Below are 113,119 nucleotides of genomic sequence, written 5' to 3' on the forward strand. Positions count from 1 at the left end.
GACCTGCGGCTGCTGGGTCTGCTGGCCTACTTCACGCCGCTGCTGTCGACCCTGGTGCTGGTGGTGACCGGCTTCGCCGCGCCTACCCTGTGGCTTGCCGGGGCGGCGGTGCTGATCACCCTTGGGATGCTGATCGGCAGCGGCTGGATTGGGCGTAGAAGGTCGTCCCGGGCGTCGGACTGATACCCAGCCGGGCGACTGTATCCTTGGGACAATAGGGAGCCTCAGGCGCGTCTTTCAAACTGGCCTCGGCGTTCGACAATAACGTCGGTCTTCAAGGAGGACGCCAGTCATGAAAGAACACGATTTCGAACTACGTTTTCGACTGCCCCGAGGGGTGAACCCCGAGGATCTCGCCGAGCGGCTGTGTGACGACGGCTGCCGCGACGCCCTGGTCGGCAGGGCCCACGATGATGAAATCGCGCTGCAGTTCTGCCGCGCGGCGGCCTGCTCCGGCGAGGCCATGCGCAGTGCGCTGCAGGATGTGATCAGGGTGGAGCCCAAGGCGAGGTTGCTGGTCAGCCGCTAGGGTTTGCCTGAAGACGCCGATGACGCCGGCAGAGCGCTCGATACACGCAAGGCCCGGTGACGGGCCTTGCGCATTTTTATGCCAGTGAGGCCGTCGTCAATGACTCCTGACGCGATGGCGCGACAAGCGGGTAAAGCAGATCGGTGGGGTACTGGCCGTGCTCATGCGGTCGGTATCGGGCTGCGCCCGCCAGCCGCGATAGAGCGCCCAGCGCTTCAAGGCGTCCAGGTTGAGGTGCGGGTGGTGCTCGTCGCGGGGATCGTACTCGGGGGAAGGAAAGGCGTGGGCCAGGTGGTCGTAGCGGGCCAGGGCGCGTTCGCCGCCGTGGGCGGCCAGAGCCCGGTCCAGGGCGGACTGCCAGGCGCGGGTGTCATGCTGCTGGGGTCTTCCATTGGAAACAGCCATGCTGTTGCCCTCCTGAAATCACGTCAGAACATTGGTGGTGTCGCCATTCCCTGGTGGGGTTGTCGGTGGAGTGAAGGAAAGACGCCCGAGCCGTCAGGCCCGGGCGTCGTCTCGATCAATCCCAGCTCAGCGCGCCGCCGACCTGATACTCGGTGACGCGGGTCTCGAAGAAGTTCTTCTCCTTGCGCAGATCGATGATTTCGCTCATCCACGGGAAGGGGTTCTGGGCACCCGGGAACTGCTCCTTCAGGCCGATCTGGGCCAGGCGACGGTTGCAGATGAAGTGCAGGTACTCCTCCATGATCGCCGCGTTCATGCCCAGCACGCCGCGGGGCATGGTGTCGCGGGCGTAGCTGATCTCGAGCTCGGTGCCCTCGAGGATCATCTGGGTGACCTCGTCCTGGAACTCCGGGGTCCACAGGTTCGGGTTCTCGATCTTGATCTGGTTGATCATGTCGACACCGAAGTTCAGGTGCATCGACTCGTCGCGCAGGATGTACTGGAACTGCTCGGCCACGCCGGTCATCTTGTTGCGCCGGCCCATGGACAGGATCTGGCTGAAACCGCAGTAGAAGAAGATGCCTTCGGTGACACAGTAGAAGGCGATCAGGTTACGCAGCAGCTCCTGGTCGGTCTCGACGGTGCCGGTCTGGAAGTCAGGACGGGCCAGCGACTGGGTGTGCTTGAGGCTCCAGGCGGACTTGGCAGCGACCGACGGGACCTCGCGGTACATGTTGAAGACTTCGCCCTCATCCATGCCCAGCGACTCCACGCAGTACTGGTAGGCGTGGGTGTGGATCGCTTCCTCGAAGGCCTGGCGCAGCAGGTACTGGCGGCACTCCGGGTTGGTGATCAGGCGATACAGCGCCAGCACCAGGTTGTTGGCGACCAGCGAGTCGGCGGTGGAGAAGTAGCCCAGTGAACGTTCGACGATGCGGCGCTCGTCGGCGGTCAGGCCGTCGTTGCTCTTCCACAGCGCGATGTCCGCGTTCATGTTCACTTCCTGGGGCATCCAGTGGTTGGCACTGCCGTCCAGGTACTTCTGCCAGGCCCACTCGTACTTGAACGGCACCAGCTGGTTCAGGTCCGCACGGGCGTTGATCATCTTCTTGTCGTCGACCTCGATCCGGGCGGCGCCCATCTCGAGTTCCTCGAGGCCGGCGGCCACGTCGAGTTCTTCCAGCGACTTGCGTGCCCGGGCCATGCGGTCCTGGTCGGCAGCCTGGTAGTTGCCGGCGCTTTCGCGCACCTCATCCGTTGCCTCGGCAGCCGGGGCCGGGGTCGGCTCGGGGGCCTTCTTCGGCTCAGGTACTTCTGCGGTGGCGGTGTCGTCCTCGTGGAACTCGTCCCAGTTCAGCATTGTTGCGGTCTCCCGATCATCTGATCGGCCGACGCGCCTGGCGTCGGCGTGGGGTTGTCTGGTGGCCCCGGCGGTGCCGGGGCGAGGTGTGCGTGCCTGGCCCGCACGTCCGTCATGGCGTTGTCGCCGGTGTTACTGGCAGGCCTCACAGCCCAGCTCGTCGATTTCCCCGGCGGACGGCGGACGCTGGCCACCCTTGCCCTTGAGGAAGTCGTCGATGCCGCGGGGCTCCTCGGCTGCGGGTGCCGCCGCCGGTGCAGACGCCTGGGGTGCGGTACCGTTGGAGACGGCGTTGAGCTTGCCGCGGTCCACCGTGGACTTCTCCACCGAGGTGGCGCCGAGGGCGCGCAGGTAGTAGGTGGTCTTGAGGCCACGGAACCATGCCATGCGGTAGGTCACGTCGAGCTTCTTGCCGGACACGCCCTGAATGTAGAGGTTCAGCGACTGGGCCTGGTCGATCCACTTCTGGCGCCGTGCGGCGGCTTCGACCAGCCACTTGGGCTCGACCTCGAAGGCGGTGGCGTACTTGGCCTTGAGGTCGTCCGGGATGCGGTCGATGGGCTGGACGCTGCCGTCGTAGTACTTGAGGTCGTTGATCATGACCTCGTCCCACAGGCCGCGTTCCTTGAGGTCGTTGACCATCCAGGAGTTGACCACGGTGAACTCGCCGGACAGGTTCGATTTCACGAACAGGTTCTGATAGGTCGGCTCGATCGACTGGGTCACGCCGCAGATGTTCGAGATGGTCGCGGTGGGGGCGATGGCCATCACGTTGGAGTTGCGCATGCCCTGGCTGCGCACCTTGTCACGGATGCGATCCCAGTCCTGGGTCTGGCTGGTGTCGACCTCGATGTACTGCTCGCCACGCTCGGCCTTGAGCTTGTCGACGGAGTCGATCGGCAGCACGCCCTGGCTCCACAGCGAGCCCTCGAAGCTCTCGTAGCGTCCGCGCTCGGCGGCCAGGTCGCTGGAGGCCTCGATGGCGTGGTAGCTGATCAGCTCCATGGAGCGGTCGGCAAAGGCCACCGCCTCGCCGCTGGCGTAGGCGATGCCCTGGGCGTACAGCGCGTCCTGGAAGCCCATCAGGCCAAGGCCCACCGGGCGGTGCTTGAAGTTGGAGTTGCGCGCCTGGGGCACCGCGTAATAGTTGATGTCGATGACGTTGTCGAGCATCCGCACCGCGGTGCGCACGGTCTTCTTGAGCTTGTCGTTGTCGAGCTCGCCGTCGACCACGTGCTGCGCCAGGTTGATCGAGCCCAGGTTGCACACCGCGATCTCGTCGGGCGAGGTGTTGAGGGTGATCTCGGTGCACAGGTTGGAGCTGTGGACCACGCCGGCATGGCTCTGGGGGCTGCGAATGTTGCAGGCATCCTTGAAGGTGATCCAGGGATGGCCGGTCTCGAACAGCATCGACAGCATCTTGCGCCACAGGTCCTTGGCCTTGACCCGCTTGAACAGCTTGAGCTGACCGTTGCGGGTCATCTCCTCGTACTCGGCATAGCGCTTCTCGAAGGCCACGCCGTACAGGTCATGCAGGTCCGGGCAGGTGGACGGCGAGAACAGGGTCCACTCCTCGTCATTGAACACCCGCTTCATGAACAGGTCCGGCACCCAGTTGGCGGTGTTCATGTCATGGGTACGACGACGGTCATCGCCGGTGTTCTTGCGCAGCTCGAGGAATTCCTCGACATCCAGGTGCCAGGTCTCGAGGTAGGCGCAGACGGCACCCTTGCGCTTGCCGCCCTGGTTGACCGCGACGGCGGTGTCGTTGACCACCTTGAGGAAGGGGACCACACCCTGGGACTTGCCGTTGGTGCCCTTGATGTAGGAGCCCAGCGCACGCACCGGGGTCCAGTCGTTGCCGAGGCCGCCGGCCCACTTGGACAGCATGGCGTTGTCGCGGATCGCGCCGTAGATGCTCTCGAGGTCATCCGGCACGGTGGTCAGGTAGCAGCTGGAGAGCTGGCTGCGCACGGTGCCCGCGTTGAACAGGGTCGGGGTGGAGGCCATGTAGTCGAAGCTGGAGAGCAGCTCGTAGAACTCGATGGCCCGGGTCTCGCGGTCGTCCTCGTTCAGCGCAAGGCCCATGGCCACACGCATGAACATCACCTGGGGCAGCTCGTAGCGCACGTCATCGCGGTGGATGAAGTAGCGGTCGTACAGGGTCTGCAGGCCCAGGTAGGTGAACTGGTTGTCGCGGCTGTGGTCGAGCGCCTCGCCCAGACGTTCCAGGTCGAAGTTGGCAAGCTCGGGGTCGAGCTGCTCGAACTCGATGCCACGCTCGACGTAGCGCACGAAGGCCGGCTTGTAGAGCTCGGCCATGTCGCCGTAGGTGGCGTCCTCGGCCACGTCGAGGAATGACAGCGCCTCGCGGCGCAGGTTGTCCTGCAGCAGACGAGCGGTGACGTAGGTGTAGTTCGGGTCCTTCTCGACCAGGGTGCGGGCGGTCATCATCAGCGCCTGGGACACGCCGTCGATGGTCACACCGTCGTACAGGTTCTTCAGCGAGTCCTGGACGATCTTGTTGGGGTCGACGTTCTCGAGGCCTTCGCAGGCGTCGAACACCAGGGTCTCGATACGCCCCAGGTCCAGCGGACGACGGCTGCCGTCGGCGGCGGTGACGTTGAGGGTCGGGTGCGGCTTCTCGATGCCGCTTTCCTCGCGGGCGCGGGCGTGTTCCTCGCGGTACAGCACGTAGGCACGGGCGACCTTCTGCTCGCCGCTGCGCATCAGCGCCAGCTCGACCTGGTCCTGAATATCCTCGATGTGCACGGTGCCGCCGTCGGCCAGGCGACGGGCAAAGGTCTGCTCGATGGCCTCGGCGGATTCCTTGACGAAGTCACGGACCCGGCTAGAGGTGGCGGCATTGTCCCCCTCGACGGCGATGAATGCCTTGCTGATGGCCACGGCGATCTTGCCGGCGTCGAAGGGCACCACGTCCCCGGTGCGCTTGATCACGCGCAGCGTGTCGGGGGCGGTGACGGAGACGGACGGTCGGTCCGGGCTAGCGAGGGTATCCATGGCGCCGAGGCTCCCTATGAGGTAAAAAAAGTCGTGAAAACAGGCGTGACCAACTGCGAGAAAGAGGCAGTTGACAGGCTTCTGTGATATTGCTAGAGACACATGATGTGGTGTCTCTCTGGATATTCGGACACAAGATAGTGTGCTTCTTGCCCGTCATCAAGTGGATAAGTCTGTGGATGAGGTGTGGTCATCAAGGGGGCAACTGGGCACAACCGGCGTGGGCGCCGTGGTGGCGGCCTTGATGCGCATCAGGGCGAGGGCAGGCGACAGCGCAAAATTCGGGTATCCTTGTGTTATCGCGTGTGACATTGCTCAGCACCAGTCATTCGGCCAGGTTGGATAATGCCCGGCATTCGCCAAAAGGAATGAGACCCCCTATGGAAGAACGTTCAGAGCAACGAGAACAGGATCACGTACTTATCATCGAAGATGATGAGCGTCTCGCTGGTCTGACGCGGGACTACCTCGAAGCCAACGGCTTCCGAGTGAGCCTGGAGGATGACGGCGGTCGCGGCGTCGATCGTATTCTGTCGCTGCAGCCGGATCTGGTGATTCTGGATCTGATGCTGCCGGGCGAGGATGGCCTGTCGATCTGTCGTCGTGTTCGCAGCGACTACGGTGGTCCGATCCTGATGCTGACCGCGCGGACCGACGACATGGATCAGGTCCTGGGGCTCGAGATGGGCGCCGACGATTATGTGCCGAAGCCGGTGCAGCCGAGGGTACTGCTGGCACGCATGCGTGCCCTGCTGCGTCGTCTTGACGGAGCCGAGGTCAGCGGCGAAAGCCGCTTGACGTTCCAGGACCTGGAAATCGACAACGCCACCCGCGAGGCCTGGCTCAAGGGCGAGCGTATCGATCTGACCAGCGCCGAGTTCGACCTTTTGTGGCTGCTGGCCAGCCACGCCGGTCGGGTGCTGACCCGCGAAGAAATCTTTTCCCAGTTGCGTGGCATCCGCTACGACGGCCAGGACCGCTCCATCGACGTGCGGGTGTCGCGGATTCGGCCCAAGATAGGTGATGACCCCCATCATCCGCACCGCATCAAGACGGTCAGGAGCAAGGGCTATCTGTTCGTGAAGGACAGCTGAACCCATGCGTCGCGCCCTGGCCGACAGTACCTTCCTGCGGGTCTACGTCATGCTGGCGGCGACCCTGGTGCTGGCGCTCGGCGTGGCGATGGTGGGCATGACGCTGATCGACAAGGTGCGCATCGAGCACTATCGCGAACAGCTGGCCGAGGCGCCCATGCACCTGTTGGCGACGATGATCGACAGCATGCCGCGGGGCGAGCGGCGTGAGTGGATGGCCGAGAAGTCCGAGGCGCTGGACATGTCGATGTCGATCGTGCCCCTGTCGTCGCTGTCGCCGAGCTACTTCACCCGTCTTCGACTGCAGCGCGGCGGCGTGCTGGTAGGGCGTGACAGCCCCCATGAGTGGCGCTTCTGGCGGCTGATGCCCGCCGGTGGCGCGGTCCTGCAGGTGTCGCTGTCCGGCATGTCGGAGCGCCAGTTGCGGGGCCTGACCCAGCTCAGCGGGGAATGGCTCGCCAGCCTGCCGGCGGGGGCGCGCCAGGCGAGCATCGACAGCATGACCCGTGGCGATCTGCCGGTATCGATTAGCCAGTCCCCTCCGGATATCCTCGAGCCACGTCAGCGCAACCGCCTGGCCGGTGGCGAGGTGATGATGCAGCTACTGCCCGAGCACTGGTCGGTAGTGCTGTTCATGCAGGTGACGCCGCCTGGCGAAGCCCCCTTCTGGCTCACGGTAGGGCCGATGGCCAGCTACGAGGCGCTTCCGCCGGCGCTGTTGGCGTCGATGCTGGTGCTGCTGATGGGCGCACTGGCGATCGTCATCTACCTGATCGTGCGGGGTATCGAGGCGCGCATGGCGCGACTCGAGATGGCTGCCACCCGGCTTGCCAGCGGTCGCCTCGATACCCGGGTCAAGGTCGAGAGCGGCGACTTTCTCGGGCGTGTCGGCATGGCCTTCAACGGCATGGCCTCCCAGGTGCAGTCGTTGTTGCGGGCCCAGCAGGACATGATCCGGGCAGTGTCCCACGAACTCAGGACGCCGGTGGCGAGGATTCGCTTTGCGGTGCAGATGGTCGAGGACATGTCCGAGGACGCCCTGGTCAGGCGCCAGTTGCAGGGGGTCGACAGCGACATCGATGAACTCGACGATCTGATCGACGAAATCCTCACCTATGCGCGCCTCGACAGCGAGACAATCCACGGTGTCGAAGCTTCCCCCGAACCGGTGGAGCTGCGTGACATCTGCGAGCGGGTGATCGACTCCCTGATGCCGTTGCACGGCAATCTTGACGTGCGTCTGTCTGCGGGGCCGGAGATCGAGGTCCACGCCGATTCCCGCTATCTGCAGCGGGCCACCCAGAACCTGGTGGCCAACGCCTGCCGCCACGCCCGCACTCGGGTCAAGGTCAGTCTGCACGACGAACCCAACCAGGTGAGGGTCGACGTGGAGGACGATGGGGAAGGGGTCCCGCCGGAGGCACGCCAGGATATCTTCAAGCCCTTCGCCCGCCTGGACGACAGCCGAACCCGCCGCTCCGGCGGCTACGGGCTGGGGCTGTCCATCGTGCAGAAGGTGATGGCCTGGCACGGCGGCACCGTCAGCGTGGACGAGAGTCCCGGCCTGAAGGGCGCGCGCTTCTCGCTGATCATCCCCCGCCGGGTCTGAGAATCTGCCCGCGGGCCAACCTGAATGCCGGTGAACGGCCCCTGTTTCGGGCGGGCCTGATTCGTTCAGCGCCTCGACGATGCTTCCTGCTCAGGCCGGCTTGATCCCTTCCAGCACCGCAAAGGACGTCTCCCGCGCGGTGCGCAGAAAGTCGACCATCCAGGGGGCTTCCCGGGTGTCCTCGCGGATGGCGGCGAAGAGCGTGCTCCAGACACCATCCTCGCCCAGCGCGACGGCCTTGACGTAGTCCCGCTCCAGGTACTCGGTCAGTGCCCAGTTGGGCAGCGCGCAGACTCCGCGACCGCTGGCCACCAGTTGCATCATCATGATCGTCAGTTCGGCGGTGCGCACCTCCCTGGGGGTGACGCCGGCCGGGTCGAGGAACTGGGTGAACACATCCAGACGCGAACGTTCCACCGGGTAGGTGATCAGGGTCAGGTCGGCCAGATCCTGGGGCGAGACGTGGGAGCGCCCGGCCAGGGCATGCTGACGCGCCACGGCGAGCAGGCCTTCGTAGCGAAACAGCGGCTCGTAGTGAACGCCGGGCAGGGGTTGGGGGTCGGCGGTGATCACCAGATCGAGCTGCTCGCGGGCCAGCGCCGGCAGCGGATCGAAGTGGTGGCCGCCGGGGATGTCGATCTCGACCTCCGGCCAATGGTCGCGGAAGTGATCCACGGTGGGCATCAGCCACTGAAAGCAGCTATGACACTCGATCGCCATGTGCAGGCGGCCCTGCTCGTTGCCGGCCAGGCGCGCCAGGTCACGCTCGGCCATGCGCACCTGGGGCAGGATCTGTTCGGCCAGGTTCAAGAGGCGCAGCCCGGCCCGGGTGAACTCCACCGGCCGGGTCTTGCGCAGGAACAGTGGCCCGCCCAGACGCTCCTCCAGATCCTTGAGCTGGTGGGACAGCGCCGACTGGGTCAGGTGGACCCGTTCGGCGGCCTCCACCAGGGAGCCGGCGTCGCGCAGCGCTATCAGAGTGCGCAGATGACGGAGTTCGAGCATTATCGTGAGCTTCTTTCATAGTAAAGATTAAGAAGTTTAGTTTGATTCACCCTTCGGATGCCAGCGACACTTCGTCGTATCATTCATGATCAAGGTGAATCACCATGACTTTTTCTCATATTCTGGGGTATCCCCGCATCGGTGCCGACCGCGAGCTCAAGCGCGCCACCGAAGCCTACTGGAAGGGTGACGCCGATCGAGCCAGCCTGGAGGCCACCGGTCGCGAGTTGCGCAAGCGTCACTGGCAGGACCAGCGCGAGGCGGGACTGGACCTGGTGACGGTGGGCGACTTCGCCTTCTATGACCAGGTGCTCAACGTGTCGCTGCTGCTGGGTGCGGTGCCGGCGCGTTTTGCTGCCAAGGCCGAGCTCGAGCGTGGTGAAGTCGATCTGGACACCGCCTTTCGCATGGCCCGGGGCCGCGCGCCCAGCGGAGAACCCGCCGCCGCCTGCGAGATGACCAAGTACTTCGATACCAACTACCACTATCTGGTACCGGAACTGCACCAGGGTCAGGACTTCCGCCTGGCCAGCACGCGGCTGTTCGACGAGGTCGTCGAGGCGCAGCAGCAGGGGCTCGCGGTCAAGGTGGCACTGGTCGGGCCGCTGACCTGGCTGTGGCTCGGCAAGGAGCGGGGCGAGTCGTCCTTCGATCGTCTGGCGCTGCTCGATGGTGTGCTGGCGGTCTACGCCGAGGTGTTCGCCCGACTCGCCAAGCTGGGTGTGGAGTGGGTGCAGCTCGACGAGCCGGCCCTGGCCCAGGACCTGCCCGGCGACTGGAAGGTAGCCTTCGAACGTGCCTACCATCATCTGCAGGGGGCGGGGGTCAAGCTGCTGGTGGCCAACTACTTCGGCGGCCTCGGCGACAACCTGACCCTGGCGGTCAATCTGCCGGTGGCGGGGCTGCACCTGGACGCCGTGCGTGCCCCACAGGAGGTCGAGACGGTGGTCGACCGTCTGCTGCCTCACAAGGTGCTGTCGCTGGGCGTCATCGACGGACGCAACATCTGGCGTGCCGACCTGGCTGCCCTGCGCGATCAGTGGACCAACGCCGCCAGCCGTCTGGGCGAGCGTCTGTGGATCGCCCCCAGCTGCTCGCTGCTGCATGTGCCGGTGGACCTGGAGCGCGAGACCGAGCTCGACGCCGAGTTCAGAAGCTGGCTGGCCTTCGCTCGCCAGAAGCTCGACGAGACCGTGACCCTGGCAAGACTGCTCGCTGGCCGGGTGCGACCCGAAGACGAGGCGCTGCTGGCGGCTTGCGTGCAGGCGATTGCCTCGCGGCGTGAGTCGCCACGCATTCATCGTCCCGAGGTCGGTGCACGCCTGGCGGCGCTTGGCGAGGCCGACAGCCAGCGCCCGAGCCCCTATCTGCAGCGCGCCGAGCAGCAGCGTCGCGCCCTCGGACTGCCGCTGTTTCCGACCACCACCATCGGCTCCTTCCCCCAGACCGCCGAGATTCGCGCTGCCCGTCGTGACCACAAGGCAGGACGCCTGTCTGCTGACGACTACCACACCAGGATGCGCGAGGAGATCGCCCAGGCGGTGCGGCTGCAGGAAGAGCTGGGCCTGGACATGCTGGTCCACGGCGAGGCCGAGCGTAACGACATGGTCGAGTACTTCGGTGAGCAGCTCGACGGTTACGCCTTCACCCGCTTCGGCTGGGTCCAGAGCTATGGGTCACGCTGCGTCAAGCCACCGATCCTGTTCGGCGACGTGAGCCGTCCAGCACCGATGACGGTGGAGTGGAGCCGCTACGCCCAGTCGCTGACCGGGGCGCCGATGAAGGGCATGCTGACCGGCCCGGTGACCATGCTGCAGTGGGCCTTCGTGCGTGATGACCAGCCTCGCGCGACCACCTGCCGCCAGATCGCCCTGGCACTGCGTGACGAGGTGTGTGACCTGGAGGCGGCGGGCATTCGCGCCATCCAGATCGACGAGCCGGCGCTGCGGGAAGGGCTGCCGCTGCGCAAGGCCGAGTGGCAGGAGTATCTGGACTGGGCGGTGGAGGCGTTCCGCCTGTCGGCCAGCGGTGTAGCGGACGCGACCCAGATCCACACCCACATGTGCTATTCCGAGTTCAACGACATCATCGCTTCCATCGCCGAGCTGGACGCCGACGTCATCACCATCGAGACCTCGCGCTCCGACATGGAGTTGCTCGACGCCTTCCGTGACTTTGACTATCCCAACGAGATCGGACCGGGGGTCTACGACATCCATTCACCGAACCTGCCCGAGGTGGACTGGATGGTGGCGCTGATGGAAAAGGCCGCCGAGCGCATCTCGCTGGAGCGGCTGTGGGTCAACCCGGACTGCGGCCTCAAGACCCGTCAGTGGGATGAGGTGACGCCGGCGCTGGCCAATATGGTCCAGGCCGCCAAGGAGCTGCGTCGACGCCACGCCTGACGACCGCGCAGCACTAGAGGGCCCATGACGCCGGGAAGCGCGGTTGAAAGTTCGTCGATTGTGCGAGGGGGCGATCCCATGGTGGCAGAGCCGCGCCTTTTGACGATGTGGCTGGTAAGCTTCGCCAGTAGGCCCCGACAGGGACACGCCAGACGGCACCTGGCGGGGCCACGGAATCGTACTGATATCGTGATCGAAGGAGCCTGTCATGTGTCGTCCCGCTGTCGTCTCACCCCTCCTTGTCGTGATGCTGAGTGGACTGGTGGGGTGCGCCACTACCAGCGCTCCCGGTCCTGCCAGCGAGCAGACCGATCGCGCGGAGCGGCGCGGTTCCTTTACCGATGCGCCGGTGGAGCAGAAGGCGCCGCTGCTGCCCTCTGCCTACTTTGTCGGTGATGGCGCTACCTTCGTTGGCTGGCGCTGTTCGCCGAGTCAGGACATGGTCTCGGCGACCCAGGAGGATTCGCTCAGGTTGTGGACCACCCACGGTGCCGAGCAGTTGCCCCAGGCGGTGGTGGACCAGGGCGAGCGTTACCAGCGAGGGGAACTCAGCGCCCATATCATTGGTGAGCGGGCGGTGATCAAGAGCTCCCGCGGTCGGCTCGAGTGCGAGGCCCGTACCCGCCGCGACTCCCTGCGGCGCAGCGACAAGCCCGGGGTGATGTTCCTGGCCCGGGGCAACGAGCCAGGCTGGCACCTCGAACTGGCCAATGACGTGCCGCGCATCGACATGAGTCTGGACTACGGCGAGCGTGAAGTGAGCCTGCCCTATCGCGTCACCACCCTGGACAACGGTGCCGGTCGAGTGATCCTGGAAAGCGGCCGCGCCGATGCGCCCTTCGAGCTGCGCATCGAGGCCGGTGCCTGCTTCGATGATATGGCGGGCACGCCCTGGCCGGCCCAGGTCACCTTGAACGTCAACGGACGTCAGCTGCAGGGGTGTGGGCAGGGCATCGCGCCCTGACGGGGGGCGACGTGGACGCGCTTGGCAAGCCGACGAAAGCGTCCTTGGCTTGTGTAGCCAGCACACGCGAATAAAGCGCCGAGCGGCGCTTTATTCGTTTTTATCGAAAGATATTCCGAGATTTATTCGCTTTTCGACAATTTTATTGGCGGTAAACTGTGCGCAGACATCATCTTCCACAGGAGCTCGCCATGACCCGCGTACTGCTTGTCACCTCATCCATCCTCGCCGACCAGGGCCAGTCCACCCAGCTGGCACGCCACTTCGAGCGCCTGGCGCGCCAGCGTGACGATATCGAGATCACCCATCGCGACGTGGTCGCCGACGACCTGCCACACCTGGGCCTCGAGGAGCTGTCCAGCTGGCAGGTGGCGGACGCAGAGCGCAGCGAGGCACAGCGCGAGCTGGCGACGCGCTCCGATGAGCGTCTCGCCGAGCTCGAGGCACACGACGTGCTGGTGCTCGCCGTGCCGCTGTACAACCTGGGCATTCCCTCCCAGCTCAAGGCCTGGTTCGACCGTATCCTGCGCGCGGGCAAGAGCTTCCGCTACACCGAGAATGGCCCGGTGGGGCTGCTCGAGGGCAAGCGTGCCATCGTGCTGGGCGCTCGCGGCGGTCAGTACGCCGGTAGTGCTCTGGATACCCAGACACCGCACCTGCGCCATATGCTGGGCCTGATCGGCATCAATGAGGTCGAGACGGTGTTTGCCGAAGGGCTCAGCATGGGTGACGAACACAAGGAAGCGGCCCTCACCACTGCCCACGCCGAGATCGAGGCGCTGATCGCCAGGCTGTAAGCCGCGCCCGACGTCTGAAGACACTGATTCGCAAGCCGCCGTGGCCCTGGCCACGGCGGCTTGCGTATGGTGATCGTTGCTCAGGGAAGAGGCCGACACCCGGCCGGGTGTCAGCGAGCGTCGCAGTCGTCGCCTGCGCCCAGCTGCCAGCGGGAATCGACGAAGTCAGCGACACACAGCGCGGGCTGTGGTGACAGCATGCGCTCGAACAATTGCCCCATGGGGCGCTGGCTTGCGCTCATCGGTAGTTGCAGGGTCGGTTCCAGGGCGCGCCAGTTGCCATCCTGGCGCTGTGCCAGGGCGAAGCGAAACGGATGGAAGCCGGGAAAGCCCAGGCGCAGGTCGGTGGCCAGCAGACGTTCGGCGTCTCCCTTGCGCTCCACCTCGTAGCGCACAAAGGGGCCAGCGAACCAGGCCAGGCGGCGACCGCTGTCGAGCTCCAGGGCGGCAGCCTCGAGTTCGGTACCGCGTCGAAACAGTTCGACGACCGGGCGGGTATCTCCGTCGAGCAGGCCGATCAGCGTCTCGGCGTGGCGATCGCCGTCCACGGCGGTGACCCGCCACAGCAGGATCGAGAAGGGCGCCGGCTGGATCAGGCGCGGTGCCTCGGCCATGTCCACTCGGTCGAGCGCCTCGTCGGCCCTGGCATCGACCCAGCCGCGCGCGCCCAGCGCCAGCAGCAGGTACAGCGTCGAGATCACCAGGCCCCAGCTGGCGGCGCGTTGCAAGGTCGCTGGCCGATGGCCACGCCACAGTGCGATCACCAGAGCGACCAGCAAGGCCAGGGTGTAGGCCGGGTCGATGATGAACACCAGCGGGGTAGCGCTGGGCGCGGTGACCTCGAGTGGCCACCACAGCTGGGTGCCGTAGGTGGTCAGCGAGTCCAGCAGCGGATGGGTCACCAGGCACAGCCAGAAGAACAGCCACCAGCGCAACAAGCCAAGGTGCTGCAAGCCCAGGCCCTGTGCCGGGCTTAAGCTCAAGCCCAGTCCCTGTGCAGGGCGTCTGGCCCGACGCTCGGCCAGTCGCTCGGCCAGTCGCTGAGCTAGCCCGGCCAGCACCAGCGAGAGCCCCGTCAATACGAAGAGCGAATGACTGAAGCCACGGTGGTAGGTGACGTTGGCCACGGCGTCGCCGTAGTCGATCAGCACGTCCAGGTCCGGCAGGCTGCCGACCACCGCGCCGGCGAGCAATGACTTGCGGCCCAGGTGACGGCCCAGAACCGCGCCTCCCAGGGCCGCGCCGAGGGCGGCCTGGGTCAGCGAGTCCATGGTGGCGCCGCCGCCAGTATTCGGGCCTGCACCGGGCAGTCGTCGCGGTGGGCGCCGGCCAGGTAGCCCGCGCTCATCAGGAACTCCTTGACGATCTCCGGGCCGGTAAAGCGAAAGTGACGCTTGAACAGCTTCACCCAGTCCGCGTGCTCACGTGGGTGGTGGGCATCGAGCCAGGCCTGGAAGCCGCCGTGGGACTCCCGCATGGCCTGGATCACCCGGGCGTTGTGGATCACCGCCTCGATCTTCAGGCGGTGACGAATGATGTCGGCGTCGGCCAGCAGACGTGCCCGATCGTCGTCGTCGTAGGCGGCGACCCGATCGACGTCGAAGCCGTCGAAGGCGCGCTTGAAGCCCTCGCGCTTCTTCAGCACCGTAAGCCACGACAGACCGGCCTGATTGATCTCGAGTGCCAGGCGCTCGAACAGGTCGGACTCGCCTCGGATCGGGAACCCGTATTCGCTGTCATGGTAGGGCCCGTGCAGCGGATGCCCCGGGGCCAGGTCGCAGTACTCGCTCATGCGGCTTGCTCTTGTTGGTAAGGTGTCTCGATTCCCCTGGGACCGACCTGCGCTACGACAAAAGGGTACCGACTCGGCATACCCTTGATGGCGCGATTCTGCGATCCTGAGGCCTGTCCTTCTCTTTTTCCGTCAGGAGATCATACGCGATGACACGTCTTTCTCGCGCCCTGGGCGCCGTTCTCATGGGTGTCTTCAGCCCGCTTGCACTGGCCGCCGGCCTGGACATGCACAAGGATTCCCACTGCGGCTGCTGCAGCGCCTGGGCCGAGCATATGCGTGAGGCCGGCTTCGAGGTGCGTCTTCACGATAGCCCCGACATGGCGTCGGTCAAGCAGCGCCTGGGGGTTCCCCAGGCGTTGGCGTCCTGTCATACCGCTACCCTGACCAATGAAGACGGCAGGCGCTACCTGATCGAGGGCCATGTCCCCGCCGAGCAGGTGGCCTGGCTGCTGGAGGCGTCGCCGGATATCGATGGTCTGGCGGTGCCGGGCATGCCCCATGGCTCGCCCGGGATGGAGACCGGCCGCCTCGATGACTACGCGGTGCTCGGCTTTACAGCCGATGATGCGCGCGCCATGGTAGTGGCCCGTTACCCCTGAGTCCGCGCAGCAGACGCGGCCCCCTGAACCCCGAGGAGACCCGAATGCAATTTCTACACACCATGGTGCGTGTCAGCGACCTCGACGCCTCTCTGCATTTCTATTGCGACCTGCTGGGTCTCAAGGAGGTGCGTCGCAAGGACAACGACAAGGGACGCTTTACCCTGGTGTTCCTGGCGGCGCCAGAGGACGAGGAGCGCTCAAGCCAGCTCAACGCGCCGGAGCTCGAGCTGACCTGGAACTGGGACCCGGAGGAGTACCAGGGCGGACGCAACTTTGGCCACCTGGCCTATCGCGTCGATGACATCTACGCCCTGTGTCAGAAGCTCATGGACAACGGCGTGACCATCAACCGGCCCCCCCGCGACGGCCATATGGCCTTCGTCAGGAGCCCGGACGGCATTTCAGTGGAACTGCTGCAGAAGGGCGACGCCCTGGAACCCGCCGAGCCCTGGGCCTCGATGGAGAACACCGGCAGCTGGTAGCGAGCGAAGGGCCGCTGTCGATCGTGCCAGCGAGCGGCGCCGAAGGGGCAGCGAAGGGATGGGGGAGCTGACTCCCCCATCGACGCCTTGTCTTGCAGCTTGCCACGTGACCCGCCGCGCGGGCGTCGTTTGCTCAGGCGGGGATGGCGCTGTCTCTCAGCAGGTGTGACGACAGTGCCGGCCACTGGTCTTCCCAGTGCTCGGTGGGGCGGTGGCGGTAGTCGCTGCGCACGTACTGGGCGATGCGTCCCTCGATCTGGGCGGTCAGCAGGTTGGCGCCGGCGCTGGCCGGCATCGCCAGCCGGCGACCCTCGCGCAGCTCCGCCTCGCGTAGTACCTGCTTGAACTGGGTATCCAGCCGCTCGAACAGCTGGTGGATACGCTGCCTCAGTCGCGCCGTCTCGCCGGTCAGCACGTCGCCGCCCAACAGCCTCGACAGGCCCGGGTTCTTTTCGGTGAAGGCCAGCACCAGGGTCATGATCTGATGGCAGCGCGGCAGCGCCTCCTGCTGCTCGTCGAGGATGCGCGTGATGCGCTCGAACAGGGTCTCCTCGATAAAGCTGATCAGGCCCTCGTACATCCTGGCCTTGCTCGGGAAGTGGCGGTAGAGCGCTGCCTCCGAGACGCCGACCTGGCGCGCCAGGGCGGCGATGGTGATGCGCTTGCCGCTGTCTTCTTCCAGCATCAGGGCCAGCGCCTGCAGTATCTGGTCCCGCCGACTTGGGGTCTTTTCCTGCGTCATGATATCGAATTCTTTTGTCGTTGATGGCCCGCCGGGGCGCCGGCGGGCGAGTTCCCTTGCGTCCGGAGCTTGTGCCCGGTTCGCACTTCCTTGCGTCGTTATCGTGTCGTTATCGTGTCGCTTTCGTATCGCCCTGGTACGGGTACTTCAGTTGGGCGATTCGTTGGTGATCAGGGTGCCGACACCCGCGTTGGTAAAGATCTCCAGCAGGGTGGCGTGGGGCACCCGGCCATCGACGATATGGGCGCTGACGACCCCGTCCTTGACCGCGTCGAGGGCGCAGCGGATCTTCGGCAGCATACCACCGTGGATGGTGCCGTCGGCGATCAATTCGTCGACCTGAGCGGTGGAAAGTCCCGTCATCACCTCACCGTCGCGGTTCATCAACCCGGCCACGTTGGTCAGCAGCATCAGCTTCTCGGCGCCGAGCGCCTCGGCCACCTTGCCGGCCACCAGATCCGCATTGATATTGTAGCTGCGACCCTCGCCGTCGACCCCGATGGGGGCGATCACGGGAATGAAATCCCGGGCGGCGAGCATTTCGATCAGGTCGGTGGAGACGTGTTCCACTTCGCCCACATGGCCGATGTCGATGATCTCGGGCGCCGTCATTTCCGGGCTCTGGTGCTCGACCTTGAGCTGGCGCGCGCGGATCTGGGCGCCATCCTTGCCGGTCAGGCCGATGGCCTTGCCGCCGCACTGATTGATCTGGTTGACGATATCCTTGTTGACCAGTCCGCCGAGCACCATCTCGACCACGTCCATGGTCTCGGCGTCGGTGACACGCATGCCACCGACAAAGCGCGACTCGATGTTGAGCTTGGCCAGCAGATCACCGATCTGGGGGCCGCCGCCGTGGACCACCACCGGATTGATGCCGACTTCCTTCATCAGCACCATGTCCCGGGCGAAGGAGTCGATCAGGGCGTCCTCGGTCATGGCGTTGCCGCCATACTTGACCACCACGGTCTTGCCGGAAAATTTCTGGATATAGGGGAGGGCCTCGGAGAGGACCTCCACCACCAGGCGCGGATCGCGTGCCTGTTCGCTCATGGGCGTCATGTCTCCTGCACGTCAGTTGGGTAGGGTGAGCGAGGCGTCCACGTCGGCCAGCGCCTCGGCAAAGCGCGTGCGAATGCGCTCCAGCGCGGCGGCGTCGTTACCCTCGAAGCGCAGCACCAGCATCGGCGTGGTATTGGACGCGCGGCACAGACCCCAGCCATCCGGGTAGTCCACGCGGATGCCGTCCAGGGTGGTCTTGACGCCCTCGTCACCGAAGTCACCTTCCCGGGCCAGGCGCGCGACCAGGTCGAACTTGGTCTCGTCGGTGACCTCGATGTTGATCTCCGGGGTGCTCAGGTTCTGCGGATAGCGATCGAAGAAGGTGTCGGCGTCGCCGTCGAAGCGCGACAGGATCTCGAGCAGGCGGGCGGCACCATAAAGGCCGTCGTCGAAGCCGTACCAGCGTTCCTTGAAGAAGATGTGGCCGCTCATCTCGCCGGCCAGCAGGGCGCCGGTTTCCTTCATCCGTGCCTTGATCAGGGAGTGGCCGGTGCGCCACATCTCCGGCGTGCCGCCGGCCTTCTCGATCACCTCGATCAGCTTGCCGGTGCACTTGACGTCGAAGATCACCCGGGCGTCCGGATTGCGACCGAGCATGTCCTCGGCGAACGCCATCAGCAGGTGGTCGGGGTAGATCAGGCGCCCCTTGGGGGTGATCACGCCGAGGCGGTCGCCGTCACCGTCGAAGGCCAGACCGATGTCGGCGCTGTGCTCGGCCACCGCGTGGATCAGGTCCTTGAGGTTCTCCGGCTTGCCGGGGTCCGGGTGGTGGTTGGGGAAGTTGCCGTCGATGTCCTCGAACAGCGGCACGGTGTCGGCACCGAGCTGTTCGACCAGGCGCGGGCCCAGTTCACCGGCCACACCGTTGCCGCAGTCCACCACCGCCTTGATCGAGCCCGACAGCGAGACGTCTTCGAGGATGCGCTTCAGGTAGGCGTCACGCACATCGTGCTCGGACACCTGGCCCTGGCCTTCGCGCAGATCGCCGTTCTGAAGGCGAGTGTAGAGCGCGGTGATCGCCTCGCCAGAGAGCGTCTCGCCCCCCAGCACCATCTTCAGGCCGTTGTAGTCCGGCGGGTTGTGGCTGCCGGTCAGCATGACCCCGGAGCGGGTACCTTCCAGGGTGTGGGTGGCAAAGTACAGCACCGGCGTTGGCACCATGCCGATGTCGACCACGTCACAGCCGCTGGCGGTGAGGCCGCGGGTCAGGGCCTTGATCAGGCGCGGGCCAGAGAGTCGGCCATCGCGGGCCACCACTACACGGGATTCGCCGCGGGCCTGGGCTTTGCTGCCGATGGCCTGGCCGATCGCCTCGACCCCGGCTTCGGTCAGGGTCTCGTCGACGACGCCTCGAATATCGTAGGCACGAAAGATCGTGGAGGGGACTTGAGTCATATGAGGGTCCTGTCCTTTTGACGTGGCGCTTGAATGAACGGGTAGTCGAACCTGGGGCGTCAGTGGCGGCCGGAGCTGCCGAAACCGCCGCCGCCGCGAAGGCTCTCGGAAAAGTCCTCGACCACTTCCAGCTCGGCCTGGACCACCGGCACCAGCACGTACTGGGCCAGACGTTCGAAGGGCTCGAGGGTGAAGGCGGTGGTCGATCGGTTCCACACCGACACCATCAGTTCGCCCTGGTAGTCGGAGTCGATCAGGCCGACCAGGTTGCCGAGCACGATGCCGTGTTTGTGGCCAAGCCCCGAGCGGGGCAGGATCATGCCGGCCAGGCCCGGATCGGCGATATGGATCGAGAGCCCGGTGCGGACCAGTTCGCAATCCCCGGGGGCCAGCGTCAGCGGCGCGTCGAGCAGGGCGTGAAGGTCCATCCCGGCCGAGCCGTCGGTGGCGTAGCGGGGCATGCGCTCCTTGATCCGTTCATCGAGGATCTTGACGGCGAGGCGAGGGCGCGAGGCAGTGTCGTGCATGAAAGGTCCTTGGTCTTGGGCAGCCAGACAGGCTTCCTGATAAATAAGTGGTGTCGTGGCTCAGCGCGGGTTCGGCCGCACCGTCTGACGTCGCGCCTCGAGGCAGGCTCGGGCCTGGGCGATGATGGCCTGGGCCAGGCTGGCCTTGTCCTGGTCGGTCTCTTCGCGGCGGGCGAGAGACTCGCCGTCGCGCCACACCAGGGTTGCGGCATTGCGGTCCGAGCCGAAGCCGAGTCCCTCCCGGGAGACGTCGTTGGCGACGATCATGTCGAGCCCCTTGCGCGCGAGCTTGCCCTCGGCGTAGCGCACCACGTCGCGGGTCTCGGCGGCGAAGCCGACCATCAGCGGACGCGGATCGCGGGCAGCCAGGGTGGCGATTATGTCGGGGTTCTTGACCAGCTTCAGGGTAAGACCGTCGTCGTCATCGCGCTTCTTTATCTTGTGATCGGCCGGGGCCTCGGCGCGATAGTCCGCCACCGCCGCGCAGCCGATGAAGATGTCGCAGCCATCCATCAGCCCTTCGGCTGCGGCGAGGAGTTCTTCCGCGGTTTCTATGTCGTGGCGGGCAACGCCCGGGGGTGTCGGCAGACTGACGGGACCGGCGATCAGGGTGACACGGGCGCCACTGTCCCGGGCTGCTTCGGCCAGGGCGAAACCCATCTTGCCGGAGCTGTGATTGGACAGGTAGCGCACCGGATCCAGCGGCTCCCGGGTGGGGCCGGCGGTGATCACCACATGAAGGTCTGCGTCCGGGGGCACTGCTTCGCCTTCCTTTCCCACGACGCTTGCCGCTGTCCTGGGCGTGGAGGGAGAGCCGGCATCCAGCAGGGCGCCGAGAATGGCCTCCGGTTCCATCATGCGTCCCGGGCCGACGTCGCCACAGGCCTGGTCGCCCTGGTCGGGCCCCAGCAGGGCCCAGCCATCCTCGACCAGCCGGGCGGCGTTGCGCTGGGTCGCCGGATGGCGCCACATGGCCTGGTTCATCGCCGGGGCCAGCATCCGCCGGGCGTCGCTGGCCAGGCAAGCGGTGGTCAACAGATCGTCGGCCATGCCCTGGGCCAGGCGCGCCATCAGGTCGGCGGTGGCGGGGGCGATCAGAATCAGGTCGGCCCAGCGGGCGAGTTCGATATGACCCATGCCGAGCTCGGCGTCGGGGTCCAGCAGCGAGGTGCGTACCGCGCGTCCGGTCAGCGCCTGCAGCGTCAGCGGCGTGATGAAGGCCTGGGCTCCCTCTGTCATCACTACCTGCACCTCGCAACCCGCCTGCACCAGCAGTCGGGCCAGAGAGGCGCTCTTGTAGGCGGCAATACCGGCGCTGATGCCCAGCACAACTCGCTGCCCGGGGCGAAGGCGGCCGGGGCCTGAGCCGGTCAGGCCGCAACCGGAAGAGGAGGGAGCGTGCAACATGAAAAAAGTCCGCAGCCAGAGTCAGCCCTCTACCTTACCACCGGTACCGGATCATGCGTAGCCGCGCACCCTGGCTCCAGATCAGGCAGACCGCACTAGACTCAACGGGTATGTCGGCGCTCGCCGACAGGGCGTGAGGGGAGGATGTGACAAGAGTGTGTGAGAAGAGGGTGTGACGACAGGATGTGGCGGCTGCGTGTGAGAAGAGGGTGTGATGACAGAGCGTGTCGAGAGGATGTGACGACAGGGTGTGACGAGAGCAACGGAGCAGGAGACAGGGATGTCGATACGAGACTGGCCAGAGGGCGAACGCCCTCGCGAGAAGCTGCTGACGCTGGGGCCCACCGCGTTATCCGACGCTGAGCTGCTGGCGATTGTGCTGCGAGTCGGGGTGGCAGGACGCTCCGCGGTGGACCTGGCGCGGGACGTACTGGGTGCCTTCGGCGGACTGCGTGCCCTGCTCGAGGCGCATCAGCAGGAGGTCTGTGCCCAGCGTGGCCTGGGGCTTGCCACCTTCGTTCAGCTGCAGGCCGCCCAGGAGATGTCGCGCCGTCATCTGGCGAGCCATCTGGAGCGGGGCCAGGCGCTGAATTCTCCCGCGCGGGTCAGGACCTTTCTTTCCGCTCAGCTTCGTCATCTGGACCACGAGGCCTTCGCCGCACTGTTTCTCGACGCCCAGCATCGGGTGATCCGCTTCGAGGTGCTGTTTCGCGGCACCCTGGACAGCGCCTCGGTGTACCCACGTGAGGTGGCCAAACGTGCCCTGGCGCTGGGGGCGGGCGCCTTGATCCTGTGCCACAACCATCCCTCCGGGGTGGCCGAGCCCAGTGACGCCGACCGGCGTATCACCGATCGCCTGAAAGAGGCGCTGGGCCTGTTCGATATCCGTGTGCTGGATCATTTTGTGGTGGGAGACGCAGAAGTGGTGTCATTTGCCGAGCGAGGTTGGGTATAATGCGCCGCGCGCAAAAAGAGCTGGCCCAGGCGGGGCGAGGATCGTCTCGATCCTATCGCGTCCTGGCCGGGCGACTCTCTACCCGAACACGTCACGTCATCGCCGTCGACGCAGCGGAGCCGTTTCGAGCACCTCGACACGGGCCGTGAGCGAGCGACCTGGCGAACGTTGGTGTATCCCTTGCCCATGGAGGCAGGGTCTGGTATAAAGTGCACCCTTTGAATTCCCTTGGGTCAAAAGCACGGGGCTCATGACAGGGCTCGAGGTTGCTGAGGGCATGATGAATGCGGACTTTCGCCGGCACCGCGCGGCCAGTCTGCGACACATCCCTTCGGTTCTCGCCCTTCCCGGTTTGCCCGACAGGTTTTGAACAACTCGCCACGCGGTTGGAGGCTCTCATGTCCAAAGTATGTCAGGTTACCGGCAAGCGCCCGGTGACTGGTAACAACGTTTCACACTCCCAGCGCAAGACCCGTCGTCGTTTCTTGCCGAACCTTCACAGCCATCGCTTCTGGGTCGAGTCCGAAAAGCGTTTCGTGACCCTGCGTGTTTCCTCCAAGGGCATGCGCATCATCGACAAGAAGGGCATCGAAGAGGTGCTCAGCGATATCCGTAAGCGCGGCGACGCCATCTAAGGATGACGTCCTCGGGAGCCCACTGGTTCGCCTGAGCGAACGGCCTCCGCCGACTTGAATGACTGGCCTGGTGTGCACGACGCGTACCAGGCGGCAAACTGGGAGAAGTCTCATGCGTGACAAGATTCGTCTGGTGTCCAGCGCCGGTACCGGCCACTTCTACACCACCGACAAGAACAAGCGTAACACTCCGGACAAGATGGAAATGAAGAAGTTCGATCCGGTGGTTCGCAAGCACGTGATGTACAAGGAAGCCAAGATCAAGTAAGGCTTGATCTCGCTTCCACCGCAGGCGAGTTGTCGCCTGTCACCGAGAACCCGGCCCCGAGGTCGGGTTCTTGCGTATGTCCCTGTCAGCGGCCCCGGGCGATGGCGTGATGTCGCTCGCTGCTCGCCGCTCTAACCTCAGGCCCCAGGTGTGCCATGCCCGAGCTTCCCGAAGTCGAGACCACCCGGCGCGGCATCGCCCCCCATGTACAAGGGCGCGAGATCCGTGAGGTGCTGGTGCGCCAGTCGCGCCTGCGGGTGCCGGTGCCTGAGGATCTCGCCGATCGTCTGATCGGCGCCCGCCTCGGCGAGATTCGCCGTCGCGCCAAGTACCTGCTGCTGCCGGTGCTGTCGGGCGAGGGCGGTGAAAGCGTCGAGAACGGCGAGACGGTCGCCAGCACCGAGGGTACCTGTACGGCCGCGTCCCGGTCGGACGACGGCGGCGGAGTGCGCGAAAAGGGCACCCTGCTGTGGCACCTGGGCATGTCCGGTAGCCTGCGTATTGCCCGCCTCGGTGAGCTGCCCAGGAAGCACGACCATGTGGACCTGGTGCTCGAGGACGGCGTCATCCTGCGCTATCACGACCCGCGTCGTTTCGGCTTCGTCGACTGGCTCCGGGACGACGAGGCCCACGATACCCGCTTGTCGCGGCTAGGCCCCGAGCCGTTGTCGCAGGCCTTCGACGGCGCCCGGCTGTACGCCCTGTCGCGGGGGCGCCAGGCGGCGGTGAAGCCGTTCTTGATGGACAATGCCGTGGTCGTCGGGGTGGGTAACATCTACGCCAGCGAAGCGCTGTTTCTGGCCGGTATCGATCCGCGCCGCGCGGCCGGTCGTATCGGACGCGAGCGCTACGATCGCCTGGCCGCCGCCGCCAAGGAGGTGCTGGCCGCGGCCATCACCCAGGGCGGCACCACCCTGCGCGACTTCGTCAGCGGCACCGGCGAACCCGGCTACTTCGCCCAGCGTCTAAACGTCTATGGGCGTGCCGGCGCACCCTGCCGCCGTTGTGGCGGTGAGCTGAAGCACGTGACCCTGGGGCAGCGCGCCAGTGTGTTTTGCCCTCGTTGCCAACGTTAGTCCTGTCGATGCTTGAAGGGCTCGCCCAATTATTCATGTAGTTTCCGTAGAGAGAGTGATCACCGTGACTCGTCCGCTGCGCCTGAAAAAGAACGCCGATCGTCGCCTCAAGTCCGGCCACCTGTGGCTGTATTCCAACGAGATCGACATCGCCGAGACGCCGCTCAAGGGGCTCGAAGTCGGTGAGCAGGTCATCGTCGAGGCCGCCAATGGCAAGCCCATGGGTCTGGCCTACGTCAATCCCAACTCGCTGATCTGCGCCCGCATCGTCTCGCGTGACCCGAGCATGCGGCTGGATCGCTCGCTGCTGGTGCATCGCCTGAATCAGGCCCTGGCGCTGCGCCAGAGCCTGTTCGACAAGCCGTTCTATCGCCTGGTCCATGGCGAGGCCGATCTGCTGCCGGGGCTGGTCATCGACCGCTACGCCGAGGTGCTGGTGGTCCAGCTCAACACCGCCGGCATGGAAGCGGTGAAGGACGAGCTGCTCGACGCACTCGACAAGGTGCTGTCCCCTGCCTGTGTGGTGCTGCGCAACGACACCAGTGGTCGTCGTCAGGAAGGCCTCAGCGAGGTGGTAGAGGTGGTCAAGGGCGAGCTGCCGGAGCAGGTGCTGCTGGAAGAGAACGGCGTGCAGTTCGCCGCCCCCGTGCTCGACGGCCAGAAGACTGGCTGGTTCTACGACCACCGCATCAATCGCGCCTGGCTCAATCAGCGGGTGGCCGGCAAGCGGGTGCTGGACCTGTTCAGCTACGTCGGTGGCTGGGGCGTGCAGGCGGCGGCCCATGGCGCCAGCGAAGTGCTGTGCGTGGATGCCAGCGAGTCGGCGCTGGATCGCGTCGCCGAGAACGCCGCGCTCAACGGCCAGCACGAGCGGGTCGCTGTGGGTCACGGCGACGCCTTCGAGGCGCTGGCGGCGCTCAAGGCCGACGGCGAGAAGTTCGACGTGATCGTGCTCGATCCGCCGGCCTTCATCAAGAGGCGCAAGGATATCGCCAACGGCGAGCGTGCCTACGCCCGACTCAATCGCGACGCCATGCGCCTGCTGGGCCGCGACGGCCTGCTGCTGTCCGCCTCCTGCTCCATGCACCTGGCACAGGATCGCCTGGTCGACGTGGTGCGCGGTGCGGTACGTCACCAGGATCGTCAGGGACAGATCCTTTTCCAGGGCCACCAGGGACCGGATCACCCGGTGCACCCGGCGATTCCCGAAACCGCCTACCTCAAGGCGCTCGGTGTGCGCGTCTTTCGCGACTGAGCAAGGCGCGATTGAACAAGGCATGAGCTAGATAGGCGCGACGTGACTCGCCGTGGCTGAACAGGCTGGGCCGAACACGCTGGGCCGAAAAAGGCGCAGGGGCTTGCCTCGGGCGATGGAAGTGTCACATCGTGCCTGGGCAAGCCCGCGCCAAGGAAGACACCATGACCGAGGTTCCCTGGACCCTGATCTTTGCCCACGGCAACGCCCTGCTGGTGGGCCACGTGCGCAACCTGCTCGACGCCGCCGGGATCCCCTGCGAACTGCGCAACATGACCCTCGGCGGTGGCGCCGGGGAGCTGCCGCCGCTGGAGTGCGAGCCCCAGGTGTGGGTCGCCGAGCACAACCGTGAGCGAGCCGAAGCGCTGGTGAAACAGGCGCTCGAGGAGCCAGCGCCGGACAGCGCCTGGCGCTGCCGGGCCTGCGGCGAGGAGCTCGAAGGGGCCTTCGATACCTGCTGGAACTGCGGTGGCCGCAAGGAGGACGATCATGACCGCTGAACACGGTGCCTTCGACTGGGATCTGCCCCGGCCCTTCGTGATCGACATCCTGGTGGCGCCCGAGGCCATCGACCACTATGGCCACGTCAACAACGCCCAGTACCTGCGCTGGGTGGAACAGGCCAGCTGGGAGCACTCCGGCCAGCTGGGTCTGACCCTGGAACACTACCGGGCGCTGGATCGCGCCATGGCGGTGCACCGTCACGAACTCGACTATCTGGCACCGGGTTTCGAGGGCGAACGCCTGGCCATGGCCACCTGGATCGTCGCCTGCGACTCGCGCCTGACCCTGACCCGCCGCTTTCAACTCATACGCCCGCAGGATGGTGTCACCCTGCTGCGTGCGCGTACCCGCTACGCCTGCATCGCTCTCTCAAGCGGCCGTCCCCGCCGTCTTCCTCCCGAATTCGTCAGCGCCTACGGCGGCGCCCTGGTCGCGGAAAGCTGACGATAACGTCCTGACCACACCGACCTGAGCGTACACAGCTGGCCTCCACCCCTTCCGGCAATTTTCTGGCACCCTGGGTGTCGAGTTGGCGAATCTCAATACTGGCAGCTTTTTTGTCCTGACCCTGGGTGTGATAGGTCGCACTTTGTTCCTGAATGCGTCTAAAGACTCCCTGGGTTCATGGAAGAACTGCAGCACTTTGGACCACGAGGTAGAGGCGGGAGGGCCAGCCTGGTGGACGTGGATGGCGACGTGGTCAACGACCGCCTCAGCGAGGTGGCCCTGGGAGGCAGGATTTGCGGGTGTATTGTGCCACTTCAAAGAAATGTTATAACATAACATTTGTGCGAGTGTGATGGTCTCAGACGCCTTGTGCAATCGGCGTGGCGGGAGGAGCGGTGAGATGCCAACGATGGATGACGCAGCGCATCTTCTCGAGATGCCGGACGACGACTACATGAACGGTGAGCAACTGGCGTTCTTTCGACGCCGGTTGCTGCAGGAACGGGCGCTGGTCGAGGAGCGGTTGCAGGAGGTTCGCCTGCGCATGTCGGCCCGCGAAAGGTCGAGTGACGACCTGGATCAGGCAGCCCAGGAGGAAGAGCTTCAGCTGCAGCTTCGCCAGGCCGACAGGGAAACCCGCTTGCTGGGCAATATTGCCAGCGCCTTGAAGCGCGTCGAGACGGGTGAGTACGGCTACTGCGAGGAGACCGGCGTTCCCATCGGCCTGCCACGGCTGTTGCACCGGCCCACGGCGCGTCTGTGTCTCGAAGCCAAGCAGCGCCAGGAACAGAGAGAACATCACTTCGCCAGGACGCGGAAGTAGCGTCGCCGGTAAGCATCCACCGCTTGTGACCGTGATGGCCGCCCGCAAGGGCGATGCTGAGTCTGGACGAGTGCCTGCGCGGTGGGCTTGTCCACGGATGATCCAACCGGCTCAGCGAAGGCGTCGCCGTATGTCGCATCAAGATTCGCCCACGCCGACCACGCCGACCACGCCGGGTGATGATCACTATCTGATTTGCAGGAATCACAACCAAGGAAGCATGAATGATTCGCAAGAATCCCTACGGCGATTTGCCGGTTGTCCACCCCAGCGCCTTTGTCGATCCCACGGCCATTCTCTGTGGGCGGGTGATCGTCGAGGAGAACGTTTTCATCGGCCCCTACGCGGTCATTCGTGCCGATGAGGTCGATGCCGATGGCAAGATGGAGCCGATGATCATCGGCGCCCACTCCAATATCCAGGACGGCGTCGTCATCCACTCCAAGTCCGGCGCGGCGGTGATCATTGGTGCACGCACGTCGATTGCGCATCGCGCCATCGTGCACGGTCCCTGCGTGGTCGGAGAGAGCGCCTTTATCGGTTTCAACAGCGTGCTGTTCAACTGCACTATCGGCAAGGGCGCGGTGGTGCGCCATAACGCCGTGGTGGATGGTTGCGACCTTCCCGACGACTTCTATGTGCCGTCCACCGAGCGCATTGGCCCCGGGACCGATCTGGACACCCTGTCCCGAGTAACGGTCCAGGATTCAGCGTTTTCCGAAGACGTGGCGCGCACCAACAATAGCCTGGTGGAAGGCTATAGGCGGATCCAGAACTCTTTCTAGCCCGGCGCCCTGGTTCGAGGATAGGCGGATGGCCTCTGGGCGGCGAGACGGGAGGTTTGGCAACCGCAAGCGCTTGCGCGCCTGATGCAAGGCGAAGGAGGGGGGTAGCGCCCTTTATCGGCCACGGTTGTTCGCTGTCGCCAATCCGCTACGCGCTTTTTCGCGCCTTGTCAGCTTGTGTTCATGTGGGCTTAATGCCGCGCTCACCCGCCTGACAGGATGCAACGAGCGGCCCACGGTAGCCTCGGGATGTGCCTTCATCCCAGAGGATTACCGCCATGACCTGTGCCGCTGCCGTGACTCCCTTCGCCGTCCCCGCCACCGCCAAGTGGGCCTTTACCACCCGCCGCGCCAGGCGCGATGACGTCCGTTCCCTGGTCAGTCTCGACCATCCTTTGCGCGCCGGTGACCTGATCCTGTGTGAAGTCCTCCAGGTCGGGCAGCACAAGCGGGTCCAATTGGCCTGCGGCCGTCCCAGCGAGAGCTATCCCGGTGATCTGCTGGTGCTGTGTGTGGGAGATCGCTACGCACCGGATCAATTCATGGGCCGCGCTGAGGTGGATGTGCGTATGGATCTGCTGGCCGGTGGCGGCATCGCCGGCAAGGTCGAGGCGGCACATGCCAGGATGGCTCGCCCCACTCAGTTGCGACCGCTGGGTTTTCTCGCCGACCTTCATGGCGAGGTGATCAATATTGACCGCTATGCCATCGCCGATGCGCGTATCCCCGATGACATAGTGGTGCTTGGGGTGTTCGGCGCTTCGATGAATGCCGGCAAGACTACGGCGGCGGTGAGCCTGGCCCACGGCCTCCAACGTGCGGGCTTTGCGGTGGAGGGGGTCAAGGCCACCGGCACCGGCGCCTTTGGTGACTTCAACGCCTTCGCTGACGCCTCGGTGGCCGTCAGTGACTTTACCGATGCCGGCATGGCGTCGACCTTCCGCTGTCCGCTCGAGCGCATCGAACGTGGCTTCGAGGCGCTGGTCGGAGGTGCGGCGGCGCGCGGTGCCGAGGTGGTGGTGGTGGAAATCGCCGACGGGGTGTTCCAGGACGAGACCGCTGCCATCCTGGCGGATTCCACGATCATCGAGCGCCTGGACGGTATCCTGTTCGCGGCTCCGGATGCGCTGGGTGCGGTCGGGGGTGTGTCGGTGCTCAAACGTCATGGCCAAACGCCCTTTGCCCTGGCGGGGATGGTCAGTCTGTCGGCGCTCGGTAGCCGTGAAGCCAGCGGCGAGACCGGGCTGCCGGTGGTCAAGCGTGAGGCGCTGTGTGACCCCGAGGCGGTATCGAGGCTGGTGGCGCCAATCATCAGAAGGCGTCTCGGTCAGACCATGCTCAAGGACCTGACAGAGGATAACCGGCTTGCCACGGGTGTCGCCGCATGAGCGAGCTTCCCGAACTCTCGGGGCGTGGCAGAGGCCGCCATATCGCGCTGGTGGTGGGCTTGGGGATCATCCAGGCTGGGCTGATGATGGCCACGGCCTTCGCCACCCGCGATGTCTTCGTCGCACTGCGTTCGACGTCCGGCTCGGCCTCCACCCAACTGCCGCTGACCTCGCTGCTGATACTGGCGGTGGCGGCGCTGGTGATAGCTGCCTGTCAGGCACTGGCCAGGGTCCGGGGCGAGGCCATCGGCCAGAGCTACGCGGTGGAGCTTCGCAGCGTCGTCTTCCACGCCATCGCTGCCCTCGGTGCCGAGCCTGCCGGTCGTCGCCTCGGAGGGCTGTCGCTGCGCTTTGTCGGTGACCTGACGGCGGCCCGGGGTTGGGTCGGCATGGGCATCTCTCGGCTGGTGTCTGCGGCGGTGGTCTTTCCCATGGCGGCGCTGTGCCTGTGGCTGATCGATCCCGTCCTGGCGCTGGCCGGCATGCTACCCATCTTCGCCGCCGTGGCGCTGGCCGCCGGGCTGGGTCTGGCGCTGGGCCGCCTGCATCGGGATCTGCGAAGGCGGCGTGCCGGGGTGGCCATTGCCGCGATGGAGCGGATTCCCATCGCCCGCGAGCTGGCGTTGATGAATCGCCTGCCCCGTGAAATCGCCAGCCTGGAGCGCAAGGGACGTCGCAGTGCCGAGGACGCCGTGCGTCGCGTACGTCGGGTATCGCTGCTGCGTGCGCTGCCCAACGCTTCTCTGGGGCTTGGTGGAGCGGCGGTGCTGTGGGCTACGGCGCGCTTTGGTCTGGCGGCGGCGGACGCCGCCGCGGCACTGTCGGTGCTGGCGATCCTGGTGGTACCTGTGCGCGAATGTATCGGCGTATGGGATCGCTACAGCGCCTGGTGTGTCGCCCGCGACAAGTGTCGGGCACTGCTCGCGCGGACCGAGGCCTTGCCGCGAGTGCGTCGACGTGGACGGCCGGTGCCGCTGGATCTGGAGCACCTGCGGGTGGGTGGCTGCACCCTGCATCTGCGTATTCGCGCGGGCCAGCGGGTGTGTCTCGCCACCGATGATCCCGACTTGGCGTCGCGGGTGCTGGCGGTGCTGGCACGGCGGCGTGCACCCGAGGCGGGGCGACTGCGGTTTGACGGCTTGCCGACCGAGCCGGCCATCGCCTGTATCGGTGATCGCCCCGCCTTGCTCAGGGGCAGCCTGCGCCGCGCGCTGACCATGGGGGCCGCCGCGCGCCCCGACGATGACGACATCGGCCGGGTGGCGCGAGAGTGTGGTCTAGGCCCTGCGATCGCTCGCCTGGGAGGTCTGGATGGGCGGATCGAGGAAGCAGGGCACAACCTGACCCCAGGTGAGTCCCTGCGGGTGGCTCTGGTCCAGGCGCTGCTGTCGCGCCCTGATCTGGTGGTGGTCGACAGTTACCTGTGGCCGCTGCTCAAGGACGCCGTCGAGCTGTTCACGCTGCTTGACGCACGCTGCCAGGCGACCCTGGTGCACAATCTACCTGATTCGGTCACCGGCGGTGCCGGCTTGTTGCTGCGCCTGTCGGAGAACATGGATCATCCGAAAACGCCTTCCGTCTGCGGGAACAGTAAACTGGGGTCATGAAAATCATCAGTGTGGTAACCGCCTATACCCTGGTCTTGCTGACGATGGCCTGCACCGGAGCGGTGTTGGCCTACTGGAGCGTCGAGCGCAGTACCTGGTTGAGCGATCGCATGAACCTGGCGCATCACTCCTACGAAGCACACCTGAATCTGTCGACCCACAGCTATCGGCTGTTCAAGCAGTACGCAGATGCCTTGCTGATCGGTGATCAGGACGGCGGTGAGGGGGAGCGCAGGTTACAGGAGCTGGTGCGCCAGGATATCGGCGAGATCCGCGATATCATCGGCGCCGAGATCGAGCTGGTAGGGGACGAGGAAGTCGAGGAGCTGGAACTGCTGGCCAGGCTCGAGGACCAGCTGGACGAGGTGATCCGCGGCTACGCTGAGCTGCTCGACTCGGAGCGGGAGCTCGATCCGGTCAGCCGCTGGTTGAGTTTCTATGCGCTGCTCGATGAAGCCATTGATGAACGCTTTCGCAAGCTGATGGACGTGGCCCTGGAGGGCGAGATCGAGGAGGTGCGCGAAGCCCGCGAGGAATTGGCCCGGGGCGCCCGCCAGACGCGCTGGCTGGCGCTCGGGTTTGCGCTGCTGGCGGTGGTGCTGACGGTGGCGGTCATGGTGTTCTACCGTTGGCGGGTATCACGGCGCTTTCAGAGGCTGATGGCGGGCGTCGAGCGTATGCACGGGGGTGCCTTCGGTCATGCCATCAAGGTCTCCGGCGGTGACGAATTAGGCCGCATCAGCCGTCTGCTCAATCAGATGGGTGCAGACGTGCACTCCCAGCGGCGCGCGCTCGAGCGCCAGAACAGCGCGCTGGAGGAGGCGGTGGCGGATCGCACCGGAGAACTCGAAAGGTTGCTGGAGGAAGCGCGTCGGGCCGAACGGCATCGGCGTCGACTACTGGCCGATGTCAGCCACGAGCTGCGCACACCGTTGACCATCATCCAGGGCGAATGCGACGTGGTACTGCGCGCGCGCCAACCCGACGAGGACGACTACCGCGAGGCGTTGCGTCGTGCCCGTGAGGCGGCCGGCCATACTGCTGCTCTGATCGACGACCTGCTGACCATCGCACGCCAGGAGAGCGGCGAATTGCGCCTGCAACCGCAACCGACCGAACTGGTCGGGTTTCTCAAGGATGTCATCAGTCTGTCATCGGTGCTGGTGTCTCTTGAGACCGAGGTGACCGTTGCCCCCGTGGAGGTGGATCGCCTGCGTCTACGCCAGTCGGTGCTGGCGCTTCTTCAGAATGCCCGGGTCCACGGGGGCCCCCGGGTGGTGGTGCGCCTGTGGCGTCATGGTGGTGGCTGGCGAATCGCGGTGGAGGACGATGGCAGGGGGGTATCGGCGGTCGACAAGGCGGTGGTGTTCGAACGCTTTTATCGCAGTGCCAATGCCTCCACCAACTACACTGAGGGCAGTGGTCTGGGACTGCCCATTGTCCGTGCTATCGCCCGTGCCCACGGAGGGGAGGCCGGTCTGGAAGACCGGCCGGGAGGCGGGCTGATCGTCTACATCGATGTGCCAGGGATGGCCGAGGAGTCCACGACGACGTGAACGTGCTGGTAGTGGAAGACGAAGATAGGGTCGCGGACTTTCTGTGTCGCGGGCTCAAGGGCGAGGGGTGGACTGCCACCCGTGCCGGTGATGGTGAAACCGCCTTGTCGCTTTTGAAGGAGGGCGGTTTTGATGTGGTGCTGCTCGACATCATGCTGCCGGGGCTGTCCGGGCATGAGGTGTGCACGCGAGTCAGGGCACGGGGCGACGAGGTCCCGATTCTGATGCTGACGGCCCTGGATGCCACCGATGAGAAGATCGTGGGGCTTCGCAAGGGAGCCGACGATTATCTGAGCAAGCCCTTTTCTTTCGACGAGCTGATCGCGCGCATGGAGGCGTTGCATCGACGCGCCCGGGCACGGGCAGGCGCGACACCGGGCGCTCAGGCGGAGGATCCGGTGCAGTTCGATCGCGAGGCGCTGTGCCTGAAGGTCGACGGTGAGGTCGTCGAGTTGTCGACCAAGGAGCGCGATCTGCTGGCGCTATTGCTCGGCAATGCCGGGCGGGTGATGAGCCGTGAACGTATCCTCAACGCGGTCTGGGGGCTCAACGAGGACCCCATGACCAATACCGTCGATGTCTACGTGGGGCGGGTTCGGCGCAAGCTCGGCGACCACGCCTCGCGCATCACTACGGTCCGCGGCGCCGGATACCGCTACGACGCTCAAGACGTTTGAGGCTCTTTGCCATCGGGTGCCGCCGGGAGAGAATTTCACGCCCTGGTGTGTCTTGCTGTTTTTAGGGGCCTGGGAAGAAAGTTCAAAGGTCTTTGAGGGTGAAGTTTTCTGATCTTTCCGTTTTTTCGCCGGGGGTTTATTGGCAAAAAATTCCTGTGCTTCACTGTGGGTGACGATAAAAAATCTGTTGTACGAATCGATGGGAGAGTCGCCATGCAGATCGCCGTCCCCAAGGAAATCAAGAACCATGAGTACCGCGTCGCCCTGACCCCCAGTGGTGCGCGGGAGCTGACCGAGCGTGGCCACGCGGTGGTTGTGCAGGCCGGTGCGGGTGAGGGCGCCGGTTTTGCCGACGAGGCCTATCAAGCTGCCGGTGCCACCATCGAGGCCGACGTGGACGCGCTGTTCGATGGCGCCGAGTTGATCCTCAAGGTCAAGGAGCCCCAGCCCGAAGAGGTGGCCCGGCTGCGCCCCCAGCACACCCTGTTCACCTACCTGCATCTGGCCGCCGAAGAAACCCTGACCAAGGGGCTTCTGGACAGCGGCGCGACCTGCATCGCCTACGAGACCATCACCGCGCCTCAGGGCGGACTACCCCTGTTGGCGCCGATGAGCACCGTGGCCGGACGCATGGCCGTGCAGGCCGGTGCCCACAGTCTCGAAAAGGCCCAGGGCGGTGCGGGTGTATTGCTGCCCGGGGTGCCTGGGGTGCCGCCTGCCAAGGTTACCGTGATCGGCGGTGGCGTGGTCGGCGAGAACGCCGCCCGCATGGCGTTGGGGCTGGGCGCCGATGTCAGCGTGCTGGACAAGTCGATCCCGCGCCTCGAGACCCTGGATGATCGCTACCAGGGGCGCATGAAGACGGTGTTTTCCTGCGCCGACGCACTGGAAGAAGCGGTGCGCGAATCGGACCTGATCATCGGGGCGGTGCTGGTCCCGGGGGCGGCGGCGCCCAAGCTGATCAACCGCGCCATGCTGTCGGAAATGAAGCCGGGGGCGGTGCTGGTGGACGTGGCCATCGATCAGGGCGGTTGCTTCGAGACCTCCAGGCCCACCACCCATGCCGAGCCGACCTACGTGGTGGACGGCGTCGTGCACTATTGTGTCGCCAACATGCCGGGTGCGGTGGCGCGCACCTCGACCCAGGCCCTGACCAACGCCACCCAGCCGTTTGTGGTGGCGCTGGCCGACAAGGGCTGGCGTCGGGCGCTCGGTGAGGATCGTCACTTCGCCGCCGGTCTCAATGTCCATGACGGCCAGCTCACCTACGCAGCCGTAGGGGAGGCCTTCTCGCTGCCGGTGATCAGCGTGGAGAGTGTGCTCGGCTGATGTGATTGGCCAAGGGTCGGCCGGGGCGGCGCTGTCGCCCCGGTCGCCATCCACAGGCCTTGGCGTTACCATAGCGGGCATTTGCCGATACTAGAGTGCCGTCCATGTCCGCAACGACCACCGCTTCCGACAAGACCCGGGTGCTGACCGGTATCACCACCACCGGTACCCCCCATCTGGGCAACTACGTCGGGGCCATCAAGCCGGCGATCGAGGCCAGCCTCGATCCCAACGTGCAGTCCTACTACTTCCTCGCCGATCTGCACGCGCTGATCAAGTGTCAGGACCCGCAGCGGGTCCAGCAGTCGCGCCTCGAGATCGCCGCGACCTGGATGGCGCTGGGGCTGGACACCGACAACGCCATCTTCTATCGCCAGTCCGATATCCCCGAGATTCCCGAGCTGACCTGGATGCTGTCCTGCGTCTGTGCCAAGGGCCTGATGAACCGCGCCCACGCCTACAAGGCGGCGGTGGCGGAGAACGACGAAGCCGGCAACCAGGATCCGGACAAGGGTGTCACCATGGGTCTGTTCGGCTATCCGGTGCTGATGGCCGCCGACATCCTGATGTTCCAGGCCAACAAGGTGCCGGTGGGACGCGACCAGATCCAGCATATCGAGATGGCCCGAGACATGGCCGGGCGCTTCAATCATCTCTACAAGGGTGACTTCTTCACCCTGCCCGAGGCGGTGGTGGACGAGCGGGTCCAGGTATTGGGTGGCCTCGACGGTCGCAAGATGTCCAAGAGCTACAACAACACCATCCCGCTGTTCGTGCCGGAAAAGAAGCTGCTCAAGCTGGTGCGCAAGATCAAGACCAACTCGCTGGAGCCCGGCGAGCCCAAGGATCCCGACACCTGCACCCTGTTCCAGATCTATTCGGCCTTCGCCAGCGCCGAGGAAACCCAGGCCATGCGTGATGACTACGCCGCGGGCATCGGCTGGGGGGACGCCAAGAACCGGGTCTTCGAACACCTCAACGAACAGCTGCGCGCCCCGCGTGAGCGTTACCAGGCGCTGATGGAAGATCCGGGCCATATCGAGACGGTGCTGCTTCAAGGGGCCGAGCGTGCTCGTGCCGAGGCTGCTCCGCTGATGGATCGACTGCGTGTCGCCGCGGGGCTTGGTCGCTTCGTTTGAGCCGTTTCCTACGCGTCTCATCGTCGAGTCGCTCTTGTCTGAGCTAAAGTGCGCATGGGCCCTGCGTTGAGGGCCCGCTTTTGCGGGGCTTTCTCGACGGCGTGCTAGAGTGGGCACAAAGGAAGAATGGTATAACGCCTTGTCAGGCAGGCGCCGCCTGAGCCCGGTGCATCGCGCACGGGCGATGTCGTCAGTGTTTCCCCAAGGGTACCGAGAAGAGTGCCCGGACTCGCCAGAGTCCCTTGACCGAGTCACCAAACGAGACGAGAGATGAGCACAGAACCCAAGCGTCCCCTCTATATTCCCTACGCTGGACCCTCTCTGCTGGAGATGCCGCTGCTCAACAAGGGCAGCGCCTTCACCCAGAAGGAGCGCCTGCAGTTCAACCTGATCGGCCTCTTGCCGCAGAACGTCGAGACCATCGACGAACAGGTCGAGCGTGCCTACCACCAGTACCAGCAGTGCCAGAATGACCTGGACCGCCATATCTACCTGCGGGCGATCCAGGACGACAACGAGACGCTGTTCTTCCGCCTCGTCTCCGAGCATCTCGAGGAGATGCTGCCGATCATCTACACCCCCACGGTCGGCAAGGCCTGTGAGGAGTTCTCCAATATCTATCGCAACCACCGGGGGCTGTTCATCTCCTACCCCGACCGCGAGTACATGGACGACATCCTGCGCAGCGCCACCAAGGACAACGTCAAGGTGATCGTGGTCACCGACGGCGAGCGCATCCTCGGCCTCGGTGACCAGGGCATCGGCGGCATGGGCATCCCCATCGGCAAGCTGTCGCTGTACACCGCCTGTGGCGGCATCAGCCCGGCCAATACTCTGCCGATAATGCTCGACGTCGGTACCAACAACCAGCAGTTGCTGGACGACCCGCGCTACATGGGCTGGCGCCACCCGCGTATCAGCCAGGAAGAATACGACGAGTTCATCGATGCCTTCATGCAGGCGGTGAAGCGGCGCTGGCCCAAGGTACTGCTGCAGTTCGAGGACTTTGCCCAGGCCAACGCCATGCCGCTGCTGGAGCGCTATCGCGACGAGCTATGCTGCTTCAATGATGACGTCCAGGGCACCGCTGCGGTCTGCGTCGGCACCCTGATGGCGGCCTGCCAGGCCCGTGGCGAGGGCATGGCCCGTCAGCGGGTGGTGTTCGTCGGCGCCGGCTCCGCCGGCTGCGGCATCGCCGAGATGGTGGTGGTGGCGATGATGGCCGAAGGCCTGACCGAGTCCCAGGCCCGCGAGCGGGTCTACATGGTCGATCGCGAGGGCCTGGTGACGGACGACCAGACCTGGCTGCGTGACTTCCAGCGCCGCCTTGCCCACCCGGCCGGTATGGTCGAGGGCTGGGAAGGTCAGGACCTGCTCGAGGTGGTCAAGCAGGTTCAGCCGACGGTGCTGCTCGGCGTCTGTGGCCAGAAGGGTATCTTCACCGAGGCGGTGGTCAAGGCGATGCACGCCAACTGCAAGATGCCGCTGATCATGCCGCTGTCCAACCCCACTTCTCGGGCCGAAGCGATCCCCTCCGACGTGCTCGAGTGGACCAACGGCGACGCCCTGGTGGCCACCGGCAGTCCCTTCGCCCCGGTCGAGATCAATGGTCGTCGCATTCCCATCGCCCAGTGCAACAACGCCTACATCTTCCCGGGGATCGGCCTCGGGGTGGTGGCAAGCGGTGCACGCCGCGTCACCGATGCGATGCTGATGGCGGCCTCACGGGCTCTGGCCCGGGAGGCACCGATCGTCAAGGAGGGCGAGGGTGCCATGCTGCCGGCGCTGTCGCGCATCCGCGATATCTCCAAGTCGATCGCCTTCGACGTGGCGGCCCAGGCCCAGCACGAGGGCGTGGCGCTCAAGAGCGACGGTACCAAGCTGCGCCGCGACATCGAAAAGAGCTGCTGGATGCCCAACTATCGCGACTATCGTCGCCGCGCCTTCTAGGCATCTGCGCGCTCAAGCGATCACGGAACCCCGCCACAAGGCGGGGTTTTTATTTGCTGGCGTGAGGCGCAGTCGGGTAGCAACACAGGCGGGTAGCAATAGATGCGGTCGCTCAAGCGCTGCGCTGAAGGGTCTGTAGATGGAGTAGAAAACAAGATTCGCACAAAAAAAGACCTCGCCGGTGGGCGAGGTCTCGGTGTGACGGCCAGTGCGATGCGCCGGCCGTCTGTGTGGCGGGCCTGGGCCCGCCGGGTGATCAGGCGGCGCCGATCATCTTGCGCAGCACATAGTGCAGGATGCCGCCGTGGCGGTAGTACTCGAGCTCGTTGGCGGTGTCGATGCGACACAGGGCGTCGAGGGTCTTCTCACCCTTGTCGCCCTTGATGGTCACCTTGACCTTGCCGCCCGGCTCGAGGCTGTCGAGGCCCTCGATGGAGACCGTCTCGTCGCCGGTCATGCCGAGTGACTTGCGATCCTCTCCTTCGGGGAACTGCAGCGGTACCACGCCCATGCCGATCAGGTTGGAGCGGTGGATGCGCTCGTAGGACTCCGCCAGCACGGCGCGCACGCCGAGCAGCAGGGTGCCCTTGGCCGCCCAGTCGCGGGAGGAGCCGGTGCCGTACTCCTTGCCGGCCACCACCACCAGGGGGGTGCCTTCCTCCTGGTACTTCATGGCGGCGTCGTAGATCGCCATCTGTTCGCCGCTGGGCACGTGGCGAGTCTCGCCACCGACCACGCCATCGAGCATCTCGTTCTGGATGCGCACGTTGGCGAAGGTGCCGCGCATCATCACCTCGTGGTTGCCGCGCCGCGAGCCGTAGGAGTTGAAGTCCACCGGCTTGACGCCGTTCTCCTGCAGGTAGCGGCCCGCCGGGCTGTCGGGCTTGATCGCGCCGGCCGGCGAGATGTGGTCGGTGGTCACGCTGTCGCCGAGCATGGCCAGTACATGGGCGTCCTTGACGTCCTCGACCTTGGACGGCTCCTTGCCCATGCCCTCGAAGAAGGGCGGGTGCTGGATGTAGGTCGAGTTGTCGTCCCACTCGTAGACCTCGCTTTCCGGCACCTTGATGGCCTTCCACACCTCGTCGCCGTCGAACACCGCGGCGTATTCTTTGCGGAACATCTCGGTGTTGACCTTCTCCACCGCCTCGGCGACCTCGGCCTGGGTGGGCCAGATGTCCTTGAGGTAGACCGGCTCGCCGTCGCTACCTTCACCGATGGGGTCATTGTCCAGGTCGCAGCGCACATTGCCGGCCAGGGCGAAGGCCACCACCAGGGGCGGTGAGGCCAACCAGTTGGTCTTCACCAGCGGGTGCACCCGGCCTTCGAAGTTGCGGTTGCCGGACAGTACCGAGGCCACCGTCAGGTCGCCGGTCTTGACCGCATCCTCGATCGGCTCGGGCAGCGGGCCCGAGTTGCCGATGCAGGTGGTGCAGCCATAGCCCACCAGATTGAAGCCCAGGGCGTTGAGGTCGTCCTGCAGGCCGGCGGCGGCCAGGTATTCGGTGACCACCTTGGAGCCGGGAGCCAGCGAGGTCTTGACCCAGGGCTTGGTCGCCAGGCCCTTCTCCTTGGCCTTGCGGGCCAAGAGGCCTGCAGCCATCATCACGCTGGGGTTCGAGGTGTTGGTGCACGAGGTGATGGCAGCGATGACCACCGCGCCGGGGTCCAGGCTGAAGTCCTCGCCCTTGTAGTTGACGTCCTGGCTGTCGGCGTGACGATAGCTGCGCTCGACGCCGACCGCGGTCTGGCCGCCCTCGGAGCCCATCTTGTCGTCGCGGCTGTCCTTGGCCGACTTGCCCTCGTCCTCCATCAGTTTTTCGAAGGTGGTGGCGAGCTGGCTCAGGGCGACACGGTCCTGGGGCCGCTTGGGACCGGCGAGGCTGGCCTCGACGTCACCCATGTCGAGTCCCAGGGTGTCGCTGAAGATCGGCTCGTGGCCGGGTTCGCGCCACAGGCCCTGCTCCTTGGAGTAGGCCTCGACCAGGGCGATCTGGTCGTCGTCGCGGCCGGACAGCCGCATGTAGTTCAAGGTCTCGTCGTCCACCGGGAAGAAGCCGCAGGTGGCGCCGTACTCCGGGGCCATGTTGGCGATGGTGGCGCGGTCGGCCAGGGGCAGGTCCTTGAGGCCGTCGCCGTAGAACTCGACGAACTTCCCGACCACGCCTTTCTTGCGCAGCATCTCGGTGACGGTGAGTACCAGGTCGGTGGCGGTGATGCCTTCTCTGAGCTTGCCGGTCAGCTTGAAGCCGATGACCTCGGGGATCAGCATCGACACCGGCTGGCCGAGCATGGCGGCCTCGGCCTCGATACCGCCGACACCCCAGCCGAGTACGCCGAGGCCGTTGATCATGGTGGTGTGGGAGTCGGTGCCGACCAGGGTATCCGGGTAGGCCAGGGTCTTGCCGTCCTCTTCCCGGGTCCACACCGTCTTGCCCAGGTACTCCAGGTTGACCTGGTGGCAGATGCCGGTGCCCGGCGGCACCACGCGGAAGTTGTCGAAGGCCTGCTGGCCCCAGCGCAGGAACTCGTAGCGCTCGCGGTTGCGCTCCATCTCCAGCGCCACGTTGTCCTTGAAGGCGGACGGGTCGCCGTACTTGTCGACCATCACCGAGTGGTCGATGACCAGATCGACCGGCGACAGCGGGTTGATCTTCGACGGTTGCTCACCGAGTTTCTCCACCGCGGCACGCATCGAGGCCAAGTCGACCACCCCCGGCACGCCGGTGAAGTCCTGCATCAGCACGCGGGCGGGACGGTAGCCGATCTCGCGGTCCGAGCGGCCTTCCTTCTGCCAGTCCACCAGCGCCTGAAGGTCGTCTCTGGACACGCTCTCATCGTCGGCAAAGCGTAGCTGGTTTTCCAGCAGTACCTTGAGCGTCATCGGCAGACGCTGAATATCGCCAAGGTCCTCGGCAGCCTGGGCCAGGCTGTAGAAGTCGTACTGAGTCCCGCCTACATCTAGCGTGCGACGGGTATCCGGTAGGGAATCGCTACTCATGCTGTCCTCCTGAGGCATTGAATCGAACGGTCCAGGTTCGCTGGGATCGGCGCGGGGCCAATATCGATCCCTTGGTGGTACTAGTAGTGGTACTTGGTCATCATAGTTGTGTTCTTCAACCGTTGACGTGTAAACGGATGCCGGATCACGCCTTGAAAGGCTGTCGGGTCACCCCCATGGTGAAGGTTCACGTCGATCGCGACCAGAGGGGAGGTGCATCGTGCACGAACAGACGCTGCCGAGCTGGCCGCTTGATTGCCCCTACTGCGATGCCCATATCGAGCTGGTGGTGGACACCTCCCAGGGCAGCCACGAGACCTGGGAAGACTGCCCTCAGTGCTGTGCGCCGATCCACTACCGTATCGAGGTGGATGCGGTGACCGAGGATATCGTCTCGGTGGTCGCCGGCGACGATGACGAGGTCATGTGACAGGGCTCATGTGATGGAAGTGTCATGCGCCGCTGTGGGCCGCGTAACGATCTCATTCGAGCCTGGCGGATGTCGATGACGGCGTCATTGCGACGTCATCGCCGTCGGGTGACAATAGCCGGCGACTATCGGGTCGATGGCCCAGGTCGATTGGCCCGGTGTGGTTCGCTGGCCTAGGGTGACATCCGGTATTTGCCTCTGATTCTTGAACCCTCACGTTTCACTACTCCAAGGAGACTTTCATGAGCGTACTGGTAGGACGTCAAGCTCCCGATTTCGAAGCCGCCGCCGTCACCGGCAACGGCGAAATCGTCGAGAACTTCAAGCTGTCCGACAGCAACGGCAAGCTGCGCGTGCTGTTCTTCTGGCCGCTGGACTTCACCTTCGTGTGCCCGTCCGAGATCATCGCCCATGACAACCGTCTGGCGCAGTTCAAGGATCTGGGTGTCGAGGTGATCGGTGTCTCCATCGATTCCCAGTTCACCCACTACGCCTGGCGCAAGACCAGCCCGGACGCCGGTGGTATCGGTGAGGTCGGCTTCCCGATCGTGGCCGACGTCAAGCACGAGATTACCCAGGCGTACGGCATCGAGCATCCGGAAGCCGGTGTCGCCCTGCGCGCCTCCTTCCTGATCGACGAGGATGGCGTGGTGCAGCATCAGGTGGTCAACAACCTGCCGCTGGGCCGCAACGTCGATGAGATGGTGCGTATGGTCAAGGCCCTGCAGCACCACCAGAAGCACGGCGAAGTCTGCCCGGCTGGCTGGGACGAAGGCCAGGAAGGCATGAAGGATACCGCTGAAGGTGTCGCCAAGTACCTGGGTACTCACTCCAGCGAGCTGTAAGACGCTGCCAGCGCTCACCGCCAGGTGAGCCGACTCGGGACAGCCCGAGCAGTGTCACGACGGGGCGGCCTGGCCGCCCCGTTGCGTATATTCTCGGCATGCTGGTGTGCTGGCCAGTCGCGACAGACCGTTGCGCGGCAGACCGCACCCTGCCGACCCGAGTTCCGGGTGGATTGGCTCATGACGACGCTGCGTCGCCGTCATCATCGAATCCATTTTCCTTTAGCGTCGCGGCCCCCCAGGGGAGCCCCCGGCTTAGTCAAGTTAGTCTTGTGAGGTAGCCATGAGCGAAGTGCGCCACGAACGTCTGATCATCCTGGGCTCGGGGCCTGCCGGCTACAGTGCGGCGGTCTACGCTGCGCGGGCCAATCTCAAGCCGCTGTTGATCACCGGCATGCAGACAGGCGGTCAGTTGACCACCACCACCGACGTGGACAACTGGCCAGGCGACGACGCCGGTGTCCAGGGGCCGGAGCTGATGGAGCGCATGCGCCGTCACGCCGAGCGATTCGATACCGAGGTGCTGTTCGACCATATCCACGAGGTGGAACTGCGCGAACGTCCCTTCACCTTGAAGGGCGACAACGGCACCTACACCTGCGACGCCCTGATCATTGCTACCGGGGCCAGTGCGCGCTACCTGGGGCTGCCCTCGGAGCAGCAGTTCATGGGCCAGGGCGTGTCGGCCTGCGCCACCTGCGACGGCTTCTTCTATCGCAATCAGGAAGTGATCGTGGTGGGCGGCGGCAACACCGCCGTGGAAGAGGCGCTTTACCTGTCCAATATCGCCTCCAAGGTCACCCTGGTGCACCGCCGCGACAGCCTCAGGGCGGAGAAGATTCTGCAGGACAAGCTGTTCGAGAAGGCCGAGAACGGCAACGTCGAACTGATCTGGAACCACACTCTGGACGAGGTGCTGGGGGACAACACCGGGGTCACCGGTGCGCGGCTCAAGGCGGTCGAGGACGGTTCGACCCGCGAGATCACCGCACCCGGCGTGTTCATCGCCATCGGTCATAGCCCCAACACCGGCATCTTCGAGGGCCAGCTCGAGATGGCAGGCGGCTATATCAAGGTCAAGTCAGGCCTCGAGGGCAACGCCACCGCCACCAGCGTGCCCGGTGTGTTCGCCGCCGGCGACGTCATGGATCACGTCTATCGTCAGGCGATCACCTCAGCCGGCAGCGGCTGCATGGCGGCGCTGGACGTGGAGCGTTATCTGGACAGCCTCGACTGACGCTATCGTCAGGCGCGATATCTGGACAGCCTCGACTGAGGCTATCGTCAGGCTCACTACAACTGCACCGCTGGCAGCATCGATATCGATCTGATACAAAAAACACCGCCAGGCAAATGCCTGGCGGTGTTCTTGTTGATGGCATCCGCCGGGGGGGGGGGGCAGCGGCGGAGCAGTACTGTCCTGTCCGCCGGGCCGCGCCTCAATAGTGTGGCGGCAACTCGTCCTCGGGGCCGGGGGCATCGCCCAGTCCGCGGTCGTTGCTGGCCGCCAGTTCGCGTAGCCTTTCCTGCATCAGGCGATTGATGCGTTCCAGCTCCATCATTCGGCGCTCCTGGCCGGCGATGGTGGCGTCCAGGCTGTCCAGCCAGTGTTCCTGGTAGGCCAGACGGCTCTCCAGTTCTTCGACACGCTTTGCTAGATCGGCGGACGACTTGTCAATACCCGTGATAGACTCATGTTGCGGTGTGTCACTGTTCATCGTGTCAACTGCCTGCCTTGGGCTTTTTTCGAGAAGTCGTGGCGGAAGGATCTCGTCTGTGTATCGTGCATGGCCGCGGATCCCATGGTCATTCCACCTGTTTTCACCATAAGAAGAGAGTTTTTCACGTCCATGAAAAAAAGGGTATTCGTTCGTTGTTGTGTGATCAGTCTGCTGTTGGCCGCGCCTGCACCGCTGCTGATTGCTCTTGCCGTCAGCCTGGTGACCGGGCTGTCCGTCGAGGAGTTGCACGGCGCCATCGCCGAGGAGGCACTGCTGCATGGCTACCTTGCCGCTGCCGGAGCGGTCTTTGGCGTGTTGCTGGTAGCCACCCTGGCCCTCAATGCCCTGACGCCAAGGCTGGTCAACCTGGCCGAGGTCGAGGATGACGATCGCGAGATCGGCGAGGTCAAGTGGTTCAATGTCAACAAGGGCTACGGCTTCATCACCCGTGACGGGGGCGAGGACGTCTTTGTTCACTTCCGTGCCATCCGCGGCCGGGGCCATCGCACCCTGGCCGAAGGCCAGAGAGTACGCTACTACGTGATCGAGAACGAGCGCGGTCTGCAGGCCGACGACGTCACCGTCATCACCTGAGCGCGATGCTCTCGCCATTGCCACGACGCCCCGCCTAGTGCGGGGCGTCGTCGTTTGTGGCGCCGCGGGTCTGTCTCTGCGCCCGGCTCAGTATCCGTTTCTGTGCCCATCCCAGTGCCCGGCTCTGCGCCCGTTGCAGGACCCTTTTCAGGGCCCAGCTGGGAGCACCTCGTCAGTGTCCCGAGTCGGGCCAGTCGATGGCCGATTCGCTGCCGTCGGGTAACACCTGCAGGAAGCGGTCGGGGTCGTCGCCGGGCTGCCAGCCGCCCAGCGAGCAGCGCACCTCGCAGTCCAGCGCCAGGGCGGCCGCCCTGGCGAAGTCGGCGTCGGTGGGCCAGGGGGACTGGCCGCTGTCGAGCCACAGGCTGGCGAAGCCATCGGCGGCCTTGCCGACCAGCAACACGGGAATGTCGGCACCATCGAGGTGACCTTCGGTGCGCCACTTGAGCTTGCCGCAGGGGGTCAGCGGCGGGGCATTCAGGGTGGCGCCGAGCCACTCGCCGATGCGCTCGGCGCTGGCCACGCCAAGATAGATCTCGATATCCGGGTAGCGCTCGGTCATCACTTCAGCTCCTTGCGTCGGCGAACAGCCGCGTCAGGATGGCTTCGTAGACCCGGCTCAGGTCATCCAGGTCCGCGGCGCGCACGCGCTCGTCGACCTTGTGGATGGTGGCGTTGAGCGGGCCAAGTTCCACCACCTGGGCGCCTAGGGTGGCGATGAAGCGCCCGTCGGAAGTACCGCCGGAGGTGGACAGCACCGGGGTGGTGCCGGTGACGTCGCGGACGCCGGCCACGGCGGCGTCGACCAGCGCCCCTTCGCGGGTCAGGAAGGGCTGGCCGTTGAGCGTCCAGTCGATCTCGAAGTCCAGGTCGAAGCCACGCAGGATAGCCTCGGTGCGCTCGCGCAACTCGGCGTCGGTGGTCTCGGTGGAGAAACGGAAGTTGAAGGTGGCCTCGACCTCGCCCGGGATCACATTGGTGGCACCGGTGCCGGCGCGCAGGTTCGAGATCTGGAAGCTGGTGGCAGGAAAGCAGTCGTTGCCGGCATCCCAGTGTTCGTTGGCGAGGGCGTCCAGCGCCGGCGCGATCTGGTGAATCGGGTTACGCGCCAGGTGAGGATAGGCCACGTGGCCCTGGATGCCGCGGACCTTGAGTACGCCGCCCAGCGAGCCGCGCCGGCCGTTCTTGATCACGTCGCCCAGGCGCTCGGTGGAGGAAGGCTCGCCGACGATGCAGTAGTCGAGGCGTTCGTTGCGCTCGCGCAGGTGCTCGACCACCGCACGAGTGCCGTCCACCGCCGGGCCTTCCTCGTCGGCGGTGATCAGAAAGGCGATGCGTCCGGGGTGATCGGGGTGGGCGCTGACAAAGCGCTCCACCGCCGTGACCATGGCGGCCAGACTGCCTTTCATGTCGGCGGCGCCGCGACCGCGCAGCATGCCGTCGTCATCGATGATCGGGGCAAAGGGCGGGGTCTGCCACTGGTGCTCGGGTCCGGTGGGTACCACGTCGGTGTGGCCGGCGAAGGCCAGCACCGGGCCGTGGTGACCGTGCACCGCCCAGAAGTTTTCCACTTCGCCGAAGGGCAGCGACTCGATGTTGAAGCCCAGGCGCTCGAGGCGTTCGATCATCAGCGCCTGGCAGCCCATGTCGTCCGGAGTTACCGAAGGACGCCGCAACAGCTCGAGGGCAAGCTCCAGGGTGGGCGAGAGTGTCTCGGTGGTCGCGGGGGCGTCGGTCGGTGCAGGCAAGTCGGTAGTCGGCATAGCGGTCTCGAAGAAAGGCGGCGGCCAGGGCCGCCGCGCTCGGGATCAATTGTGGGCGTGCAGCGCTTCGTTGAGGGCGATGGCGCTCTTGTTGGTCAGGCACTCGATACGGCCGTTGGTCGAGTTGCGACGCAGCAGCAGATCGTCCTGGCCGGCCAGTTCGCGGGCCGCCAGGGTGCGTACTTCCTGGCCCTGGTCATCGAGCAGGGTGACCTTGGCGCCGGCGGTGATGTAGAGCCCGGCCTCGACGGTGCAGCGGTCGCCCAGCGGGATACCGATACCGGCGTTGGCGCCGATCAGGCAGCCTTCACCCACCGAGATGATGATGTTGCCGCCACCTGACAGGGTACCCATGGTGGAACAGCCACCGCCCAGGTCGGAGCCCTTGCCGACCACCACGCCGGCCGAGATACGGCCCTCGATCATGCCCGGGCCTTCGGTGCCGGCGTTGAAGTTGACGAAGCCCTCGTGCATCACCGTGGTGCCCTCGCCCAGGTAGGCGCCCAGACGCACCCGTGCGGTGTCGGCGATGCGCACGCCATTGGGCACCACGTAGTCGGTCATCTTGGGGAACTTGTCGACACAGTCCACCGACAGGGTGCGACCTTCCAGGCGGGCCTTGAGGCGGCGTGCCGGCAGCTCGATGATGTCGATGGCGCCTTCGCTGCTCCAGGCAATATTGCGCAGCAGACCGAACATGCCGGTGAGGTCGAGCTGGTGCGGCTTGACCAGGCGATGGGACAGCAGGTGCAGCTTGAGGTAGACCTCCGGGGCGCTCTGGGGCGGCAGGTCCTCACTGATGAAGGTCGCCACCAGCGGACGCTGGCTGGCGCTGAGGCTGGCGGCCAGTTCGGCCTGCTCCGGGTGGCCGGCGTCGCGCAGGGCGTCGGCCAGGGCCTGGCAGTGTTCCGGCAGGAAGCTGACGGCGGCGGTGCCCTGGGGCGCGTCGAGTACCCGGGCGGCGGCCTCTACCAGGCTGGCGTCGGGGGCGAGCAGCGGCGCCGGGTAGTAGACCTCGAGCCAGTCGCCCTGGGTGTTCTGGGTGCCGATGCCGAGTGCAAAGCTGTGCATGCCGTATGTCCTTTTCGTAGGTACTGGAATTCGCAAAGAGGGGCGAAAAATTAGAGGTCGTCGTAGTCGCCGTCGCGATAGCCGACCAGGATGTCGTCGCCGGTGTCGAGCAGCGGGCGCTTGATCAGGGTCGGGTTGGCGAGCATCAATTCGCGGGCCTTGTTGGCGTCGACGTCGTTCTTGTCGTCGTCAGGTAGCTGGCGCCAGGTGGTGCTGCGCTTGTTGAGCAGGGTCAGCACCGGCACCGACTCGAGGAAGTGCTCGAGCAGGGCCGCCGATACGCCATCGGCGCGCAGGTCATGGACCTGGTAGGGGTGGCCGCTGCCGTCCAGCGCCTTCTGGGCCTTGCGGCAGGTATCGCAGTTCTTGATCACGTAGAGCGTCAGCATGGGGCCCGTCCTCAATGTTCGTTGGTCGTGGCGTCGGTCGGGATCAGCCGCGTGCGAGCAGGTCGCGAATGCGCTCGGCCGCTTCCCGAGTGGGGGCCAGTTCGTCCACCAGTGCCAGTCTCAGCCGACCGGCGCCCGGGTTGGTGCCGTCGCTGCCGGTTCTGCCCATGTAGCTGCCCGGCAGGACGCTGACGTGGGCCTCGGCGTAGAGTCGCCTGGTGAAGGCGGCGTCGTCACCGTCGGGGACCGCTGGCCACAGATAAAAGCTAGCCTCGGGGGCGGGAAAGTCCATCACCGGTGCGAGGATCTCGGTGACCGCGGCGAACTTGGCGCGGTAGGCGTCTCGGTTGTCGCGCACGTGGGCTTCGTCGGACCAGGCGGCGATCGAGGCCTGCTGGATCGGCAGCGCCATGGCGCAGCCGTGGTAGGTGCGGTAGCGACGAAAGCGGCTGATCAGCTCGGCGTCGCCTGCGACGAAGCCCGAGCGTAGCCCCGGCAGGTTCGAACGCTTGGACAGCGAGTGGAACACCAGGCAGCGGTGATAGTCGTGGCGCCCCATGGCGGCGGCGGCCTGCAACAGTCCCGGTGGTGGCGCCTGCTCATCCAGGTACAGCTCCGAGTAGCACTCGTCGGAGGCGATGATGAAGTCGTACTCGTCGGCCAGGGCGATCAACTGCTGGAACTCTTCGATCGGGGTCACCGCGCCGGTGGGGTTGCCCGGCGAACACAAGAACACCAGCTGCACCTGGCGCCAGGTGTCGGCGTCGACGGCCGAGAAATCCGGGCGGAAGTCGTTGTCGGCACGGCAGTCGAGGTACAGCGGGGTGCCGCCGGCCAGCAGGGCGGCGCCTTCATAGATCTGGTAGAAGGGGTTGGGCACCGCCACCCGCGCCGGGCGTGAGCGATCGAGACAGGCCTGGACGAAGGCGAAGATGGCCTCGCGGGTACCGTTGACCGGCAGCACCTGGTGCTCGGCGTCGAGCCCGTCCAGGCCGAAGCGGCTACTGGCCCAGTCGGCGATGGCCTGACGCAGCTCGGGCAGTCCGGCGATGGCCGGATAGCGGGCGAAGTCATGCTGATGTCGGACCAGGGCGTCGAGTGCCGCCTGGTAGGGCGCATGCTGTGGCTCGCCAATGGTCAGCGGACGATGGGCGAGGTCGGCTGGTGGCGTCAGGTCCGCCTTCAGCGCCGCCAGGCGCTCGAAGGGGTAGGGTTGCAAGGCGTCGAGATCAGGGTTCATGGGGTCCAGGCGCGCCCTTGGGGCGTCGTTGTCATCACGGGAGTGGGTGCCGTCGGCGCGGGGCGCGACCGGGCATCGATTATAGGGAAGGGGCGTACCAGCCTCAAATCGACGCGCCTTGCCTGCTGTGTGATTCAGGTCAGCTCGGCGGGGCCGCTAGACACTGAGGACGTCGATCAGCCGTTCGCGCAACTGCTGCTGGCGCTCGGGGTCGGTGATCGGTCGGCCTTCGCGGTCGGTGACGTAGAAGACGTCCTCGACGCGCTCGCCGAGGGTCGCGATCTTCGCCGCCGACAGGGTGATGCCCTGCTCCATGAAGATACTGCCGACCCGAGCCAGCAGGCCGGGCCGGTCCGGTGCGGTCAGCTCCAGCAGGGTGCGCTCGCCACCCGGGTCCTGTTCGATGGCCACCTGGGTGGCCACCTTGAAGTGCTTGAGCTGGCGCGGGGTGTGGCGGGTGACGATGGTCGGGTAGTCGTCCGGGTCGTCGAGTTCTTCGACCAGGTGGCGGCGAATCTCCTCGAGGCGGCTGGCGTCGCGGATCGGCTTGTCGTGGTCATCGAGCACGATAAAGGTGTTCAGCGTCCAGTCATTGAGCGAGGTGGCGATGCGCGCGTCGTGGATCGACAGCCCGAGCTGCTCCATGGCGGCGGCGGTGGCGGCGAACAGGTCATCCACCGAACGGGTATGGATAAATACCTTGGTCCCGCCCTCGGCCATGTCGTCGGTGGGCGCGTTGATCAGGATCAGCGGCAGCTCGCTGCCGGCGTGGGCCAGCATGCCCTGGGTCTGCCACACCACCTCGCTGGAGGCGTACTGCAGGAAGAAGTCCTCGCCGAGCGACTCCCACAGGGCGTCGACCCGCGCCATGTCGGCGCCGATCGTGGCCAGCAGCGAGTGCGCCTCCTCGCGGGTCTCGCGGACCCAGTCGGCGCGCTCCAGCGGGTTCTCGAGGCCACGCCGCAGCGCCCGCCGGGTCTCGGCGTGGAGCTGGCGCATCAGCGAGGCGCGCCAGCCATTCCACAGGGTGGGATTGGTCGCGGTAATGTCGGCCACGGTGAGGATGTACAGGTAGTCCAGGCGGGTCTCGTCGCCGACGCTGGCGGCGAAGTCGCGGATCACCTCGGGGTCGGTGATGTCGCGCTTCTGGGCGATCATCGACATCAGCAGGTGGTTTTCCACCAGCCAGCTGACCAGCCGGGTATCACGCTGGCTGAGCCCGTGGCGTTCGGCGAAGTCCTCGACCTCGCGGGCGCCGATCAGCGAATGATCGCCGCCGCGGCCCTTGCCGATGTCGTGGAACAGCCCGGCGATCCACAGGATCTCCATCTTCGGCGCCTGGTGAATCAGGGTCGCCGCCACCGGGAACTCCTTCTTCGCCTCGGGCTTGCGGAAGCCGTGCAGGCACTTCAGCAGGCGCAGGGTGTGGGCGTCCACGGTGTAGATATGGAACAGATCGTGCTGCATCAGGCCGACCGCCTGGCCGAAGGCCGGCAGATACTTGCCCAGCACCCCGTAGCGATTCATCCGGCGCAGCTGGCGGGCGACATTGCCACCGGAGCGCAACAGCGCCATGAACAGCGCCTGGTGACGCGGGTCGTTGCGGTAGCGGTCGTCCATCAGATGGCGATGGTCGCGGATCAGGCGGATGGTGTCGGCGCGTACGCCTTCGATCTCGGGGTGCTCGGCCATCAGGTAGAACAGCTCGAGCAGCGCCGCCGGCTGGTCGCGGAACAGGGTCCGCGAGCGCACCTGGATGTAGCCGCCGGCGATCTCGAAACGCTCGTTCAGCGGGGTCACGCTGATCGGGGTGTCGGGCCTCAGGATCTGTTCGTCGAAGTGCTGCAGCAGCATGTCGTTGAGCCCGGCCAGGGCGGTGACATGGCGGTAGTAGCGCTTCATGAACTGTTCCACCGCCAGGCGCTCGGGACTGTCGCGGTAGCCGAACAGCTCGGCGATGGTGTTCTGGTGGTCGAACAGCAGCCGATCCTCGGCGCGCCCGGTGAGCATGTGCAGCGCGTAGCGGACCTGCCACAGGAAGGCCTGCCCCTGGCTCAGGATGCGGTGCTCGGCATCGTTCATGAAGCCCTTGGCGACCACGTCCTCGTAGGACTCGGTATCGAAGTGGCGCTTGGCCACCCAGCCGATCATCTGGATATCGCGAAGCCCCCCGGGGGAGCTCTTGATGTTCGGCTCGAGGTGATACTCGGAGTTGTTGAAGCGGTAGTGGCGGGTGATCTGCTCCTGCCACTTGGCCTCGAAGAAGCGGTCTGCCGGCCACATGCGCTCGCCGGACAGGCGCTCGCGCATGGCCTGGCGCAGGGCCTCGCGGCCGGCCAGGGTGCGTGACTCGAGCAGATTGGTGATGACGGTGACGTCGGCCTTCGCCTCGCGCTCGCAGTCGTTGAGCGATCGCACGCTGTGGCCGATCTCGAGACCGATGTCCCACAGGAAGGTGATGAAGGCGGTCAGCGGCTCGCGGTAGGGCGTGTCATCGTCGTCCTCGAGCAGGAACATCAGGTCGATGTCCGAATGAGGATGCAGCTCACCGCGGCCGTAGCCACCCACCGCCAGTAGCGCTACACCATCGTCCAGGCCTGGCTGGCGCGCCCAGGCCAGCGCCAGCAGCTGGTCCAGGCACCAGGCCCGTCCTCGCACCAGGTCGCGGATGTCGACGCCGCCGAGGAAGCGCTCGTCCAGCCGCGACTGGATCTCCTTGAGCGCGCCCTTGAAGGGCGCGATGGGGGAGCGCTGGCCCTCGAGCTGGCGAGCGAAGTCGTCGAAGTCGAACAGCTCGAATTCCGGTGCGAAGCGATAGTGGTGCAGCAGCATGGGCTCTCAGCGCTCGAGGAAGGACAGGTCTTCGTCGGAACGGGCGGTCAGCACCTCGACCCCCGTCTCGGTCACCAGCAGGGTGTGCTCCCACTGGGCGGTCAGCCCCTTGTCCTTGGTCACGGCGGTCCAGCCATCGCGCAGTACCTTGGTGCGATGGTCGCCGACGTTGATCATCGGTTCGATGGTGAAGCACATGCCGGCGGCCAGTTCGATATCCGCCTCGGGGGCGTAGCCGTCATAGTGCAGCACCTGGGGGTCCTCGTGGAAGCCGGCGCCGATGCCGTGGCCGCAGAAGTCACGCACCACCGAATAGCCGTTGGCCTTGGCGTGGCTCTCGATGGCCCGGGCCAGCTCCGACAGGCGGGCACCAGGGCGTACCAGCGCCATGCTGCGGTAGAGGCACTCCTGGGTGACCCGGCACAGCCGTTCGCCCTGGATGGTCTCGCCGATGATGAACATCACGCTGGAGTCACCGTGGTAGCCGTCGGCGGTCCTTACGGTGATGTCCATGTTCATGATGTCCCCTTTCTTCAGCTTCTTGCTGTCGTCGGGGATGCCGTGGCAGACCACGTGGTTGATAGAGGTGCAGATCGACTTGGGAAAGCCGTGATAGTTGAGCGGCGCCGGGGTGGAGCCGAGCTCGTTGACGATGTAGTCGTGGCACAGCTTGTCCAGGTGGCCTGTGCTGACGCCGGCTTCCACGTGGGGGGCGATCATCTCCAGCACACTGGCGGCCTGGCGGCCGGCTTCGCGCATCTTCTCGATTTCTTCGGGCGTCTTGATGGGTACGTTCATGGAATCTCGGTCTGGGTGGTGTCGCCCCGGCGCAGGCGGCTGAGCCGAGTCGCTGGCTCGCGGCGACGATGACCGCGGCGACTCCGGGGAGGGACGCGTCGAGGTGCGCGAGACGTTGGGCGACTTCAATTCGAAGGTCATCCATGGTATAAAGCTGCGCGCTTTCCTGCAATCGCCGTTCCTTGCTGGTGTTTTCGTCGAGACCCTGGTCTTGCGATCGCCTGCAACGGGATAGCCCGCTGGCGAGCGACAAACAGTAGAAGAGGTCTCCATGACGGAGCCTCGCGCCTTGAAAACACACACGCACCGACACATGGTCCCGGGTGCCTGAGGGAAACCTCTGGTCGGATCCATGGGGTGCGTGGAGGCCTAACCCGATTTTTCAGGAGTCATCCATGGCACACGTCAATATGCGTGACCTGCTCAAGGCAGGCGCACACTTCGGTCACCAGACCCGTTACTGGAACCCGAAGATGGGCAAGTTCATCTTCGGCGCTCGTAACAAGATTCACATCATCAACCTCGAGCATACCCTTCCGGCGCTCAACGAGGCGATCGATGTGGTCGAGAAGATGGCCGCTTCCAACAACAAGATCCTGTTCGTCGGTACCAAGCGTAGCGCGAGCAAGATCATCAAGGAAGAAGCGAACCGTGTGAGTCAGCCGTTCGTCAACCACCGCTGGCTCGGCGGCATGCTGACGAACTACAAGACCATTCGTCAGTCCATCAAGCGTCTGCGCGAACTCGAAACCATGCACGAAGATGGCACCTTCGAGAAGCTGACCAAGAAAGAAGTCCTGATGGCCACCCGCGAGCAGGACAAGCTCGAGCGTTCCATCGGCGGTATCAAGGACATGGGCGGCCTGCCGGACGCACTGTTCGTGATCGACGTCGACCACGAGCGCATCGCCATCAACGAGGCGAACAAGCTGGGCATCCCGGTCATCGGTGTGGTCGACACCAACTCCGATCCGGACGGCGTCGACTACGTGATCCCGGGCAACGATGACTCCATCCGCGCCATCCAGATCTACGTCAAGGCCATCGCCGATGCCTGTGGCCGTGCGAAGGAAGGTCGCCCCGATGAGTTCGTCGAAGTGACCGACAGCGAAGGCGACGCCGCCGCTGCCGCTGCCGAGTAAGCTTCGGCCCGCCTGGGCCAGCCGATCGCGCGAGCGATCCACGCCGGACAGGCGCAAAGGGGGCCGTGGCCCCCTTTTCTCTACTTCAGGCCCGCGGTAATACCGAGGGTCTCTCCGACACCCAGGTCGAACCATTTAGAGGTGAATACCATGGCAGCTATCAGCGCCTCCCAGGTCAAGGAACTGCGCGAGCGTACCGGGCTCGGCATGATGGAGTGCAAGAAGGCACTCACCGAAGCCGGCGGTGACATCGAGCAGGCCATCGAGGATCTGCGTAAGAACTCCGGCCTCAAGGCCGCCAAGAAGGCCGGTCGTACCGCCGCTGAAGGCGTCGTCGTCACTCGTGTGGCCGAAGACGGTGCCTACGGTGTGATGGTCGAGATCAACTCCGAGACCGACTTCGTTGCCCGTGACGACAACTTCAAGGCCTTCGCCGACAAGATCGCCGACGCCTTCTTCGCCGCCAAGAGCGACGACGTGGCCGCGGTGACCGAAGGCGAGCTGGAAACCGCCCGCGAGCAGCTGGTGCAGAAGATTGGCGAGAACATCGGCGTGCGCCGTGCCGTCGTCGTCGACGCCGCTGAAGGCAACCTGGTGGGTGCCTATGTGCACGGTGGCCGTATCGGCGTGCTGACCGAGCTCAAGGGCGGTACCCAGGAAGCCGCCAAGGACGTGTCCATGCACGTCGCCGCGATAAACCCGGCCGTGGCCCGTCCCGAGGACATGCCTCAGGAAGCCCTCGACGAGGAAAAGGCCATCATCCTGGCTCAGCCGGACATGGCCGGCAAGCCTGAGCAGATCGCCGAGAAGATGGTCCAGGGCCGTCTGAAGAAGTACCTGGCCGAGAACAGCCTGACCGAGCAGCCCTTCGTCAAGGACCCGAACCAGAGCGTGGCCGAGTTCGTCAAGGCCGCCGGTGGTGAAGTGGTCGGCTTCACTCGCTTTGAAGTGGGCGAGGGCATCGAGAAGGAAGAGGTCGACTTCGCCAAGGAAGTCATGGAACAGGCCAAGCGTAGCTAAGGTCCAAGGTTCCAAACTGTGCCTGCACAGTGTAATGATGGCGTGCGCGAAAGCGCACGCCTTCGTGTATGCGTCAGCGGTGGGTGTCTCGCGGCCTGACCGACCGCCACCCGACCCAGTCAAGCCCAAAGCGGAGAAATGCCATGAGCAGCGTCGATTCTTCCCCCCTGTCCAAGTCCGAGAAGCCCCGTGCCGCGGTGTCGAAGTACAAGCGCATCCTGCTGAAGCTCTCGGGTGAGGCGTTGACCGGGGATGCCGACTTTGGCATCGACCCCAAGGTACTGGACCGCATGGCGCTGGAGATCGGGCAACTGGTCGGTATCGGTGTCCAGGTCGGTATCGTGGTCGGTGGCGGCAACCTGTTCCGCGGTGCCGCCCTGCACGAGGCCGGCATGGAGCGCGTGACCGGTGACCACATGGGGATGCTGGCCACGGTGATGAACGCCCTGGCCATGCGTGATGCGCTGGAGCGCTCGAACATCCGTTCGCGAGTGATGTCGGCCATTCCCATGAGCGGCGTGGTGGAGCACTACGATCGGCGCACGGCGATTCGCTACCTGACCTCCGGTGACGTGGTACTGTTCTCCGCCGGTACCGGCAATCCCTTCTTCACCACCGATTCCGCCGCCTGTCTGCGCGGTATCGAGATCGACGCCGACGTGGTGGTCAAGGCCACCAAGGTGGACGGCGTCTACAACAAGGATCCGGTCAAGTTCGACGATGCCGTGAAGTACGACGAACTGTCCTATGATGACGCCCTCGATCAGAAGCTCGGGGTGATGGATTTGACCGCGATTTGCCTGGTGCGGGACCATGACATGCCGGTCCGGGTCTTCAACATGAACAAGCCTGGCGCCCTGCTCAACCTGGTGGTGGGCGGCAAGGAAGGCACGCTGATTCACAGAGGGTGACATCGTGATCAACGAGATCAAGAAAGACGCAGAAGCAAGAATGCAGAAGACCGTCGAGTCGCTGCATCACAACCTGAACAAGATTCGTACCGGTCGTGCTCATCCCAGCATTCTGGACGCGGTGCAGGTCGAATACTACGGTTCCATGATGCCGCTCAACCAGGTGGCCTCTGTCAACGTCGAGGACGCCCGCACCCTGGCCGTGGTGCCCTGGGAGCAGAGCATGGTGCCGAAGGTCGAGAAGGCCATCATGACCTCCGACCTGGGCCTCAACCCGGCGTCTGCCGGCAACGTGATCCGCGTGCCGATGCCGATGCTGACCGAGGAGACCCGCAAGGGCTACATCAAGCAGGCGCGTCAGGAGGCCGAGAACGCCCGGGTGGCGATTCGCAACGTGCGTCGTGACGCCAACAACGACCTCAAGGCGCTGCTCAAGGACAAGGATATCTCCGAGGACGAGGAGCGTCAGGGCGAGGACGAGATCCAGAAGATCACCGATCGCTTTGTCGCCGAGATCGACAAGACCCTGACCGCCAAGGAAGAGGACCTGATGCAGGTCTGAGGCGCCCTGGCGATACCCGTACCGGCCTGCCTGTGCGGCCGGGAGGGGGCGCGATACCGACCGGTCACGCCTGGCGTGGCCGGTCGGCCGCTGGGTACTACGTCGTTCAGCGATCCCTGGCGACCCCGCCATCGGTCATACTGTCTGGACTCCCCGGGTCAGGGATGCCTCGGGGCCTGATTCAACCGTCATGCGAGACACCATGAAGTCAACGCCGTCTCCCGAACTCCGCCCGTTACCGCCGACCGCGAGCCTGCCTCGCCATGTGGCGGTGATCATGGACGGCAACAATCGCTGGGCCAAGGCGCGCGGCCTGTCAGGAGTGCGTGGACACCACGCCGGCGTGGAGGCGGTCAGGGCCGTCATTCGTCGGGCGGCTGAGCGCCGTATCGAGACGCTGACGCTGTTCGCCTTCTCCAGCGAGAACTGGAAGCGCCCGGCGGCCGAGGTCAACGCCTTGATGGAACTGTTCCTGATGGCGCTCAAGCGTGAGGTCAAGAAGCTGCACGAGCATGACATCCGGCTGTCGGTGATCGGCGATACCTCGGGGTTTTCCTCGGCCATCCAGAAGCGCATCGAAGAGGCCGAGCGGCTGACCTGCGACAACCAGGGGCTGCGCCTGGTGATTGCCGCCAACTACGGTGGTCAGTGGGACATCGCCCGGGCTGCGCGGCGGTTGGCCGAGCGAGTGGCCGCCGGCGAGCTCGACCCCGGCGCCATCGACGAGCAGGCGCTGACCGATCAGGTCAGTCTGAGTGACGCCGCGCCGGTGGATCTGTGCATTCGCACCAGCGGTGAGCGGCGCATCTCGAACTTCCTGTTGTGGCAGCTGGCCTACGCCGAGCTGTACTTCACGCCCGTCCTGTGGCCGGACTTCGATGGCGAGGCCTTCGATGACGCCCTGGAGGATTTCTGCCGGCGCAAGCGCCGCTTCGGCATGACCGACGAACAGCTCGAGGCCCAGGGTGCTTAGACAGCGGATCATCACCGCAGCCTGGCTGGCGCCGCTGGCGCTGGCCGGGCTGTTCGGTCTGGAGGGCGGCCCCTTCGCCCTGTTCACCGCCGCCATCGTGGTGCTGGCGGGCTGGGAGTGGGCCAATCTGGCGGGGCTCGAGCGCGGGGCCTCGCGCCTGCTGCCACCGCTGGTGCTGGCCCTTGGCATGGCGCTGCTGTGGCATTTCGGCCAGCACCTGGCGCTGTGGCCGCTGGTCATTGGCGCGCTGGGCTGGGCGCTGAATCTGTGGTGGGTGCTCGGTCATCCTGGGCGCAGCCATCAGTGGTCCTCGCGGGCGATGCGCCTGGCCATGGGAGCCTGGGTGCTGCTGCCGACCTGGGTCGGCTTCAATCTGCTGCGCGAGAGCGGCAGCGCCTGGCTTCTGTTCGTGCTGCTGCTGGTGTGGGGTGCCGACATCGGCGCCTACTTTGTCGGGCGTGCCCTGGGGCGGCGCAAGCTGGCACCCAACGTCAGCCCCGGCAAGTCCTGGGAGGGCGTCTATGGGGGCATGGCGGTCACCGCTGCGCTGGCGCTGGTGTTCGCGCTGTGGCAGCAGCTGTCGCTGTCGGCCGGTCTGGCGCTGGTGGCGTTGACCCTCGGCGTGACCCTGGTGTCGGTGCTCGGCGATCTGCTCGAGAGTATGCTCAAGCGCCATCGCGGCCTCAAGGACTCCAGCGCGCTGTTGCCGGGGCACGGCGGGGTGCTCGATCGCATCGACAGTCTTACCGCGGCGGTCCCGGTGTTCGCCCTGTTCTTTACCTGGCTGGTGCAAGCATGACGGCATCTGCAGTTTCTGCCTCGTCCCAAACCTCCTCGACCACCATCAAGGGCGTCTCGGTGCTCGGTGCTACCGGCTCCATCGGAACCAGTACCCTGGACGTCATCGCCCGCCACCCCGACCGCTATCGGGTCCACGCTCTCACCGCCCATCGCTCCCGCGAGGCCCTCTATCGTCAGTGTCTGACTCATCGTCCCGACGTGGCGGTGCTCGGCACGCCGACCGACGCCGACTGGCTGGCCACGCAGCTGAAAGAGGCTGGGCTTGCCACCGAAGTGCGTCACGGCGAAGCGGCTCTGGCCGAGGTGGCAAGCGCCCCTGAGGCCGAGGTGGTGATGGCGGCCATCGTCGGCGCGGCGGGCCTGTTGCCGACGCTGGCGGCGGTGCGGGCCGGCAAGCGCGTGCTGCTGGCCAACAAGGAGGCCCTGGTGATGTCCGGGGCCCTGTTCATGAAAGCGGTGGAGCAAAGTGGTGCGGCGCTGCTGCCCATCGACTCCGAGCACAATGCGATCTTCCAGTGTCTGCCTGGCCAGCATCGTGGGGGACTCGGGCGCCACGGCGTGACTCAGCTGCTGCTGACCGCCTCGGGCGGCCCCTTTCGTGGATTCGATGCCGAGCGTCTGGCCCGGGTGACCCCGGATGAGGCCTGCGCCCACCCCAACTGGTCCATGGGGCGCAAGATCTCGGTGGATAGCGCCACCCTGATGAACAAGGGGCTGGAATTGATCGAGGCCTGCTGGCTGTTCGACGCCCGCCCCGAGCAGATCCAGGTGGTGGTGCACCCTCAGAGCGTGATCCATTCCATGGCCGCCTACAGCGATGGCTCGGTGCTGGCGCAGCTCGGCAATCCCGATATGCGCACCCCCATCGCCTACGGCCTGGCCTGGCCCGAGCGGATCGAGGCAGGGGTCGAGGCGCTGGACCTGTTTCAGGTGGCCAGGCTCGACTTCGAACCCGCCGACGAGGCCGCCTTTCCGTGCCTGCGGTTGGCCCGTGAGGCGATGGACGAGGGTGGGCTGCAGCCGGCGGTACTCAACGCCGCCAATGAGGTGGCGGTCGAGGCCTTTCTCGACGGGCGGCTTGGGTTCACCGAGATCCCCCGGCTGGTCGAGGCGGTGCGCGCAGGTGCCCCCGGTGGTGGTGCCGATGATCTGGAGGCGGTACTCGCCGCCGACCATGACGCCCGCGCGCGTGCCCGTGCCTGGTTGGAGGCGTTGTGATGATCGCGCACCCGGTTGAACCTTTTGCCTTTGGCGCTGCCGGAGCCTGGGAAGCGGCGGCGACGGCGGCCGTCGTGATACAGCCAAGGAGGCTTGCGTGGGCCTGATTCAAAATATTCTGGCCGTGATCGTCGTACTCGGCCTGCTGGTCACCTTCCATGAGTTCGGTCACTTCTGGGTGGCGCGGCGTTGCGGGGTCAAGGTACTGCGCTTCTCGGTAGGTTTCGGTAGCCCGCTGTGGTCACGTTTCGATCGCCATGGCACCGAATTCGCCATCGCCGCGATTCCGCTGGGCGGCTACGTCAAGATGCTCGACGAGCGCGAAGGCGAGGTGCCCGAGGACCAGCTCGATCAGGCGTTCAATCGCAAGTCGGTGTGGGCCCGCATGGCCATCGTTGCGGCGGGTCCGCTGGCCAACTTCCTGCTGGCACTGGTGGCTTACTGGGCGCTGTTCGTCGCCGGGACCACTACGGTGGTGCCGGTGGTGGGTGACGTCACCCCGCAGACGCCGGCGGCCGAGGCTGGCCTCGAGTCGGGGATGGAGCTGACCGCCATCGGTGGCGAGACGGTGCGCTCCTGGGACGAGGTCAATCTCAAGCTGGTGGCGGCCATCGGTGCCAGTGGCAGCCTGGAGATCGAGGCCCGCGAGGAGGGCTCGAGTGCCTCCCGCAGCTATCGCGCGCCGGTCGAGAACTGGCTGGTGGGGCAGGACCCGCCCGCGCCGCTGGCAACGCTCGGTATCGCCCCCTGGCGTCCCGACATGCCTGCCGTCATCGGCCAGGTGATGGAAGGGGAGCCCGCGGCCGAGGCAGGGTTGCAAGCCGGTGATCGTGTGCTGAGTATCGACGATCGCGCGGTGAGTGACTGGCCTGATCTGGTCGAGCGGGTCAGAGCGCGACCCGGCCAGACGCTGTCGCTGGAGGTCGAGCGTGACGGCGAGTCGAAGGCGCTGAGTCTGACGCCGCGGATCAACCGGCTGGATGATGGAAGCGAGATCGGCTATATCGGTGCCGGCGTTGCCCCGGTAGACTGGCCCCAGCAGTACCAGCGGGAAATCCGCTACGGCCCCCTGGACGCAGTGGGGCAGGCGGCCTCACGTACCGCCGAGATGACGCTTCTGACGTTCGACGCCGTGCGCAAGATGGTGGTCGGCCTGATTTCGCCGACCAATCTGTCCGGGCCCATCACCATCGCCCGGATCGCCGGTGACACGGCGCGTTCCGGGCTCGAGAGCTTCATCAACTTCATGGCCTATCTGTCGATCAGCCTTGGGGTGCTCAACCTGCTGCCGATTCCGGTGCTCGATGGCGGCCATCTGCTGTACTACCTGGTCGAAGCGGTACGTGGGCGCCCGGTGTCCGAGCGCACCCAGGCCGTTGGCCTCAAGGTCGGGCTGGCGCTGGTGGGCACCCTGATGATCATGGCCCTGTACTTCGATGTGATGCGCTTGTGGTAGAAGTTGCCCCCGCCATCGACGTGGTGCGTGCGCAACAACGAGCGCCCAGGTGAATCGCGCTTTGCCGGGGACGTCACCAAGCGAGACGCCGCCGCCAACTTGTCAGTAAGGCGGAGAAATGTATAAGGTGCCTGTCTGGACAGGTACGCTGACTCAACGCGAGCGAAACGACTGCATGAAAATCAAGACCATCGGATTGGCGACACTCTTGACCGCCTGTGCCCAGGTGGCGCACGCGGCCCCTTTCACCGTGTCGGACATTCGCGTGGAAGGCCTTCAACGGGTCTCTGCGGCTTCCGTCTTCAATGCTTTTCCCGTCAACGCTCGCGATCGAGTGGACGACAGTGAACTGGCCGAAGCGGCTCGCCAGCTGTTTGCCACCGGACTGTTCGAAGATATCCAGCTGGCCCGTGAAGGCGACGTCCTGATCATCCAGGTGGAGGAGCGCCCGACGATCTCGGCGCTGAATATCGAAGGCAACTCCCAGATTCCCGACGAGGACCTGCGTGCGGGCCTCAAGCAGGCCGGCATCAGCGAAGGCCAGGTGCTGCAGCTCTCGACCATCGACGAGATGAAGCGTGAGCTGGAAGGCCTCTACCAGTCCCAGGGCCGCTACAGCGCACGCATCGACACTGAGCTGACGCCGGTGGGCCAGGGCCGGGTGCGGGTCGACATCAACATCAATGAAGGTGCGGTCGCCAAGATCCGCCAGATCAACATCGTCGGCAATGAAGCCTATTCCGACGAGATCCTGCTCGACGAGTTCGAGCTCGAGGACGATCCCGGTCTGTTCTTCGGCTGGTTCTCCGCCGACGAGTACTCCCGCGAGGCGCTGGCTGGCGACCTGGAGCGGCTGCGCTCCTACTACCTAGACCGCGGCTACGTGAACTTCGAGATCACCTCGAGCCAGGTATCGATCAGCCCGGACAAGTCGCGCATCTTCATCACCATCAACGTCAATGAAGGCAATCGCTACCGGGTCGGCGACATCAGCTTCGTTGGTGATCTCAAGGTGGCCGAGGCCGAGGCCCGCGAGCTGCTGCAGTTCGAATCCGGTGATATCTTCTCGCGCAGCGACGTGGTGGCGTCCTCCGAGGCCATGCGCTCGCGCCTGGGTGCCGAGGGCTTTGCCTTCGCCGAGGTCAATGGTATCCCCGAGGTGCGCAGCGACGGCGAGACGGTGGACCTGAGCTTCCAGGTGGCGCCGGGGCGTCGCGCCTACGTACGGCGTATCCAGTTCGTCGGCAACACCACCACCAAGGATGAAGTGCTGCGCCGCGAGATGATCCAGATGGAGAGCGCGCCAGCCTCCACCGAGGCCATCTCCCAGTCGCGCCAGCGCCTCGAGCGCCTTGGCTTCTTCAAGCAGGTGCAGGTGCAGACCGAGCCGGTCCCCGGCGAGAGCGACCAGCTCGACGTCACCTACACCGTCGAGGAACAGCCCTCAGGCTCGCTGTCGGCGAGTCTCGGCTTCTCCCAGAGTGCCGGCGTCATCTACGGCGCCTCGCTGTCCCAGAACAACTTCCTGGGTAGCGGCAACCGGGTCAACATCGGCGCCCAGAAGAGTGATACCTACACCAGCGTCAACTTCGGCTTCACCGATCCCTACTGGACCCTGGACGGCATCTCCCGCGGCTACAACTTCTACTACCGGGCCACGGACTACGAAGATTCCGACATCTCCACCTACTCCACCGATGCCCTCGGTGCCGGGATCAACTTCGGCTACCCGATCAACGAGCTGACGCGGATGAACTTCGGCGCCAACATCGAGAAGCTCGAGATCGACACCTACGATGACACCCCGTCGGAGATCAAGCGTTACGTGCTCGACGAGGGTGACGACGCCAGTACCCTGTCGGCCACCGGCAGCTGGACCCGCAACGACCTCAACCGCGGCATCATGCCGACGGCGGGTAATTACCAGCGGCTGTCGCTGGAACTCGGGGTGCCCGGCAGTGACGCCGAGTACTACAAGGCCAGGGCCCAGGCCAAGCACTTCTTCCCGTTCAACGAAGAGCAGACCTGGTCGTTGAAGTTCAGTGGCCAGCTGGGCTACGCCGATGCCATCAATTCGAGCGACCCCTATCCGTTCTACGAGAACTTCCTCGCCGGTGGCCTGGGCTCGGTGCGTGGTTTCACCGACAACACCCTTGGCCAGCTCACCACCGAACGTGAGGACGGTGATGACGAGACCCTCGGCGGTAACGTGCTGCTCGAGGGCAGCATGGAGCTGATCTTCCCGATGCCGTTCGTCGAGGACAAGCGCTCGGTGCAGCCGTCGCTGTTCGTCGATGCCGGTAACACCTTCCTCACCGAGTGCTACGACGTGCTGTCCGAGGACGAGGATCGCAAGAAGTGCAACTCCGGGGTGGAATTCAGCGATATACGCTACAGTGTGGGCGTGGGCGTCTCCTGGCTGACGCCGGTGGGTCCCCTGACCTTCAGCGTGGCCGAGCCGCTCAATGACGAGGACGAGGACGACACCCAGGTGTTCCAGTTCTCGCTGGGTCAGACCTTCTGATGAGGACAGGCGGCCGTCGCCGCTGGCTGGTGTGGTTGGCGCTGGCCGCTGCACTGAGCAGCCCGGTGTCGGCATCGGCGTCCCAGGTGGCGGTGCTCGACTGGCGTCGCGCCGTGCTCGACACCGAGGCCGCCCGCAGTGCCATGCATAGCCTGCAGCAACAGGTCGCACCCTGGCAGCGCGAGGCCGAAACGCTACGCCTTGAGCTTGAGGCCCTGGCCGACGACCTGGCGGCTGCCGAAGGGCAGCCGAGCCCCTCACGGGTTCAGGAATTTCAGCGAAAAGGGCAGCGTTTCGATCGCCTCAGACGTGATATCCTCGAGGCTCGCCAGGAAGCCGAACAGCGTTTGATAAGTCGCCTGGAAGGCAGGGTCGACCAGGCGGTCGCTCAGGTCATCGAGCGTCACGAGGTCGAGGTGCTGGTGACACCGGACGGTGTCCTGCACAGCGGTCGTGATCTGCCGGACCTGACGGCCGAGGTCACCCGGCTGCTCAACACGTACTGAGGGAATCGCCGACAGCGCCTGTCCCGAATTCCGTCGTCACCGCATTACGGTCATACATGAAATCGACACGTACACAGCCAAACCTCTCCGATATCGCCTCTCGCCTGGGCGCTCGCCTGCACGGTGACGGCAGCCAACGTATCGTTGGCCTTGCGACGCTCAAGGACGCCGGCCCCGATCAGGTGAGCTTTCTTGCCAATCGCGCCTATCTGAAGGACCTGCCGTCCACCCGGGCGGCGGCGGTGCTGCTTCACGCCGACCATCTCGACGCCTGCCCGGTGCCAGCGCTGGTGCTGGACAATCCCTACCTCGGCTACGCCGAGCTTTCGCGCATGCTTGACCCCCAGGCCGACGCGCACCAGCCCGGCATCCATCCCAGTGCGGTGGTGGCCGAGGACGCCAGTCTGGGTGCCGACGTCTCGATAGGCCCCAATGCGGTGATCGAGTCAGGTGCTCGCCTGGGGGATCGTGTGGTGGTCGGGCCCGGTTCGGTGGTCGGGGCGGACTGCGAGATTGGCGAGGACGGTTTCCTGCACGCCAACGTCACCCTCTATCACGGCGTGGTCGTCGGCAAGCGTGTCATCTTGCACAGCGGTTGTGTGATCGGTGGCGATGGCTTCGGTTTTGCCCACGACGGTGGCGGCTGGCGCAAGATCGCCCAGCTCGGTGGCGCGGTGCTCGGCGATGATGTCGAGGTCGGCAGTTGCTCGAGCATCGACCGTGGGGCGCTGGGTGACACCGTGATCGGCAACGACGTCAAGATCGACAGCCAGGTGCAGATCGCCCACAACGTGCACATCGGTGACCACAGCGCCCTGGCCGGCTGTGTCGGCATCGCCGGTTCCACCCGGGTGGGCCGCCACTGCATGCTGGGTGGCGGCGTGGGGCTGTCCGGCCACCTGACCATCTGCGATGGCGTCCAGGTCACCGGCATGAGCCTGGTGACCAACTCCATCCTCGAACCCGGGGTCTATTCCTCGGGCACCGGGGCCATGGAAAACAGTCAGTGGCGCCGCAATGCGGTGCGTTTCAAGCAGCTCGACAGTATCGCCAAGCGGGTCAATCGTCTGGAGAAGCGAGGCTCCGGCGAGGCTTGAGGGGCGGGTACAGGTCGGTATAATCCACCGCCTATTGCCGGTATGGTGCCCTTGGCCCCCGCCGGTCATGTCCTTCCAGGGAGAAGGGCTCTTGTCATTTCAGAGGTCGCTACGATGGTTATGGACATCAACGAGATTCGCGAATATCTGCCCCACCGCTATCCTTTTCTGCTGGTGGATCGGGTCACGGAACTGACCCTTGGCGAAACCATCGTTGCCTACAAGAACGTCAGCATCAACGAGCCGTTCTTCAATGGTCACTTCCCCCATCACCCGATCATGCCCGGCGTGCTGGTGGTGGAAGCGCTGGCCCAGGCCTGCGGTATCCTGGGCTTCAAGACCGTCAACAAGCTGCCCGCCGATGGCTATGTGTACTACCTGGTCGGAAGTGACAATGTGCGCTTCAAGCGCCCGGTGATGCCCGGCGACAAGCTTGAGCTGCGCGCCGAGGTCGAGCGGGCCAAGCGGGGTATCTGGAAGTTCAAGTGCCGTGCCACCGTGGAAGGCGAGCTGGCCTGTGAGGCCGACATCATCTGTGCCGAGAGGAAGATCGCTTGATACATCCGACCGCCATCGTAGACCCCGGCGCCCGCCTGGCCGACGATGTCGAGGTGGGGCCCTTCAGTGTGATCGGCCCAGACGTCGAGATTGGCGCCGGGTCGGTCATCGGCCCCCACGTCGTGGTGCAGGGCCCCACCGTGCTGGGCGAGCGTACCCGCATCTTCCAGTTTGCCTCGGTGGGGGAGGCCTGCCAGGACAAGAAGTACCAGGGCGAGCCGACCCGCCTGGTGATGGGTGACGACAACGTCGTGCGCGAGGGCGTCACCCTGCACCGGGGCACCGTTCAGGATCGCAGCGAGACCACCATCGGCTCGCGCAACCTGTTCATGGCCTACGTCCACGTCGGCCATGACTGCGTGATCGGCGACGACTGCATCCTGGCCAATCAGGTCACCCTGGCGGGCCACGTGCACCTGGGCGACTTCGCGATCATTGGCGGGCTATCCGCCATCCATCAGTTCTGTCGTTTTGGCTCCCACGCCATGGCAGGCGGTGGCTCGATCATCACCAAGGACACCCCGGACTTCGTGATGATCAACGGCAATCCGGCCCAGGCCCACGGACTCAACGTGGTCGGGCTCAAGCGCCGCGGCTTTGCGACGGAAGCCATCCGCGCCCTCAGCGAGTCCTACAAGCTGGTGTACCGCCAGGGGCTCACCGTGGAACAGGCCATCGGCGAGATCCGCCAGCGCTTCTCGCTGGCCGAGACCGAAGCCTTCGTGGCCTCCATCGAGGCGTCCTCGCGGGGCATCATCCGCTAGGCAGTCACCGGCCCGGCTGTCGGCGCCCGCAGCGGCGGGCGTCAGCCCCAGCGTCGTCGGCCATCTTGATGGCCGTCGTCGGCTTGGGCACCCTTCCATTGTCAGACTTGTTCAGCCAGTCAGGTATCCGTCATGACCCACGCTGCACGCGATGTCGCCAGCGAGACAGGCTCAATCCGCCGCGTCTACCTGGTGGCCGGTGAACTGTCCGGCGATATTCTCGGAGCGAGCCTGATGCGCGCGCTCAAGGCGCGTCATCCCGAGGTGGCATTCCGAGGACTGGGTGGCCCGCGCATGATCGCCGAGGGGCTCGAGTCGTTGTATCCGCTGGAGACCCTGTCGGTGATGGGGCTGGTGGAGGTGATCAAGCACCTGCCAGAGCTGATCCGCGTGCGCCGCACCCTGCGTCGGGATGCGCTGGACTGGGAACCCGACATCATGGTCGGGATCGACGCCCCGGACTTCAATCTTGGCCTCGAGCGCCAGCTGCGCGAATCAGGTGTCACCACCGCCCACTACGTCAGCCCGTCTGTGTGGGCCTGGCGTCAGGGACGGGTCAAGGGCATCGCCCGCTCGGTGGACGCCATGCTGACCTTTCTGCCGTTCGAGGCGGCCTTCTACGTCAAGCACCGTGTGCCGGTGGCCTTCGTCGGCCATCCGTTGGCCGACGAACTACCGCTGGTCAACGACCGCCGGGCCACGCGCGAGGCGCTGGGAATTGCCGCCGACGCCCGGGTGCTGGCGTTGCTGCCCGGCTCCCGGCGCAACGAGATCCGCTTCATGGGGGAGACCTTCCTGGAGGCTGCCGAACGCCTGGTCAAGGCAAGGCCGGGGCTTGCGGTGGTGATCCCGGCGGCCACGCCCGAGCGCAGGCAGGAGCTCGAGGCGCTGCTGGCCGCGCGGCCGGCGCTTGCGGCCTGCGTCAGCCTGCTCGATGGCCAGGCTCGTGAGGCCATGGTGGCAAGCGACCTGGTGCTGCTGGCTTCCGGCACCGCGGCGCTGGAGGCGATGCTGTGTCATCGCCCCATGCTGGTGGGCTACCGCATGGCGCCGATGACCCATCGCATCGCTCGGCTGATGGTCAAGACCGAGTGGATCTCGCTGCCCAATCTGATCGCCCGCGAATCGCTGGTGCCGGAGTTGATCCAGGACGAGGCCAGCAGTGAGGCCATTGCCACCCGCCTGGGCGAGTTGCTCGACGATGAAGCGGCGCGGACTGCGCTCGAGGCTCGCTTTGCCGCCATGCACGAGGGGCTGCAGCGTGACGCCAGCCGGCGTGCGGCGGAGGCCATCGAAGCGCTGGTAGCGGGGCAGCCGTTGCCCGACAGCGTATCGCCTCGGCTGGCCGAGGAGGTGGCCGAGGCCACGGCTGATGAAACGGATGATGTCCGTCAGGAGGCTGGCGGTGGCCGCTGAAGCGAAGTCCAGGCGCAGCAACAAGCCTGCCTTGCCGCCGCTGGTGGTGAACTATGATGGCAGCTTGCTGGCCGGTGTCGATGAGGTTGGTCGAGGGCCGCTGGTGGGCTCGGTGGTGGCAGCGGCGGTGATCCTCGATCCCTCGGTGCCGATCAGCGGACTCAATGACTCCAAGGCGCTGAGTGCCAAGCGTCGCGAGGCGCTCGATGGCCAGATACGCGAGCATGCACTGGCCTACCATGTGGCCGAGGCGAGCCCCGAAGAGATCGACCGGCTCAATATCTATCACGCCACCCATCTGGCGATGCGCCGGGCCATCGATGGTCTGGCGCCGGCTCCTGAGTACCTGCTGGTGGACGGCAATCGGCTGCCCGGGCATCATGTTCCGGGCCAGGCCGTGGTCAAGGGCGATGCCCGTCATCCGGCCATCGCCGCCGCCTCCATCCTGGCCAAGGTGGCCCGTGACGCGGCCATGCTGGCCCTCGACGAGCGCTATCCCGACTACGGCTTCGCCCGCCACAAGGGCTACCCGACGCCTGAGCATCTGGCCGCGCTCGAACGCTTCGGGCCGCTGGCCGAGCATCGCCGGTCGTTTGCGCCGGTAAAGCGTCAACTGGCGCTGTTCTGACCCGTTTTCACACACCCGCCACGGCGGGTCGAGGTAAGGCTTTCTCATGTCCGCTCCCTTCGTTCATCTTCGCGTCCACAGCGAGTTCTCCCTCGTCGATGGCCTGGTGCGCCTCAAGCCGTACGTCAAGGCGGGCATCGAGCACGGGGCGCCGGCGCTGGCGCTGACCGACGAGGCCAACCTGTTCGGCCTGGTGAAGTTCTACAACGGTGTCCAGGGCGCCGGCATGAAGCCGGTCATCGGCGCAGATCTGTGGCTGGTCAACGGCCACGACCTGGATCACCCCTATCGGGTGACCCTGCTGGCGATGAACGACGTCGGCTACCGCAATCTGACTGAGCTGATCTCGCGTGGCTGGGTCGAGGGCCAGCGCCAGGGGCGGGCCTACCTGGAGAAGGCCTGGGTGCTCGAGCAGAACGAGGGGCTGATTGCGCTGTCGGGTGGTCGCGACGGCGATGTCGGACGCCACCTGCTCAGCGATCTTCACGCCGATGCCAGGCGCCTGCTGGACGACTGGTGCCAGGCCTTCCCGGGACGTTTCTATCTGGAGCTGACCCGTACCGGCCGCCCGCTGGAAGAAGACTGTGTACACGCCTCGGTGGCGTTGGCGCTGGACACCGGGGTGCCGGTGGTGGCCACCAATGACGTGCGCTTTTTGAACCGTGAGGACTTCTGGGCCCACGAGACCCGAGTCTCCATCGGTGAGGGCAAGGCGCTCGACGATCCCCGACGTGAGCGCCGTTACACCGAAGAGCAGTACCTGAAGTCGCCCCAGGAGATGGCCGAGCTGTTCGCCGATATCCCCGAGGCGCTGGAAAACAGCGTGATGATCGCCGCGCGTTGCAACGTCGACGTGCGTCTGGGCGAGATCTTCCTGCCGGAGTACGGCATCCCCGAGGGCATGACCCAGGACGAGTTCTTCCGCAAGATCTCCCACGACGGTCTGACCGAGCGCCTCGAGGCGCTCTATCCGGTGGCGCAGCACCCCCGCGACAGTGACGAATGGGCGGCCCTTGAGCAACGCTACCGCGAGCGCCTGGACTTCGAGCTGAACATCATTCTGCAGATGGGGTTCCCTGGCTACTTCCTGATCGTGATGGACTTTATCCAGTGGGCCAAGGACAACGACGTGCCGGTGGGGCCGGGGCGGGGGTCCGGTGCCGGCTCGCTGGTGGCCTACGCCCAGAAGATCACCGACCTCGACCCGATCCAGTACGACCTGCTGTTCGAGCGCTTCCTCAACCCGGAACGTGTCTCCATGCCCGACTTCGACGTCGACTTCTGCATGGAGAAGCGCGACAGGGTCATCGACTACGTGGCCGAGCGCTATGGCCGCAACGCGGTGTCCCAGATCGTCACCTTCGGCACCATGGCCGCCAAGGCGGTGGTTCGTGATGTTGCCCGGGCCCAGGGCAAGCCCTATTCGCTGGGTGACAAGCTGTCCAAGCTGATCCCCTTCGAGGTCGGCATGACCCTGGCCAAGGCCATCGAGGAGGAGCCTCAGCTCAAGGAGTTCCTCGAGGCCGACGAGGAGGCGCAGGAAATCTGGGACATGGCGCTCAAGCTCGAGGGCGTGACCCGAGGCACCGGCAAGCACGCCGGTGGCGTGGTGATCGCCCCCACCAAGCTGACCGACTTCTCTCCGCTGTTGTGCGATGAAGACGGCTCCGGCCTGGTGGTGCAGTTCGACAAGAACGATATCGAGGACGCCGGCCTGGTCAAGTTCGACTTTCTTGGCCTGCGTACCCTGACCATCATCGACTGGGCCCTGGAGATGGTCGACAAGGTGCGCTCGAAGGAGGGTCAGGGACCGCTCGATATCGACACCATTCCGCTGGATGACGGCAAGACCTTCGAGATGCTCAAGAAGGCCGAGACCACCGCCGTGTTCCAGCTCGAATCCCGCGGCATGAAGGAGCTGATCAAGCGCCTGCTGCCGGACTCGCTGGAGGACATGATCGCCCTGGTGGCGCTGTTCCGTCCCGGTCCGCTTCAGTCCGGCATGGTCGACGACTTCATCAACCGCAAGCACGGTCGGGCGGAGATCTCCTATCCGCACCCGGACTACCAGCACGAACTGCTCAAGCCGGTGCTGCAGCCCACCTACGGCATCATCCTGTACCAGGAGCAGGTGATGCAGATCGCCCAGGTGATGGCCGGCTACTCGCTGGGCCAGGCCGACCTGTTGCGGCGTGCCATGGGCAAGAAGAAGCCGGAAGAGATGGCCAAGCAGCGCGCCGGCTTCATGGAGGGCTGTGCGGCCAACGGCATCGATGCCGACCTGGCGGGCAACATCTTCGACCTGGTGGAGAAGTTCGCCGGCTACGGCTTCAACAAGTCGCACTCCGCCGCCTACGCCCTGGTGTCCTACCAGACCGCCTGGCTCAAGGCCCACTATCCGGGTCCCTTCATGGCGGCGGTAATGTCCACCGAGATGGACAACCTCGACAAGGTGGTGCCGCTGATCGAGGAGTGTCGTCACCTCAAGCTGACGGTGACCCCGCCGGACGTCAATGTCGGTGGCTACAAGTTCACCGTCGACGAACAGGGGCGGGTGGTTTACGGCCTGGGCGCGATCCGTGGGGTGGGCGAAGGTCCCATCGGCGCCATCGTCGAGGCGCGCAGCGCAGACGGCCCCTTCAGCGACCTGTTCGACTTCTGTCGGCGGATCGACCCCAAGCGCATGAACAAGCGCACCCTGGAAGCCTTGATCCGTTCCGGGGCGCTGGACAACCTGGGCCCCAATCGCGCCGTGCTGGCCGCCTCGCTGGATGACGCCCTGAAGGCCGCGGCCCAGAGCCACAAGAACCAGAGCGCCGGGATGATGGATCTGTTTGGCGAGGCCTTCGCCCCGGACGAGGACGACAGCGCCAGCGATCCCTACGCCGACTATCTGCGCGTGCGTGAGTGGAGCGACCGCGAGCGCCTGGCCGGCGAGAAGGACACCCTGGGCCTCTACCTGACCGGCCATCCCATCGATGAATACGAGGAAGAGCTTTCGCGCTTCGTCTCGACCCGCATCGCCGACTTGAAACCCTCTCGCGAGCCCCAGCGGGTTGCCGGCCTGGTGGTGGCCCAGCGCACCATGAAGTCCAAGCGTGGCGACACCATGGCGTTCGTGACCCTGGACGATCGTACCGGACGCATCGAGGCGTCGCTGTTCGGTGAGCTCTACGACAGCGTGCGCGAGCAGCTCGACAACGCCGAGGTGCTGATCATCGAAGGTGAGGTGTCCAGCGATGACTACTCCGGCGGCCTGCGCCTGCGCGGCAAGGAGGTCACCCCCATGGTCCAGGCGCGCTCGCGCTTCGGTCAGGCGGTGGAGGTCTCGGTGGATGGTCGCGAGGCCAACGGTCGACTGATCGACAGCCTGCGCACGAGCCTCGAGCCGCATCGTCACCAGGAAGGCCTGCCGGTGCGCCTGCGCTACCGCAATCTGGAGGCCACCGGCTGGCTCGAACTCGACGAGCAGTGGAAGGTGCTGCCATCCGACGACCTGCTGATCGCGCTGCGTGAGGTCGAGGGCCAGGACGGCGTCCGCCTCAAGTATCGCTAGCGGCGCGGGGTTGCGAGGGCGCCTCTAAGACGATCTTGACCCGCTGCGCCTTGCGTGGCCCGGTCAGGGTGCGATAATGCACACCACTTTTTCTTTGCCATGGGTGGGCTTGCGACGACTGCGTCGCGCCCGCCTGACCATGACCACAAGGCTGGCCCATGAATCCCAACTATCTCGATTTCGAACAGCCCATCGCCGAACTGCAGGCCAAGATCGAAGAACTGCGTCTGGTCGGCAACGACAGCCAGGTCAGCCTGGCGGACGAAATTTCCCGACTCGAGGAAAAGAGCCGCAAGCTCACCGAGTCGATCTTCAAGGACCTGTCGCCGTGGCAGGTATCCCAGCTGTCGCGCCATCCCCAGCGTCCCTACACCCTGGACTACCTCGAGCACGTATTCACTGACTTCGACGAACTGCACGGTGATCGCGAGTTCGCCGACGACGCTGCCATCGTCGGTGGTGTGGCGCGACTCAATGATCGTCCGGTGATGATCATCGGCCACCAGAAGGGCCGCGACGTCAAGGAGAAGGTGCGCCGCAACTTCGGCATGCCGCGGCCGGAAGGCTATCGCAAGGCCTGCCGTCTGATGGAGATGGCCGAGCGCTTCAAGATGCCGGTGCTGACCTTTATCGACACCCCTGGTGCCTACCCGGGCATCGACGCCGAGGAGCGCGGTCAGAGCGAGGCCATCGCCTACAATCTGGCGGTGATGTCGCGGCTTGAGACGCCGATCATTTCCACCGTGGTGGGCGAAGGCGGCTCCGGCGGCGCCCTGGCCATCGGCGTGTGCGACGAGCTGATGATGCTCGAATACTCGACCTACTCGGTGATCTCGCCGGAGGGCTGTGCCTCGATCCTGTGGAAGAGCGCCGAGCGGGCCAGCGACGCCGCCCAGGCCATGGGGATCACCGCCAGCCGTCTCAAGGAGCTGGGCTTCGTCGACACCTTGATCAAGGAACCCCTGGGCGGCGCCCATCGCTTCCCCCATGAAACCGCCACCCGGGTCCGCGACGCCATCGGCGAAAGCCTCGAGCGCCTCGACGCCATGGATACCGCGGCACTGCTCGAACGTCGCTACGAGCGTCTGATGAGCTACGGTGCCCCGGCCTGAGCTCGAACGCTCTGCATCGATGGGCGTCTGATGAGCCACGGCGCCCGGCCTGAGCTCGAACGCTCTGCATCGATGAGCGTCTGATGAGCCACGGCGCCCGGCCTGAGCTCGAATGCTCTGCATCGATTGTGCGGCCCCCATCGTCCTGCGATGGGGGCCGTATGCATAGTAGGTGCCACCGCCCACCCTGACCCTCAGGAATCGCCGACATGCTGACGTCTCCCACCCTTGAAGCGCGAATCGAGCGGGCCCTCGACCGGGTGCCGCCGGAGCGGTCGTTGTGGATCGCGCTGTCCGGCGGGCTCGACTCCTGCGTGCTGCTGGCGCTGGCGGCAAGGGTCTGTGGGCAGCGGTCGCGCCGATTGCGGGCGATCCACGTGCACCATGGCCTGCAGGCGGCGGCGGATGACTTCGAGCGCCACTGTCGCAGGCTGTGCGCGCAGCTGGGGATAACCCTCGAGGTCGTCCGGGCAAGGGTGGACCGTACCTCCGGCAAGGGCCTGGAAGCGGCGGCGCGCCAGGCGCGCTACGACGCCTTCGTCGAATGCCTGGACGCCGGTGATGTGCTGTGGCTGGCCCAGCACCGTGATGACCAGGCCGAGACGCTGCTGCTGGCCGCACTCAGGCGCGCAGGCGTTGCGGGCCTTGCCGCCATGCCGGCGCGGCGTGAGGAGCGTGGCCTTTCGATCGAGCGCCCCTTGCTGGACGTCCGGCGAAGCGAACTGGAAGCCGAAGCCCGGCTTCGCGGGCTCGATTGGGTCGAGGACCCCAGCAACGCCAGTCGCGAGTTCGATCGCAACTATCTGCGTCATGAGGTGGTGCCGGCGCTGGTGCAGCGCTGGCCCGACGCCGCGGACGCCCTGGCGGCGAGTGCCCGGCATGCCGGCGAGGCGGCGGCACTGCTGGACGAATACGCGCTTGAGGATCTGGCGCGGCTGGGTGGCGACCCCGCCAGGCTGGAACTCGAGGGCCTGCTGTCGCTGTCACGGCGCCGTCAGCGCTGGTTGATCGGGCTGTGCCTGCGTCGGCTGGGACTTGCGCCGGCACCGGGACCACGGTTGGACGATCTGCTCGAGCAATGCCATGCCCGGCGTGACGCCGAGGTCAAGGTGAGCTGGCCCGGGGCAGAGGCGCGGCTCTGGCGCGGTGCGTTGTGGCTGATGGGGGAGGGTACCGGAGATCCGCTGGAGGTTGCCGAAGGCCCCTGGGCGCCTGGCCGTGTCGTGATGGTAGCGGGACGGTCGCTACGGCTGCCGACAACGGCGGAGGAGACTCCGCTGCCGCTGTGGCTTCGCCCGCGCCAGGGCGGCGAACGGCTGAGGCTTGCCGGGCGAGGAAGTCGCGACCTGAAGCGGCTGTTGCAGGAGGCTGGTGTGCCGCCCTGGCGGCGTGCCCAGGTGCTGGTGGTGTGGCAGGGCGAGCGCTGCGTGGCGGCGCTGGACGCCGGCAGGGGGTGCTGGGTCGCCCTGGCCGAGGGCTGGGCGGCGTCGCCCTTACGGGCAACGCCTGGGGCCGGCTGATGGCTTGGCCAAGGGCTCTGGCCGTGGCTTTTGACCAAGGGCTCTGGCCAGGGACCGTGTGAGAGGGCTCAGGCTTCGGCGTGGGCCGTGCTCGCGTGCAGCTTGAGCGCGAAGTCGGTATTGGCCAGGTAGTCGGCCTCGCGTTCCAGGTCGGTGCACAAGAGGCCTGGCTCGTCGCCGCCCTGGTAGTGCAGATGCAGGACCTCGCCGTCCACCTCGAGCCGCGGCGTCGCCGGCGGCTGCTCCGGGCGCGAATGGTTGAGGATCACCGCCAGTCGCAGCAGGCGTGCCAGGCGCTGGCTGTCACGCTGTTCGGCCTTCGGCAACAGCTGCCATTCCTTGCTCGGGAACTTGCGTCGGTGGGCGCGGACCAGGAAGGCCAGCAGGCGCTGTTCCGGGCGCGAGAAGCCGGCCAGATCCGAGTGCTCGAGCAGATAGGCGCCGTGGCGATGGAACTGACTGTGCGAGATCGACTGGCCGATCTCGTGCACCCAGGCGGCCCACTCCAGATAGCGGCCACGTTCCTCATCGAGCCCCCAGTCGTCGGCGACCTGGGCGAACAGCGCCTTGGCCGAGGCGGCCACATTGTCGGCCTGGCGAACGTCGACGGCGTTGTAGCGGGCCAGGGTCTCCAGGCTCTTTAGACGCGAGTCCTCGGGACTGTTGCGGCCAGCCATGTCGTAGAGCACCCCTTCACGCAGGGCGCCGTCGGCGTAGCGCATTTCGCTGAGGTCGAAGGCCTCGAAGATCGCGCACAGAATCGCGACACCGGCGGGAAAGACCCGGGCACGATCGGCCTTGAGCCCGTCCATGGAGACCTTGTCGAGCTGCTTGGTCTTGATCAAGCGCTTTCTCAACTTGGCCAGACCGTCGCGAGTGATCACTCCTTCCGGCGCGTCGCCTGCCGCGTGCATCACCGCCGCCGCCGCCTTGATGGTGCCGCTGGAGCCCACCGGGTCATCCCAGCCCAGACGCTGGTAGGGTCTGCGGATATTAGCCAGTTCCGACAACGCCGCGAGTTCGGCGTTGCGCATGCGCTTCTCGCTGATATCGCCGTCGCCGAAGAAGCGTCGGGTAAAGGTCACGCAGCCCATGGAGAGGCTTTCCAGCGCCTTGGGTTCGAACTGTTCGCCGATGATGAACTCGGTGGAACCGCCGCCGATATCGACGATCAGCCGGCGCCCGTTCTCGGCCAGGGCGTGGGCCGCGCCGAGGTAGATCAGGCGTGCCTCCTCGCGCCCGGCGATGATCTCGATGCGCGTGCCGAGCATGGCCTCGGCGCGGTCGATCAACTCCTGGCTATTGTGGGCATCGCGCAGGGCGTTGGTGCCCACCACCCGCATACGCGAGGCGGGGATGCCCTCGAGAAAGGGCGCAAAGCGAGCCAGGCAGTCCAGCGCCCGCGTCATGGCGTCCTCGTTGAGGTAGCCGTCGTCGTCCAGGCCCGCCGCCAGCTGGACCTTTTCGCCCAGCCGCGCCACCACCTGCAGCCGGTCATCCTGATAGTTGGCCACCAGCAGGTGAAAGCTGTTGGAGCCCAGATCGATGGCGGCCAGGCGGGCGGGGTCCTTGGTGGCGTCGTGGGGCGACTCGCGCAGGGTGCTGAGCGTATCCGAGGGTTGATTCATGGCGGGTCCTTCACTGGAGATGGATCAAGGTTGCGTTTCGCCCCGGGGGATGTCAATGATCCGGGTCCGCCACGGGGCTTGCGTTCCCCTTCCGGCTTGTCTAGTATCGGGTCATTCGCCTGTTTCGAATGTGTTTTCCCGGTCGCGCCGCCGCCGCGACGTGACCATCCCAAGTCGTCAGACAGCCCGCACGACGTCAGCTCCGCTCCCGGCCAAGGCCCCGGCCCAAGCCCGCGAGACGCTGGCAACGGCGAATGAACCTGCTCCCTCGTCCAGACGCTGGCGTGGATCTCCCCTCCGGAGAATCCAGTCAATGGCCCTATTATCTTTACCTGGCCTCGCACGAGCAGCCTCGGGCTCTGAACGCACTCAATCGGCGTGTCTTTTCGCCCCTCGGCGCCTTGCCGCCCGGCTTCCACGAGTAATTTCTGAACTCTGATGAATCTGACCGAACTCAAGCAAAAGCCCGTGCCGGAGCTTCTCGATATCGCCCGCGAGATGGGTATCGACAACCTGGCCCGGTCCCGCAAGCAGGACATCATCTTTGCCATCCTGAAGAAGCACGCCAAGAGCGGCGAAGACATCTTCGGCGATGGCGTGCTGGAGATCCTTCAGGACGGTTTCGGATTCCTGCGCAGCGCCGACAGCTCCTACCTGGCCGGCCCCGACGATATCTATGTGTCGCCGTCCCAGATCCGGCGCTTCAACCTGCGCAAGGGCGACACCATCTCCGGCAAGATTCGCCCGCCGAAAGAAGGCGAGCGCTACTTCGCGCTGTTGAAGGTCAGCCAGATCAACCTGGACCGGCCGGAGAACGCCAAGCACAAGATCCTGTTCGAGAACCTCACGCCGCTGTTTCCGCAGGACCGTCTGCGCATGGAGATCGGCAATGGTTCCACCGAGGATCTGACCGCGCGCATCATCGACCTGACCGCACCCATCGGCAAGGGCCAGCGTGGCCTGATCGTGTCGCCGCCCAAGGCGGGTAAGACGCTGATGTTGCAGAACATCGCCACCTCGATCACGCGTAACAACCCCGAGTGCCAGTTGATCGTGCTGCTGATCGACGAGCGCCCCGAGGAGGTCACCGAGATGTCGCGCACCGTGCGCGGCGAAGTGGTCGCCTCGACCTTCGACGAGCCGCCGGCGCGTCACGTCCAGGTGGCCGAGATGGTGATCGAGAAGGCCAAGCGTCTGGTCGAGCACAAGAAGGACGTGGTCATCCTGCTCGATTCCATCACCCGTCTGGCGCGCGCCTACAACACCGTGGTGCCGTCCTCCGGCAAGGTGCTGACCGGTGGTGTCGACGCCCATGCCCTGGAAAAGCCCAAGCGCTTCTTCGGTGCCGCGCGTAACATCGAGGAAGGCGGCAGCCTGACCATCATCGCCACGGCCCTGGTGGACACCGGCTCCAAGATGGACGAGGTGATCTTCGAGGAGTTCAAGGGCACCGGTAACATGGAAGCCCACCTGGATCGCCGTCTGGCCGAGCGTCGCGTCTATCCCGCGCTCAACATCCGCCGCAGCGGCACCCGTCGTGAGGACCTGATCGCCTCCGACGAGGAGATGCAGCGCATGTGGATCCTGCGCAAGCTGCTCAACCCGATGGACGATACCGCGGCCACCGAGTTCCTGATCGACCGACTCAAGGACACCAAGACCAACCTCGAATTCTTCGAGGCGATGAAGCGCCGCTAGCGTTGGCCAACGCCGCGCCTGGGCGGTCGCCAGACGCAAGGTCCAGGTGACCGAGGTCAAGACGAGGGGCAGCATGCTATGCTGCCCCTTTTGTGTTCAGGGGAGCGAGGCAATCGCATGAAATATGGTGACTTGCGTGACTTTATCGCGGGTCTCGAGGCCGCCGGCGAACTCAAGCGGGTGACCGCCGAGGTGGACCCCTATCTCGAGATCACCGAGATCTGCGATCGCACCCTGCGCGCCGGTGGCCCTGCGTTGTTGTTCGAGAACGTCAAGGGCAGCGAAATGCCGCTGCTCGGCAACCTTTTCGGCACCCCCAAACGCGTCGCCATGGGCATGGGCCAGGACTCGGTGGAGGCGCTGCGCGAGGTCGGTGAGCTGCTGGCCTTTCTCAAGGAGCCGGAACCTCCCAAGGGCTTTCGCGATGCCTGGGAAAAGCTGCCGATCTTCAAGCAGATTATGAGCATGGGTCCCAAGACCGTGCGCTCGGCACCGGTCCAGCAGCGAGTCTTCGAGGGCGATGAGGTGGACCTGGATCGACTGCCGATCCAGCACTGCTGGCCCGGTGATGCCGCCCCCCTGGTGACCTGGCCGCTGGTGATCACCAAGGGCCCGCACAAGAGTCGTCAGAATCTCGGTATCTATCGCCAGCAGAAGCTCGGCAAGAACCGCCTGATCATGCGCTGGCTGTCCCATCGTGGCGGCGCGCTGGACTTCCAGGAATTCCAGCAGGCGCACCCCGGCGAGCCCTTCCCCGTAGCGGTGGCGCTGGGCGCCGACCCGGCGACCATTCTGGGGGCGGTGACCCCGGTGCCTGACTCGCTGTCCGAGTACGCCTTCGCCGGGCTGCTGCGTGGCTCGCGCACCGAACTGGTCAACTGCGGTCACGCCGACCTGCAGGTGCCGGCGTCTGCCGAGATCATCCTCGAGGGCTTCCTGTACCCCGATGATACCGCGCCGGAAGGTCCCTACGGCGACCATACCGGCTACTACAACGAGGTGGAGACCTTTCCGGTGTTCACCGTGACGCGCATGACCATGCGCAAGGACGCCATCTACCACTCCACCTACACCGGACGTCCACCGGACGAGCCTGCGATCCTCGGGCTCGCCTTGAACGAGGTGTTCGTGCCGATCCTGCGCCGCCAGTTCCCTGAGATCGTCGACTTCTATCTGCCCCCGGAAGGCTGCTCCTACCGCATGGCGGTCGTGACCATGAAAAAGCAGTACCCGGGCCACGCCAAGCGGGTAATGATGGGGGTATGGAGCTTCCTGCGTCAGTTCATGTACACCAAGTTCGTGGTCGTGCTGGATGATGACGTCGACGCTCGCCAGTGGGAGGACGTGATCTGGGCCATCACCACCCGCATGGACCCGGCCCGCGACACCGTGATGGTCGAGAACACCCCGATCGACTACCTCGATTTCGCCTCTCCGGTGGCCGGGCTCGGCTCCAAGATGGGCCTGGACGCCACCAGCAAGTGGCCGGGTGAAACGGACAGGGAGTGGGGCGTGGCGATTGCCATGGACGACAGCATCAAGTCCCGGGTCAGCGAGCGCTGGGACGAATTCGACATTCCTCTCCCCGACAGCAACAAGAGGTCGACATGACGGCAAGGACCCTGACCTGCCAGGTCATCGAGGTCGAGGACCTCACCCCTGACGTGTTTCGCGTGATTCTGGAAGGACGCGCCGAGGCCATGGCCCATGCCCCGGGCCAGTACCTGGAAATGTGCCTGGACGATGACTGCTGGGTGCCCTTTTCCATCGCCAGCCGCCATCGTGACGATGGGCGACTCGAGCTGCATATTCAGCACTGGCCCGAACGCTCCAACTCGGCCCAGCTCAGGGCCATGCTGGTCGAGGCCCAGCACCTGACCGTGCGTCTGCCGGGGGGCGACTGCGTGCTGGATGGTGAAAGCGATCGTCCGCTGACGCTGATCGCCGCCGGTACCGGCTTCGCCCAGATGAAGGCGATCGTCGAGGCGGCGCTCCACGCCAACCCCGAGCGCTCCATCAGCCTGTGGTGGGCGGCCAAGGAACGCCGTGATCTGTACGCCGAGAGCCTGGCCCGGCAGTGGGTCGCCGAGTCCGATAAGGTCAGCTTCCACGCGGTCTGCGAGGAAGGCTTCGAGCAAGGCTTCGCCGACGAGCGGGTGCACGCCCATCATGGCCGTATCGACGCCGCACTCGCCGCCGAGCTTGGCGATGTGTCGGGCCACGACGTCTATCTGTCGGGCTCGCCCGGCATGGTCTATGCCTGTGTCGACGTGCTCGCCTCGCTGGGGCTGGACCCGTCACGGGTGTTCTCGGACGTCTTCGCCTACGCGCCACGCGACCCTCTGGTGCCGGTGGTCGGTAGCCTGGTCGGGGAAAAGCAGTCATGAGCGCGTCGCCGATCCTGATTACCGGTGGCGCCCAGCGTCTGGGGCGTCACTGCGCCGAGCGCCTGGTGCAGGACGGCCAGCCGGTGATCATCAGCTATCGCCGCGAGCGCCCGGAGCTCGAGGCCATGCGCGAGCGCGGCATCGTCACCCTCCAGGCGGACTTCTCCAGCGAAGACGGTATCCTCGACTTCCTCGAGCGGCTCAAGAGCGAGACCGGCGCGTTGCGCGCCATCGTCCACAACGCCAGCGACTGGGCACCGGACAGCGATGGCGAGGATGCCGGGGCCGCCTTCGAGCGGCTGTTCCGTATCCATATGCTGGCGCCTTACCTGATCAACCTCCACGCCAAGGCCTTGCTCGACGCCTGCAGCGAGCCTCAGCGGGACATCGTCCACATGACCGACTACGTGGTGCAGAAGGGCTCGCGCAAGCACGCCGCCTACGCCGCCACCAAGGCCGGGCTCGACAATCTGACGCTGTCCTTCGCCGCGCGTTATGCCCCTGAGATCCAGGTCAACGCCATTGCACCCGCGCTGATCATGCTCAATCAGGGCGATGACGAGGACTATGCCGCCAAGGCCAGGGCCAAGTCGGCGATGGACATGGTGCCGGGGCCCGGGGTCATCTACCAGAGCCTGCGCTACCTGCTCGACAACCGCTATGTGACCGGGACGACCCTGGCTGTGGACGGTGGCCGCCACCTGCGCTGAATCGCCGGCGGACTCGCCTGACCCGAGGAATCCCCCTAGACTCTGGATGACCCTGACAACAACATCACAAGGAGGCGACCCATGGCCCATCACGACGACGACCTGCATGGCGACAGCTCTCACGACGGCTTTCATGACGAAAGCGGATTCCTGACGATCTTTCTCGGCCTGGTGGTGATGGTCGGCATGACCTGCCTGCCGGCGACCATCGGCTGGGTGCAGCTGGCGACAGGCTAGCCAGGGACGTCAGTCGACCATGGTCGACGGCACGGCGCTTTTCCTGCCCGTGCACAGGGGTTGCCATTTGCTCCGGCGCGGGGCAGGATGAAACAAGATTCGAGGAGACACCGATGACCGATCACGCAAACCCGACCCGACCCCGACCCGATGGCAGCGAAAGCGCCCTCGTCGGTGCCGTCGTGGGCTCGGATTGTGTGCATGCGGACGCGGTGTCCTTTTATTGGCCCAGCTTTTCCTGGTATTGGTTTGATACCGGGGCGCTGGTGCGCGAGGCCTGATCCAAGTATCTGGCACTCGCGAGGCGCTCCCCCCCCAGGGCCGCCTCCCAGAACCCCCGGACGGCTGCCCGTCCGGGGGTTCCTTGTTTGTATGGCCAGACGTTTTCACTCAGTAGCACTCACCTGCGAAAGGCAGGCAACCGGAGCAATGACATGACCGCATATCGACTCTTCGCCAGCACCATTTCCCATGGCTATGCCTATGGCGATAGCTGGCGATTTATCGACGCGCGGTCGGCCCAACTGGCCACCTCCGACCGTGAGCGCCTCGGTGGTCGACGCACCCAACGATGTACGACCACACGGAGCTGATACCATGACCGCCAGCCTTTCGCTTGCCACCGCCGACCTCAACGCTGCCGCGACGCAAGAGACCGCCCCCCAGATGACCCTGCCGACCCCGCAGGCGCTCAAGCGCCAGTGCCCACTCGGGACGACCCTGAGCGATCGCGTCGACGCTCAGCGTCAGCAGATCCGTGACATTCTCGAGGGTCGTGATGATCGCCTGCTGGCGGTGGTCGGGCCCTGTTCGATCCATGACCCCAGGTCGGCGCTTGAATACGCCCGGCGTCTGGCCTCCCTGGCCGACAGCATCCGTGATCGAGTGCTGGTGGTGATGCGGGTGTACGTCGAGAAGCCCCGCACCACCGTGGGCTGGAAGGGCCTGGCCTATGACCCGGACCTGGATGGCAAGGGCGACATGGCGCGTGGGCTCGAGCTGTCACGCCAGCTGATGCGCGAGATCGTCGAGCTGGGTCTGCCGGTGGCCACCGAGATCCTGCAGCCGATGATCGCTCCTTACCTTGAGGACCTGCTGGCCTGGGTCGCGATCGGCGCACGCACCACCGAATCCCAGCTGCATCGCGAGATGGCCAGTGGCATCGGCGCGGTGGTCGGCTTCAAGAACGCCACCAGCGGCGACGTCCAGGTGGCACTGGACGCCATGCGCTCGGCCGCCCACCCCCACCAGCACTTCGCGGTGGGCGAGCAGGGGCAGCCGGTCATGCGCGAGACCGCCGGCAACCCCTACACCCATGTGGTGCTGCGGGGCGGCCACGGTGAGCCCAACTACGGGGTCGACGCGGTCGCCGCCGCCAGGAAGGCGCTGATCGGCACCGGCCTGCCGCCGCGGCTGATGGTGGACTGCAGTCACGCCAACGCACGCAAGGACCATCGCCGTCAGAGCGAAGTCCTGCTCGAGGTGCTGGCCCAGCGTCTGGCCGGTGACACCTCGCTGATCGGGGTGATGCTCGAAAGCCACCTGAACGAGGGCAAACAACCCCTGGAGCCCGGCAAGCTGCGCTACGGTGTCTCGGTCACCGACGCCTGCATCGGCTGGGAGACCACCGAACACCTGTTGAGCCTGGCTGCCGAGCGTCTTGCCCAGCAGGGTTGAGCCCGACGATGCGAACGAACCAGACCAGAGGCCCTTTCGGGCCTCTGGTCGTTTATGTCCGGCGTAACTGGCTCGCGTCGCGGGTGGGGACGTGACTCAGCGGCAGACGGGTCATACCTGATAGAAGCTGTCGCAGCGGAATTCCGCCTCGCAGGCCGCCAGTTGGCTGCGGTAGCGGGAAGCATAGTGGGTGGCCACCTGACTCAGCGGCAGAAGGGCCATACCTGATAGAAGCTGTCGCAGCGGAATTCCGCCTCGCAGGCTGCCAGTTGGCTGCGGTAGCGGGAAGCTGTGCTAGCCACCTCCCGCGCCGCGCGTTGCACCGCCGGCTTGGCGCGATAGCTGCCGCGCTGATAGCCTCCCTGGCCTTCGTGGTAGGCCAGGTACAGGTGCTCGGGGTTGGACAGTGACACCCCCGTCATGCGCCGCGTGCGGGCGTTGTACCAGCCGATGAAGTCGGTGGCGTCGTCCATGTCGGTGCGACTGGCGAACAGCCCGCCGGCGGCGTCATCGTATTCGCCCCATACCGGATCCTGGGCCTGGGCATAGCCGTAGGCCGAGGACGGGCGCGTCCACGGAATGAAGCCCAGCAACTTGGTACGTGGCGGCCTGACGTGGCTGCGAAACGACGACTCGCGCTTGATGAAGGCCATCTGGGTCCAGGGGGGCGTGCCCCACTTTTCATAGGAGGCCTGGGTGGCGTCGTACCAGTCAGGCTGCTGGCGAAAGATCTCGCACAGATTGTCCTGATGGCTCGGCGGCGCCGGGGCGAAGGCGGCGCAGCCGCTGAGAGTAACAAGCGCCGCGGCAAGCACCGTAGTGAGTAGAGCAGACCGCATCCCTGGCATGGCCCGTTTCACAACATTTTCCCGTTTTAGTGATATCGCCCCCAGTATGCCCTCCCGTGCAGTGTCGGGTCATCCTCACATGTCCCACCGGCTGCTTCGGGTCATCGGAGAGGGGGCGATGGGGCGAACGCCTTCGATGTTCGATGACGTCTGAGTTCGATCATCCAGCGCCACGCTCAAGGCCAGGACGGTCATTTCTTGCGGGAAGGCAAACGGGTTGCATCAAGGTGCCTGTTGTTCGCCTATGGTAGCGGTTGCCGCTGAAAACGCCTGTTGAAGCCAGACCACCACCTTGTCGAGGATGGCATTGTCGGACATTGTTTGGCTCCTGATCAGGTGGTAGTGCAGTCCCGGTAGAAACGGGCCGAATGGCACCTCCAGCACACCACGAGCGATCTCATCCTGCACCAGGGTCAAGCCCAGCAGGGCCACGCCCTGACCGGAGATAGCGGCCTGGATCGCGTGACTTTCTTCGGAGAAGGCGAGTCGAGGCCCCAGCACGGCAGGGGTAGACCCCAACGCCTGACACCACTGAGCCCAGCCGGGCAGGCCAAGGTTCGGACAGTACCAGTCGAAATCGATATGACGAACACCCCTGAGGTCGTCGACGCCAGCCAGCTGGAGTTGCGGGCTGGCGACCAGGGCAATGCGATCGGTCGCCAGGGTCACCACCTCATGGTCCGGATAGGGGCCCATACCGTAACGAATCGCCAGGCGGGTTCCATGCGTCAGATCAAGCACGCTCTCGCTGGCATGGATATTCAAGGCGATATCGGGATTCGTCGAATGAAAGTCGGTCAATCGAGGAAGCAGCCACTGGCTGGCGAAGGCCGGAGTGCAGGAGAGGGTGACGCTGGCGGGTGTCGTTCGCTTGAGCAGACTTTCCAATGCCTCGGCGAAGGCGTCAAAGCCCTGGCGTAGCACGGGAGAAAGCTCCGTTGCCGCGTCGGTCGGGATCACCTGGCGGGTGCGACGCTCGAATAGCGCTACGCCGAGCCAGCTTTCCAGTTCCCGTACCTGGTGGCTGATCGCGGCGGGCGTTACCGCCAGCTCTTCAGCCGCCCCCTTGAAACTACGGTGACGTGCTGCCGCCTCAAAAGCACGCAACTGCGAGAGTGGTAGTCGGCGTCGTTGCATCGCATCCCTATGGATAAAAAATTTTTGTGCATCTGCAAAGAATAGATCGTTTGTCGGCCCGAATCGATTGGAAGATTCTGTCGTTCGTGCTCCACCAAGCATGAGCGGTACTAATCCCAAAGGAGAATCTTCATGGCTACACTGTTGCACCTTGATGCCAGCGCACGCTCCGGACTTTCCGGTAGTCAACCCCACGGATCGCATTCGAGACGCCTCAGCGCCCACTTCGTCACACAGTGGCAACGGGCACGTCCTGACGACAGGGTCGTCTATCGCGATGTCGGCCAGCAGCCGCCTCGTCCTGTCACCGGTGATTGGATTCATGCCGCCTTCACCAAGCCGGAAGCGCGGGATAGGTGGATGCACGAGGTTCTCGCGGAGAGTGATTCCCTGGTCGACGAACTGCTCGAGGCGGATCTGATCATCGCTGGCGTCCCGATGTACAACTTCGGCGTTCCGGCCGGATTCAAGGCTTATATCGACAATATTGTGCGAGTCGGGCGGACTTTCGGCTTTGATCGCTCCCGCCCAGGCTTGCCCTACTGGCCGATGCTGAGCGCCATGGGCAAGCGCTTGGTGGTGCTTGGTGCACGGGGTGACTATGGCTACGAGCCTGGTGAGCGAATGGAGCACACCAACCACGTCGAACCACACTTGCGTACCGTTTTCGCCTATCTCGGCATAGAGGAGTTGCACAGCATCGCCGTGGAGTATGACGAGTTTGCCGGCGAGCGGCTGCAGCAGTCTCTGATTCAGGCGGAGCAACGCGTTGAGGCGTTGGTCGACAGGCTGGCGGCCAGTCTGGACGTTCCTCGCGTTGTTTCCGATCCAGTCTCGGGGTGAGCGCACCTCCGTGACCGCTTCTACGATCGTCCCCTGCTGGGTACCAGATGCTCGGCAACAGATGTGATTCCCTGTCCAGCAAACGTCTGTATTGCAGAACTTGAAATAAGAATAGTCTCGCGGGATGAGAAATTTGCGCGTCTCGCCGTCAGAGGGCCGATGTGGTGAGAGGGAGTGTCTGATTTCCAACAATGTATTCTTCATGATAAGTCGGAAAAATCAGTGAGCGAGGTGGATGATGGGTGGTTATATAAGTAGAGATAGGGAGCCTGATCTGGCGGCTTCTTTCGGTGCGCTGGAAGAAAAACAGTTGTCAGTGAGCCAACCGCTTGCGCGCAATGGTGTTCTGCAGCCAGGAAAGGTCTATTTCATTCCCGCGAGGTGTGGCGCTGCCGTTGTACTGGAAAAAGGGCAGATGCTTACGCTGATTAACGTAAGTGGATTGCAGGTCTGCGATATGTGGGCTTTCAATACGAGTGATCCAGACGAATTTCTATCCATGGAACATACTCGAACCCATCTTGGGCGCTTGGTGCCGGTTGTCGGTGACAGTATGGTTTCCAATAGAAGAAACGAGATGCTGGAACTAGTGGAAGATACTTCGCCTGGGGTGCATGACACATTGATTGCCGCCTGCGATATCAATCGCTATAGACAGCTTGGCGTAAGCGAATACCATGACAACTGTGTTGATAATCTTCGAATGGCATTGCTTGCCATCGGCAAGGAGGTTTCGCATGTTCCATCACCATTCAATGTGTGGATGAATGTTCCACTTGATGGTGATGGCTCACTGACATTTGTGCCACCCGTGGCCAAAAGAGACGACAGGATCGTGTTCAAGGCAATGATGACCTGTTGCGTAGTCATGTCATGCTGTCCCCAAGATATTACGGCGGTCAACGGAGTTGGTAGCCAAACGGAAAGTATAGGAGTCATGCTCGGAGATTGAAGAAACACGGGATAGATGGCGATGCACTGCAACTCCGCCGCCGGCGCTAAAGGTTCTCATTCCGTCGAAGGTAAACTCCAGCCTTTGCGCTCCGGCGGCATCCGGCTCGTCATCGCTCACGATATGACTTCAGCATTCCCTCTCGTCGCTTCAAACGCCTCTACACGTTTTTTGGGCCAGTGGCAGCGAAGTTTAGCGATAGCGATCACGCTGCCTCTACGCGGGCTCGGGCTTCTTCTCCCTAGGCTGACCCTCACCTCCGATGTCCGAGGGCACCAGTGGCAGGTCCTCGGGCAGGTGGCGGGCACAGAAGTCCAGGCAGTCGAGGCCGTTGACGGCCTGGGGGGCCAGTGGACAATTCCATGGCGACTCGCGCAGCACTTCCGGAAGATGGTCGCTCAGGTCCTCCATGTCCTGACTCTTGGGCCAGCACAGCCAGCGCTCCCGTTCAGGGGTCTCGGGGTGGCGCCACTTCAGCATCCAGTCGTCGCCCCAGGGCAGTACGCCCAGGGTGTCGGGTTCGGGCGGCGGCAGACCCTGGAAGGCGCTGGCCCACCAGCGGGGCGAGAGGTGATGGCGTCCCAGGCGTCGGCTGCACTGGGCCAGCAGGGTACGCTGCACCACCATGACATCCAGGGCGCTGTCATCACGATAGAGCACATGGAGCGCGAGAGTGTGCGGTATTACGCAAAGCTCCCGCTCAACCAGTTCATCCAGTGACTCCCTGCTGTCGACCTCCTCGGCCAGGGCGCCGTCCAGCGTTACCAGGGTGACCGATTGTGGCGGTATGACGAGACAACAGGGAAGTGCCTGGTCGAGGCATGAAAGCGATTGGACATTGGCGGCGCTGCCCCGGTCGAGGCTCTGTTGATCGACACAGTGGACCCAGTACCAACGAGGCTCGGGATCTTCGTCGGCTGAAGGGGCGCGTTGGGGCATAAGAAGTATGCGCTGATGTCGGTGTCCCAGATTCCACATGGTTCTGGTCCTGTCGATAGCGATTGTTGGTGCACTGTGTCGACGAGCGAAGCCATTTTCTTTCACCAACTGTTACTCTTTTTACAATAGCGCTACTTCCTGTGCTCTGCGTCAACCTCGTCTATCGTCATACGAGTGTCATCTGGACTACCTAGTGTTGTCGGCGGACCGCCGTCGCCCCTGTGATCGACTTTCCCCTCCGATACCCGAGGCCGGCAACAGTGACTGGCACCGACAGCCCACGCCTTGACGGCGAACAGAGGGCTGCAAGAAGAGGACTGCGCAATGAGCAAGGAAATTGAAGATCATCGTCTGTTGAACCCCAGCCGTAATGAACCCTTCTCCTCGGTGCTCGACCGTCGTCTTTCCCGGCGAGGGGTGATGAAGGGTGGCATGGGCATGGCGGCCATGACCATGCTGGGAAGCTTTGGTCTCTCGGCCTTCGCCAACGAGCCGTCGTCAGGGATGGCCAAGACGCCGCTGGCGCTGGCCTTCGAGTCGATTGCCGGTTCGCGCAGCGACGCCGTGGTGGTGCCGCCGGGCTATACCGCCCAGGTGCTGGTGCCCTGGGGTACGCCGCTTGACGACAGCGCGCCCGAATGGAGCGAGGATCTGACGATGACGCCCCAGGCCCAGGCGGCCAGCGTCGGCATGCATCACGACGGCATGCATCCTTTCGCGCTGGATGAGAGCACGGCCTCCGAGCGCTTCCTGCTGGTGATGAACAACGAATACATCGACGAGAACGCGCTGTGGGCGCCCCAGGGCGGCCCTACCAACATGACCGAAGGCAAGCGTCCGGCGGACGAGGTGCGCACCGAGATCAACGCCCACGGGGTGACCGTGGTCGAGGTGAAGAAGGACGCCGATGGTCGCTGGAGCCACGTCAAGGGTTCCGCCCATAACCGTCGCTACACCAGCGCCACCCCGATGCACCTGTCAGGGCCGGTGGCGGGCAGCGACTATGTCAAGACCAGGTATTCCCCGGGCGGCACCCAGGCTCGCGGCACCAACAACAACTGTGCCCACGGCTACACGCCCTGGGGTACCTACCTCACCTGCGAGGAGAACTGGCCGGCCTACTTCGTCAAGAACGAAGGCCGTACCCTGGACGATGACCGTCTTGGCATCGCCAGTGGTCGCGGACGCTACGGCTGGGAGACCGCCGCGGGTGATGACAGCGAACGCGACGACGAATTTACCCGTCTGATCGGCGACCCCGTCGCCGACGACGCCAGCGGTGACTACCGCAACGAGCCGCGTCAGTTCGGCTATATCGTCGAGATCGACCCCTATACCGGCAGGCAGGCGATCAAGCGCACGGCGCTGGGCCGCTTCCGCCACGAGGGCTGCTGGCCGGGCAAGCTGGTAGCAGGCGAGCCGGTGGTGTTTTACTCCGGTCACGACTCGCGCAACGAGTACATCTACAAGTTTGTCTCGGAGGCGGCCTGGGACCCGGCGGATGCCATCGCTCCCGGCGCCGAGGCCGATCGCCTGGCGATCGGTGACAAGTACATGGACAGCGGCACCCTTTACGTCGCTCGCTTCAACGCCGATGGCAGCGGCGAGTGGCTGCCGCTGACGCCGGACGCTTCCACCCAGGATGGCCGTACCCTGGCCGAGGCGCTGGAACTCGACGCCGATGACCTGGCCGGGGTGATCATCCACACCTGTGATGCCGCCGACCTGATGGGTGCCACACCGATGGATCGCCCTGAGTGGGGCGCGGTGGACCCGTCCACCGGCGAGGTCTACATGACCCTGACCAACAACTCGAAGCGTACCGAAGACGGCACCGAGGCGACCCTGACCGGCGACGGCGACAACATCACCGCGCTGGGCAACGGCTACGCCACGGCACCGGTCAATGCGGCCAACCCGCGGGCGAACAACGAGGCCGGTCAGATCATCCGCTGGCGCGAGGGCAGCGATGCCACCGCCTTCGACTGGGAGGTATTCGTGTTCGGTGCCGCGGCCAGTGACCAGAACAACCTGTCCGGGCTGACCGCCGACAACGAATTCGCCAGTCCCGATGGGCTCTACTTCGATGAGCGCGGCGACGGCCAGGGCATCCTGTGGATCCAGACCGACAACGGCTACGAGGGCGTCACCGAGAGCACCAATGACCAGGTGCTGGCGGTCGTGCCGGCGGAGCTCGAGCGTGCCGATGGTGCCGCCGCGGTGATCTCCGGGGCCAACCAGGACAAGCTCAAGCGTTTCTGCGTGGGCCCCAACGGCTGCGAGGTCACTGGCATCTTCCCCACGCCGGACAAGACCGCGCTGTTTATCAATATCCAGCATCCGGGCAACTGGCCGGCCAGTGACGACGCGACCCAGGCGTCTGATGCCAGCGTGCGACCGCGCGCCGCCACGGTGGTGATCCAGCGCGAAGACGGCGGCCAGATCGGCGTCTAGGACGTGTCCGAAAGGTGCCGGCTTGCGTCGGCCTTTCGGGCAACCTCCAGGGGCGTTCTCTACGTCTGACGTCTTGCGCCGCCCCAGCACCCCGGCTCCCTTTTCAGGGAGCCGGGGTGTTTTTTCTAGGGTCTGGGTGTCCAGGGCTGGATGATCGGCAGCCTGAAGCGGGAGGCGGTTGGTCCGGGAACCGCTTGGGGCGGCCAAGGCGCAGGTCGCGCGGCGTCCGGCAGCCGTCAGGACACATGACGACAACATGAAAAGCCCCTCGCCAGCGTCGCTGGCGAGGGGCCTGGGTGGTGTTATCGACGCGCCGATGGCGCGTCAATGCGGGGCGTTACTCAAGCGCGAGCGGCGTAGGCGTACAGCAGCGTTTCCTGGGCGGAGATCGGTGCGGCCTCGCCCGGATCCTGCTTGATGTAGGTGCCGTCGGCCTGCAGCAGCCAGCTCTGGCAGTTGTCGACCAGGTAGGTCTCGAGGTCCTTGCGCACCCGGGCGGCGAGCTTCTTGTCGAGCAGCGGGAAGCAGGTCTCGACCCGATGGAACATGTTGCGCGCCATGAAGTCCGCGCTGGAGCCCCATATCTCGGGCTTGCCGTCGTTGTGGAAGTGGAACACCCGGGTGTGTTCGAGGAAGCGACCGATCACCGAGCGCACCCGGATATTCTCGGAGATACCGGGCAGGCCGGGGCGCAGGCAGCACATGCCGCGGATGATCAGGTCGCACTCGACGCCGGCCTGGGAGGCGCGGTAGAGCGCCTGGATCAGCTTGGGTTCGGTCAGCGAGTTGCACTTGACGATGATATGGGCGCGCTTGCCCTTGCGCGCGTAGCTTGCCTCCCGCTCGATCATTTCCACGACCCGTTCGTGCAGGGTGAAGGGGGCGTGCAGCAGCTTCTCGATCTGGCGGGTGCGGCCCATGCCGGACAGTTGCTGGAACACCTTGTGCACGTCGGCGCACAGCACAGGGTCCGCGGTGAGCAGGCTGTAGTCGGTGTAGAGCTTGGCCGTCTTGGAGTGATAGTTGCCGGTGCCGAGATGAGCGTAGTGGCGCAGCGCGCCCTTCTCGCGACGCACGATGTGCATCATCTTGGCGTGGGTCTTGTAGGCCATCACCCCGTAGATGACGATGGCGCCGGCCTCCTGCAGGCGCGAGGCCAGCGCCAGGTTGTCGGCTTCGTCGAAGCGGGCGCGCAGTTCGATGACCACGGTCACTTCCTTGCCTTGGCCGGCGGCTTCGACCAGGGCGTTGACGATGGGTGAGTCGGCACCGGTGCGATACAGCGTCTGCTTGATCGCCAGCACGTCGGGGTCGCGGGCGGCCTCGCGCAGCAGGTCCTCCACCGGGGTGAACGACTGGAAGGGGTGGTGCAGCAGGATGTCGCCTTCCTGCATCGACTGCATGATGGAGTTGGGTTGCTTGACCTGCTTGGGCACGCCGGGGGTAAAGGAGCGGTACATCAGATCGGGTCGGTCGGCGTCACCCAGTACCGACATCATGCGGGTCAGGTTGACCGGGCCATTGACCCGATAGAGGTCACTGGGTTCGAGCTGGAACTGCTTGATCAGGAAGTCGGAAAGCTCCTCGGGGCAGTTGTCGGCCACCTCCAGGCGCACGCCGCTGCCGTAACGCCGGGCCAGCAACTCGCCGCGCAGGGCCGAGGCCAGGTCCGAGACTTCTTCGGGATCCACCGTCATGTCGGCGTTGCGGGTCAGACGGAACTGGTAGCAGCCCTTGACCTTCATCCCCGGGAACACCTCGTCGGCGTGGGCGTGGATCATCGACGACAGGAACAGATACTCGGTGAAGCCTTCCTCGCACAGCTCTTCCGGCAGCGCGATGACCCGGGGCAGCGAACGTGGCGCCGGCAGGATGGCGAGGCCGCCCTCGCGGCCGAAGGCGTCCTTGCCCTCGAGCTCGACGATGAAGTTGAGGCTCTTGTTGACCAGCCGCGGGAAGGGGTGCGAGGGGTCCAGCCCGATGGGACTGACCACCGGGATGATCTCGGTGGAGAAGTAATCATGGACCCACTTGCGCTGCTGCTTGGTCCAGTCCCCACGCCGACGGAAGCGGATGTTGTGGGCTTCCATGGCAGGGATCAGCTGCTCGTTGAGGATGCGGTACTGACGCTCCACGTGCTCGTGGGCGATCTTCGAGATCTCGTCGAGCACCGAACGCGGGCTGCGGCCGTCGGCACCGGTGGTGTCGTCGCCCAGGGCCAGCTGGCTCTTCAGTCCGGCCACCCGGATCTCGAAGAACTCGTCCATGTTGGAGGAAAAGATCAACAGGAACATCAGGCGGTTGAGCAGCGGGTGCGCCTGGTCCAGCGCCTGTTCCAGCACCCGGATGTTGAACTGCAGATGCGACAGCTCGCGATTGAAGTAGAGGCTCGGGTCAGTGAGGTCGGCCTCAGGGTCCGGCATTGCCTTGGGCTTGATGCCGGTGCGCGTCTGGTTAAGGCGCGGCACCGGGGTATCGGCCTGGGGCGCGTCGCTCATCGAGACGTCGGACTTGCCCAGGGTCGCATGTTCAATCGTGGCGTTGTCGCTCTGCGCGTCTTCCATGGTGGTTCCTCATCGGGGCTCGGGAAGGGCGCCGCTCCCTCCCCTGATCAGCGGGCCAATAGCCTGGCCGCGCGTTTGGCAAAGTAGGTCAGCACGCCGTCGGCGCCGGCACGCTTGAAGCACATCAGCGACTCGAGGATGACAGTGTCAGCGTCCAGCCAGCCGTTGTCGAAGGCGGCCATGTGCATGGCGTATTCACCGCTCACCTGATAGGCGTAGGTGGGCACCCGCAGCTCGTCCTTGACCCGGCGGACCACGTCCAGGTAGGGCATGCCGGGCTTGACCATCACCATGTCGGCACCTTCGGTGATGTCCATGGCGACCTCGTGGAGGGCCTCGTCGCTGTTGGCCGGGTCCATCTGGTAGGTCGACTTGTCGGCCTTGCCCAGGTTGGCCGCCGAGCCCACCGCATCGCGGAAGGGGCCGTAGTAGCGCGAGGCGTACTTGGCGCTGTAGGCCATGATGCGGGTGTTGGGCAGGCCTTCACGCTCGAGCAGTTCACGGATGGCACCGATACGCCCGTCCATCATGTCGGAAGGGGCGACCACGTCGGCCCCGGCCTCGGCATGGGACAGCGCCTGCTTGATCAGGGTCTCGACGGTGCGGTCATTGGCCACATAGCCGTCTTCATCGAGGATGCCGTCCTGACCGTGGCTGGTGTAGGGGTCCAGGGCGACATCGGTGATCACGCCGAGCTCGGGCAGGGCGGCCTTGAGCTCGCGCACGCTACGCTGGACCAGGCCGCTGGCGCTGTAGGCTTCCTCCGCCAGCTCGCTCTTCTTGTCGGCGTCGACCACCGGAAACAGCGCAATGGCGGGAATGCCCAGCTCGACGGCCTCGCGGGCTTCTTCGATCAACAGGTCCAGCGACAGGCGCTCGACCCCGGGCATGGACGGTACAGCCTCACGGCGGCCTTCGCCCTCGAGCACGAAGACTGGCCAGATCAGATCGTCGGCACTCAGCTGGTTCTCGCGCATCAGGCGGCGGGAGAAGTCGTCCTTGCGCATGCGGCGAGGACGGCTGGCGGGGTAAAGACGAGGGGTAATGGCACTCAAGACGGCACTCCACGGAAGCAAGGATTCGGCGCCACGCGCTAGTCTGGTGGCACTTCATGACAAAAGCATGACATTGATTGAGTATATTCCTCCTCTCCCGTTCGCCGAAAGTCGCGTCTTGTCGCACCCGTGGCGACTCTCTAGAGTAGTGGCAGTCTTGGCCGCGTCCGGGCCCGTTCGCGACGCGCTATAAAGGAGAATGACATGAGTAAACAGGTAGCGATCGTCTTGTCGGGCTGCGGCGTACAGGATGGTTCCGAGATCTACGAGACCACCCTGACCCTGCTGCGCCTGGACCAGCTGGGCATCGCCTATCGCTGTTTTGCCCCGGATATCGCTCACCAGGAGGTGATCGACCACCACAGCGGGGAGGCCGTCGAGGCGTCGCGCAATGTGCTGGTCGAGTCCGCCCGCCTGGCTCGTGGCGAGATTTCGCCGCTGGACGAACTGTCGGCATCGGACTTCGATGCCCTGATCCTGCCCGGTGGCTTCGGGGTGGCCAAGAATCTTTCGAACTACGCCACGGCCAAGTCCGAGATGGAGGTCCACGAAGACCTGGCTGAGTTGTTGATCGAGTTTCACGATGCGCGCAAGCCGATCGGTCTGATGTGCATCGCGCCGGTGCTGGTGCCCAAGGTGCTGGGGCCGGGCATCGCCGTCACCATCGGTACCGACCCCGAGGTGTGTGGCTGCATCAGCGCCATGGGCGGCCTGCATCGCAGCTGTGCGGTGGACGATATCGTGGTGGACTTCGAGCATCGCCTGGTGACCACCCCCGCCTATATGCTGGCCACCCGCATCAGCGAGGCGGCGCTGGGCATCAACAAGCTGGTGGATCGCATCGACGAGATGATGGACGTCAACACCTGAGCGCCGTCTCAGCGGGGCCATGCCCCGCTGAGACGCCACTGATCATTGTCGCCAAGCGCCTTGAACAACACCGGTGCGAGAGCGGTAAAAAAGCAAAGCCCGAGGCCAATGCCTCGGGCTTTGTGCATTCTGCTGACGGGGGCTCTGCCGGTGTGGCGATCACGCCTCGTCCGGCGCTTCCTCGTCATCGCTGCTCCGCCTCTTGACCAGCCGGCCGAACAGCAGCCCGACCTCGTAGAGCAGGTACATGGGTACCGCCAGCAGGCTCTGGCTGACCACGTCCGGCGGGGTCATCAGCATGCCGATGACGAAACAGCCGAGGATGACGTAGGGGCGCTTGGCGCTCAGGCTCTTGACGCTGGCGGCGCCGGTGAGGATGAGCAGGAAGGTGGCAATCGGGATCTCGAAGGCGATACCGAAGGCGAAGAACAGCTTCAGCACGAAGTTGAGATACTGGTTGATATCGGTCATCACCTGCACGTTCTCCGGCCCGGTCTGGGTGAAGAAGGCGAACAGCAGGGGAAAGACCACGTAGTAGGCGAAGGCCGCGCCGAGATAGAACAGCAGGACGCTCGAGGCCAGAAGCGGTAGCGCCAGGGCCTTTTCCTTGTCGTACAGCCCTGGCGCCACGAAGGCCCAGGCCTGGTGCAGGACGAAGGGAATGGCCACGAACACCGCCACTACCAGGGTCAACTTGAACGGCGCCAGGAAGGGCGACGCCACCTCGGTGGCGATCATCTGGGAGCCTTCCGGCAGCAGCTCCATCAGGGGGTCTGCGACAAACTGGTAGATGTCGTTGGAAAAGGCGTAGAGCGCCAGGAAGATCACCAGGATGGCGATCACGGCGCGCATCAGCCGCGAGCGCAGCTCCACCAGGTGTTCGATCAGTGGGGCGTGGCCCTGACTTGACGGCGGAGTGTCACCGGTATCGCTCATCGGGTGGCGGAGTCCTTGTGCTCGGAAGAGGCGGTGTCATCGCTGGGAGCGGGGGAGAGCGTGGAAGCCGAAGCGCTGGACGACGAGGCGCGTGCGGCGCTGTCGACGGCGTCGTCCAGCCGCTGGCCGGCCGAGGCAGACTGGGCGCCGGTGGAATCCGCCTGCCCGCCGTTGCCCTTGTTCGGGGTGTCGGCGATGGATTCCACGCTGCGCTTGGCTTGTTCGGCGCTGCGCTTGGCCTGGTTGACGCTGTCGTCCAGCTTGCGTTCCTGCTCCTTGAGCTTCTGGCGCAGTTCCTCGGCCTCGAGCTGGGCGCTGATCTCACGCTGCATGCCGGCCACCGAACGCTTGATGCGTCCGATCCACAGGCCGGCGGTACGCGCGGCCTTGGGCAGGCGCTCGGGACCCAGCACCAGCAGTCCCACCACCCCGATGATCAGCAGTTCCAGAAAGCCGATATCGAACATGTGGCGTTACTTGCGCTCGTCGGAGGATTCGGGCTTGCGCTCCGCCTCGACGTCGTAGGTGTTGTTGGGCGTATCGGTCTCGTCATGACGGACCTGAGCCTGGGGCTTGGCCTCCTCCGACTTGTCCTCATCTTCGTTGACGGCCTTCTTGAAGCCCTTGACCGCGCCACCCAGGTCGCTGCCAACGTTGCGGAGCTTCTTGGTGCCGAAGATCAGGATGATGATGCCGAGTACGATCAGCAGTTGCCAGATACTGATACCACCTAACATAAGAACTTCCTCAATATGCGGCGCCAGGCGCCGTGAATCGTTGGTTCCCGCCGAGGCTCAGGAGCGGCGCGAGGCCTTCTCCTCATGCCCCGATACGCCGAAGCGTCGGGCGAGTTCATCCAGCACCTGCCGATGGTCGAGTCCCAGGTGCGAGAGCATCACCAGACTATGAAACCACAGGTCTGCCGTTTCGGCGATCAACGCCTCGCGACTGGCTGGATCCGCGTCAACATCCTTGGCGGCAAGCACGGTCTCCACCGCCTCTTCGCCCACCTTCTCGAGTATCTTGTTCAGCCCCTTGTGATGCAAGGAGGCAACGTAGGAAGTGTCAGGATCGGCGTGCCGACGTTCGCTGAGGGCGGCGTCGAGCTGGTTCAGAATATCGCTCATCGGTGAAGATTCCATTAAAAGATCAGTTCCAGATCACCAGCAGTGTGCCGATGCCCGCAGCGACCAGGACCGGCCAGGGCTGATCGGTCAACCAGCCGGACAGCGGTTGCCAGGCCAGCGCCACCGCGGCCAGGGCGAGCCCCAGTCGCGTCCGGCGTATGCGCCTGGCCTGGCGGGTCAGCTGGCCGAGAATATGGGTCATGACCTCGCCCTGCTGGGTGATCTGGCGCGATCGCTTCTCGGTCTGGGACAGCGCCTGGTGGGCCAGCACCGGCAATTCCGGTAGCTGCCGGGTCAGCTCCGGTGCCTGCCGCTTGAACGACTCCCACAGGCCCTGGGCGCCGGCGCGCTCCTTCATCCAGCGCTCCAGGTAGGGCTTGGCGGTGGCCCACAGGTCCAGGTCCGGGTAGAGCTGACGGCCCAGACCCTCGATATTGAGCAGGGTCTTCTGCAGCAACACCAGCTGGGGCTGGACTTCCATGTTGAAACGCCGCGCGGTCTGGAACAGGCCCAGCAGCACCTGGCCGAACGAGATGTCCTTGAGCGGTTTCTCGAGGATCGGCTCGCATACCGTGCGCACCGCCGCCGCGAACTCGTTGGCGCGGGTATCTTCGGCCACCCAGCCGGACTCGATGTGCAGCGCCGCGACCTCGTAGTAGTCCTGGTGGAAGAAGGCCAGCAGGTTGCGCGCCAGGTAGTCCTGGTCTTCCCGGGTAAGGCTGCCGACGATGCCGCAGTCGATGGCGATGTACTGGGGGTCGGACGGCGCCTGGCGGGAGACGAAGATGTTGCCCGGGTGCATGTCGGCGTGGAAGAAGTTGTCGCGGAACACCTGGGTGAAGAAGATCTCCACGCCGCGCTCGGCCAGACGCTTCAGGTCGGTGCCCTGGGCCTTGAGCGCCTCGATGTCGGCCACCGGCACGCCGTGGATGCGTTCCTGGACCATCACCTTGTGGCGGGTCAGCGGCCAGTGGATCGACGGCACATACAACAGTGGCGACTTGTCGAAGTTGCGCTTGAGCTGGGAGGTGTTGGCCGCTTCCTTGGTCAGGTCGAGCTCGTCGAACAGGGTGGTCTCGTAGTCGCGGACCACTTCCACCGGGTGCAGCCGGCGCGCTTCCGGCACCTTGTTCAGCGCTCGCGCCACCAGGTACATCAGCGCCATGTCCTGGCGCATGACCCGCTCGATGCCTGGGCGAATCACCTTGACTACCACGTCCTGGCCGTCGGGCAGCCTGGCGGTGTGGACCTGGGCGATCGAGGCCGAGGCCAGCGGCTCACGGGAAAATTCGGCGAACAGTACCTCGAGCGGCTCGCCCAGGGACTCCTCGATCAGTGCTTCGGCCTGCTCGCCGGGGAAGGGCGGTACCTGATCCTGCAGCCGCTTGAGTTCATTGGCGATATCGTCGGGGAACAGGTCGCGACGGGTCGACAACATCTGGCCGAACTTGACGAAGATCGGTCCTAGCGACTCCAGCGCCAGACGCAGGCGTTCGCCGCGGGAGCGCTCGCCGACGGGAATCAGCTTGAGCGGCGACCAGGTGAATATCAGCCGCAGCCACCAGGGCAGCTTTTCCAGCGGCAGCAGGGTGTCGAGACGGTAGCGGGTGACGACCCAGATGATGCGCAGCGGGCGGAGGATCATGAGACGTCGTTCTCCCGGGCCAGGCGACGGGTCAGGCGCTTGAGACGTGCCTCGGTACGGTCGGTGGCCAGCTCCAGTTCGGTCAGCGCCTCGCGCATGGCCTCGAGCTGATGGCGGCCGGGCAGCCAGCGGGCTTCCTCGAAGACGTACTCGGAGACATCGGCACACAGCTCACGGTGGGTGCGCAGGCCCCAGCGGGACAGGCCGCGCAGGCCTTCGGCGAGCTGGTGAGCCGGCAGGTCGCCGAGATAGCGGGCAAGCTCAGCCTCCCAGTCCAGGTCGAGATCCAGCAGCAGGTCGCGGGTCGCCTCGAGCAGGTGGATCTTGCCGCGCACCGCCAGACGGCCCTCGAACATCAGCCGTTCCATGTCGGCGCCGCCGGCCAGCCGGCCCAGGGTGTCGCTGTCCAGCTCGACGATGGCGTCCCAGGCGCCTTCATCGACCTCGTCCACCAGCAGCAGGTCAACCCCCTGGGGGTGATAGCACAGCGCCAGCTGGACACGCGGGGACTCCAGGCACATCAGCACCCGCTGGCCCGCCAGCGAGCGCAGCCGAGAAGGCGAGGCAGGGTCGCGTGCGAGCAGGGCGTTGACGGTCTTCTCGATGCCGGCCAGCAGCAGGGTCGGGGTCAAGGCCATCATGTCCTCAAAGCTTGATGCCGCGATGCAGCGCGACGATGCCGCCGGTGAGATTGGTGTATTCGACGCGCTCGAGTCCGGCGGTTTCCATCATGCCCTTGAGCGTTTCCTGATCCGGGTGCATGCGGATCGACTCGGCCAGATAGCGATAGCTGTCGGCGTCGCCGGCCACCATTTCGCCCATCTTCGGCAGCAGACGGAAGGAGTACTCGTCGTAGGCGCGGGTCAACAGCGGATTGTCGGGCTTGGAGAATTCCAGCACCAGCAGGCGGCCGCCGGGCTTGAGGATGCGCGCCATGGAGGCCAGGGCGGCGTCCTTGTCGGTGACGTTGCGCAGACCGAAGGCGATGGTGATGCAGTCGAAGGTATTGTCGGGAAATGGCAGGCATTCGGCATTGGCCTGGACGTACTCGACGTTGCCACCGACACCACGGTCGATCAGCTTGTCGCGTCCCACCCCAAGCATGGAGGCGTTGATGTCGGCCAGCACCACCTTGCCGCGCGGTCCCACCATGCGCGAGAACTTCAGCGCCAGGTCGCCGGTACCGCCGGCGATGTCGAGTACGCTATGACCAGGCCGGACGCCGGAACGTTCGATGGTCAGGCGCTTCCACAGCCGATGGATACCGAAGGACATCAGGTCGTTCATCACGTCGTAGCGAGCCGCCACGCTGTGGAAGACATCGGCGACACGTGAGGCCTTTTCCTCGACCGGCACGTCCTGAAAACCGAAGTGGGTGGTGCGCTTATCCATGGGACTCCCGAGTCGTGAGCGATTGCGAGAAGAGCCGATGGGGGCTCTTTGGCAGCGGCCATTGTAGCCTTGCCGAGGTGGCTTGTCTTTGACCGTCACCCGGCTTGTCGCCACACCGGTGTCGATCGCTACAGCTGACGGATCTCGATACCCAGCGGCTCGCGACTGGCGCCGGCCTCGTCCAGACGCTTGAGATAGTCGGTCCAGTTGGCCTCGCGCTCGCGGATCAGCCAGTCCAGATAGTCCCAGCTGTAAAGGCCGCTGTCGTGGCCATCGTCGAAGTGCAGCTTGAGGGCGTAGCGGCCCGCCTGGGTGATGTCGGCAAGGCCCACGTCCTTCTTGCCCACCTGAAGGGTGGCGGTGTCGCCGCCGTGGCCACGGACCTCGGCGGAGGGAGAAAACACCCGCAGGTACTCCACCGACAGGCGGTGGCGGGAGCCGTCGGCGTAGCCGATCTCGAGCTCGCGGGCCTTTCTGTGGTAGTGCACCAGGGTCGGAGTGGGGGCGCTCATGGCGATCCTCTCTGTTTCAGCACGGTGGGCGTGCCCTGACTTCAGCATTTGCGGCATCGAAAGCACGACCGGGCCGCGGCGCAGTGCGCGGCGGCCCGGTCATCGAGGGTGCTTGGCCGGTGGTTACAGGATATACCGGCTCAGATCCTCGTCCATGGCCAGTTCGCCGAGCTGAGAATCGACGTAGGCACGGTCGATGATCAGCGGGTTGCCGAGATCCGAGCCCTTGAACGAGGCCTCCTCGAGCAGCCGCTCCATTACCGTGTGCAGGCGACGGGCGCCGATGTTCTCGGTGCCTTCATTGACGTTGAAGGCGATCTCGGCGATGCGCTCGATGCCGTCATCGGTGAAGCGCACTTCGAGGCCGTCGGTGGCCAGCAGCGCCTCGTACTGACGGGTCAGGGCGGCGGACGGCTCGGTCAGGATGCGCTTGAAGTCGTCCGGCGTCAGCGCCGACAGCTCGACACGGATCGGCAGACGGCCCTGCAGCTCGGGGATCAGATCCGAGGGACGCGACAGGTGGAAGGCGCCGGAGGCGATGAACAGGATGTGGTCGGTCTTCACCATGCCGTACTTGGTCGACACCGTGGAGCCTTCGATCAGCGGCAGCAGGTCGCGCTGGACGCCCTCGCGGGAGACCTCACCGCCGCTGGACTGACCGCTGCCCTTGGCGACCTTGTCGATCTCGTCGAGGAAGACGATGCCGTTCTGCTCCACCGCCTCCACCGCGCGGGACTTGATGTCGTCCTCGTTGACCAGCTTGCCGGCCTCTTCGTCGCGCAGGATGGTGAAGGCCTCCTTGACCGTGACCTTGCGGGTCTCGGTCTTGCCCTTGCCCATGCCGGAGAACAGGTTCTGTAGCTGGCTGGTCATCTCTTCCATGCCCGGCGGTGTCTGGAACTCGAGGTTGGGTGCCTGGGGCGACACCTGGATCTCGATCTCCTTGTCGTCGAGCTGGCCTTCACGCAGCTTCTTCCTGAACATCTGGCGCGTCGAGGAGTCCTCGCGCGGCTCGTTTTCCTGGCCACGGGGCGGCGGCAGCAGGGCGTCGAGGATGCGATCCTCGGCGGCGTCCTCGGCGCGGTGGCCGACCTCTTCCTTGGCCTGCTCGCGTACCAGCTTGATCGCTGCCTCGGTCAGGTCACGGATGATCGACTCGACGTCACGGCCGACGTAGCCCACCTCGGTGAACTTGGTCGCCTCGACCTTGATGAAGGGAGCCTTGGCCAGCTTGGCCAGGCGCCGGGCGATTTCGGTCTTGCCGACGCCGGTGGGGCCGATCATCAGAATGTTCTTGGGGGTGACCTCCTGGCGCAGCTCGCCGTCGAGCTGCATGCGGCGCCAGCGGTTACGCAGGGCGATGGCCACGGAGCGCTTGGCATCCTGTTGACCGACGATGTACTGATCCAGCGCGTGGACGATTTCGCGGGGCGTCATCTGGGTCATGATCAAAGCTCTTCCAGGGTCACGTGATGGTTGGTGAACACGCAGATGTCACCGGCGATCTCCAGCGACTTCTCGGTGATCTCGCGGGGCGACAGTTCCGTGTTCTCGAGCAGCGCGCGGGCGGCGGACAGGGCGTAGTTGCCGCCGGAGCCGATGGCGATGATGCCACGCTCGGGTTCCACCACGTCACCGTTGCCGGTGATGATCAGCGAGGCCTTCTTGTCGGCCACCGCCAGCAGCGCCTCGAGGCGGCGCAGGGCGCGATCGGTGCGCCAGTCCTTGGCCAGCTCCACCGCGGCCTTGACCAGGTTGCCCTGGTACTTCTCCAGCTGGGCCTCGAAGCGTTCGAACAGGGTGAAGGCGTCGGCGGTGCCGCCGGCAAAACCGGCCAGCACCTGGCCGTGATAGAGGCGACGCACCTTGCTGGCGTTGCCCTTCATCACCGTGTTGCCCAGTGACACCTGGCCATCGCCGGCCAATGCCACCTGGTCGCCGCGGCGAACGGAAACGATCGTGGTCATGGAGAATTCTCCTTGGGGAAGCCGAGGCCTCCGGTGACTGTCGAGGGGCAGAGCCCTCTGCATAAGCGATAGGCTGGTAGGTGCGGGCGGGTCGCAAGGATTTCAAGCGCGGGCGACTCGGGAATGCGGCTCGCTGCGCCAAGAAGACGGTGCAACAGAGGAAGAGAGACGCCGCCACGATGGGTGCTTGAGCGGTGGCCAGCACGCACCAGGCCCAGACGTGATGTTCTGGGCCTGGTGGGCGTAGCTTCAGAAGGAGGAGGTGTGCCGACGTCAGTTCTGCAGCTGGATCAGCAGCGGCTCGATGCCTTGAGTGCTCATTAGATCCTGGGCCCGCGACAGTTCATTGCGATCGCTGTAGGGGCCGACCTGCACGCGATGCCAGGTGGCGCCGCCGGTGGCTTCGACCTCGCTGATCTTGGCCAGCAGGCCGAAGTCCTTGAGTCGCCCGGCGAGCTGTCGGGCATCGTTGACCTCGCGGAAGGAGGCCGCCTGCAGCATGTAGCGACGCTCGGCGCTGCGCGGTGTCTCGGATGGCGTGGACGACGCTTCCTCTTCGCGGGAGTTGGCGGCGATCACCGCGGCGATGGGGTCGTCCGCGGAGATCTCGTCCTCGCTCGGCTGGGCCGCCTCGGGGCGCTTGGCGGTGGACGCCGGCATCTCCTCGTCGGAGGCGATGACTTCGGACTCCGGCAGCAGGGTATAGAACTCGAACGTCGGCATCGGCGGCTCGCTTTCGCTGGCCTGTCCGCCTTGTGCACTGCCACTCGCATTGCTGCCCTGCTGCTCGCCGCTGGAGGGCTTGGGCAGTACCGCCGCCACCGGTGAACGGGGATCCTGCCAGGGAGCGGTACCGTTCTGGTGGTGGGCCAGCAGGAAGCCTGCGACCACGCCGACGGCGGCCCACAGCCAGCCGGGGATACCTCCGCGGGCCTGCTTGGGTGCTTGCCTGCGCTTCTGGCTGGTGGTTGCTCCGCGCTTGCGCGGGGGCGCCTTGCGAGTGGCCATGGCTTACATCTCCTCCGGTGCACCGACGCCCATCAGGTCGAGTCCATTACGCAGCACCTGACGCGCGGCCAGGCCCAGCGCCAGGCGCGCATTGCGCAGGGCGTCGTCGTCGACCATGACTTTGCAGGCGTTGTAGCAGCTATGGAAGTCGGCTGCCAGATCCTGCAAATATTGGGCGATCTGCTGCGGCTCTCGGGCCTTGGCGGCGTGCTCGACCACCTCGGGATAGCGCGCCAGGCGATTGAGCAGGGCCTTTTCCTGGTCTGCCTCAAGCAGGCCCAGGTTGGCCATGGCGGTGGCGTGGTCGAAGGCCAGGCCTTCGCTCTCGGCCTTGCGCAGCACGCTGCACACCCGGGCGTGGGCGTACTGGACGTAGTACACCGGGTTGTCATTGGACTGCGAGCGCGCCAGATCGATGTCGAAGGTCAGCTGGGAGTCGGCGCGACGGGCGGCGAGGAAGAAGCGGGTGGCGTCGCGGCCGACCTCGTCGATCAGGTCGCGCAGGGTAACGTAGCTGCCGGCCCGCTTGGACAGCTTGACCTCGACCCCGGAACGGGTGACCAGCACCATCTGGTGCAGCACATAGTCCGGCCAGCCCTGGGGGATACCGACATCCAGCGCCTGCAGGCCGGCGCGTACCCGGGTCACGGTGGAGTGGTGGTCGGCACCCTGCTCGTTGATCACGCTGGTGAAGCCGCGCTGCCACTTGTCCAGGTGGTAGGCCACGTCGGGCAGGAAGTAGGTGTAGCCGCCCTCGCTCTTGCGCATCACCCGATCCTTGTCGTCACCGAAGTCGGTGGTGCGCAGCCACAGGGCGCCGTCCTGCTCGTAGGTGTGGCCGTTTTCGGTCAGGCGACGGGCGGTCTCCTCGACCTTGCCCTGCTGGTACAGCGAGGACTCGAGGAAGTAGACATCGAAGCCGACGCCGAAGGCGCGCAGGTCCAGGTCCTGTTCGCGACGCAGGTAGGCCACTGCGAACTCGCGGATGGCGTCGAGATCCTCCGGGTCACCCTTGGCGGTGACGTGGCGGTCGTCGGCGTGGATGGTCTCGCCGGCCAGGTAGGCCTTGGCCACGTCCTCGATGTAGCCACCGCGGTAGCCGTCCTCCGGCCAGCCGTCGCTGTCCGGGCCCAGCCCCTTGGCGCGGGCCTGCACCGACAGCGCCAGATTGGTGATCTGGGCGCCGGCGTCGTTGTAGTAGAACTCGCGGGTGACGTCGTAGCCGGTGGCCTCGAGCAGGCGACACAGGCAGTCGCCCACCGCGGCTCCTCGGCCGTGGCCGACATGAAGGGGGCCGGTGGGGTTGGCGGAAACGAACTCCACCTGCACCTTTTCGCCAGCGCCGGCCAGGCTGCGGCCGAAGGCGTCGCCGGCGTCCAGCACCTGGCGCACCACCTGGGCCGCGGCGTCGGTGGCGGCGAAGAAGTTGATAAAGCCGGGGCCGGCGATCTCGACCTTGGACACGGCGGCGCTTTCGGGCAGGGCCGCTACCAGTTTTTCCGCCACCTGGCGCGGTGCGGCCTTGGCCGGCTTGGCCAGCATCAGGGCGAGGTTGGTGGCGTAGTCGCCGTGGGCCTTGTCCTTGGTCGGGTCGACCTTGTAGGCCGGGGAAAGCTCCTGGGGAACGACTTCCTGCTGCTTGAGCTCGGCAAGAGCGGCATCCAGCAGCGCAACGATGGTGTCTTTCATGAGGCGTCTATGTCCTGTGGCACGGTGGCCGAGCGTGGCGAATCCTGGCGGGAGCACCTGTCGGCGGGCAGACCGCGTATTATCGATGATTGCGCCTGGCCTTTAAAGGCCGGGGCGGCAAAGCTCAGCGTATCGGACCTCAGCTCAGGGTCTGCGGATCGACGTCAATGGACCAGCGGATACGCCGCGCCTCGGGCCAGGCTTCCAGACGGTGGGCTAGCCATTCGAGCGCGGGGTGCAGCTGACTGCGTCGCTCCGCCATCAGCGCGATCTGCAGGTGGTAGCGGTTCTGACGGCGCTCCATGGGGGCAGGTACCGGGCCGAGGCAGTCGAGATCCAGAGCCAGGCTACGTACCTGCTCGCGCAATTCGCCGGCGATCTCCCGGGCGAGTGCCGTCAGGGCGTCTTCCCGGGGGCCTTCCAGGCGGACCAGGGACATGAAGCGCAGTGGCGGCAGGGCGGCGATGCGGCGTTCTTCCAGCAGCGACTCGGCCAGGGCGTCGTAGCCGCGCTCGGCCAATAGACGAAGGCTGGGGTCGTCCGGGTGCATGGTCTGCACCAGCACTCGGCCAGGGTGGGCGGCGCGGCCGGCGCGCCCGGCCACCTGCTCAAGCAACTGGGCCGAGTGCTCCAGCGCGCGAAAGTCGCTGGCGTAGAGGCCGGCGTCGGCGTTGACCACCACGACCAGGGTGACGTGGGGCAGATGGTGGCCCTTGGCCAGCATCTGGGTCCCGACCAGGATCGCTGGTTCGCCACGCCGGACCTCGGTGAGCATCTTCTCGAGCGCGTCCTTGGCCCGGGTGCTATCGCGGTCGATGCGGTGGACCGGGGTCTCGGCAAAGGTTTCGGCCAGGCTCTCCTCCGTACGCTCGGTGCCGCTACCCAGCGGACGCAGGTCGGCGCTGCCGCAGTCCGGGCAGGCGTCGGGAATGACCCGGCGGCGATCGCAGTGGTGGCAGGCCAGCATCGGCGGCTGGCGGTGCCAGGTCATGCGTGCGTCACAGTGGTCGCACTCGGCCATCCAGCCGCAGGCGTGACAAGCCAGGGTGGGGGCGAAACCGCGGCGATTGATGAACACCAGCACCTGGTGGCCGGCATCCAGCGTTGCCTTGATGGCGTCGATGACCGGCGGAATCAGGCCGCCGCGTCGAGGGCGCCCCTTGAGGTCGACCAGCTCCAGTCGAGCGGGAGCGTGGCGAGTGGCCCGCCGGGTCAGCCGCAGGTGAGCGTAGTCACCGGTGCGCGCGCGGTGCAGGCTCTCCAGCGATGGCGTGGCGCTCCCCAGCAGCAGCGGAATGCCATGGCGCTTGGCGCGCACCACCGCCAGGTCGCGGGCGTGGTAGCGTAGTCCGTCCTGCTGCTTGAACGAACCGTCGTGCTCTTCGTCGACGATGATCAGGCCTGGGCGAGCCAGCGGGGTGAAGATGGCCGAGCGGGTGCCGATGATAATCGGCGCCCTCCCGCTGGCCGCCGCCTCCCAGGCGTCCAGGCGCTCGTGGTCGGTCAGCCCCGAGTGCAGTGCCACCACCGGGACCCGGAAGCGCTGGCGAAAGCGCCCCAGGGTCTGCGGAGTCAGGCCGATTTCGGGAATCAGCACCAGCGCCTGGCGCTTCTTGGCCACCACCGCCTCGATCAACTGCAGGTAGACCTCGGTCTTGCCGCTGCCGGTCACCCCGTGCAGCAGGCAAGGGTGAAAGCGGTCGAGCCCCTGGTGGAGCTGGTTCAGCGCCTTGGCCTGCTCGTCGTTCAGGGCCAGCGCCGGGCTCGCCAGCAGGCCCTGGCTGTCGTCGGGGGTGGGGCCGGTGAGGGTTTCCTCGTGGCAGCTCACCAGCCCCTTGGCTTCCAGCGCCTTGAGCTGGTCGCGGGTGAAGGATTGCGCCTGGATCACCTGGGTGGTGAGGCCCTGGGGATGCTGGCGCAGCATCTCCAGCAGTTCGGCCTGGCGCGGAGCCCGGCCCAGGCGGGCAGGATCGCCGTTCAAGGCGACCTGCCAGCGTTCGCGTACCCGCGCCTCCAGCGGGCGTCCCTGACGCAGCAACACCGGCATGGCATGGGCCAGGGTGTCGCCGAGGGCGTGCTGGTAGTAGCGCGAGGTGAATCGACATAACCACAGCCAATCGCCTGGCAGCGGCGCCTTGTCCAGACAGGCCTGGATCGGCTTCAGCTTGGCCAGCGGCAGGTCGCTGTCGTCACGACAGTCGACGATGACGCCCACCACCTGACGGCGGCCGAACTCGACGCGCACGCGCAGCCCCGGCGACCAGCCCCCTTGCGGGGGCACCCCCTGGGGGAGGTAGTCGAACAGGCGGCGAAGGGGGGATGGAATGGCGATCCGCAGCACGCGCGGGGCAGGAGAGTCAGCCAATTGGCCTCCACAATGAAGTCTGCTAGAATACTCCGCCGCTTCCTTGATGGGAGCGGATCACCGGCCGGCACAGGGGCTTGACGACGCACCAACGAGTGCCCGTGCCATTACCCGTATGCGGTGCCTGGCAATGGATCAGGTGGCGGCATACCGAAAAGTGAGGTTCACGATGAAACAAGGTATCCACCCGGATTACAAGACGGTCAATGCGACCTGTTCCTGCGGCGCCACCTTCGAGGTCGGTTCCACCGCTGGCCACGACCTGAGCCTGGACGTCTGCTCTCAGTGCCACCCGTTCTACACCGGCAAGCAGAAGCAGGCCACCACCGGTGGTCGCGTCGAGCGCTTCAACAAGCGTTTCGGTGCCGCGCTCAAGCGTTGATCGTACGGAGCTGAACGCGCCAGCGAGAAACGCTGGTCGACGATGCTCGGGCAATGTCCCCTTCGAACCCGCCTTCATGGCGGGTTCGTTGCGTCTTGGGGCGCGCAGAGGAACGTGGGGAAAGGACAGGGGGCAAAGGGCAGGGCCCGCGACCGCGTGAGCGTTCCCGTTATTGCGTTGCATCAATGCGCAACGCGCGGCGGGCGACTAGGCTTCAAGCAGCAAAGGGAGGCGATGGTCGGGCCTCATCGTTGTCAATGGGCGAACTCACGCTTGCCCGAGCGGTGAGCTTCCAGCGTCACCCTTGGCCCATCTCTGCGCTCACCTTCCTTGCATCTTTCTTCATGACAAGGGTTGGTGCAATGCAGCAAAAGTTGTCGACATTGTCAGCGAAAATCCTGAAACGGGCGTATAACTGACGCTTTTCTCAATCGTGTTGAGAAATGGAATATTTTTCTATATTGTGTTGCCACCGTTCCACAAGGACATCCGGACACCAAGCATGACGGACGCAAAGAAGCAGGCTGCGCTGGACTATCACGCCCTCCCCATTCCCGGAAAGCTGTCGGTCGAACTGACCAAGCCGACCGCCACGGCCAAGGACCTGGCGCTGGCCTACAGTCCCGGCGTGGCGGAGCCGGTGCGAGAGATCGCGCGGGACCCGGAAAACGCCTATCGCTATACCGGCAAGGGCAACACCGTGGCGGTGATCTCCGACGGCACCGCCATCCTTGGCCTCGGTAACCTGGGGCCGCTGGCGAGCAAGCCGGTGATGGAAGGCAAGGGTGTGCTGTTCAAGTGCTTCGCCGGCATCAACTCTGTGGATATCGAGGTCGACGCCGAGAGTCCCCAGGCATTCATCGATACCGTGGCGCGGATCGCCGACAGCTGGGGCGGCATCAACCTCGAGGACATCAAGGCACCGGAGTGTTTCGAGATCGAGCAGGCGCTGGTCGAGCGCTGCAAGATCCCGGTGTTTCACGATGATCAGCATGGCACCGCCATCGTCACGGCGGCGGGTATGCTCAATGCGCTGGAAATTGCCGGCAAGTCCCTCGACCAGGCGCGTATCGTGTGCATGGGCGCCGGCGCCGCGGCGATCGCCTGCATGAAGCTGCTGGTGGCCTGTGGTGCTCGCCCCGAGAACCTGGTGATGCTCGACCGCAAGGGCGTTATCCATACAGGTCGTGAGGACCTCAACCAGTACAAGGCGATGTTTGCGGTGGACACCGACAAGCGCACCCTGGATGACGCCATCGATGGTGCCGATGTGTTCATCGGTCTGTCCGGCCCTGGCCTGATGACCGCCGATCATATTCGCAAGATGGCCAAGGACCCGATCGTCTTCGCCTGCACCAATCCGGATCCGGAGATCCATCCCGACCTGGCGCGGGAGACCCGCCCGGACGTGATCATGGCCACCGGACGTTCGGACTATCCGAACCAGGTCAACAACGTGCTCGGTTTTCCCTTTATCTTCCGCGGTGCCCTGGACGTGCGCGCCACCCGCATCAACGAAGAGATGAAGGTCGCCGCCGTCCACGCGCTCAAGGACCTGGCGCGGGAGCCGGTGCCCCAGGCGGTGCTGGAAGCCTACGAGCAGGACGCCATGAGCTTCGGCCGTGAGTACATCATTCCGACCCCGGTGGACGTGCGTCTGCTGGAGCGGGTGACCTCGGCGGTGGCCCAGGCGGCGGTGGACTCCGGCGTGGCCAGAAAGCCCTACCCGTCGCACTATCCGCTCAAGACCATCGACGACGTCTACGGCGGCTGAGCCAGGCGCCGATAGATCCAGGCGCCGCTAGATCCAGACGTCTCGACAGCAACGACAAGGCCCTCCAGTGGAGGGCCTTGTCGCGTCTGGTGGCCGTAATCCGATCGGTCCTGGTCGCTAGAACTCGTAGTGCAGTGACGCCGAGGTGATGCGGTCGGTCTTGGCCTCGGCGTCCTCAAGGGATGAGAGCTGCTTGAGAACTCGTGGCGCAGGAGCCGGTCTGTTCTTGATCGGGGGCTGCCCTAGAACTCGTAGTGCAGTGACGCCGAGGTGATGCGGTCGGTCTTGGCCTCGGCGTCCTCAAGGGATGAGAGCTGCTTGAGAACTCGTGGCGCAGGAGCCGGTCTGTTCTTGATCGGGGGCTGCCCTAGAACTCGTAGCGTAGCGAGGCCGAGGTGATGCGGTCGGTCTTGGCCTCGGCATCCTCGGGGGGATCCCAAGGGATGAGAGCTGCTTGAGAACTCGTATCGCAGCGAGGCCATCGGGGAATGGACGCTGCTTTAGAACTCGTAGCGCAGCGAGGCCGAGGTGATGCGGTCGGTCTTGGCCTCGGCGTCCTCGGGGGGATCCGAATTGTGCTTGATCTCGTGGGACAGGCGCAGCGACATATGGGCGTTGATGCGGGTATCCAGGGCGGTATAGGAGCGCACCGTCGAGTTCTTGCGGGTGGTCTCCAGCGACAGTTCCTGTTCGAGGGTGGCGCTATCGCTCAGCGCATAGCCGGCCTCCAGGGCGCCGTAGGCCACCGCCAGACGCTGGTCGTTCTCGCCGGGCAGGATGTCGGCACGATAGCCGGGGCCTGCCTCCAGCGCCAGGTGGGCGCGATCGTCGTCGATCAGCTGGCGGCCGTAGCCGGTGATGGCGGTGAACTGGTGGTCGTAGCCGCTGAAGCGATCCTTCTCCCAGCGGCCGAAGCCGAACAGATAGTGCGGGCCGACCAGTTCGCGGCGTTGGCGAAAGGACACCAGATACTGCTCCGCACTGGTCTCGCTGTCCTCGCTGGCGTGGCGGGCCTCGCCGCGCAGGCGTGACAGCCAGGCCCCCTGCAGCCAGGTCAGCTGAGCCTTGCCGAGAAAGGTCTCGCTGTTGGAGTTGCCCGACAGATGGGTGTAGCCGAACTCGACATGGCCGAGAAAGTCCGGCGAGTCGTCATGGACGGGGATCGGGGCGTAGAAGGCGTCCGCCAGCGCGGCATTTATCGGCACAAAAAGCCCGAAAATGCATAGTGCCGTCGCGGGCAAATGAAAACGGGAAATCACCATAAGGTGGTCTCTAGGAAGGTTCAAGGCGTGGTGGGTAGCGCGAAGTGACAAGGGACCCCTCCTTCCCGACGGGAAGGAGGGGTAATGGCCTTAGAAGATGGCTTCGTAGGCGCCGGTACCCTGGGAGCCGCTGTGGCGCTCGACGGCGCTTTCGACACGGCGGGGCTGTACGGTGGGCATGTGGTCTTCGTCGAACAGTTCCTCGACGCCGCCACCCTGGCCGTCGCGCAGCAGGCGACCGCTGTTGGCGTCGACCCTGGCGGTGATGATGCCGGGCGGCTGTTCGGGGATGTTCTCCGGCTTGCCGGCCAGCGCCTGGCCCATGAAGTCGACCCAGATCGGCAAGGCGGCCTGGGCGCCGTACTCGGCGGTGGGGGTGTTGTCGTCCTTGCCCACCCACACGGTGGCAGCGTAGTCGCCGTTGAAGCCGGCAAACCAGGCATCACGCTGGTCGTTGGTGGTGCCGGTCTTGCCGACGATGTCGGTGCGCTCGAGTGCCAGGGCGCGGCGGGCGGTGCCGCGCTCGACCACGTCGCGCAGCATGTCGCGCAGCAGGTAGACGGCACGCTCGTTGGCGACCCTGGGCGCCACCTCGTAGGTCTTGCCGTCGATCTCTGTGGTGGTCTGGCTTTCGCTGCATTCGCGGCAGGCCACGCGGGGGCTTGCCTCTTCCACCAGGGTCTGCTGCTCACCCTGGGTGATCTTCTCGATGAACCAGGGCGATACCCGGAAGCCGCCGTTGGCCAGCACCGCGTAGGCGTTGGTCATCTCCAGCGGGGTCAGGCTGGCGCTGCCCAGTGCCAGCGACAGGCCGTTGGGTAGACGATCACGGGAGAAGCCGAAATCCACCAGGAAGTCGATGGTGCGACTCAGCCCGATGTTCTGCAGAAGGCGAATGGTGACCAGGTTGCGCGAGCGGGCAAGGCCGACCCGCAGTCGGGTCGGGCCGAGGAAGTCACCGCTGGAGTTGGACGGGCGCCACAGTTCGTTGCTGCCGTCGTTGAGCACCACCGGGGCGTCGTTGATGACGGTGGCGGGGGTCACCTCGCCACTGTTCAGGCCCGCCAGGTAGATGAACGGCTTGAAGATGGAGCCGGCCTGGCGACGGGCCTGAATCGCGCGGTTGAACTTGCTGGCGTCGAAGTCGAAGCCGGCCTGGAGTGCGAGGATCGCGCCGGTCTGCGGGTCCATCACCACCAGTGAGCCCTCGGCACCGGGCTGCTGGGACAGGCGCCAGCTGCCGTCCTCGCGCTGGAGGATGCGCACCAGGTCACCCCGGCTGGCGATCTCTGAGGCCGAGGACGGTGAGGCGCCACGATAGCGGGCACTCTTGTAGGGCGCGGCCCAGTCCAGCCCGTCCCAGGACAGGGTGATCAGCTCGCCCTCATGGGCCAGCACCTGCATCTCGCGGCCTTCGCTCTTCACCACGATGGCGGGTTCCAGCGGACCATAGGTCGGGGTGCGCTCCAGTACCTGCAGCCAGTTGCTGACGTCGCCGTCGACGCCCTCGACGCTGGTCTGGCTGCGTTCGGCCGCGCGACGGGCCGTTTCCATGACCTCGGGGGACTCGGACAGCTCTTCCTCCAGGCCGGTGCGCTCGGTCTTTTCCTGGGCTTCGGCCAGACTCTGAGGAATCTCGGTGTCCTCAGGCCCGCGCCAGCCATGGCGGGTGTCGTAGGCGATCAGGCCATTGGCCAGCGCCTGGCGAGCCATGGGCTGGAGCTCGCTGTCGATGGTGGTGGTGATGCGATAGCTGCCGGTATAGGCCTCGTCACCGAAGCGATCGGTGGCGAACTGACGGGCCATCTCGGCGACATAGTCGGCCTGAACCTCGGCCTTGGCCACGTGGCGACTGGCGGTGATCGGCGCCTGAACCGCCTCGTCATAGGCGCTCCGGTCGATGTAGCCCAGCTCACGCATGCGAAACAGGATCCAGTTGCGGCGAATCAGCGCGCGCTCGGCGTTGGCCAGGGGGTTGAAGGCCGAAGGCGCCTTGGGCAGGCCTGCGATCATCGCGTGCTGGGCCAGCGTCAGCTCATCGAGCGGCTTGTCGTAGTAGACCTCGGCGGCGGCGGCGATGCCGTAGGCACGGTGCCCCAGGAAGATCTTGTTGACATAGAGCTCCATGATTTCCTGTTTGCTCAGGATCTGTTCCATCTGCAGCGACAACAGGATCTCACGCAGCTTGCGGGTAAAGGTACGATCCAGCGTCAGCAGATAGTTGCGCGCCACCTGCATGGTGATGGTCGAACCGCCCGACTGGATATCGCCACCGCTGGACACCAGTTCCACTGCGGCCCGCGCCAGGCCCTTGGGGTCGACGCCGGGGTGTTCGAAGAACGCCGAATCCTCTGCTGCCATCAGTGCCTGGAGCATTGGCTCGGGAATGTCCTCGAAGTCGACCGGCATGCGGCGTTCCTCGCCGAATTCGCCGATCAGCTGACCGTCGCGGGTATAGATGCGCAGTGGTGTCTGCAGCTCGAAGTCCTGCAGTTGACGGACATCGGGAAGCCCAGGAGCGAAGTAGAGGGCGGCACCGACGACGCCCAGGGCCGCGGCGGCGCCAAGCGATATCACCAGCCACACGGCGGAGAAAATGAGCGTTCTGAGATACTTCATGAAATCGCGGTGTCCATGCTGAGAACGAAAAACGGCGGGGCGAAGAGATGGGGTAAGGCAGTCCTTTGCGTCGGCCATTATAGGAACTGGGAGGGCCTGTCACCACCATTGTGACGAATTGCCCGTCTTGTTGCACAAAGTGCCGTCATGGATCAGTAAGGCCCGGCCCGGTTTTGGCTAGGCTGGCGCCACAGCGTCGTGCATCGGGCGCGGTGCCATGGTGGCAGTGTGATGGGCTCATGTGGTTTTCCTCGAAGGACAAGGGTCTGGTCGGTGTCGATATCACCTCCGCCTCGGTCAAGTTGATCGAGCTGGTGGAGGACGACGCCGGCCACCGCGTGGCCGGCTACGCGGTCAGACCGCTGCGTCAAGGGGCCGTGGTGGAGCGCCGCATACGTG

General features: G+C 65.2%; 102 protein-coding genes (2 of these 102 running past the window's edge). 61 read left to right on the forward strand and 41 right to left on the reverse strand.

Annotated features, from left to right (window positions below):
- A protein-coding gene (yddG, locus tag NFH97_RS12045; protein WP_253029474.1) for an aromatic amino acid exporter YddG crosses the window boundary here: on the forward strand, positions 1-183 show its 3' end. 762 nt of this gene lie to the left of the window's left edge; 183 of the gene's 945 nt are visible here — the last part of the coding sequence; the start codon falls outside the window, past its left edge; its stop codon occupies positions 181-183.
- 109 nt (positions 184-292) lie between these two features.
- Complete coding sequence (locus tag NFH97_RS12050; RefSeq protein WP_045991287.1) at positions 293-529, forward strand: hypothetical protein; 237 nt, start codon at positions 293-295, stop codon at positions 527-529.
- A 96-nt stretch (positions 530-625) separates the two neighbouring features.
- Here NFH97_RS12050 and NFH97_RS12055 read toward each other — a convergent pair whose 3' ends face one another.
- The 3 genes from NFH97_RS12055 to NFH97_RS12065 all read right to left on the reverse strand — a co-directional run bounded on the left by NFH97_RS12055 (position 626) and on the right by NFH97_RS12065 (position 5,315).
- Positions 626-934: a hypothetical protein gene (locus tag NFH97_RS12055; RefSeq protein ID WP_045991229.1), complete on the reverse strand. Its 309-nt coding sequence runs from the start codon at positions 932-934 to the stop codon at positions 626-628.
- Positions 935-1,049: 115 nt separating this feature from the next.
- Positions 1,050-2,294 (reverse strand): ribonucleotide-diphosphate reductase subunit beta, encoded by a 1,245-nt coding sequence (locus NFH97_RS12060; RefSeq protein WP_124803534.1) that lies wholly within the window; start codon positions 2,292-2,294, stop codon positions 1,050-1,052.
- A 132-nt stretch (positions 2,295-2,426) separates the two neighbouring features.
- On the reverse strand, positions 2,427-5,315 hold the full coding sequence (locus NFH97_RS12065; protein WP_108132263.1) for a ribonucleoside-diphosphate reductase subunit alpha: 2,889 nt from the start codon (positions 5,313-5,315) through the stop codon (positions 2,427-2,429).
- 380 nt (positions 5,316-5,695) lie between these two features.
- Between NFH97_RS12065 and NFH97_RS12070 the strand changes: the two genes are divergently transcribed.
- Both NFH97_RS12070 and NFH97_RS12075 read left to right on the forward strand, forming a co-directional pair.
- Positions 5,696-6,409 carry a winged helix-turn-helix domain-containing protein gene (locus NFH97_RS12070; protein WP_083970186.1) on the forward strand — a complete coding sequence of 238 codons (714 nt, stop codon included), beginning with the start codon at positions 5,696-5,698 and terminating at the stop codon, positions 6,407-6,409.
- A gap of 4 nt (positions 6,410-6,413) precedes the next feature.
- Positions 6,414-8,018, forward strand: a complete 1,605-nt coding sequence (locus tag NFH97_RS12075; protein WP_349624866.1) for an ATP-binding protein — start codon at positions 6,414-6,416, stop codon at positions 8,016-8,018.
- A gap of 90 nt (positions 8,019-8,108) precedes the next feature.
- On the opposite strand, the gene NFH97_RS12080 is transcribed toward NFH97_RS12075, so the two are convergent.
- Complete coding sequence (locus NFH97_RS12080; RefSeq protein WP_045991224.1) at positions 8,109-9,023, reverse strand: LysR family transcriptional regulator; 915 nt, start codon at positions 9,021-9,023, stop codon at positions 8,109-8,111.
- A 104-nt stretch (positions 9,024-9,127) separates the two neighbouring features.
- Here NFH97_RS12080 and metE point away from each other — a divergent pair, with 104 nt between their 5' ends.
- The 3 genes from metE (at position 9,128) to NFH97_RS12095 (ending at position 13,189) form a co-directional block, all read left to right on the forward strand.
- A complete protein-coding gene (metE, locus tag NFH97_RS12085) occupies positions 9,128-11,428 on the forward strand; it encodes a 5-methyltetrahydropteroyltriglutamate--homocysteine S-methyltransferase (protein ID WP_349624868.1) in 2,301 nt (766 codons plus the stop codon).
- Positions 11,429-11,636: 208 nt separating this feature from the next.
- A complete protein-coding gene (locus tag NFH97_RS12090) occupies positions 11,637-12,392 on the forward strand; it encodes a COG3650 family protein (RefSeq protein ID WP_124803526.1) in 756 nt (251 codons plus the stop codon).
- Between the two features lie 191 nt (positions 12,393-12,583).
- Positions 12,584-13,189 carry an FMN-dependent NADH-azoreductase gene (locus NFH97_RS12095; protein ID WP_124803524.1) on the forward strand — a complete coding sequence of 202 codons (606 nt, stop codon included), beginning with the start codon at positions 12,584-12,586 and terminating at the stop codon, positions 13,187-13,189.
- Positions 13,190-13,299: 110 nt separating this feature from the next.
- Here NFH97_RS12095 and NFH97_RS12100 read toward each other — a convergent pair whose 3' ends face one another.
- Both NFH97_RS12100 and NFH97_RS12105 read right to left on the reverse strand, forming a co-directional pair.
- Positions 13,300-14,460, reverse strand: a complete 1,161-nt coding sequence (locus NFH97_RS12100) for a metal-dependent hydrolase (protein ID WP_124803522.1) — start codon at positions 14,458-14,460, stop codon at positions 13,300-13,302.
- A complete protein-coding gene (locus tag NFH97_RS12105) occupies positions 14,448-14,981 on the reverse strand; it encodes a DNA-3-methyladenine glycosylase I (RefSeq protein ID WP_124803520.1) in 534 nt (177 codons plus the stop codon). The genes NFH97_RS12100 and NFH97_RS12105 overlap by 13 nt, the downstream gene beginning before the upstream one ends.
- A 149-nt stretch (positions 14,982-15,130) precedes the next feature.
- On the opposite strand from NFH97_RS12105, the gene NFH97_RS12110 reads away from it, so the two are divergent.
- Both NFH97_RS12110 and NFH97_RS12115 read left to right on the forward strand, forming a co-directional pair.
- Positions 15,131-15,583 (forward strand): DUF411 domain-containing protein, encoded by a 453-nt coding sequence (locus NFH97_RS12110; protein ID WP_349624869.1) that lies wholly within the window; start codon positions 15,131-15,133, stop codon positions 15,581-15,583.
- A 44-nt stretch (positions 15,584-15,627) separates the two neighbouring features.
- Positions 15,628-16,068 carry a VOC family protein gene (locus NFH97_RS12115; protein WP_045991217.1) on the forward strand — a complete coding sequence of 147 codons (441 nt, stop codon included), beginning with the start codon at positions 15,628-15,630 and terminating at the stop codon, positions 16,066-16,068.
- 133 nt (positions 16,069-16,201) lie between these two features.
- Here NFH97_RS12115 and slmA read toward each other — a convergent pair whose 3' ends face one another.
- From slmA to coaBC, 5 genes are all read right to left on the reverse strand, one after another.
- On the reverse strand, positions 16,202-16,810 hold the full coding sequence (gene slmA, locus NFH97_RS12120; protein ID WP_045991216.1) for a nucleoid occlusion factor SlmA: 609 nt from the start codon (positions 16,808-16,810) through the stop codon (positions 16,202-16,204).
- A 147-nt stretch (positions 16,811-16,957) separates the two neighbouring features.
- A complete protein-coding gene (argB, locus tag NFH97_RS12125) occupies positions 16,958-17,863 on the reverse strand; it encodes an acetylglutamate kinase (RefSeq protein ID WP_045991215.1) in 906 nt (301 codons plus the stop codon).
- Between the two features lie 21 nt (positions 17,864-17,884).
- Positions 17,885-19,267, reverse strand: coding sequence for a phosphomannomutase/phosphoglucomutase (locus NFH97_RS12130; RefSeq protein WP_349624870.1), 1,383 nt, complete (start codon positions 19,265-19,267; stop codon positions 17,885-17,887).
- A gap of 59 nt (positions 19,268-19,326) precedes the next feature.
- The gene (gene dut / locus NFH97_RS12135; protein WP_045991213.1) at positions 19,327-19,794 is read right to left on the reverse strand and encodes a dUTP diphosphatase; all 468 of its coding nucleotides are present in this window, start codon (positions 19,792-19,794) and stop codon (positions 19,327-19,329) included.
- A gap of 60 nt (positions 19,795-19,854) precedes the next feature.
- The gene (coaBC, locus tag NFH97_RS12140; RefSeq protein WP_349624871.1) at positions 19,855-21,201 is read right to left on the reverse strand and encodes a bifunctional phosphopantothenoylcysteine decarboxylase/phosphopantothenate--cysteine ligase CoaBC; all 1,347 of its coding nucleotides are present in this window, start codon (positions 21,199-21,201) and stop codon (positions 19,855-19,857) included.
- Positions 21,202-21,481: 280 nt separating this feature from the next.
- Between coaBC and radC the strand changes: the two genes are divergently transcribed.
- The 16 genes from radC (at position 21,482) to NFH97_RS12220 (ending at position 37,595) form a co-directional block, all read left to right on the forward strand.
- Complete coding sequence (gene radC, locus NFH97_RS12145) at positions 21,482-22,156, forward strand: RadC family protein (protein ID WP_045991212.1); 675 nt, start codon at positions 21,482-21,484, stop codon at positions 22,154-22,156.
- A 398-nt stretch (positions 22,157-22,554) separates the two neighbouring features.
- Positions 22,555-22,791 (forward strand): 50S ribosomal protein L28, encoded by a 237-nt coding sequence (gene rpmB / locus NFH97_RS12150; RefSeq protein ID WP_045991211.1) that lies wholly within the window; start codon positions 22,555-22,557, stop codon positions 22,789-22,791.
- 112 nt (positions 22,792-22,903) lie between these two features.
- Positions 22,904-23,059: a 50S ribosomal protein L33 gene (gene rpmG / locus NFH97_RS12155; RefSeq protein WP_016856547.1), complete on the forward strand. Its 156-nt coding sequence runs from the start codon at positions 22,904-22,906 to the stop codon at positions 23,057-23,059.
- Between the two features lie 155 nt (positions 23,060-23,214).
- A complete protein-coding gene (mutM, locus tag NFH97_RS12160) occupies positions 23,215-24,135 on the forward strand; it encodes a bifunctional DNA-formamidopyrimidine glycosylase/DNA-(apurinic or apyrimidinic site) lyase (protein WP_222516082.1) in 921 nt (306 codons plus the stop codon).
- Between the two features lie 64 nt (positions 24,136-24,199).
- A complete protein-coding gene (locus tag NFH97_RS12165) occupies positions 24,200-25,390 on the forward strand; it encodes a class I SAM-dependent rRNA methyltransferase (RefSeq protein WP_045991285.1) in 1,191 nt (396 codons plus the stop codon).
- Positions 25,391-25,554: 164 nt separating this feature from the next.
- A complete protein-coding gene (locus NFH97_RS12170) occupies positions 25,555-25,890 on the forward strand; it encodes a putative signal transducing protein (RefSeq protein ID WP_108132274.1) in 336 nt (111 codons plus the stop codon).
- Positions 25,880-26,338 carry an acyl-CoA thioesterase gene (locus tag NFH97_RS12175; RefSeq protein ID WP_045991208.1) on the forward strand — a complete coding sequence of 153 codons (459 nt, stop codon included), beginning with the start codon at positions 25,880-25,882 and terminating at the stop codon, positions 26,336-26,338. The genes NFH97_RS12170 and NFH97_RS12175 overlap by 11 nt, the downstream gene beginning before the upstream one ends.
- Before the next feature lie 403 nt (positions 26,339-26,741).
- Entirely contained in the window at positions 26,742-27,164 is a 423-nt protein-coding gene (locus NFH97_RS12180; RefSeq protein ID WP_108132275.1) for a TraR/DksA C4-type zinc finger protein, read from the forward strand.
- Between the two features lie 224 nt (positions 27,165-27,388).
- Positions 27,389-27,949 carry a gamma carbonic anhydrase family protein gene (locus NFH97_RS12185; protein WP_045991206.1) on the forward strand — a complete coding sequence of 187 codons (561 nt, stop codon included), beginning with the start codon at positions 27,389-27,391 and terminating at the stop codon, positions 27,947-27,949.
- A 278-nt stretch (positions 27,950-28,227) separates the two neighbouring features.
- Positions 28,228-29,337: a P-loop NTPase family protein gene (locus NFH97_RS12190; RefSeq protein WP_306169139.1), complete on the forward strand. Its 1,110-nt coding sequence runs from the start codon at positions 28,228-28,230 to the stop codon at positions 29,335-29,337.
- A complete protein-coding gene (locus NFH97_RS12195) occupies positions 29,334-30,944 on the forward strand; it encodes an ABC transporter ATP-binding protein (RefSeq protein ID WP_349624872.1) in 1,611 nt (536 codons plus the stop codon). The genes NFH97_RS12190 and NFH97_RS12195 overlap by 4 nt, the downstream gene beginning before the upstream one ends.
- Entirely contained in the window at positions 30,941-32,500 is a 1,560-nt protein-coding gene (locus NFH97_RS12200; protein ID WP_349624873.1) for a sensor histidine kinase, read from the forward strand. Before NFH97_RS12195 ends, NFH97_RS12200 begins: the two co-directional genes overlap by 4 nt.
- Positions 32,497-33,177 (forward strand): response regulator transcription factor, encoded by a 681-nt coding sequence (locus tag NFH97_RS12205; RefSeq protein ID WP_045991202.1) that lies wholly within the window; start codon positions 32,497-32,499, stop codon positions 33,175-33,177. The genes NFH97_RS12200 and NFH97_RS12205 overlap by 4 nt, the downstream gene beginning before the upstream one ends.
- Positions 33,178-33,390: 213 nt before the next feature.
- On the forward strand, positions 33,391-34,506 hold the full coding sequence (gene ald / locus NFH97_RS12210; protein WP_045991201.1) for an alanine dehydrogenase: 1,116 nt from the start codon (positions 33,391-33,393) through the stop codon (positions 34,504-34,506).
- Between the two features lie 104 nt (positions 34,507-34,610).
- Positions 34,611-35,645: a tryptophan--tRNA ligase gene (gene trpS / locus NFH97_RS12215; RefSeq protein WP_045991200.1), complete on the forward strand. Its 1,035-nt coding sequence runs from the start codon at positions 34,611-34,613 to the stop codon at positions 35,643-35,645.
- A gap of 270 nt (positions 35,646-35,915) precedes the next feature.
- Positions 35,916-37,595, forward strand: coding sequence for an NAD-dependent malic enzyme (locus NFH97_RS12220; RefSeq protein WP_108132277.1), 1,680 nt, complete (start codon positions 35,916-35,918; stop codon positions 37,593-37,595).
- Positions 37,596-37,851: 256 nt separating this feature from the next.
- Here the strand turns inward: NFH97_RS12220 and acnA are convergent, their stop codons facing one another.
- A complete protein-coding gene (gene acnA, locus NFH97_RS12225; protein ID WP_045991198.1) occupies positions 37,852-40,596 on the reverse strand; it encodes an aconitate hydratase AcnA in 2,745 nt (914 codons plus the stop codon).
- Between the two features lie 220 nt (positions 40,597-40,816).
- On the opposite strand from acnA, the gene NFH97_RS12230 reads away from it, so the two are divergent.
- The 3 genes from NFH97_RS12230 to trxB all read left to right on the forward strand — a co-directional run bounded on the left by NFH97_RS12230 (position 40,817) and on the right by trxB (position 43,108).
- The gene (locus NFH97_RS12230; RefSeq protein ID WP_045991197.1) at positions 40,817-41,026 is read left to right on the forward strand and encodes a zinc ribbon domain-containing protein; all 210 of its coding nucleotides are present in this window, start codon (positions 40,817-40,819) and stop codon (positions 41,024-41,026) included.
- A gap of 242 nt (positions 41,027-41,268) precedes the next feature.
- Positions 41,269-41,871, forward strand: a complete 603-nt coding sequence (locus NFH97_RS12235) for a peroxiredoxin (RefSeq protein ID WP_045991196.1) — start codon at positions 41,269-41,271, stop codon at positions 41,869-41,871.
- A gap of 283 nt (positions 41,872-42,154) precedes the next feature.
- Entirely contained in the window at positions 42,155-43,108 is a 954-nt protein-coding gene (trxB, locus tag NFH97_RS12240) for a thioredoxin-disulfide reductase (protein WP_045991195.1), read from the forward strand.
- A gap of 202 nt (positions 43,109-43,310) precedes the next feature.
- Here the strand turns inward: trxB and NFH97_RS12245 are convergent, their stop codons facing one another.
- The gene (locus NFH97_RS12245) at positions 43,311-43,589 is read right to left on the reverse strand and encodes a SlyX family protein (protein WP_181248591.1); all 279 of its coding nucleotides are present in this window, start codon (positions 43,587-43,589) and stop codon (positions 43,311-43,313) included.
- A 132-nt stretch (positions 43,590-43,721) separates the two neighbouring features.
- Between NFH97_RS12245 and NFH97_RS12250 the strand changes: the two genes are divergently transcribed.
- On the forward strand, positions 43,722-44,186 hold the full coding sequence (locus NFH97_RS12250; protein ID WP_045991194.1) for a cold-shock protein: 465 nt from the start codon (positions 43,722-43,724) through the stop codon (positions 44,184-44,186).
- 172 nt (positions 44,187-44,358) lie between these two features.
- On the opposite strand, the gene NFH97_RS12255 is transcribed toward NFH97_RS12250, so the two are convergent.
- The 7 genes from NFH97_RS12255 to map all read right to left on the reverse strand — a co-directional run bounded on the left by NFH97_RS12255 (position 44,359) and on the right by map (position 52,279).
- On the reverse strand, positions 44,359-44,748 hold the full coding sequence (locus NFH97_RS12255) for a hypothetical protein (protein ID WP_349624874.1): 390 nt from the start codon (positions 44,746-44,748) through the stop codon (positions 44,359-44,361).
- Between the two features lie 4 nt (positions 44,749-44,752).
- Positions 44,753-45,949 (reverse strand): succinyl-diaminopimelate desuccinylase, encoded by a 1,197-nt coding sequence (dapE, locus tag NFH97_RS12260; protein WP_045991192.1) that lies wholly within the window; start codon positions 45,947-45,949, stop codon positions 44,753-44,755.
- Between the two features lie 45 nt (positions 45,950-45,994).
- Positions 45,995-47,020 carry a 2,3,4,5-tetrahydropyridine-2,6-dicarboxylate N-succinyltransferase gene (gene dapD / locus NFH97_RS12265; RefSeq protein WP_108132279.1) on the reverse strand — a complete coding sequence of 342 codons (1,026 nt, stop codon included), beginning with the start codon at positions 47,018-47,020 and terminating at the stop codon, positions 45,995-45,997.
- 50 nt (positions 47,021-47,070) lie between these two features.
- Complete coding sequence (locus NFH97_RS12270; RefSeq protein WP_108132280.1) at positions 47,071-47,409, reverse strand: arsenate reductase; 339 nt, start codon at positions 47,407-47,409, stop codon at positions 47,071-47,073.
- 43 nt (positions 47,410-47,452) lie between these two features.
- On the reverse strand, positions 47,453-48,649 hold the full coding sequence (gene dapC / locus NFH97_RS12275; RefSeq protein WP_124803484.1) for a succinyldiaminopimelate transaminase: 1,197 nt from the start codon (positions 48,647-48,649) through the stop codon (positions 47,453-47,455).
- Between the two features lie 156 nt (positions 48,650-48,805).
- Positions 48,806-51,481, reverse strand: coding sequence for a [protein-PII] uridylyltransferase (locus tag NFH97_RS12280; RefSeq protein WP_349624875.1), 2,676 nt, complete (start codon positions 51,479-51,481; stop codon positions 48,806-48,808).
- Between the two features lie 6 nt (positions 51,482-51,487).
- Positions 51,488-52,279, reverse strand: coding sequence for a type I methionyl aminopeptidase (gene map / locus NFH97_RS12285; protein ID WP_045991187.1), 792 nt, complete (start codon positions 52,277-52,279; stop codon positions 51,488-51,490).
- A 395-nt stretch (positions 52,280-52,674) separates the two neighbouring features.
- Here map and rpsB point away from each other — a divergent pair, with 395 nt between their 5' ends.
- From rpsB to tilS, 18 genes are all read left to right on the forward strand, one after another.
- Complete coding sequence (gene rpsB / locus NFH97_RS12290; protein ID WP_045991186.1) at positions 52,675-53,421, forward strand: 30S ribosomal protein S2; 747 nt, start codon at positions 52,675-52,677, stop codon at positions 53,419-53,421.
- A gap of 150 nt (positions 53,422-53,571) precedes the next feature.
- Positions 53,572-54,441: a translation elongation factor Ts gene (gene tsf / locus NFH97_RS12295; protein ID WP_348827081.1), complete on the forward strand. Its 870-nt coding sequence runs from the start codon at positions 53,572-53,574 to the stop codon at positions 54,439-54,441.
- A 143-nt stretch (positions 54,442-54,584) separates the two neighbouring features.
- Positions 54,585-55,352: a UMP kinase gene (pyrH, locus tag NFH97_RS12300; protein WP_045991184.1), complete on the forward strand. Its 768-nt coding sequence runs from the start codon at positions 54,585-54,587 to the stop codon at positions 55,350-55,352.
- A 4-nt stretch (positions 55,353-55,356) separates the two neighbouring features.
- Positions 55,357-55,914: a ribosome recycling factor gene (gene frr / locus NFH97_RS12305; protein ID WP_045991183.1), complete on the forward strand. Its 558-nt coding sequence runs from the start codon at positions 55,357-55,359 to the stop codon at positions 55,912-55,914.
- A 202-nt stretch (positions 55,915-56,116) separates the two neighbouring features.
- On the forward strand, positions 56,117-56,887 hold the full coding sequence (gene uppS, locus NFH97_RS12310) for a polyprenyl diphosphate synthase (RefSeq protein ID WP_349624876.1): 771 nt from the start codon (positions 56,117-56,119) through the stop codon (positions 56,885-56,887).
- Positions 56,880-57,686, forward strand: coding sequence for a phosphatidate cytidylyltransferase (locus NFH97_RS12315; protein WP_045991182.1), 807 nt, complete (start codon positions 56,880-56,882; stop codon positions 57,684-57,686). The genes uppS and NFH97_RS12315 overlap by 8 nt, the downstream gene beginning before the upstream one ends.
- The gene (ispC, locus tag NFH97_RS12320; RefSeq protein ID WP_108449741.1) at positions 57,683-58,906 is read left to right on the forward strand and encodes a 1-deoxy-D-xylulose-5-phosphate reductoisomerase; all 1,224 of its coding nucleotides are present in this window, start codon (positions 57,683-57,685) and stop codon (positions 58,904-58,906) included. Before NFH97_RS12315 ends, ispC begins: the two co-directional genes overlap by 4 nt.
- 97 nt (positions 58,907-59,003) lie before the next feature.
- Positions 59,004-60,362, forward strand: a complete 1,359-nt coding sequence (gene rseP, locus NFH97_RS12325) for an RIP metalloprotease RseP (protein WP_045991180.1) — start codon at positions 59,004-59,006, stop codon at positions 60,360-60,362.
- 175 nt (positions 60,363-60,537) lie between these two features.
- Positions 60,538-62,886, forward strand: a complete 2,349-nt coding sequence (gene bamA / locus NFH97_RS12330) for an outer membrane protein assembly factor BamA (protein WP_181248592.1) — start codon at positions 60,538-60,540, stop codon at positions 62,884-62,886.
- Entirely contained in the window at positions 62,886-63,392 is a 507-nt protein-coding gene (locus NFH97_RS12335; RefSeq protein WP_349624877.1) for an OmpH/Skp family outer membrane protein, read from the forward strand. Before bamA ends, NFH97_RS12335 begins: the two co-directional genes overlap by 1 nt.
- A 56-nt stretch (positions 63,393-63,448) precedes the next feature.
- A complete protein-coding gene (gene lpxD / locus NFH97_RS12340) occupies positions 63,449-64,489 on the forward strand; it encodes a UDP-3-O-(3-hydroxymyristoyl)glucosamine N-acyltransferase (RefSeq protein ID WP_045991178.1) in 1,041 nt (346 codons plus the stop codon).
- 114 nt (positions 64,490-64,603) lie between these two features.
- Positions 64,604-65,047 (forward strand): 3-hydroxyacyl-ACP dehydratase FabZ, encoded by a 444-nt coding sequence (fabZ, locus tag NFH97_RS12345; RefSeq protein WP_045991177.1) that lies wholly within the window; start codon positions 64,604-64,606, stop codon positions 65,045-65,047.
- A complete protein-coding gene (gene lpxA, locus NFH97_RS12350; protein WP_045991176.1) occupies positions 65,044-65,811 on the forward strand; it encodes an acyl-ACP--UDP-N-acetylglucosamine O-acyltransferase in 768 nt (255 codons plus the stop codon). Before fabZ ends, lpxA begins: the two co-directional genes overlap by 4 nt.
- 132 nt (positions 65,812-65,943) lie before the next feature.
- Entirely contained in the window at positions 65,944-67,227 is a 1,284-nt protein-coding gene (gene lpxB, locus NFH97_RS12355; protein WP_124803474.1) for a lipid-A-disaccharide synthase, read from the forward strand.
- A complete protein-coding gene (gene rnhB, locus NFH97_RS12360; protein WP_349624878.1) occupies positions 67,217-67,855 on the forward strand; it encodes a ribonuclease HII in 639 nt (212 codons plus the stop codon). The genes lpxB and rnhB overlap by 11 nt, the downstream gene beginning before the upstream one ends.
- 46 nt (positions 67,856-67,901) lie before the next feature.
- Complete coding sequence (dnaE, locus tag NFH97_RS12365) at positions 67,902-71,411, forward strand: DNA polymerase III subunit alpha (RefSeq protein WP_349624879.1); 3,510 nt, start codon at positions 67,902-67,904, stop codon at positions 71,409-71,411.
- A 158-nt stretch (positions 71,412-71,569) separates the two neighbouring features.
- Positions 71,570-72,523 (forward strand): acetyl-CoA carboxylase carboxyltransferase subunit alpha, encoded by a 954-nt coding sequence (locus NFH97_RS12370; protein ID WP_045991173.1) that lies wholly within the window; start codon positions 71,570-71,572, stop codon positions 72,521-72,523.
- Positions 72,524-72,732: 209 nt separating this feature from the next.
- Complete coding sequence (gene tilS, locus NFH97_RS12375; protein ID WP_349624880.1) at positions 72,733-74,043, forward strand: tRNA lysidine(34) synthetase TilS; 1,311 nt, start codon at positions 72,733-72,735, stop codon at positions 74,041-74,043.
- Between the two features lie 68 nt (positions 74,044-74,111).
- On the opposite strand, the gene ppx is transcribed toward tilS, so the two are convergent.
- Positions 74,112-75,671: an exopolyphosphatase gene (gene ppx / locus NFH97_RS12380; RefSeq protein ID WP_108132290.1), complete on the reverse strand. Its 1,560-nt coding sequence runs from the start codon at positions 75,669-75,671 to the stop codon at positions 74,112-74,114.
- 438 nt (positions 75,672-76,109) lie between these two features.
- Here ppx and rho point away from each other — a divergent pair, with 438 nt between their 5' ends.
- The 7 genes from rho to NFH97_RS12415 all read left to right on the forward strand — a co-directional run bounded on the left by rho (position 76,110) and on the right by NFH97_RS12415 (position 82,380).
- Positions 76,110-77,369: a transcription termination factor Rho gene (rho, locus tag NFH97_RS12385; protein WP_045991171.1), complete on the forward strand. Its 1,260-nt coding sequence runs from the start codon at positions 76,110-76,112 to the stop codon at positions 77,367-77,369.
- 117 nt (positions 77,370-77,486) lie between these two features.
- A complete protein-coding gene (ubiD, locus tag NFH97_RS12390; protein ID WP_045991170.1) occupies positions 77,487-78,980 on the forward strand; it encodes a 4-hydroxy-3-polyprenylbenzoate decarboxylase in 1,494 nt (497 codons plus the stop codon).
- Positions 78,977-79,756, forward strand: a complete 780-nt coding sequence (locus NFH97_RS12395; RefSeq protein ID WP_108132291.1) for an NAD(P)H-flavin reductase — start codon at positions 78,977-78,979, stop codon at positions 79,754-79,756. The genes ubiD and NFH97_RS12395 overlap by 4 nt, the downstream gene beginning before the upstream one ends.
- On the forward strand, positions 79,753-80,466 hold the full coding sequence (folM, locus tag NFH97_RS12400; protein WP_349624881.1) for a dihydromonapterin reductase: 714 nt from the start codon (positions 79,753-79,755) through the stop codon (positions 80,464-80,466). Before NFH97_RS12395 ends, folM begins: the two co-directional genes overlap by 4 nt.
- An 81-nt stretch (positions 80,467-80,547) precedes the next feature.
- Positions 80,548-80,703: a hypothetical protein gene (locus tag NFH97_RS12405; protein WP_181248593.1), complete on the forward strand. Its 156-nt coding sequence runs from the start codon at positions 80,548-80,550 to the stop codon at positions 80,701-80,703.
- A gap of 113 nt (positions 80,704-80,816) precedes the next feature.
- Positions 80,817-80,984, forward strand: coding sequence for a hypothetical protein (locus tag NFH97_RS12410; protein WP_253028473.1), 168 nt, complete (start codon positions 80,817-80,819; stop codon positions 80,982-80,984).
- A gap of 316 nt (positions 80,985-81,300) precedes the next feature.
- Entirely contained in the window at positions 81,301-82,380 is a 1,080-nt protein-coding gene (locus tag NFH97_RS12415) for a 3-deoxy-7-phosphoheptulonate synthase (RefSeq protein WP_108132293.1), read from the forward strand.
- 203 nt (positions 82,381-82,583) lie between these two features.
- Here NFH97_RS12415 and NFH97_RS12420 read toward each other — a convergent pair whose 3' ends face one another.
- Complete coding sequence (locus NFH97_RS12420) at positions 82,584-83,219, reverse strand: transglycosylase SLT domain-containing protein (RefSeq protein WP_108132294.1); 636 nt, start codon at positions 83,217-83,219, stop codon at positions 82,584-82,586.
- Positions 83,220-83,450: 231 nt separating this feature from the next.
- Positions 83,451-84,467, reverse strand: a complete 1,017-nt coding sequence (locus NFH97_RS12425; RefSeq protein WP_349624882.1) for a LysR substrate-binding domain-containing protein — start codon at positions 84,465-84,467, stop codon at positions 83,451-83,453.
- A 30-nt stretch (positions 84,468-84,497) separates the two neighbouring features.
- On the opposite strand from NFH97_RS12425, the gene NFH97_RS12430 reads away from it, so the two are divergent.
- Positions 84,498-85,208, forward strand: coding sequence for an FMN-dependent NADH-azoreductase (locus NFH97_RS12430; RefSeq protein ID WP_349624883.1), 711 nt, complete (start codon positions 84,498-84,500; stop codon positions 85,206-85,208).
- Between the two features lie 235 nt (positions 85,209-85,443).
- A complete protein-coding gene (locus NFH97_RS12435; RefSeq protein ID WP_253553606.1) occupies positions 85,444-86,160 on the forward strand; it encodes a DUF1989 domain-containing protein in 717 nt (238 codons plus the stop codon).
- 216 nt (positions 86,161-86,376) lie between these two features.
- Here the strand turns inward: NFH97_RS12435 and NFH97_RS12440 are convergent, their stop codons facing one another.
- Complete coding sequence (locus NFH97_RS12440) at positions 86,377-87,099, reverse strand: hypothetical protein (RefSeq protein WP_222570008.1); 723 nt, start codon at positions 87,097-87,099, stop codon at positions 86,377-86,379.
- Positions 87,100-87,423: 324 nt separating this feature from the next.
- On the opposite strand from NFH97_RS12440, the gene NFH97_RS12445 reads away from it, so the two are divergent.
- Positions 87,424-89,553 carry a PhoX family protein gene (locus NFH97_RS12445; RefSeq protein WP_349624884.1) on the forward strand — a complete coding sequence of 710 codons (2,130 nt, stop codon included), beginning with the start codon at positions 87,424-87,426 and terminating at the stop codon, positions 89,551-89,553.
- A gap of 341 nt (positions 89,554-89,894) precedes the next feature.
- Here NFH97_RS12445 and ppk1 read toward each other — a convergent pair whose 3' ends face one another.
- The gene (gene ppk1, locus NFH97_RS12450; RefSeq protein WP_349624885.1) at positions 89,895-92,117 is read right to left on the reverse strand and encodes a polyphosphate kinase 1; all 2,223 of its coding nucleotides are present in this window, start codon (positions 92,115-92,117) and stop codon (positions 89,895-89,897) included.
- Between the two features lie 47 nt (positions 92,118-92,164).
- The gene (hemB, locus tag NFH97_RS12455; RefSeq protein WP_108132299.1) at positions 92,165-93,172 is read right to left on the reverse strand and encodes a porphobilinogen synthase; all 1,008 of its coding nucleotides are present in this window, start codon (positions 93,170-93,172) and stop codon (positions 92,165-92,167) included.
- Positions 93,173-93,376: 204 nt separating this feature from the next.
- On the opposite strand from hemB, the gene elbB reads away from it, so the two are divergent.
- Positions 93,377-94,042, forward strand: a complete 666-nt coding sequence (gene elbB, locus NFH97_RS12460; RefSeq protein WP_108449754.1) for an isoprenoid biosynthesis glyoxalase ElbB — start codon at positions 93,377-93,379, stop codon at positions 94,040-94,042.
- Between the two features lie 159 nt (positions 94,043-94,201).
- On the opposite strand, the gene tatC is transcribed toward elbB, so the two are convergent.
- From tatC to NFH97_RS12525, 13 genes are all read right to left on the reverse strand, one after another.
- A complete protein-coding gene (gene tatC, locus NFH97_RS12465) occupies positions 94,202-94,978 on the reverse strand; it encodes a twin-arginine translocase subunit TatC (protein ID WP_045991159.1) in 777 nt (258 codons plus the stop codon).
- On the reverse strand, positions 94,975-95,445 hold the full coding sequence (gene tatB / locus NFH97_RS12470) for a Sec-independent protein translocase protein TatB (RefSeq protein ID WP_045991158.1): 471 nt from the start codon (positions 95,443-95,445) through the stop codon (positions 94,975-94,977). The genes tatC and tatB overlap by 4 nt, the downstream gene beginning before the upstream one ends.
- A gap of 6 nt (positions 95,446-95,451) precedes the next feature.
- On the reverse strand, positions 95,452-95,715 hold the full coding sequence (gene tatA, locus NFH97_RS12475; RefSeq protein ID WP_045991157.1) for a Sec-independent protein translocase subunit TatA: 264 nt from the start codon (positions 95,713-95,715) through the stop codon (positions 95,452-95,454).
- Positions 95,716-95,772: 57 nt separating this feature from the next.
- Positions 95,773-96,105 (reverse strand): phosphoribosyl-ATP diphosphatase, encoded by a 333-nt coding sequence (locus NFH97_RS12480; RefSeq protein ID WP_045991156.1) that lies wholly within the window; start codon positions 96,103-96,105, stop codon positions 95,773-95,775.
- A 22-nt stretch (positions 96,106-96,127) separates the two neighbouring features.
- Entirely contained in the window at positions 96,128-97,750 is a 1,623-nt protein-coding gene (ubiB, locus tag NFH97_RS12485) for a ubiquinone biosynthesis regulatory protein kinase UbiB (protein WP_045991155.1), read from the reverse strand.
- The gene (locus NFH97_RS12490) at positions 97,747-98,388 is read right to left on the reverse strand and encodes a ubiquinone biosynthesis accessory factor UbiJ (RefSeq protein WP_045991278.1); all 642 of its coding nucleotides are present in this window, start codon (positions 98,386-98,388) and stop codon (positions 97,747-97,749) included. Before NFH97_RS12490 ends, ubiB begins: the two co-directional genes overlap by 4 nt.
- Before the next feature lie 7 nt (positions 98,389-98,395).
- Positions 98,396-99,142 carry a bifunctional demethylmenaquinone methyltransferase/2-methoxy-6-polyprenyl-1,4-benzoquinol methylase UbiE gene (gene ubiE / locus NFH97_RS12495; RefSeq protein ID WP_222516055.1) on the reverse strand — a complete coding sequence of 249 codons (747 nt, stop codon included), beginning with the start codon at positions 99,140-99,142 and terminating at the stop codon, positions 98,396-98,398.
- Between the two features lie 128 nt (positions 99,143-99,270).
- Positions 99,271-99,654, reverse strand: coding sequence for a gamma-butyrobetaine hydroxylase family protein (locus NFH97_RS12500; protein WP_045991153.1), 384 nt, complete (start codon positions 99,652-99,654; stop codon positions 99,271-99,273).
- A 123-nt stretch (positions 99,655-99,777) separates the two neighbouring features.
- Positions 99,778-101,100, reverse strand: coding sequence for an ATP-dependent protease ATPase subunit HslU (hslU, locus tag NFH97_RS12505; RefSeq protein WP_222516054.1), 1,323 nt, complete (start codon positions 101,098-101,100; stop codon positions 99,778-99,780).
- Between the two features lie 2 nt (positions 101,101-101,102).
- Entirely contained in the window at positions 101,103-101,621 is a 519-nt protein-coding gene (gene hslV, locus NFH97_RS12510) for an ATP-dependent protease subunit HslV (RefSeq protein WP_045991151.1), read from the reverse strand.
- Between the two features lie 273 nt (positions 101,622-101,894).
- Entirely contained in the window at positions 101,895-102,629 is a 735-nt protein-coding gene (locus tag NFH97_RS12515) for an SPOR domain-containing protein (RefSeq protein WP_108132302.1), read from the reverse strand.
- Between the two features lie 3 nt (positions 102,630-102,632).
- Complete coding sequence (gene argS / locus NFH97_RS12520) at positions 102,633-104,318, reverse strand: arginine--tRNA ligase (protein ID WP_349624886.1); 1,686 nt, start codon at positions 104,316-104,318, stop codon at positions 102,633-102,635.
- A 139-nt stretch (positions 104,319-104,457) separates the two neighbouring features.
- Complete coding sequence (locus NFH97_RS12525; RefSeq protein ID WP_349624887.1) at positions 104,458-106,683, reverse strand: primosomal protein N'; 2,226 nt, start codon at positions 106,681-106,683, stop codon at positions 104,458-104,460.
- A 169-nt stretch (positions 106,684-106,852) separates the two neighbouring features.
- Between NFH97_RS12525 and rpmE the strand changes: the two genes are divergently transcribed.
- Complete coding sequence (gene rpmE / locus NFH97_RS12530; RefSeq protein WP_045991147.1) at positions 106,853-107,065, forward strand: 50S ribosomal protein L31; 213 nt, start codon at positions 106,853-106,855, stop codon at positions 107,063-107,065.
- Positions 107,066-107,567: 502 nt separating this feature from the next.
- Positions 107,568-108,839: a malic enzyme-like NAD(P)-binding protein gene (locus NFH97_RS12535; RefSeq protein WP_045991146.1), complete on the forward strand. Its 1,272-nt coding sequence runs from the start codon at positions 107,568-107,570 to the stop codon at positions 108,837-108,839.
- A gap of 500 nt (positions 108,840-109,339) precedes the next feature.
- Here NFH97_RS12535 and NFH97_RS12540 read toward each other — a convergent pair whose 3' ends face one another.
- Complete coding sequence (locus NFH97_RS12540) at positions 109,340-110,044, reverse strand: DUF481 domain-containing protein (protein ID WP_349624888.1); 705 nt, start codon at positions 110,042-110,044, stop codon at positions 109,340-109,342.
- A gap of 147 nt (positions 110,045-110,191) precedes the next feature.
- The gene (locus NFH97_RS12545) at positions 110,192-112,720 is read right to left on the reverse strand and encodes a penicillin-binding protein 1A (protein WP_108132307.1); all 2,529 of its coding nucleotides are present in this window, start codon (positions 112,718-112,720) and stop codon (positions 110,192-110,194) included.
- Positions 112,721-112,959: 239 nt separating this feature from the next.
- Here NFH97_RS12545 and pilM point away from each other — a divergent pair, with 239 nt between their 5' ends.
- A protein-coding gene (gene pilM / locus NFH97_RS12550) for a type IV pilus assembly protein PilM (RefSeq protein WP_045991143.1) crosses the window boundary here: on the forward strand, positions 112,960-113,119 show its 5' portion. Its footprint extends 893 nt past the window's final position; 160 of the gene's 1,053 nt are visible here — the first part of the coding sequence; its start codon is at positions 112,960-112,962; its stop codon lies off the right edge, out of view.

Origin of the sequence: Halomonas sp. SCS19, from assembly GCF_040147015.1 — a bacterium.
Taxonomy (GTDB): Bacteria; Pseudomonadota; Gammaproteobacteria; order Pseudomonadales; family Halomonadaceae; genus Halomonas; species Halomonas litopenaei.

What these genes read in the sequence shown, in the direction of transcription:
- NFH97_RS12445 (WP_349624884.1), top strand. Translation starts at nt 87,424, where the DNA reads ATGAGCAAGGAAATTGAAGATCATCGTCTGTTGAACCCCAGCCGTAAT.
- NFH97_RS12440 (WP_222570008.1), bottom strand. Translation starts at nt 87,099, where the DNA reads ATGCCCCAACGCGCCCCTTCAGCCGACGAAGATCCCGAGCCTCGTTGG.
- NFH97_RS12200 (WP_349624873.1), top strand. Translation starts at nt 30,941, where the DNA reads ATGAAAATCATCAGTGTGGTAACCGCCTATACCCTGGTCTTGCTGACG.
- NFH97_RS12415 (WP_108132293.1), top strand. Translation starts at nt 81,301, where the DNA reads ATGACCGCCAGCCTTTCGCTTGCCACCGCCGACCTCAACGCTGCCGCG.
- ubiB (WP_045991155.1), bottom strand. Translation starts at nt 97,750, where the DNA reads ATGATCCTCCGCCCGCTGCGCATCATCTGGGTCGTCACCCGCTACCGT.
- bamA (WP_181248592.1), top strand. Translation starts at nt 60,538, where the DNA reads ATGAAAATCAAGACCATCGGATTGGCGACACTCTTGACCGCCTGTGCC.
- rpmE (WP_045991147.1), top strand. Translation starts at nt 106,853, where the DNA reads ATGAAACAAGGTATCCACCCGGATTACAAGACGGTCAATGCGACCTGT.
- NFH97_RS12065 (WP_108132263.1), bottom strand. Translation starts at nt 5,315, where the DNA reads ATGGATACCCTCGCTAGCCCGGACCGACCGTCCGTCTCCGTCACCGCC.
- NFH97_RS12250 (WP_045991194.1), top strand. Translation starts at nt 43,722, where the DNA reads ATGAAAAAAAGGGTATTCGTTCGTTGTTGTGTGATCAGTCTGCTGTTG.
- NFH97_RS12110 (WP_349624869.1), top strand. Translation starts at nt 15,131, where the DNA reads ATGACACGTCTTTCTCGCGCCCTGGGCGCCGTTCTCATGGGTGTCTTC.
- NFH97_RS12435 (WP_253553606.1), top strand. Translation starts at nt 85,444, where the DNA reads ATGATGGGTGGTTATATAAGTAGAGATAGGGAGCCTGATCTGGCGGCT.
- elbB (WP_108449754.1), top strand. Translation starts at nt 93,377, where the DNA reads ATGAGTAAACAGGTAGCGATCGTCTTGTCGGGCTGCGGCGTACAGGAT.
- NFH97_RS12220 (WP_108132277.1), top strand. Translation starts at nt 35,916, where the DNA reads ATGAGCACAGAACCCAAGCGTCCCCTCTATATTCCCTACGCTGGACCC.
- NFH97_RS12180 (WP_108132275.1), top strand. Translation starts at nt 26,742, where the DNA reads ATGCCAACGATGGATGACGCAGCGCATCTTCTCGAGATGCCGGACGAC.
- fabZ (WP_045991177.1), top strand. Translation starts at nt 64,604, where the DNA reads ATGGTTATGGACATCAACGAGATTCGCGAATATCTGCCCCACCGCTAT.
- metE (WP_349624868.1), top strand. Translation starts at nt 9,128, where the DNA reads ATGACTTTTTCTCATATTCTGGGGTATCCCCGCATCGGTGCCGACCGC.
- dapD (WP_108132279.1), bottom strand. Translation starts at nt 47,020, where the DNA reads ATGCACAGCTTTGCACTCGGCATCGGCACCCAGAACACCCAGGGCGAC.
- NFH97_RS12090 (WP_124803526.1), top strand. Translation starts at nt 11,637, where the DNA reads ATGTGTCGTCCCGCTGTCGTCTCACCCCTCCTTGTCGTGATGCTGAGT.
- NFH97_RS12105 (WP_124803520.1), bottom strand. Translation starts at nt 14,981, where the DNA reads ATGAGCGAGTACTGCGACCTGGCCCCGGGGCATCCGCTGCACGGGCCC.
- rpmB (WP_045991211.1), top strand. Translation starts at nt 22,555, where the DNA reads ATGTCCAAAGTATGTCAGGTTACCGGCAAGCGCCCGGTGACTGGTAAC.
- NFH97_RS12170 (WP_108132274.1), top strand. Translation starts at nt 25,555, where the DNA reads ATGACCGAGGTTCCCTGGACCCTGATCTTTGCCCACGGCAACGCCCTG.
- NFH97_RS12480 (WP_045991156.1), bottom strand. Translation starts at nt 96,105, where the DNA reads ATGAGCGATATTCTGAACCAGCTCGACGCCGCCCTCAGCGAACGTCGG.
- folM (WP_349624881.1), top strand. Translation starts at nt 79,753, where the DNA reads ATGAGCGCGTCGCCGATCCTGATTACCGGTGGCGCCCAGCGTCTGGGG.
- NFH97_RS12055 (WP_045991229.1), bottom strand. Translation starts at nt 934, where the DNA reads ATGGCTGTTTCCAATGGAAGACCCCAGCAGCATGACACCCGCGCCTGG.
- tatC (WP_045991159.1), bottom strand. Translation starts at nt 94,978, where the DNA reads ATGAGCGATACCGGTGACACTCCGCCGTCAAGTCAGGGCCACGCCCCA.
- acnA (WP_045991198.1), bottom strand. Translation starts at nt 40,596, where the DNA reads ATGAGTAGCGATTCCCTACCGGATACCCGTCGCACGCTAGATGTAGGC.
- NFH97_RS12235 (WP_045991196.1), top strand. Translation starts at nt 41,269, where the DNA reads ATGAGCGTACTGGTAGGACGTCAAGCTCCCGATTTCGAAGCCGCCGCC.
- NFH97_RS12195 (WP_349624872.1), top strand. Translation starts at nt 29,334, where the DNA reads ATGAGCGAGCTTCCCGAACTCTCGGGGCGTGGCAGAGGCCGCCATATC.
- argS (WP_349624886.1), bottom strand. Translation starts at nt 104,318, where the DNA reads ATGAAAGACACCATCGTTGCGCTGCTGGATGCCGCTCTTGCCGAGCTC.
- NFH97_RS12395 (WP_108132291.1), top strand. Translation starts at nt 78,977, where the DNA reads ATGACGGCAAGGACCCTGACCTGCCAGGTCATCGAGGTCGAGGACCTC.
- mutM (WP_222516082.1), top strand. Translation starts at nt 23,215, where the DNA reads ATGCCCGAGCTTCCCGAAGTCGAGACCACCCGGCGCGGCATCGCCCCC.
- rpmG (WP_016856547.1), top strand. Translation starts at nt 22,904, where the DNA reads ATGCGTGACAAGATTCGTCTGGTGTCCAGCGCCGGTACCGGCCACTTC.
- hslV (WP_045991151.1), bottom strand. Translation starts at nt 101,621, where the DNA reads ATGACCACGATCGTTTCCGTTCGCCGCGGCGACCAGGTGGCATTGGCC.
- ubiD (WP_045991170.1), top strand. Translation starts at nt 77,487, where the DNA reads ATGAAATATGGTGACTTGCGTGACTTTATCGCGGGTCTCGAGGCCGCC.
- ald (WP_045991201.1), top strand. Translation starts at nt 33,391, where the DNA reads ATGCAGATCGCCGTCCCCAAGGAAATCAAGAACCATGAGTACCGCGTC.
- NFH97_RS12115 (WP_045991217.1), top strand. Translation starts at nt 15,628, where the DNA reads ATGCAATTTCTACACACCATGGTGCGTGTCAGCGACCTCGACGCCTCT.
- NFH97_RS12335 (WP_349624877.1), top strand. Translation starts at nt 62,886, where the DNA reads ATGAGGACAGGCGGCCGTCGCCGCTGGCTGGTGTGGTTGGCGCTGGCC.
- NFH97_RS12100 (WP_124803522.1), bottom strand. Translation starts at nt 14,460, where the DNA reads ATGGACTCGCTGACCCAGGCCGCCCTCGGCGCGGCCCTGGGAGGCGCG.
- lpxD (WP_045991178.1), top strand. Translation starts at nt 63,449, where the DNA reads ATGAAATCGACACGTACACAGCCAAACCTCTCCGATATCGCCTCTCGC.
- radC (WP_045991212.1), top strand. Translation starts at nt 21,482, where the DNA reads ATGTCGATACGAGACTGGCCAGAGGGCGAACGCCCTCGCGAGAAGCTG.
- tilS (WP_349624880.1), top strand. Translation starts at nt 72,733, where the DNA reads ATGCTGACGTCTCCCACCCTTGAAGCGCGAATCGAGCGGGCCCTCGAC.
- NFH97_RS12060 (WP_124803534.1), bottom strand. Translation starts at nt 2,294, where the DNA reads ATGCTGAACTGGGACGAGTTCCACGAGGACGACACCGCCACCGCAGAA.
- NFH97_RS12370 (WP_045991173.1), top strand. Translation starts at nt 71,570, where the DNA reads ATGAATCCCAACTATCTCGATTTCGAACAGCCCATCGCCGAACTGCAG.
- slmA (WP_045991216.1), bottom strand. Translation starts at nt 16,810, where the DNA reads ATGACGCAGGAAAAGACCCCAAGTCGGCGGGACCAGATACTGCAGGCG.
- map (WP_045991187.1), bottom strand. Translation starts at nt 52,279, where the DNA reads ATGAACGTACCCATCAAGACGCCCGAAGAAATCGAGAAGATGCGCGAA.
- pyrH (WP_045991184.1), top strand. Translation starts at nt 54,585, where the DNA reads ATGAGCAGCGTCGATTCTTCCCCCCTGTCCAAGTCCGAGAAGCCCCGT.
- NFH97_RS12095 (WP_124803524.1), top strand. Translation starts at nt 12,584, where the DNA reads ATGACCCGCGTACTGCTTGTCACCTCATCCATCCTCGCCGACCAGGGC.
- NFH97_RS12515 (WP_108132302.1), bottom strand. Translation starts at nt 102,629, where the DNA reads ATGGCCACTCGCAAGGCGCCCCCGCGCAAGCGCGGAGCAACCACCAGC.
- NFH97_RS12270 (WP_108132280.1), bottom strand. Translation starts at nt 47,409, where the DNA reads ATGCTGACGCTCTACGTGATCAAGAACTGCGATACCTGCCGCAAGGCC.
- ispC (WP_108449741.1), top strand. Translation starts at nt 57,683, where the DNA reads ATGACGGCATCTGCAGTTTCTGCCTCGTCCCAAACCTCCTCGACCACC.
- NFH97_RS12245 (WP_181248591.1), bottom strand. Translation starts at nt 43,589, where the DNA reads ATGAACAGTGACACACCGCAACATGAGTCTATCACGGGTATTGACAAG.
- NFH97_RS12405 (WP_181248593.1), top strand. Translation starts at nt 80,548, where the DNA reads ATGGCCCATCACGACGACGACCTGCATGGCGACAGCTCTCACGACGGC.
- ubiE (WP_222516055.1), bottom strand. Translation starts at nt 99,142, where the DNA reads ATGGATAAGCGCACCACCCACTTCGGTTTTCAGGACGTGCCGGTCGAG.
- coaBC (WP_349624871.1), bottom strand. Translation starts at nt 21,201, where the DNA reads ATGTTGCACGCTCCCTCCTCTTCCGGTTGCGGCCTGACCGGCTCAGGC.
- rho (WP_045991171.1), top strand. Translation starts at nt 76,110, where the DNA reads ATGAATCTGACCGAACTCAAGCAAAAGCCCGTGCCGGAGCTTCTCGAT.
- ppx (WP_108132290.1), bottom strand. Translation starts at nt 75,671, where the DNA reads ATGAATCAACCCTCGGATACGCTCAGCACCCTGCGCGAGTCGCCCCAC.
- dapE (WP_045991192.1), bottom strand. Translation starts at nt 45,949, where the DNA reads ATGCCGACTACCGACTTGCCTGCACCGACCGACGCCCCCGCGACCACC.
- NFH97_RS12280 (WP_349624875.1), bottom strand. Translation starts at nt 51,481, where the DNA reads ATGCTGCTGCACCACTATCGCTTCGCACCGGAATTCGAGCTGTTCGAC.
- trpS (WP_045991200.1), top strand. Translation starts at nt 34,611, where the DNA reads ATGTCCGCAACGACCACCGCTTCCGACAAGACCCGGGTGCTGACCGGT.
- hslU (WP_222516054.1), bottom strand. Translation starts at nt 101,100, where the DNA reads ATGACCCAGATGACGCCCCGCGAAATCGTCCACGCGCTGGATCAGTAC.
- NFH97_RS12545 (WP_108132307.1), bottom strand. Translation starts at nt 112,720, where the DNA reads ATGAAGTATCTCAGAACGCTCATTTTCTCCGCCGTGTGGCTGGTGATA.
- tsf (WP_348827081.1), top strand. Translation starts at nt 53,572, where the DNA reads ATGGCAGCTATCAGCGCCTCCCAGGTCAAGGAACTGCGCGAGCGTACC.
- ppk1 (WP_349624885.1), bottom strand. Translation starts at nt 92,117, where the DNA reads ATGGAAGACGCGCAGAGCGACAACGCCACGATTGAACATGCGACCCTG.
- NFH97_RS12535 (WP_045991146.1), top strand. Translation starts at nt 107,568, where the DNA reads ATGACGGACGCAAAGAAGCAGGCTGCGCTGGACTATCACGCCCTCCCC.
- NFH97_RS12080 (WP_045991224.1), bottom strand. Translation starts at nt 9,023, where the DNA reads ATGCTCGAACTCCGTCATCTGCGCACTCTGATAGCGCTGCGCGACGCC.
- NFH97_RS12500 (WP_045991153.1), bottom strand. Translation starts at nt 99,654, where the DNA reads ATGAGCGCCCCCACTCCGACCCTGGTGCACTACCACAGAAAGGCCCGC.
- NFH97_RS12130 (WP_349624870.1), bottom strand. Translation starts at nt 19,267, where the DNA reads ATGACTCAAGTCCCCTCCACGATCTTTCGTGCCTACGATATTCGAGGC.
- NFH97_RS12430 (WP_349624883.1), top strand. Translation starts at nt 84,498, where the DNA reads ATGGCTACACTGTTGCACCTTGATGCCAGCGCACGCTCCGGACTTTCC.
- NFH97_RS12255 (WP_349624874.1), bottom strand. Translation starts at nt 44,748, where the DNA reads ATGACCGAGCGCTACCCGGATATCGAGATCTATCTTGGCGTGGCCAGC.
- lpxB (WP_124803474.1), top strand. Translation starts at nt 65,944, where the DNA reads ATGACCCACGCTGCACGCGATGTCGCCAGCGAGACAGGCTCAATCCGC.
- NFH97_RS12420 (WP_108132294.1), bottom strand. Translation starts at nt 83,219, where the DNA reads ATGCGGTCTGCTCTACTCACTACGGTGCTTGCCGCGGCGCTTGTTACT.
- NFH97_RS12175 (WP_045991208.1), top strand. Translation starts at nt 25,880, where the DNA reads ATGACCGCTGAACACGGTGCCTTCGACTGGGATCTGCCCCGGCCCTTC.
- NFH97_RS12410 (WP_253028473.1), top strand. Translation starts at nt 80,817, where the DNA reads ATGACCGATCACGCAAACCCGACCCGACCCCGACCCGATGGCAGCGAA.
- NFH97_RS12490 (WP_045991278.1), bottom strand. Translation starts at nt 98,388, where the DNA reads ATGGCCTTGACCCCGACCCTGCTGCTGGCCGGCATCGAGAAGACCGTC.
- NFH97_RS12185 (WP_045991206.1), top strand. Translation starts at nt 27,389, where the DNA reads ATGATTCGCAAGAATCCCTACGGCGATTTGCCGGTTGTCCACCCCAGC.
- NFH97_RS12075 (WP_349624866.1), top strand. Translation starts at nt 6,414, where the DNA reads ATGCGTCGCGCCCTGGCCGACAGTACCTTCCTGCGGGTCTACGTCATG.
- NFH97_RS12190 (WP_306169139.1), top strand. Translation starts at nt 28,228, where the DNA reads ATGACCTGTGCCGCTGCCGTGACTCCCTTCGCCGTCCCCGCCACCGCC.
- dapC (WP_124803484.1), bottom strand. Translation starts at nt 48,649, where the DNA reads ATGAACCCTGATCTCGACGCCTTGCAACCCTACCCCTTCGAGCGCCTG.
- uppS (WP_349624876.1), top strand. Translation starts at nt 56,117, where the DNA reads ATGAAGTCAACGCCGTCTCCCGAACTCCGCCCGTTACCGCCGACCGCG.
- argB (WP_045991215.1), bottom strand. Translation starts at nt 17,863, where the DNA reads ATGAGCGAACAGGCACGCGATCCGCGCCTGGTGGTGGAGGTCCTCTCC.
- NFH97_RS12050 (WP_045991287.1), top strand. Translation starts at nt 293, where the DNA reads ATGAAAGAACACGATTTCGAACTACGTTTTCGACTGCCCCGAGGGGTG.
- rpsB (WP_045991186.1), top strand. Translation starts at nt 52,675, where the DNA reads ATGGCACACGTCAATATGCGTGACCTGCTCAAGGCAGGCGCACACTTC.
- dnaE (WP_349624879.1), top strand. Translation starts at nt 67,902, where the DNA reads ATGTCCGCTCCCTTCGTTCATCTTCGCGTCCACAGCGAGTTCTCCCTC.
- NFH97_RS12425 (WP_349624882.1), bottom strand. Translation starts at nt 84,467, where the DNA reads ATGCTTGGTGGAGCACGAACGACAGAATCTTCCAATCGATTCGGGCCG.
- dut (WP_045991213.1), bottom strand. Translation starts at nt 19,794, where the DNA reads ATGCACGACACTGCCTCGCGCCCTCGCCTCGCCGTCAAGATCCTCGAT.
- NFH97_RS12070 (WP_083970186.1), top strand. Translation starts at nt 5,696, where the DNA reads ATGGAAGAACGTTCAGAGCAACGAGAACAGGATCACGTACTTATCATC.
- tatA (WP_045991157.1), bottom strand. Translation starts at nt 95,715, where the DNA reads ATGTTAGGTGGTATCAGTATCTGGCAACTGCTGATCGTACTCGGCATC.
- trxB (WP_045991195.1), top strand. Translation starts at nt 42,155, where the DNA reads ATGAGCGAAGTGCGCCACGAACGTCTGATCATCCTGGGCTCGGGGCCT.
- tatB (WP_045991158.1), bottom strand. Translation starts at nt 95,445, where the DNA reads ATGTTCGATATCGGCTTTCTGGAACTGCTGATCATCGGGGTGGTGGGA.